General features: G+C 72.1%; 100 protein-coding genes and 1 pseudogene (2 of these 101 only partly in view). 49 read left to right on the top strand and 52 right to left on the bottom strand.

Annotation, left to right across the window (positions count from 1 at the left end):
• Positions 1-2,006, bottom strand: the 5' portion of a protein-coding gene (locus tag ACZ3I3_RS23230) for a glycosyltransferase family 2 protein (RefSeq protein WP_467367935.1). Its footprint begins 37 nt before the window's first position; the window shows 2,006 of its 2,043 coding nt (coding positions 1-2,006); it begins with the start codon at positions 2,004-2,006; the stop codon falls past the left edge of the window.
• Positions 2,007-2,366: 360 nt separating this feature from the next.
• On the opposite strand from ACZ3I3_RS23230, the gene ACZ3I3_RS23225 reads away from it, so the two are divergent.
• Positions 2,367-5,501 carry an ATP-binding protein gene (locus tag ACZ3I3_RS23225; protein ID WP_467367933.1) on the top strand — a complete coding sequence of 1,045 codons (3,135 nt, stop codon included), beginning with the start codon at positions 2,367-2,369 and terminating at the stop codon, positions 5,499-5,501.
• On the opposite strand, the gene ACZ3I3_RS23220 is transcribed toward ACZ3I3_RS23225, so the two are convergent.
• The 3 genes from ACZ3I3_RS23220 to ACZ3I3_RS23210 form a co-directional block, all read right to left on the bottom strand.
• Positions 5,482-6,300 carry an ABC transporter permease gene (locus tag ACZ3I3_RS23220; protein WP_467367931.1) on the bottom strand — a complete coding sequence of 273 codons (819 nt, stop codon included), beginning with the start codon at positions 6,298-6,300 and terminating at the stop codon, positions 5,482-5,484. The two genes, ACZ3I3_RS23225 and ACZ3I3_RS23220, sit on opposite strands and share 20 nt — an antisense overlap.
• Complete coding sequence (locus ACZ3I3_RS23215; RefSeq protein ID WP_467367930.1) at positions 6,297-7,274, bottom strand: ATP-binding cassette domain-containing protein; 978 nt, start codon at positions 7,272-7,274, stop codon at positions 6,297-6,299. The genes ACZ3I3_RS23220 and ACZ3I3_RS23215 overlap by 4 nt, the downstream gene beginning before the upstream one ends.
• Positions 7,275-7,357: 83 nt before the next feature.
• Complete coding sequence (locus tag ACZ3I3_RS23210; protein ID WP_467367929.1) at positions 7,358-8,320, bottom strand: glycoside hydrolase family 6 protein; 963 nt, start codon at positions 8,318-8,320, stop codon at positions 7,358-7,360.
• A 295-nt stretch (positions 8,321-8,615) separates the two neighbouring features.
• Between ACZ3I3_RS23210 and ACZ3I3_RS23205 the strand changes: the two genes are divergently transcribed.
• Positions 8,616-9,629 carry a LacI family DNA-binding transcriptional regulator gene (locus tag ACZ3I3_RS23205; RefSeq protein ID WP_467367927.1) on the top strand — a complete coding sequence of 338 codons (1,014 nt, stop codon included), beginning with the start codon at positions 8,616-8,618 and terminating at the stop codon, positions 9,627-9,629.
• An 84-nt stretch (positions 9,630-9,713) separates the two neighbouring features.
• On the opposite strand, the gene ACZ3I3_RS23200 is transcribed toward ACZ3I3_RS23205, so the two are convergent.
• From ACZ3I3_RS23200 to ACZ3I3_RS23175, 6 genes are all read right to left on the bottom strand, one after another.
• The gene (locus ACZ3I3_RS23200) at positions 9,714-10,574 is read right to left on the bottom strand and encodes a 3-hydroxybutyryl-CoA dehydrogenase (RefSeq protein WP_467367926.1); all 861 of its coding nucleotides are present in this window, start codon (positions 10,572-10,574) and stop codon (positions 9,714-9,716) included.
• Between the two features lie 52 nt (positions 10,575-10,626).
• Complete coding sequence (gene icmF, locus ACZ3I3_RS23195; protein WP_467367924.1) at positions 10,627-13,854, bottom strand: fused isobutyryl-CoA mutase/GTPase IcmF; 3,228 nt, start codon at positions 13,852-13,854, stop codon at positions 10,627-10,629.
• A gap of 84 nt (positions 13,855-13,938) precedes the next feature.
• Positions 13,939-14,907 (bottom strand): PDR/VanB family oxidoreductase, encoded by a 969-nt coding sequence (locus ACZ3I3_RS23190; RefSeq protein WP_467367922.1) that lies wholly within the window; start codon positions 14,905-14,907, stop codon positions 13,939-13,941.
• 18 nt (positions 14,908-14,925) lie between these two features.
• Entirely contained in the window at positions 14,926-16,116 is a 1,191-nt protein-coding gene (locus ACZ3I3_RS23185; protein ID WP_467367920.1) for an acetyl-CoA C-acyltransferase, read from the bottom strand.
• Between the two features lie 28 nt (positions 16,117-16,144).
• Positions 16,145-16,750 carry a histidine phosphatase family protein gene (locus tag ACZ3I3_RS23180; protein ID WP_467367918.1) on the bottom strand — a complete coding sequence of 202 codons (606 nt, stop codon included), beginning with the start codon at positions 16,748-16,750 and terminating at the stop codon, positions 16,145-16,147.
• Positions 16,751-16,777: 27 nt separating this feature from the next.
• Positions 16,778-18,316 carry an AMP-binding protein gene (locus ACZ3I3_RS23175; protein WP_467367917.1) on the bottom strand — a complete coding sequence of 513 codons (1,539 nt, stop codon included), beginning with the start codon at positions 18,314-18,316 and terminating at the stop codon, positions 16,778-16,780.
• 195 nt (positions 18,317-18,511) lie between these two features.
• Between ACZ3I3_RS23175 and ACZ3I3_RS23170 the strand changes: the two genes are divergently transcribed.
• The 4 genes from ACZ3I3_RS23170 (at position 18,512) to ACZ3I3_RS23155 (ending at position 22,175) form a co-directional block, all read left to right on the top strand.
• The gene (locus ACZ3I3_RS23170; protein ID WP_467367916.1) at positions 18,512-19,753 is read left to right on the top strand and encodes an acyl-CoA dehydrogenase family protein; all 1,242 of its coding nucleotides are present in this window, start codon (positions 18,512-18,514) and stop codon (positions 19,751-19,753) included.
• Between the two features lie 39 nt (positions 19,754-19,792).
• Complete coding sequence (locus tag ACZ3I3_RS23165) at positions 19,793-20,557, top strand: SDR family NAD(P)-dependent oxidoreductase (protein WP_467367914.1); 765 nt, start codon at positions 19,793-19,795, stop codon at positions 20,555-20,557.
• Between the two features lie 3 nt (positions 20,558-20,560).
• The gene (locus tag ACZ3I3_RS23160) at positions 20,561-21,343 is read left to right on the top strand and encodes a ThuA domain-containing protein (protein WP_467367912.1); all 783 of its coding nucleotides are present in this window, start codon (positions 20,561-20,563) and stop codon (positions 21,341-21,343) included.
• 127 nt (positions 21,344-21,470) lie between these two features.
• A complete protein-coding gene (locus ACZ3I3_RS23155; protein WP_467367911.1) occupies positions 21,471-22,175 on the top strand; it encodes a DUF4328 domain-containing protein in 705 nt (234 codons plus the stop codon).
• Positions 22,176-22,202: 27 nt separating this feature from the next.
• Here ACZ3I3_RS23155 and ACZ3I3_RS23150 read toward each other — a convergent pair whose 3' ends face one another.
• From ACZ3I3_RS23150 to ACZ3I3_RS23140, 3 genes are read right to left on the bottom strand one after another with little or no spacing between them, the layout of a single operon-like run.
• Entirely contained in the window at positions 22,203-23,300 is a 1,098-nt protein-coding gene (locus ACZ3I3_RS23150; protein WP_467367909.1) for an ABC transporter permease, read from the bottom strand.
• Between the two features lie 27 nt (positions 23,301-23,327).
• Entirely contained in the window at positions 23,328-24,851 is a 1,524-nt protein-coding gene (locus ACZ3I3_RS23145; RefSeq protein WP_467367907.1) for a sugar ABC transporter ATP-binding protein, read from the bottom strand.
• Positions 24,836-25,978, bottom strand: coding sequence for a sugar ABC transporter substrate-binding protein (locus tag ACZ3I3_RS23140; protein WP_467367905.1), 1,143 nt, complete (start codon positions 25,976-25,978; stop codon positions 24,836-24,838). The genes ACZ3I3_RS23145 and ACZ3I3_RS23140 overlap by 16 nt, the downstream gene beginning before the upstream one ends.
• Positions 25,979-26,215: 237 nt before the next feature.
• On the opposite strand from ACZ3I3_RS23140, the gene ACZ3I3_RS23135 reads away from it, so the two are divergent.
• The 4 genes from ACZ3I3_RS23135 to ACZ3I3_RS23120 are packed head-to-tail and all read left to right on the top strand — an operon-like array spanning position 26,216 to position 29,191.
• Positions 26,216-27,622 carry an aromatic ring-hydroxylating oxygenase subunit alpha gene (locus ACZ3I3_RS23135; protein ID WP_467367903.1) on the top strand — a complete coding sequence of 469 codons (1,407 nt, stop codon included), beginning with the start codon at positions 26,216-26,218 and terminating at the stop codon, positions 27,620-27,622.
• Positions 27,607-27,933 carry a 2Fe-2S iron-sulfur cluster-binding protein gene (locus ACZ3I3_RS23130; protein WP_467367901.1) on the top strand — a complete coding sequence of 109 codons (327 nt, stop codon included), beginning with the start codon at positions 27,607-27,609 and terminating at the stop codon, positions 27,931-27,933. The genes ACZ3I3_RS23135 and ACZ3I3_RS23130 overlap by 16 nt, the downstream gene beginning before the upstream one ends.
• 6 nt (positions 27,934-27,939) lie before the next feature.
• Positions 27,940-28,155 (top strand): transposase, encoded by a 216-nt coding sequence (locus tag ACZ3I3_RS23125; RefSeq protein ID WP_467367900.1) that lies wholly within the window; start codon positions 27,940-27,942, stop codon positions 28,153-28,155.
• Between the two features lie 4 nt (positions 28,156-28,159).
• Positions 28,160-29,191, top strand: a complete 1,032-nt coding sequence (locus ACZ3I3_RS23120) for an NADP-dependent oxidoreductase (RefSeq protein ID WP_467367898.1) — start codon at positions 28,160-28,162, stop codon at positions 29,189-29,191.
• A 36-nt stretch (positions 29,192-29,227) separates the two neighbouring features.
• Here the strand turns inward: ACZ3I3_RS23120 and ACZ3I3_RS23115 are convergent, their stop codons facing one another.
• The 4 genes from ACZ3I3_RS23115 to ACZ3I3_RS23100 form a co-directional block, all read right to left on the bottom strand.
• Positions 29,228-29,542 carry a putative quinol monooxygenase gene (locus tag ACZ3I3_RS23115; protein WP_193478839.1) on the bottom strand — a complete coding sequence of 105 codons (315 nt, stop codon included), beginning with the start codon at positions 29,540-29,542 and terminating at the stop codon, positions 29,228-29,230.
• A gap of 96 nt (positions 29,543-29,638) precedes the next feature.
• Positions 29,639-31,375 (bottom strand): PEP-utilizing enzyme, encoded by a 1,737-nt coding sequence (locus tag ACZ3I3_RS23110; protein WP_467367895.1) that lies wholly within the window; start codon positions 31,373-31,375, stop codon positions 29,639-29,641.
• A 31-nt stretch (positions 31,376-31,406) separates the two neighbouring features.
• A complete protein-coding gene (locus ACZ3I3_RS23105) occupies positions 31,407-32,231 on the bottom strand; it encodes an SDR family NAD(P)-dependent oxidoreductase (RefSeq protein WP_467367894.1) in 825 nt (274 codons plus the stop codon).
• A complete protein-coding gene (locus ACZ3I3_RS23100; protein ID WP_467367892.1) occupies positions 32,228-33,418 on the bottom strand; it encodes an aromatic ring-hydroxylating oxygenase subunit alpha in 1,191 nt (396 codons plus the stop codon). Before ACZ3I3_RS23100 ends, ACZ3I3_RS23105 begins: the two co-directional genes overlap by 4 nt.
• Before the next feature lie 427 nt (positions 33,419-33,845).
• Between ACZ3I3_RS23100 and ACZ3I3_RS23095 the strand changes: the two genes are divergently transcribed.
• From ACZ3I3_RS23095 to ACZ3I3_RS23080, 4 genes are all read left to right on the top strand, one after another.
• A complete protein-coding gene (locus tag ACZ3I3_RS23095) occupies positions 33,846-34,064 on the top strand; it encodes a VOC family protein (protein WP_467367890.1) in 219 nt (72 codons plus the stop codon).
• Positions 34,065-34,160: 96 nt separating this feature from the next.
• Positions 34,161-35,165 (top strand): thiamine pyrophosphate-dependent dehydrogenase E1 component subunit alpha, encoded by a 1,005-nt coding sequence (locus tag ACZ3I3_RS23090; RefSeq protein WP_467367888.1) that lies wholly within the window; start codon positions 34,161-34,163, stop codon positions 35,163-35,165.
• A 5-nt stretch (positions 35,166-35,170) separates the two neighbouring features.
• A complete protein-coding gene (locus tag ACZ3I3_RS23085) occupies positions 35,171-36,196 on the top strand; it encodes an alpha-ketoacid dehydrogenase subunit beta (protein ID WP_193478843.1) in 1,026 nt (341 codons plus the stop codon).
• Between the two features lie 5 nt (positions 36,197-36,201).
• On the top strand, positions 36,202-37,686 hold the full coding sequence (locus ACZ3I3_RS23080) for a 2-oxo acid dehydrogenase subunit E2 (protein ID WP_467368034.1): 1,485 nt from the start codon (positions 36,202-36,204) through the stop codon (positions 37,684-37,686).
• Positions 37,687-37,702: 16 nt separating this feature from the next.
• Here ACZ3I3_RS23080 and ACZ3I3_RS23075 read toward each other — a convergent pair whose 3' ends face one another.
• Positions 37,703-38,308 carry a TetR/AcrR family transcriptional regulator gene (locus ACZ3I3_RS23075; RefSeq protein ID WP_467367885.1) on the bottom strand — a complete coding sequence of 202 codons (606 nt, stop codon included), beginning with the start codon at positions 38,306-38,308 and terminating at the stop codon, positions 37,703-37,705.
• A gap of 143 nt (positions 38,309-38,451) precedes the next feature.
• Between ACZ3I3_RS23075 and ACZ3I3_RS23070 the strand changes: the two genes are divergently transcribed.
• The gene (locus ACZ3I3_RS23070; protein WP_467367883.1) at positions 38,452-39,159 is read left to right on the top strand and encodes a TetR/AcrR family transcriptional regulator; all 708 of its coding nucleotides are present in this window, start codon (positions 38,452-38,454) and stop codon (positions 39,157-39,159) included.
• Positions 39,160-39,165: 6 nt separating this feature from the next.
• On the opposite strand, the gene ACZ3I3_RS23065 is transcribed toward ACZ3I3_RS23070, so the two are convergent.
• The 7 genes from ACZ3I3_RS23065 to ACZ3I3_RS23035 all read right to left on the bottom strand — a co-directional run bounded on the left by ACZ3I3_RS23065 (position 39,166) and on the right by ACZ3I3_RS23035 (position 46,773).
• Positions 39,166-39,870: an SDR family NAD(P)-dependent oxidoreductase gene (locus ACZ3I3_RS23065; protein WP_467367882.1), complete on the bottom strand. Its 705-nt coding sequence runs from the start codon at positions 39,868-39,870 to the stop codon at positions 39,166-39,168.
• 17 nt (positions 39,871-39,887) lie between these two features.
• Positions 39,888-41,042, bottom strand: coding sequence for a thiolase family protein (locus ACZ3I3_RS23060; protein WP_467367880.1), 1,155 nt, complete (start codon positions 41,040-41,042; stop codon positions 39,888-39,890).
• The gene (locus tag ACZ3I3_RS23055) at positions 41,039-41,485 is read right to left on the bottom strand and encodes a Zn-ribbon domain-containing OB-fold protein (protein WP_467367878.1); all 447 of its coding nucleotides are present in this window, start codon (positions 41,483-41,485) and stop codon (positions 41,039-41,041) included. The genes ACZ3I3_RS23060 and ACZ3I3_RS23055 overlap by 4 nt, the downstream gene beginning before the upstream one ends.
• Positions 41,486-41,503: 18 nt before the next feature.
• A complete protein-coding gene (locus ACZ3I3_RS23050) occupies positions 41,504-42,622 on the bottom strand; it encodes an acyl-CoA dehydrogenase family protein (protein ID WP_467367876.1) in 1,119 nt (372 codons plus the stop codon).
• Positions 42,619-45,213 carry a putative PEP-binding protein gene (locus ACZ3I3_RS23045; RefSeq protein ID WP_467367874.1) on the bottom strand — a complete coding sequence of 865 codons (2,595 nt, stop codon included), beginning with the start codon at positions 45,211-45,213 and terminating at the stop codon, positions 42,619-42,621. The genes ACZ3I3_RS23050 and ACZ3I3_RS23045 overlap by 4 nt, the downstream gene beginning before the upstream one ends.
• Positions 45,210-45,842 (bottom strand): hypothetical protein, encoded by a 633-nt coding sequence (locus ACZ3I3_RS23040; protein WP_467367872.1) that lies wholly within the window; start codon positions 45,840-45,842, stop codon positions 45,210-45,212. The genes ACZ3I3_RS23045 and ACZ3I3_RS23040 overlap by 4 nt, the downstream gene beginning before the upstream one ends.
• A 94-nt stretch (positions 45,843-45,936) precedes the next feature.
• A complete protein-coding gene (locus tag ACZ3I3_RS23035) occupies positions 45,937-46,773 on the bottom strand; it encodes an enoyl-CoA hydratase/isomerase family protein (protein ID WP_467367870.1) in 837 nt (278 codons plus the stop codon).
• 137 nt (positions 46,774-46,910) lie between these two features.
• Between ACZ3I3_RS23035 and ACZ3I3_RS23030 the strand changes: the two genes are divergently transcribed.
• From ACZ3I3_RS23030 to ACZ3I3_RS23015, 4 genes are all read left to right on the top strand, one after another.
• Positions 46,911-48,128 carry an acyl-CoA dehydrogenase family protein gene (locus tag ACZ3I3_RS23030; protein ID WP_467367868.1) on the top strand — a complete coding sequence of 406 codons (1,218 nt, stop codon included), beginning with the start codon at positions 46,911-46,913 and terminating at the stop codon, positions 48,126-48,128.
• A gap of 109 nt (positions 48,129-48,237) precedes the next feature.
• Complete coding sequence (locus tag ACZ3I3_RS23025; RefSeq protein WP_467367866.1) at positions 48,238-48,696, top strand: SRPBCC domain-containing protein; 459 nt, start codon at positions 48,238-48,240, stop codon at positions 48,694-48,696.
• Positions 48,693-49,067: an ArsR/SmtB family transcription factor gene (locus ACZ3I3_RS23020; RefSeq protein WP_467367864.1), complete on the top strand. Its 375-nt coding sequence runs from the start codon at positions 48,693-48,695 to the stop codon at positions 49,065-49,067. Before ACZ3I3_RS23025 ends, ACZ3I3_RS23020 begins: the two co-directional genes overlap by 4 nt.
• Before the next feature lie 2 nt (positions 49,068-49,069).
• Positions 49,070-49,513, top strand: coding sequence for an SRPBCC family protein (locus ACZ3I3_RS23015; RefSeq protein WP_467367862.1), 444 nt, complete (start codon positions 49,070-49,072; stop codon positions 49,511-49,513).
• Here the strand turns inward: ACZ3I3_RS23015 and ACZ3I3_RS23010 are convergent.
• The 3 genes from ACZ3I3_RS23010 to ACZ3I3_RS23000 form a co-directional block, all read right to left on the bottom strand.
• A complete protein-coding gene (locus ACZ3I3_RS23010) occupies positions 49,497-50,141 on the bottom strand; it encodes a hypothetical protein (protein WP_467367860.1) in 645 nt (214 codons plus the stop codon). The two genes, ACZ3I3_RS23015 and ACZ3I3_RS23010, sit on opposite strands and share 17 nt — an antisense overlap.
• 4 nt (positions 50,142-50,145) lie before the next feature.
• Positions 50,146-50,877, bottom strand: a complete 732-nt coding sequence (locus tag ACZ3I3_RS23005) for a YqjF family protein (RefSeq protein ID WP_467367858.1) — start codon at positions 50,875-50,877, stop codon at positions 50,146-50,148.
• 106 nt (positions 50,878-50,983) lie between these two features.
• On the bottom strand, positions 50,984-51,895 hold the full coding sequence (locus tag ACZ3I3_RS23000; RefSeq protein WP_467367856.1) for an alpha/beta fold hydrolase: 912 nt from the start codon (positions 51,893-51,895) through the stop codon (positions 50,984-50,986).
• 115 nt (positions 51,896-52,010) lie between these two features.
• On the opposite strand from ACZ3I3_RS23000, the gene ACZ3I3_RS22995 reads away from it, so the two are divergent.
• From ACZ3I3_RS22995 to ACZ3I3_RS22980, 4 genes and pseudogenes are all read left to right on the top strand, one after another.
• Complete coding sequence (locus ACZ3I3_RS22995; RefSeq protein ID WP_467367854.1) at positions 52,011-52,622, top strand: TetR/AcrR family transcriptional regulator; 612 nt, start codon at positions 52,011-52,013, stop codon at positions 52,620-52,622.
• A gap of 127 nt (positions 52,623-52,749) precedes the next feature.
• On the top strand, positions 52,750-53,322 hold the full coding sequence (locus ACZ3I3_RS22990; RefSeq protein WP_467367852.1) for a DM13 domain-containing protein: 573 nt from the start codon (positions 52,750-52,752) through the stop codon (positions 53,320-53,322).
• Positions 53,323-53,543: 221 nt separating this feature from the next.
• Entirely contained in the window at positions 53,544-53,975 is a 432-nt protein-coding gene (locus ACZ3I3_RS22985; protein WP_356926133.1) for an NfeD family protein, read from the top strand.
• Positions 53,976-53,979: 4 nt separating this feature from the next.
• A pseudogene (locus ACZ3I3_RS22980) lies at positions 53,980-54,930 on the top strand (SPFH domain-containing protein); the annotation flags it as partial.
• A 349-nt stretch (positions 54,931-55,279) separates the two neighbouring features.
• On the opposite strand, the gene ACZ3I3_RS22975 reads toward ACZ3I3_RS22980, so the two are convergent.
• Both ACZ3I3_RS22975 and ACZ3I3_RS22970 read right to left on the bottom strand, forming a co-directional pair.
• On the bottom strand, positions 55,280-55,654 hold the full coding sequence (locus ACZ3I3_RS22975) for a TraR/DksA family transcriptional regulator (protein ID WP_467367850.1): 375 nt from the start codon (positions 55,652-55,654) through the stop codon (positions 55,280-55,282).
• Positions 55,655-55,713: 59 nt separating this feature from the next.
• On the bottom strand, positions 55,714-56,028 hold the full coding sequence (locus ACZ3I3_RS22970; RefSeq protein ID WP_467367848.1) for a TraR/DksA C4-type zinc finger protein: 315 nt from the start codon (positions 56,026-56,028) through the stop codon (positions 55,714-55,716).
• Between the two features lie 278 nt (positions 56,029-56,306).
• Between ACZ3I3_RS22970 and ACZ3I3_RS22965 the strand changes: the two genes are divergently transcribed.
• From ACZ3I3_RS22965 to secD, 4 genes are all read left to right on the top strand, one after another.
• Complete coding sequence (locus ACZ3I3_RS22965) at positions 56,307-57,260, top strand: HAMP domain-containing sensor histidine kinase (RefSeq protein ID WP_467367846.1); 954 nt, start codon at positions 56,307-56,309, stop codon at positions 57,258-57,260.
• 2 nt (positions 57,261-57,262) lie between these two features.
• Entirely contained in the window at positions 57,263-57,982 is a 720-nt protein-coding gene (locus ACZ3I3_RS22960) for a response regulator (protein WP_467367844.1), read from the top strand.
• Between the two features lie 27 nt (positions 57,983-58,009).
• The gene (locus ACZ3I3_RS22955; RefSeq protein WP_467367842.1) at positions 58,010-58,396 is read left to right on the top strand and encodes a hypothetical protein; all 387 of its coding nucleotides are present in this window, start codon (positions 58,010-58,012) and stop codon (positions 58,394-58,396) included.
• A gap of 70 nt (positions 58,397-58,466) precedes the next feature.
• Positions 58,467-60,803 (top strand): protein translocase subunit SecD, encoded by a 2,337-nt coding sequence (gene secD, locus ACZ3I3_RS22950; protein ID WP_467367840.1) that lies wholly within the window; start codon positions 58,467-58,469, stop codon positions 60,801-60,803.
• A gap of 85 nt (positions 60,804-60,888) precedes the next feature.
• Here secD and ACZ3I3_RS22945 read toward each other — a convergent pair whose 3' ends face one another.
• Positions 60,889-61,326, bottom strand: a complete 438-nt coding sequence (locus ACZ3I3_RS22945) for a DoxX family membrane protein (protein ID WP_467367839.1) — start codon at positions 61,324-61,326, stop codon at positions 60,889-60,891.
• 86 nt (positions 61,327-61,412) lie between these two features.
• Here ACZ3I3_RS22945 and ACZ3I3_RS22940 point away from each other — a divergent pair, with 86 nt between their 5' ends.
• Together ACZ3I3_RS22940 and folE are read left to right on the top strand one after the other, a co-directional pair.
• A complete protein-coding gene (locus ACZ3I3_RS22940; RefSeq protein ID WP_467368032.1) occupies positions 61,413-62,114 on the top strand; it encodes a helix-turn-helix transcriptional regulator in 702 nt (233 codons plus the stop codon).
• A gap of 52 nt (positions 62,115-62,166) precedes the next feature.
• Positions 62,167-62,868, top strand: coding sequence for a GTP cyclohydrolase I FolE (gene folE, locus ACZ3I3_RS22935; protein WP_467367837.1), 702 nt, complete (start codon positions 62,167-62,169; stop codon positions 62,866-62,868).
• Between the two features lie 10 nt (positions 62,869-62,878).
• On the opposite strand, the gene ACZ3I3_RS22930 is transcribed toward folE, so the two are convergent.
• On the bottom strand, positions 62,879-63,769 hold the full coding sequence (locus ACZ3I3_RS22930) for a LysR family transcriptional regulator (protein ID WP_467367835.1): 891 nt from the start codon (positions 63,767-63,769) through the stop codon (positions 62,879-62,881).
• A gap of 59 nt (positions 63,770-63,828) precedes the next feature.
• Positions 63,829-64,200, bottom strand: coding sequence for a DUF6223 family protein (locus ACZ3I3_RS22925; RefSeq protein ID WP_467367833.1), 372 nt, complete (start codon positions 64,198-64,200; stop codon positions 63,829-63,831).
• Between the two features lie 219 nt (positions 64,201-64,419).
• Here ACZ3I3_RS22925 and ACZ3I3_RS22920 point away from each other — a divergent pair, with 219 nt between their 5' ends.
• Genes ACZ3I3_RS22920 through ACZ3I3_RS22910 form a run of 3 tightly spaced genes read left to right on the top strand, consistent with a single transcriptional unit; the run spans position 64,420 to position 66,800 of the window.
• Positions 64,420-65,547, top strand: a complete 1,128-nt coding sequence (locus ACZ3I3_RS22920; RefSeq protein ID WP_467367831.1) for a sensor histidine kinase — start codon at positions 64,420-64,422, stop codon at positions 65,545-65,547.
• Positions 65,544-66,206 (top strand): response regulator, encoded by a 663-nt coding sequence (locus tag ACZ3I3_RS22915; RefSeq protein ID WP_467367829.1) that lies wholly within the window; start codon positions 65,544-65,546, stop codon positions 66,204-66,206. Before ACZ3I3_RS22920 ends, ACZ3I3_RS22915 begins: the two co-directional genes overlap by 4 nt.
• A gap of 57 nt (positions 66,207-66,263) precedes the next feature.
• On the top strand, positions 66,264-66,800 hold the full coding sequence (locus ACZ3I3_RS22910; protein ID WP_467367827.1) for a hypothetical protein: 537 nt from the start codon (positions 66,264-66,266) through the stop codon (positions 66,798-66,800).
• A gap of 6 nt (positions 66,801-66,806) precedes the next feature.
• Here the strand turns inward: ACZ3I3_RS22910 and ACZ3I3_RS22905 are convergent, their stop codons facing one another.
• The 3 genes from ACZ3I3_RS22905 to ACZ3I3_RS22895 all read right to left on the bottom strand — a co-directional run bounded on the left by ACZ3I3_RS22905 (position 66,807) and on the right by ACZ3I3_RS22895 (position 77,720).
• Entirely contained in the window at positions 66,807-67,910 is a 1,104-nt protein-coding gene (locus tag ACZ3I3_RS22905; RefSeq protein ID WP_467367825.1) for an ABC transporter substrate-binding protein, read from the bottom strand.
• Positions 67,911-68,070: 160 nt separating this feature from the next.
• The gene (locus ACZ3I3_RS22900; RefSeq protein ID WP_467367823.1) at positions 68,071-69,564 is read right to left on the bottom strand and encodes a tryptophan 7-halogenase; all 1,494 of its coding nucleotides are present in this window, start codon (positions 69,562-69,564) and stop codon (positions 68,071-68,073) included.
• On the bottom strand, positions 69,561-77,720 hold the full coding sequence (locus ACZ3I3_RS22895) for a type I polyketide synthase (protein WP_467367822.1): 8,160 nt from the start codon (positions 77,718-77,720) through the stop codon (positions 69,561-69,563). Before ACZ3I3_RS22895 ends, ACZ3I3_RS22900 begins: the two co-directional genes overlap by 4 nt.
• A 107-nt stretch (positions 77,721-77,827) precedes the next feature.
• On the opposite strand from ACZ3I3_RS22895, the gene ACZ3I3_RS22890 reads away from it, so the two are divergent.
• Positions 77,828-78,367 (top strand): phenolic acid decarboxylase, encoded by a 540-nt coding sequence (locus ACZ3I3_RS22890; RefSeq protein WP_467367820.1) that lies wholly within the window; start codon positions 77,828-77,830, stop codon positions 78,365-78,367.
• 2 nt (positions 78,368-78,369) lie between these two features.
• Here ACZ3I3_RS22890 and ACZ3I3_RS22885 read toward each other — a convergent pair whose 3' ends face one another.
• Positions 78,370-78,522: a non-oxidative hydroxyarylic acid decarboxylases subunit D gene (locus ACZ3I3_RS22885; protein WP_467368030.1), complete on the bottom strand. Its 153-nt coding sequence runs from the start codon at positions 78,520-78,522 to the stop codon at positions 78,370-78,372.
• A 616-nt stretch (positions 78,523-79,138) separates the two neighbouring features.
• Between ACZ3I3_RS22885 and ACZ3I3_RS22880 the strand changes: the two genes are divergently transcribed.
• The 4 genes from ACZ3I3_RS22880 to ACZ3I3_RS22865 all read left to right on the top strand — a co-directional run bounded on the left by ACZ3I3_RS22880 (position 79,139) and on the right by ACZ3I3_RS22865 (position 90,554).
• Entirely contained in the window at positions 79,139-86,539 is a 7,401-nt protein-coding gene (locus ACZ3I3_RS22880) for a non-ribosomal peptide synthetase (RefSeq protein ID WP_467367818.1), read from the top strand.
• Positions 86,532-88,892 carry an ATP-binding cassette domain-containing protein gene (locus ACZ3I3_RS22875; RefSeq protein ID WP_467367816.1) on the top strand — a complete coding sequence of 787 codons (2,361 nt, stop codon included), beginning with the start codon at positions 86,532-86,534 and terminating at the stop codon, positions 88,890-88,892. Before ACZ3I3_RS22880 ends, ACZ3I3_RS22875 begins: the two co-directional genes overlap by 8 nt.
• Positions 88,893-88,908: 16 nt before the next feature.
• A complete protein-coding gene (locus tag ACZ3I3_RS22870) occupies positions 88,909-89,133 on the top strand; it encodes an MbtH family protein (protein ID WP_467367814.1) in 225 nt (74 codons plus the stop codon).
• Positions 89,134-89,267: 134 nt separating this feature from the next.
• Positions 89,268-90,554 carry an acyl-CoA dehydrogenase family protein gene (locus ACZ3I3_RS22865; protein ID WP_467367812.1) on the top strand — a complete coding sequence of 429 codons (1,287 nt, stop codon included), beginning with the start codon at positions 89,268-89,270 and terminating at the stop codon, positions 90,552-90,554.
• A gap of 15 nt (positions 90,555-90,569) precedes the next feature.
• Here the strand turns inward: ACZ3I3_RS22865 and ACZ3I3_RS22860 are convergent, their stop codons facing one another.
• On the bottom strand, positions 90,570-90,752 hold the full coding sequence (locus tag ACZ3I3_RS22860) for a hypothetical protein (RefSeq protein WP_467367810.1): 183 nt from the start codon (positions 90,750-90,752) through the stop codon (positions 90,570-90,572).
• A 249-nt stretch (positions 90,753-91,001) separates the two neighbouring features.
• On the opposite strand from ACZ3I3_RS22860, the gene ACZ3I3_RS22855 reads away from it, so the two are divergent.
• The 3 genes from ACZ3I3_RS22855 (at position 91,002) to ACZ3I3_RS22845 (ending at position 92,857) form a co-directional block, all read left to right on the top strand.
• Positions 91,002-91,247, top strand: a complete 246-nt coding sequence (locus ACZ3I3_RS22855; RefSeq protein WP_467368028.1) for a DUF5132 domain-containing protein — start codon at positions 91,002-91,004, stop codon at positions 91,245-91,247.
• A gap of 711 nt (positions 91,248-91,958) precedes the next feature.
• Entirely contained in the window at positions 91,959-92,168 is a 210-nt protein-coding gene (gene yidD, locus ACZ3I3_RS22850) for a membrane protein insertion efficiency factor YidD (RefSeq protein WP_467367808.1), read from the top strand.
• Positions 92,165-92,857 carry a class I SAM-dependent methyltransferase gene (locus ACZ3I3_RS22845; RefSeq protein WP_467367806.1) on the top strand — a complete coding sequence of 231 codons (693 nt, stop codon included), beginning with the start codon at positions 92,165-92,167 and terminating at the stop codon, positions 92,855-92,857. The genes yidD and ACZ3I3_RS22845 overlap by 4 nt, the downstream gene beginning before the upstream one ends.
• 149 nt (positions 92,858-93,006) lie before the next feature.
• On the opposite strand, the gene ACZ3I3_RS22840 is transcribed toward ACZ3I3_RS22845, so the two are convergent.
• The 4 genes from ACZ3I3_RS22840 to ACZ3I3_RS22825 form a co-directional block, all read right to left on the bottom strand.
• On the bottom strand, positions 93,007-93,519 hold the full coding sequence (locus tag ACZ3I3_RS22840; protein WP_467367804.1) for a hypothetical protein: 513 nt from the start codon (positions 93,517-93,519) through the stop codon (positions 93,007-93,009).
• Positions 93,516-94,118: a serine hydrolase domain-containing protein gene (locus ACZ3I3_RS22835; RefSeq protein ID WP_467367802.1), complete on the bottom strand. Its 603-nt coding sequence runs from the start codon at positions 94,116-94,118 to the stop codon at positions 93,516-93,518. The genes ACZ3I3_RS22840 and ACZ3I3_RS22835 overlap by 4 nt, the downstream gene beginning before the upstream one ends.
• Before the next feature lie 199 nt (positions 94,119-94,317).
• The gene (locus tag ACZ3I3_RS22830) at positions 94,318-95,445 is read right to left on the bottom strand and encodes a terpene synthase family protein (protein ID WP_467367801.1); all 1,128 of its coding nucleotides are present in this window, start codon (positions 95,443-95,445) and stop codon (positions 94,318-94,320) included.
• 157 nt (positions 95,446-95,602) lie between these two features.
• Positions 95,603-96,244 (bottom strand): CatB-related O-acetyltransferase, encoded by a 642-nt coding sequence (locus tag ACZ3I3_RS22825; protein WP_467367799.1) that lies wholly within the window; start codon positions 96,242-96,244, stop codon positions 95,603-95,605.
• 163 nt (positions 96,245-96,407) lie between these two features.
• Between ACZ3I3_RS22825 and ACZ3I3_RS22820 the strand changes: the two genes are divergently transcribed.
• Entirely contained in the window at positions 96,408-97,772 is a 1,365-nt protein-coding gene (locus tag ACZ3I3_RS22820; RefSeq protein ID WP_467367797.1) for an APC family permease, read from the top strand.
• Positions 97,773-97,909: 137 nt separating this feature from the next.
• Here ACZ3I3_RS22820 and ACZ3I3_RS22815 read toward each other — a convergent pair whose 3' ends face one another.
• Positions 97,910-98,359 (bottom strand): spore-associated protein, encoded by a 450-nt coding sequence (locus tag ACZ3I3_RS22815; protein ID WP_467367795.1) that lies wholly within the window; start codon positions 98,357-98,359, stop codon positions 97,910-97,912.
• Between the two features lie 369 nt (positions 98,360-98,728).
• Here ACZ3I3_RS22815 and ACZ3I3_RS22810 point away from each other — a divergent pair, with 369 nt between their 5' ends.
• The 4 genes from ACZ3I3_RS22810 (at position 98,729) to ACZ3I3_RS22795 (ending at position 103,032) form a co-directional block, all read left to right on the top strand.
• On the top strand, positions 98,729-99,751 hold the full coding sequence (locus ACZ3I3_RS22810) for an SCO2400 family protein (RefSeq protein ID WP_467367794.1): 1,023 nt from the start codon (positions 98,729-98,731) through the stop codon (positions 99,749-99,751).
• A 65-nt stretch (positions 99,752-99,816) separates the two neighbouring features.
• Entirely contained in the window at positions 99,817-100,542 is a 726-nt protein-coding gene (locus ACZ3I3_RS22805) for a class I SAM-dependent methyltransferase (protein WP_467367792.1), read from the top strand.
• A gap of 100 nt (positions 100,543-100,642) precedes the next feature.
• Positions 100,643-101,446 carry a serine/threonine protein kinase gene (locus ACZ3I3_RS22800; RefSeq protein ID WP_467367790.1) on the top strand — a complete coding sequence of 268 codons (804 nt, stop codon included), beginning with the start codon at positions 100,643-100,645 and terminating at the stop codon, positions 101,444-101,446.
• Entirely contained in the window at positions 101,443-103,032 is a 1,590-nt protein-coding gene (locus tag ACZ3I3_RS22795) for a serine/threonine-protein kinase (RefSeq protein ID WP_467367788.1), read from the top strand. Before ACZ3I3_RS22800 ends, ACZ3I3_RS22795 begins: the two co-directional genes overlap by 4 nt.
• Here ACZ3I3_RS22795 and ACZ3I3_RS22790 read toward each other — a convergent pair.
• Positions 103,020-104,219, bottom strand: coding sequence for a serine hydrolase (locus ACZ3I3_RS22790; RefSeq protein WP_467367786.1), 1,200 nt, complete (start codon positions 104,217-104,219; stop codon positions 103,020-103,022). The genes ACZ3I3_RS22795 and ACZ3I3_RS22790 overlap by 13 nt on opposite strands.
• A 171-nt stretch (positions 104,220-104,390) precedes the next feature.
• Here ACZ3I3_RS22790 and ACZ3I3_RS22785 point away from each other — a divergent pair, with 171 nt between their 5' ends.
• On the top strand, positions 104,391-104,840 hold the full coding sequence (locus ACZ3I3_RS22785; RefSeq protein WP_467367784.1) for a hypothetical protein: 450 nt from the start codon (positions 104,391-104,393) through the stop codon (positions 104,838-104,840).
• A 62-nt stretch (positions 104,841-104,902) separates the two neighbouring features.
• Here the strand turns inward: ACZ3I3_RS22785 and ACZ3I3_RS22780 are convergent, their stop codons facing one another.
• A complete protein-coding gene (locus tag ACZ3I3_RS22780) occupies positions 104,903-105,277 on the bottom strand; it encodes a peptidase M23 (RefSeq protein WP_467367782.1) in 375 nt (124 codons plus the stop codon).
• Positions 105,278-105,332: 55 nt separating this feature from the next.
• Positions 105,333-105,707, bottom strand: a complete 375-nt coding sequence (locus ACZ3I3_RS22775) for an SH3 domain-containing protein (RefSeq protein WP_467367780.1) — start codon at positions 105,705-105,707, stop codon at positions 105,333-105,335.
• Between the two features lie 269 nt (positions 105,708-105,976).
• Here ACZ3I3_RS22775 and ACZ3I3_RS22770 point away from each other — a divergent pair, with 269 nt between their 5' ends.
• A complete protein-coding gene (locus ACZ3I3_RS22770; RefSeq protein ID WP_467367779.1) occupies positions 105,977-106,405 on the top strand; it encodes a VOC family protein in 429 nt (142 codons plus the stop codon).
• A gap of 88 nt (positions 106,406-106,493) precedes the next feature.
• Here ACZ3I3_RS22770 and ACZ3I3_RS22765 read toward each other — a convergent pair whose 3' ends face one another.
• On the bottom strand, positions 106,494-106,946 hold the full coding sequence (locus ACZ3I3_RS22765; protein ID WP_467367777.1) for a YbhB/YbcL family Raf kinase inhibitor-like protein: 453 nt from the start codon (positions 106,944-106,946) through the stop codon (positions 106,494-106,496).
• A 115-nt stretch (positions 106,947-107,061) separates the two neighbouring features.
• On the opposite strand from ACZ3I3_RS22765, the gene ACZ3I3_RS22760 reads away from it, so the two are divergent.
• Positions 107,062-108,081: a sigma-70 family RNA polymerase sigma factor gene (locus ACZ3I3_RS22760; protein WP_467367776.1), complete on the top strand. Its 1,020-nt coding sequence runs from the start codon at positions 107,062-107,064 to the stop codon at positions 108,079-108,081.
• Between the two features lie 30 nt (positions 108,082-108,111).
• Here the strand turns inward: ACZ3I3_RS22760 and ACZ3I3_RS22755 are convergent, their stop codons facing one another.
• From ACZ3I3_RS22755 to ACZ3I3_RS22740, 4 genes are read right to left on the bottom strand one after another with little or no spacing between them, the layout of a single operon-like run.
• Positions 108,112-109,218: a CapA family protein gene (locus ACZ3I3_RS22755; RefSeq protein WP_467367774.1), complete on the bottom strand. Its 1,107-nt coding sequence runs from the start codon at positions 109,216-109,218 to the stop codon at positions 108,112-108,114.
• Positions 109,219-109,251: 33 nt separating this feature from the next.
• Entirely contained in the window at positions 109,252-109,707 is a 456-nt protein-coding gene (locus ACZ3I3_RS22750) for an archease (RefSeq protein WP_467367772.1), read from the bottom strand.
• 55 nt (positions 109,708-109,762) lie between these two features.
• Positions 109,763-110,365, bottom strand: coding sequence for a DJ-1/PfpI family protein (locus ACZ3I3_RS22745; RefSeq protein ID WP_467367770.1), 603 nt, complete (start codon positions 110,363-110,365; stop codon positions 109,763-109,765).
• A gap of 60 nt (positions 110,366-110,425) precedes the next feature.
• Positions 110,426-111,406: a GlxA family transcriptional regulator gene (locus tag ACZ3I3_RS22740; protein WP_467367768.1), complete on the bottom strand. Its 981-nt coding sequence runs from the start codon at positions 111,404-111,406 to the stop codon at positions 110,426-110,428.
• 146 nt (positions 111,407-111,552) lie between these two features.
• On the opposite strand from ACZ3I3_RS22740, the gene ACZ3I3_RS22735 reads away from it, so the two are divergent.
• A complete protein-coding gene (locus ACZ3I3_RS22735; RefSeq protein WP_467367766.1) occupies positions 111,553-112,209 on the top strand; it encodes a dienelactone hydrolase family protein in 657 nt (218 codons plus the stop codon).
• Between the two features lie 12 nt (positions 112,210-112,221).
• Here ACZ3I3_RS22735 and ACZ3I3_RS22730 read toward each other — a convergent pair whose 3' ends face one another.
• A protein-coding gene (locus ACZ3I3_RS22730) for an FAD-dependent oxidoreductase (protein WP_467367765.1) crosses the window boundary here: on the bottom strand, positions 112,222-112,754 show its 3' portion. It continues 907 nt past the right edge of the window; the window shows 533 of its 1,440 coding nt (coding positions 908-1,440); its start codon lies off the right edge, out of view; it ends in the stop codon at positions 112,222-112,224.

Genomic DNA, 112,754 nt, shown 5'->3' with positions numbered 1-112,754 from the left:
CGTCGGCGAAGGGCCGTCGCCAGTCTCACCGGAGCCACCCGCAGGGCCAGAGTCTGACGGCGTCCGAACGGGAGGGGCTTGGCGTAGTAGGGGCGGCCGAGCCGGGACAGGCGGAACCAGTAGGTGCCGGTCAGTCCGCCCAGGTGGGGGACGACGGCCGTCTCCTCCGTCTCGTTCGCGTGGAGGGTGATCGTCCACAGCCCTGGCGGCAGCGTACGGACCGGGAGCCGGGCGGTGAAGCCGGTGCTGTCCCCGGCAGTTGAGCAGTCCACGGGCACCTCGTACACCGAGCCGGCTGCGTCCTCCGCGCGGAGGGTGATGGCTCCTGGCTGACGCGTGGCTCCGCCGGTGAGGCACCCGCTGACGATCAGGTTGCCGCGCGCGGACCTGTCCCAGACGGTCCCGGTGACATGGCAGGCCCGAGTGAACTGGTTCTCGTCCGGCCGGGCGTCCACGGACAAGGTGCCGTCCGGGCTGAAGAAGGGCCGTACGACGGTGTGCCGGTGCCGGGACCTGCCGGCCACCGTTCGCTGAGCCGGGCCCGTCCTCGCGCCGCGCGCATCCCCGGGTGACTGCCGGAGTTTCACCGTCCGGCTGACTCCCTGCGCGCGTACGTCCAGGAAGAACTCCCAGGCACCCGGATCCAGCGGGTCGCCTTCAGCCACCGTGCCCAGGTCGACGTCGACGGAGAAGCCGGCGTTGTCGTAACTGCCCTCGCCGGGCAGGTTCCTGACGGTGCGAACGGTCACGGGCAGGGTGATGCCGGGGTGCGGGACGTCGCGAGGGCGCAGGATGAGCCGAGTGTCGGGGTCGACGGTGGCGACGTGCTCGATGTAGGCGTGGCCGGCGAGACGGAGAACACCGCCGCCCCCCTGCCAGGCCGCTTCGGCCAGCTCGGTGTGGACCGGGAGCCGGTCCGTGGCGTCGAAGCAGACGTCCGGGACTGCCCTGGCCGGGTCCCGGAAAAAGGGGTGGCACCAGTAGACGCGGCCCTTGTCGACCAGATATCCGCGCCCGGCGTCCTCCTTCGCACAACGGACCACGGCCATCAGGTCGTCGTACCGGTCGGTGCGCAGAAGGTGGATCAGCAGGCGGTCGGGCGGGGAGATCTGCTGGAAGACGCCGTCCGTCACGTAGGACAGTGCCCAGCGCCGGAACTCCGGGTAGAAACGCTCGCGGGCCTCCTCTTCGCTTTCCTGCGGCAGCAGGGCGCGGACGGGGCCGCAGAACTCCCATTCCACATGGCGGCGCATGACGCGGTCCCGCCGTGGGCCGGGTTCGACATAGCGGGTGACGGTCTCGAAACACAGCCGGGTACCGTCCAAGCGGTGGATGAGGCCGGCGGCGGTGCGGGTGAGGTTGTTGCCGTTCTCCCGGTTGCGGACGTAGTAGCAGTCGTAGTCGGCCACTACGGAAATACCGTCGGCATTGAGGTAGGCGGCGGCCGTGAAGGGCTTGTCCTCGCAGTTGCGGTACGGCGGGAACCTCAAGTGGAGGCGCTCGATGAGCGAGCGGCGGAAAAGCTTCCAACAGCCCAGAGTGCGATAGGCGTGGGACGAGAAGACATCGGTTCTGGGCTGGTTGTGCTGGAAGACAGCCGTGGGAACCGCCCGGCCACCCACCGACACCATCTTGCCGAGCACGACGTCGGTGCCGTTCTCGTCCGCCATCGCGACCATGCGGCGCAGCGCGTCCGGACCCAGGTAGTCGTCCGAGTCGAGGAAGAACACGTAGTCCCCGCGGGCGATGTCCAGACCGGTGTTGCGGGGGCCTCCGGCTCCTCCGCTGTTGGCCTGGTGCACGACGCGCAGGGCAGGGCAGGTGCGCCCGAGCCTGTCCAGCTCGGGACCGGTGCCGTCCGTCGAGCCGTCGTCGACCGCGATGATCTCGATCTTGTCGAGTCCCATCGTCTGCTCCATGGCGGACGTCACGCACCTGGTCAGCTCCGGCATGGAGTTGTAGGCGGGGATGATCACGCTGACACGCGGAGGATCCGTAGCGGGCATGGTGACTCCGGGGCACTGGGGCATGCGCTCCTCCTCGACCACAGTGCGGAAGCGAGGAACCTCGTCCGCGGCCCACCGTAAAGTGGCCGGCCCGCGATCTCCCGTCGGTCCGGGCGCTGAACGGCGCAGCGCGAGGGGGCAGGGACAGGCACTGCCCAGGTACCAGCGCCGTCGGCACGCTGAAAGACCGTGCCCCGAGCCCTGCGCTGACCGGGTGACACCAGGCCCTGCGCGTGGCCTGCTCGTGGGAGTCCCTGGGGAGTTGAGCGACGGCTCGGCGTCCTAGAAGGGACGAGGGCAGGCGGTCGGCGAGTGCTGGGAGGAGAAGGCGGTGGCGGGTGCCTTGGCTAATGTGCACGCGTGACCACCGACCTCACCCTCCTGCCGCGTGTCGCCCATCGCGGACAGGAGATCACCGCGCCCCGGCTCCGCGGCCTGCTCGCGCTGCTCGCCGGTGACCTGCGCACGGGCTGCAGCACCGAGCGCCTGGTGGCGGGGCTGTGGCCGGACCAGTTGCCCGAGCGGCCGGCGAAGGCGCTGCAGGTCCTCGTGTCCAGGGCGCGGGCGCAGCTGGGCGCCGACGTCATCGCGAGCACGCCGACCGGATACCGGCTCACCCTCGCCGAGGACCAGGTCGACAGCTCCGCCCTGCTGCTGCACGCCGCCGCGAGCGCGGACCGGGCCAGGGCCGGGGACCACGCCGGATCGCTGGCCGCGGCCGAGGCCGGACTCGCGCTGTGGGAGGGGACCCCTGACGAGGCCGGCGACACCGAGGACCCCGTGGCCGTGTTGCGCGCCGAGCGTGCCCCCGTCCGCGGCACGCTCGTCCGCGCGCGGGCGCTCGCGCTCGCCCGCCTCGGACGGCACGCGGAGGCGGCCGGGCCGCTGGCCGTGGCAGCCGCGGAGCATCCGCGCGACGAGGAGGTACTCGTCGAGCTGCTGCGCGTCGAGGCGGCGACGGCGGGCCCGTCCGCCGCGCTGGCGCGGTACGAGGCGTACCGCCGTGAGCTGCGCGAGACGCTCGGCACGGACCCGGGCCCCGGGCTCAAGGCCGTACAGCGGGAGCTGCTGCGCGGCGAGGCGCCGGTGGTCAGGCACGGCGTACCGCACGAGCCGAACCCGCTGCTCGGCCGGGACGAGGACATCGCGGAAGTGGAGCGGCTGCTGCGGGCTTCCCGCGCCGTCACGGTCGTCGGCCCCGGCGGCCTCGGCAAGACCCGGCTCGCGCACGCCGTCAGCCGCCGGGCCGAGCAGCAGGTGGTGTATTTCGTGCCGCTCGCCGGCGTCACCGCGGACGAGGACGTGGCCACGGAGGTGGCCTCCGCGCTCGGCGCGGGCGAGAGGCGGCCCGGCGCCGTGGGCGGCCACGCCCCGGCCGACCCGGTGTCCGGCATCCTCGGCGTGCTCGGCTCCGGGCCCGCCCTGCTGACGCTGGACAACTGCGAGCAGGTCGTTCGCGGCGCCGCCCGCCTCGTACAGGCCCTGGTCTCGTCCTCGAAGAACCTGCGGGTGCTCGCCACCAGCCGGGCCCCGCTCGGCCTCACGTCGGAGGCGGTGTACGCGCTGCCGGAGCTCGGTCTCGACACCTCGGTCGAGCTGTTCGCACAGCGGGCCCGGGCCGCCAGGACCGGTGTGGAGCTGCCGACGGACGCGGTGGCCGAGCTGTGCCGCCACCTCGACGGGCTGCCGCTCGCCGTGGAGCTGGCCGCGGCCCGGGTGCGGGTGCTGTCGGTACCGGAGATCTCCCGTCGCCTCGGCGACCGGTTCGCCCTGCTGCGCGGCGGGGCACGGGACGCACCGGAACGCCACCGCACCCTGCACGCGGTCGTGGAGTGGAGCTGGAACCTCCTCGACGACGAGGCCAGGGCGGCGATGCGCACGCTGTCCGTCTTCCCCGGCGGCTTCTCCGGTGAGGCGGCGGAACAGGTGCTCGGCGAGGACGCGCTGTTCCTGCTGGAGCAGTTGGCCGATCAGTCGCTGCTCACCGTCGCCGAGACTCCGGTCGGCGTGCGGTTCAGGATGCTGGAGACCGTACGGGAGTTCAGCGCGGCCCGGCGCGCGGAGGCAGGCGAGGAAGAGGAGGCCGTCGGCCGGTTCCTCGCCTGGGCGCGGGACTTCGGGATCGCGTACCACGACTGGCTCTTGCGCTCCGAACCGCTGACCGCCTGGGAGCGTGTCAGGGCCGAGCAGGACAACCTCGTGCTGGCCCTGCGGCACGCCCTGGCCCGTACGGACGGTCCCACCACCGCCGCTCTCACGGCCGTCCTCGCCGCCCTGTGGTCCACCGGCTCCAACTACCCCCGCCTCGTCGCCCTCGCCGCGGACACCGGCCCGCCGTTGTCGCACTACCACCCCGAGCCCGAACACGTCGAAGTCGCCCGCGCCGCCGCGGTGTTGTGCACCACGAGCCTGTTCATGGGCTACGGCCCGCACGTCGTACGCCAGCTCGTCACCCTCCGGCGGCTGCCCCCGGCCCCGCCGGACACGCTGCTGCGGGCCATCGCGGTGGTGCTGAGCGCGGTCCCGGAGATGCTGCCGCCCGACTACGAGGTGCTGCGTGGGCTCTGCGAGAGCGAGGAGCCGCTGCTCGCCTGCATCGCGGAGTGCGTCGCCACCTACGTCTGGGAGTCGGAGCACGACATCGACCGGGCGCTCGCCTCGGCTCGGCGGATCGTCGCCGTACCGGCGCCGGTCGACAACCCGTTCCTGCAGGTGATGGGTTACGCCCGGCTGAGCGAGCTGTGCCTGCAGACGGAGCAGGGCGAGGCCGCGTACGAACACCTCAGGGCGGCACTCCGGGCGCTGCCGCGGCTCGGCGACGAGCACGACCTCATCGGCGTCCGCTGGGGGCTCGTCCTCGCCTGCCTGCAGCGCGGCGACCCCGACGAGGCCGAGTACTGGCTGCGGCAGGCGGAGGGCGCCAACACCACGCAGCAGGAGGACTACAGCATGGACCTCCTCGGGCGCGCCGAGATCGCGCTCGCCCGCGGACTGACGGAGGTCGGGCTCGGCCTGTGGCGCAGCGCCGTGCAGCCGCTGGGGGCAACCGACTCGATGCCCGGCGGCGACCCCTTCTTCGACCGGTGGGTGCTGCAGACCCTGGCGGTCGCGGTGACGGCGCACGCCCACGCCGGCCGTCTCGAACTGGTCTCGGAGCCGGTCGACCGGCTGCGGCAGGGGCTGCGGACCCTGCTCTCGGGTCCGCCCGGCTCCCCGATGGAACTCCCGGTGATCGGGACGGTGTTGCACGCCCTCGGTATGGCGGGACTCGCCTCCGGTGACGCCGGTGCGGTACGGATGATCGCACTGGCCGAACGGCTGCGGGTGATGCGCGACTTCCAGCCGACGATGTCGGCGGACCGCGCCCGGAAGGCGGCCGAGGAGGCCGACAGGGCGGCGTACGCCGACGCGGTGTCGGAGTACGCCGCCCTGGGGCGGGACGAGTTGCGGGAGGCGGCCCGCGCGGTCATGCCGGTTACTTCGGGTCGCGGTTGAACAGCGAGGTCGACCAGCGGTAGCCGAGCGCGGTCAGGCCGACGCACCAGACGAGCGCGATCCACCAGTTGTCGCCGATCTCGGTGCCGAGCAGCAGACCGCGCAGGGTCTCGATGGCCGGCGTGAACGGCTGGTACTCGGCGATCGGCTGGAACCAGCCCGGGATCGCGTCGATGGGGACGAAGGCGCTGGAGATCAGCGGGAGGAGGATCAGCGGCGTCGCCATGTTGCTCGCCGCCTCGGGGTTCGGGCTGGCCATGCCCATCCCGACCGCGATCCAGGTGAGCGCCAGGGTGAACAGCGCGATCAGTCCGAACGCCGCCAGCCACTCCAGGGCCGTGGCGTCCCGGGACCTGAAGCCGATGGCCACGGCGATGGCACCGACGAGGACCAGGCTGGCGAGCACCTGCAGCACGCTGCCGACGACGTGCCCGACGAGCACGGACCCGCGATAGACCGCCATCGTACGGAAGCGGGCGATGAGGCCCTCGGTCATGTCCATGGAGACGGAGATCGCTGCCCCGATCACGGTGGAGCCGATGGTCATCATCAGCAGGCCCGGGACGAGATAGGCGATGTAGTCCGAGCGGTCGGCGCCGCCGCCACCGATGCCCTCGCTCATCACGCCGCCGAAGACGTAGACGAAGAGCAACAGCAGCATGATCGGCGTGAGCAGCAGGTTCAGGGTCATGGACGGGTAGCGGCGTGCGTGCAGCAGGGTGCGGCGCAGCATCGTGGACGAGTCGCGGACCGCGAGGGAGATCCGGGTCGGGCGGGCGGGAGCCAGGGGGGCGCTCATCGGACGGTCTCCTTGGGCTGGGTGGGCTGCTCGGGGACGCTGGTGCCGCCGGTCAGGGCGAAGAACACGTCGTCCAGGTCGGGGGTGTGCACGGTCAGCTCGTCCGCCTCGATGCCGGCCGAGTCCAGCCAGTCGAGGATGGCGCGCAGCTCGCGCTGGCTGCCGCCGCTGGGGATCTGCAGCGACAGCGCCTCGTCGTCCCTGGTGGTCTCGCGCAGGGCGACGGCGGCGGACCGGTACGCGGCCGGGTCGGTGAACCGCAGCCGCACGTGCCCGCCCGGGACGAGCCGCTTCAGCTCGTCGGCGCTTCCCTCGGCGGCGAGCTTGCCATCGCTCAACACCGCGATACGGTCGGCGAGTTCGTCGGCCTCCTCCAGGTACTGGGTGGTGAGGAAGACGGTGACGCCACCGGAGACCAGCTCGCGGATGATCTGCCACATGTTGTGCCGGGAGCGCGGGTCGAGGCCGGTGGTCGGCTCGTCGAGGAAGATGATCCGCGGGTCGCCGACCAGCGTCATGGCGATGTCGAGGCGGCGCTTCATGCCGCCCGAGTACGTGGAGACGGGCTTCTTCGCCGCCTCCACCAGGTCGAAGCGCTCGAGGAGTTCGGCCGCGGTACGGCGGCCCTCGCTGCGGGAGAGGTGGTGCAGGTCCGCCATGAGGAGCATGTTCTCCTCGCCGGTGATCAGCCCGTCCACGGCGGAGAACTGCCCGGTGACACCGATCGCGGCCCGCACCGCCTGCGGCGCGGTGGCCAGGTCGTGACCGCCGACGTGCAGCTCGCCGGCGTCGGCGGTGATGAGGGTGGAGAGGATCTTCACGGCCGTGGTCTTGCCGGCGCCGTTCGGACCGAGCAGGGAGAAGACGGTGCCCGTCGGCACCGCCAGGTCGATGCCGTCGAGGACCGTCTTGTCCCCGTACGCCTTGCGCAGCCCCTTGGCCGCGATGGCAAGTGAGCGGGATGTCGTCGTCATGCCGCAGAGGTTGCGGCAGGGCGCATTCAGCCCGGTTTCAGGGTGCTTTCAGCGCCCTGAAACCGGGCCACGGGAGTCAGGGATCAATAGCCGTAGATCATCTTGTAGGCGACCTCGGGGAGGAACTGACCGGCCGAGGAGCCGCCTCCGACGCCGCAGTTGCCGTCGGACTCGCCCGGAACCTTGATCCACAAGAGCATCTCGGCGCCTCCGCCCAGCTGGGTGGGGGTCCCGATGCGGCGGCCCGAGGGGTTGCACCACTGCCCGTTGGAGCCGTTGCCGTTGCGGCTGGTGTCCACGACGAACGGCTTGGTGTAGCCGTAGCGGGCGCTCAGTTCACGGTTGACCGCGTTGCCGTAGGCGGTGTTCTCGGCGGTGGTGATGTAGTTGGAGATGTTGAGCGAGAAGCCGTGGGCCTGTCGGAGTCCGGCTTCGTGGAGGCGCCGGGCCATGGTCGCCGCGTCGGCCCAGCGCGGATTGCCGGCGTCCATGTAGACCCAGGTGTTGGGGGCCTGGCGGTTGAACTCGGCGAGGGCGCCGGTCAGCATGCTTTCGCGTTCGTCGATCTGGGCCTGGGTCATGCAGCCGTAGTCCCCGAGGGAGTCCGGTTCCAGGATGACGACGGCCGGGCGGTTGGCGATACCGCCGGCGAACTGGGCGATCCAGCTCCGGTAGGCGGACGGCGAGGCGGCGCCGCCCGCGGAGTGGCCGCCGCAGTAGTCGCGGTTGTAGATGTTGTAGGCGACGAGGAGGGGGAGCTTGTCGACGCGGTCCGCCGCTCCCACGTACCCGCCCGTGGCGGCGCCGATGGTGCCGCTCCAGGAGCCGAACCAGCGGGCCATCGGGGTGTTGGCGATGGAGGCGTTGATGGCGGCGGCTCGGCCGTCACCGGGGTTGGCGGCGGTCCACCTCTTCGCGCTGGAGTCGGGGTCCACGTAGAACCCGCTGGTCATGCTGGTCGGGTCGGCGGCGTGGGCGGACGGTGCGGCGGCGAACGCCAGCGGCAGAGCGAGCAGCGCTGCGGCCAAGGCGCGGAGTCTGCGCATGACTGAACCTCGATTTCCTGGCAGGGGGACGTCGCGCGCTCTGGTCCGAGCGTGCGACCTGAGCAGGAGCGGTGTTACGACCGGATCTTGGGAGCGCTCCCATTGGAAGCGGTCCCAACAGCACTGGAAAATCGTCGGGGTGTGTTCGGTATGGTGTTGCGGGGTAGTTGAGGTGTCAAGAGCCGATGCTCAATGCGATGCGTATGGCGGGAACACGCCTCGATCAAGCCTCGGACTGGAAGCGGTCCCAGCCTGTGGGGGTCGAGAACTCTCCCTGAGGGAAAGGCTCGTGGTCATGGCACAAGACGCGCCGCGCCGGCAGCCGACGCTCGAGGAGGTGGCCGAACGCGCCGGTGTCTCCCGCTCCGTGGCCTCCCGCGCCCTCAACAATGCTCCGCATGTCAGCCGTGCCAAACGGGATGCGGTCGAACGGGCTGTCCGGCAACTCGGTTATGTGCCCAACCCGGCCGCCCGCGCCCTGGCCACGCGTCAGACCGGAGCGGCCGCGCTGGTCGTCTCGGGGGAGGATCCGTCGATCTTCGCGGATCCGTTCTACGCCCAGGTGATCGTGGGGGCGTCGACGGCTCTGGAGGAGGCCGATCTGCATCTGATGCTGTGCCTGGCCGCTTCCGACCGGGGCCGCAAGCGGGTGGAGGAGCTCTTCCGGACCAAGGGTGCCGACGGTGTCATGCTGATGGCGCTGCGCGAGGACGATCCGCTGGCCGGCATCGCCGAGGAGGCGGAGATGCCCGTCGTGTTCGGAGGGCGCCCGGTCGGTTCGACTCCCCGGTGGTACGTGGACGTCGACAATGTCGGCGGAGCGCGCGAGGCGACCGAGTACCTCGTGTCACGCGGCCGGAGGCGCGTGGCCGCGATCTGCGGGCGTCTGGACACCGAGGCCGGGCGTGCCCGGTACCGCGGCTACCGGGACGCCTTGCTGGCGGCCGGCCTCGATCCGTTGCCGCCGCAGGAGGGGGACTTCACCGAGCCCAGCGGAGCCGCCGCCATGGCCGCCCTTTTGGTGCACCATCCCGACCTGGACGGGGTGTTCGCCGCCAACGACAACATGGCGGCGGGCGCGCTGCGCACCTTGCGCTCGGCCGGCCGGGCGGCCCCCGCCGACGTCGCTGTGGTCGGCTTCGACGACCTGACCGTCGCCCAGGTCGCCGATCCGCCCCTCACCACCGTCCATCAGCCCATAGCCGCTCTCGGGCGGGAGATGGCGCGCATGCTCGTCACGGTCGTCAACGGACACGACCCCACCCCGTTGATCCTGCCCACCCGGCTGGTCGTCCGGTCGAGCGCCTGACGGGCCCGGCTGACGAGCATGAGGCATTTGCACGCCCGTTCAGGACGTTCTCGCCGGCCGCACGCGTGGCCCCACGCGCGTCGTTCAGGCGTCGTAGGTGTGGAAGCCCCGGCCGCTCTTGCGGCCGAGATGGCCCGCGGCGACCATGCGGCGCAGGAGGGCCGGCGGTGCGTACAGCGGCTCCTTGAACTCCTCGTACATCGACTCGGCCACGGCCTGGGCGGTGTCGAGGCCGATGAGATCGAGCAGCCGCAACGGCCCCATGGGGTGGGCGCATCCGAGTTCCATGCCCCGGTCGATGTCCTCCGGCTGCGCGGCGCCCGACTCCACCATCCGTACCGCGCTGAGCAGGTAGGGCACGAGGAGGGCGTTGACGACGAAGCCGGAGCGGTCGGGCGCCTGGATGGCCTGTTTGCCCAGCTGCTCGGCGAAGCCGCGGGTGCGCCGCACGGTGTCCGCGCTGGTGGTGAGGGCGGGAATGAGCTCCACCAGCTGCTGCACGGGCACGGGGTTGAAGAAGTGCATGCCGATGACCTGCGCGGGCCGCTCGGTGACGACGGCGAGATCGACGATGGGGATGGAGGAGGTGTTGGTGGCCAGGACCGCCGCGGGGTCTTCGACCACCTTGTCCAGGGTGCGCAGGACTTCCGTCTTGATGTCGCGGTTCTCGGCGACCGCCTCGACGACGAACTGGCGGTCGGCCAGGTCGCTGAGGTCGTGGGTGAAGGAGAGCCTGGCGAGGGTCTGGTCCCGCTGCTCCTCGCTGAGCTTGCCGCGCCGCAGGCCCCGGTCGAGCGAGGCGGTGAGCCGGCGGCGGCCTGCGTCGAGCGCGTCCGGCGTGGCCTCGGCGACGCGGACGTCGATGCCGCTGCGGGCCGCGACTTCGGCGATGCCGGAGCCCATGAGGCCGCATCCGACCACGCCGAGACGAGTAACGGGATCCATCTGAGGTCCTATCTGGTGAGGCGCTGCGGGGGGTCCGGGCTACGGGGCTGGGTCAGACGTTGCGGCGGTACTGGCCGCCCACCTCGAAGAAGGCCTCGGTGATCTGCTGGAGCGAGCAGACCCGGGTGGCGTCCATGAGGACGGCGAAGACGTTGTCGCCGTTGGTCGCCGCGTTCTTCAGCGCGGCCAGGGCGTCGTGGGCCCGGTCGCGGTGGCCGGTGTGGAAGTCGCGCACGCGCTCCAGCTGGGACTGCTTCTCCTCCTCGGTGGCCCGGGCCAGTTCCAGCTCCTGAGGCCGGCTGTCGCCCCCGGGGCGGAGGAAGGTGTTGACGCCGATGATGGGCAGGGTGCCGTCGTGCTTGCGCTGCTCGTACAGCATCGACTCGTCCTGGATGCGGCCGCGCTGGTAGCCGGTCTCCATGGCGCCCAGTACGCCCCCGCGCTCGCTGATCCGCTCGAACTCCTGGAGGACGGCCTCCTCCACCAGGTCCGTGAGTTCGTCGATGATGAACGATCCCTGGAGGGGGTTCTCGTTCATCGCCAGGCCCCACTCGCGGTTGATGACGAGCTGGATCGCCAGCGCCCGCCGCACCGACTCCTCGGACGGGGTGGTGACGGCCTCGTCGTAGGCGTTGGTGTGCAGCGAGTTCGCGTTGTCGTAGATGGCCGTGAGGGCCTGGAGGGTGGTGCGGATGTCGTTGAAGTCCATCTCCTGGGCGTGCAGGGAGCGTCCGGAGGTCTGGACGTGGTACTTCAGCTTCTGACTGCGTTCGTTGGCCCCGTACTTCTCCTTCATCGCGACGGCCCAGACGCGGCGGGCGACGCGGCCGAGGACGGAGTACTCGGGGTCCATGCCGTTGGAGAAGAAGAACGACAGGTTCGGGGCGAAGTCGTCGATGTGCATGCCCCGGGCGAGGTAGGCCTCGACGTAGGTGAAGCCGTTGGCGAGGGTGAAGGCGAGCTGGCTGATGGGGTTCGCGCCGGCTTCGGCGATGTGGTAGCCGGATATGGACACGGAGTAGAAGTTGCGGACCTTGTGGTCGATGAACCACTCCTGGATGTCGGCCATCATCCGCAGCGAGAACTCGGTGGAGAACAGGCAGGTGTTCTGGCCCTGGTCCTCCTTGAGGATGTCGGCCTGCACCGTGCCGCGTACGTTCGCGAGCGCGTGGGCCCGCAGCTCCTCCGCCTCCTCGGGCGACGGGTCACGGCCCTCGGCGGCTCGGAACTTCTCCGTCTGCTGGTCTATCGCGGTGTTGAGGAAGAACGCCAGGATCGTCGGCGCGGGTCCGTTGATGGTCATGGAGACCGAGGTCGTGGGTGAGGTCAGGTCGAAGCCGTCGTAGAGGGCCTTCATGTCCGCGAGCGTGGCCACCGACACCCCGGACGTGCCGACCTTGCCGTAGATGTCGGGGCGTTCGTCCGGGTCGCGGCCGTAGAGGGTGACCGAGTCGAAGGCGGTGGACAGGCGGGTGGCCGGCTGGCCCTCGGAGAGCAGCTTGAAGCGCCGGTTCGTACGGAACGGATCGCCCTCACCGGCGAACATCCGCGCCGGGTCCTCGCCGTCGCGCTTGAAGGGGAACACCCCTGCCGTGAAGGGGAAGTAGCCGGGCAGGTTCTCTGCGCGCCAGAACCGCACCAGCTCCCCGTGGTCGGTGAAGCGGGGCAGGGCGACGCGCGGGACCTTGTTGCCGGACAGGGACTCGCGGGTCAGCTTGGTGCGGATCTCCCTGTCCCGGACCTTCACCACCTGCTCGTCGCCGGAGTAGGAGGCGATGACGGCGGGCCAGTTCCCGAGCTGCTCCGCGATCTGGTGCGGGAGCTGCTTGCGGGCGTCGTCGAGGAGCGACTGCACGTTCGCCGCGTCGGAGCCGGTCTCGGCGAGTTCCGCCCTGACCGCCTCCAGGTACTGCACCCGCCTGGCCGCCTCGGCCAGTCGCGTGGTCTCGGCGTGGTACGCGCGGACCGTGTCGGTGATCTCGGCGAGGTAGCGCACCCGGCCCGCGGGGACGACCTGCCGGATGCCGGAGGAGTGGCGTACCCCGACCGGTGCCAGCGCGCCCTCGGACAGCGGCAGGCCCTTCTCGGCCAGGCCCGTCTTCAGGTGCTGGTAGAGCGCGGTGACACCGTCGTCGTTGAACGTCGCAGCCGACGTGCCGTACACCGGCATGTCCTCGGGCCGCTTGCCGAACGCCTCGCGGTTGCGGACCAGTTGGCGGCCCACGTCGCGCAGCGCGTCCTGCGCGCCGCGCCGCTCGAACTTGTTGATCGCCACGACGTCGGCGAAGTCGAGCATGTCGATCTTCTCCAGCTGCGAGGCGGCACCGAACTCCGGTGTCATCACGTACAGCGAGGTGTCGACGAACGGCACGATCGCCGCGTCGCCCTGGCCGATGCCCGGCGTCTCCACGATCACCAGGTCGAACCCGGCGGCCTTGGCCACGTCGATGACGTCGGTCAGGTGCTCGGGCAGCTCGCGGCTGCCACGGGTGGCCAGGCTGCGGAAGAAGATTCGGCTGCCGTCCAGGGAGTTCATGCGGATCCGGTCACCGAGCAGTGCTCCGCCGCCGCGGCGGCGGGTCGGGTCGACCGCGATCACGGCGATGCGCAGCTTGTCCTGCTGGTCGAGGCGGAAGCGGCGCACGAGCTCGTCCGTCAGTGAGGACTTGCCCGAGCCGCCCGTGCCGGTGATGCCGAGCACCGGCGTGACCCGTGCCGCGGCGGCGGCCCGCAGCCGGTCCAGGAGATCCGTGGGCAGCTTGCCCAGTTCGGCGCCGGTGATGGCGCGGGCGATGGCGAAGCGGTCACCGGCCAGCACGGCGGACGCGTCGGTCGGCTTGCCGTCCCAGAGGTCGAAGTCGCAGTCCTTCACGACCGAGTTGACCATGCCGGCCAGGCCCATCCGCTGCCCGTCCTCGGGCGAGAAGATGGTCACCCCGCTGCCGCGCAGCCGGGCGATCTCCTCGGGGACGATGACGCCGCCTCCGCCGCCCACCACACGGATGTGGTCGGCTCCCGCCGCGCGCAGCGACTCGACCAGGTACTCGAAGTACTCCACGTGCCCGCCCTGGTAGGACGAGACGGCGACACCGTGGGCGTCCTCCTCCAGAGCGGCGTCCACGACCTCCCGCACCGACCGGTTGTGGCCGAGGTGGATCACCTCGGCGCCCTGGGACTGGAAGATGCGCCGCATGATGTTGATCGACGCGTCATGCCCGTCGAACAGAGCCGAAGCCGTGACCAGACGGACAGGGTGCACGGGCCGGTGCAGATCACTCATGGGGGCCTTCCCGGACGGGGCGGGGGGTACTGCCGACAGAAGAGATACTAGGACGTCCTAGTAAATTGCAGGGAGTGATCGCCGTCACAGATCCAGGACGAGGCGAGTTCCGCACGAGCGGGAGACGCAGATGAGCATGGTGTCGCCGGCGGCCCGCTCGTCCTCGGTCAGCAGCGAGTCGCGGTGATCGGGCTTGCCGTCGAGTACGTCGGTCTCGCAGGTGCCGCACGTGCCTTCCCGGCAGGAGAAGTCCACCGCGACACCGGCCTGCTCCACGGTTTCGAGCACCGAGCGGTCCGCCGGCACGGTGAGGGTGAGCCCGGATCGTGCGAGCTCCACCTCGAAGGCCTCGGCCTGGCCGGTCGCGTCCGTGCGTACCGGAGTGAACCGCTCGACGCCCAGCGTGCCGGGAGGCCAGTGCCCGCAGTGTTCCTGCACCGCCCGCAACAGGGGCTCGGGACCGCAGGCGTGCACCAGGGTGCCCTCCTCGGGGACGCCGAGGAGCGCCGCGAGGTCCAGCAGGCCGTACTCGTCCTGCGGACGGACAAGGACCCGGTCCCCGTGCGGTGCGAGGCGGTCCAGGAACGCCATGGAGGTACGGGTGCGCCCGCCGTACAGCAGGCGCCAGTCGGCCCCCGCGGCCTCGGCGGCCTCCACCATCGGGAGGATGGGCGTGATACCGACGCCGCCGGCGATGAACAGGTGGCGTGCGGCGGGCCGCAGCGGGAAGTTGTTCCGCGGCCCGCGGACCCGCACGGCGGCGCCTTCGCGCAGGTGGTCGTGGACGTACGCGGAGCCGCCGCGGCCCTGCGGCTCGCGCAGCACGGCGATCTGCCAGGAGTCGCGCGCGGCCGGGTCTCCGCACAGGGAGTACTGACGGACCAGACCCCCGTCGTCACCGTTCAGGAGTACGTCGATGTGGGCGCCCGGTGTCCAGGCGGGGAGCATCCCGCCGTCGGGGCGGCGCAGGGTGAGGGAGACGACGTCGTCGGCGGCGAGGGTACGGGCCGCCACGACAAGGGTCGTGTCGACCGAGGTCAGCTGGACGTTCATGATGGTTCGGCTCCGGGTTCAGTCCTGGGTCGGCACATGCAGCAACAGCGCGTCGCCCTGGCCGCCGCCCCCGCACAGGGCCGCCGCTCCGCTGCCGCCTCCGCGCCGCCGCAGTTCGGCCGCGAGAGTCAGCACCAGCCGGGCTCCGGTCATGCCGACCGGGTGCCCCAGCGCGATCGCTCCTCCGTTGACGTTCACCTTGTCGAGAGGAAGGTCCAACTCCCGTACGGAAGCCAGGGCCACTCCGGCGAACGCCTCGTTGATCTCGAACAGGTCCAGGTCGGCGGCCTTCAGCCGGCCGTCCCGGGACAGGGCGTCGCGGACCGCGCCGGCCGGCTGGACGAGCAGCGAGGGGTCGGGGCCGGCGACCGTTCCGTAGGCGCCGATCTCGGCGAGCGGGGTCAGGCCCTCGAACCGGGCGCGCTCCGCGCTCATGACGACGACGGCCGCGGCGCCGTCGGAGAGCTGTGAGGAGTTGCCCGCGGTGATGGTGCCCGCGCCGGAGAAGGCCGGCCTCAGTCGCCCCAGGCTCTCGGCGGTGCTTCCCGGCCGTACGCCCTCGTCGGTGTCCACCACTGTTTCCCCCCGGCGTCCCGCCACGGTGACGGGGGCGATCTCCCCGGACAGCGCGCCCGACTCCTGGGCGTGGGCGGCCCGTTGATGGGACAGCGCGCTGTACTCGTCCTGTTCCTCCCGGGTCAGGGCGTACGGCCGCTGGTAGCGCTCGGTGGCCGCGCCCATGGAGACGCCGTCGAAGGCACAGACCAGCGCGTCGCGGTCGAGGGCGTCCTCCGCCGCGGCGGAGCCGTACTTCCAGCCGGTGCGAGCGCCGCGCAGCAGGTGCGGGGCGTCCGACATGGACTCCATGCCGCCGGCGACGACCACCTCGTGGCGGCCGGAGGCGATCATGAGGTCGGCCAGGGCGATGGCGTGCAGACCGGAGAGGCAGAGCTTGTTGACGGTGCTCGCGGGGACGGAGAACGGAATGCCGGCGCGGACCGCCGCCTGCCGTGCCGAGTTGGGGCCGGCCCCGGCCTGCACGACATGACCCATGACGACGGCTTCCACCGCCGCCGGGTCCAGACGGGCGGCGGCCAGTGCCGCGCCGATGGCGTGGGCGCCGAGGTCGACCGCGGACACGGTGCTCAGGGCACCCGCCAGCCTGCCGATGGGCGTCCTTGCTCCGGCGACGATGACGGATCCGGGCATGCCGGGACCTCCTGGGGTGTGGGGCGGGTCAGGCGACCGCGTCGACGGCGCGTTCGGCGACCATGTGGGCCGTCTCGTTCACCGAGTGCAGGACGATCCGGCCGCCGGGCATGCGCCGCACCCGGCTGACGGACGTGTAGTCGGGGTGGAACCAGAACATCGTGGGCAGGCCGAGCACCGTCGCCAGATAGGTGTTGGTGATGCCGCCGTGGCACACGACGGCGACCCGGCCTCCGGGATGGGCGTCGAGGATGGTGTCCATGGCTCGTCCGGCACGGGCGCGGAAGGCGTCCCAGTCCAGCTCGGGCACGAAGTCCTCGTAGCGCCCCTCGGCGAGTGCCGCCGCGCGGGGATCGTCCGCGCCGATCTGCTCGGGCGGCATGTAGGGCTGCGTCACGTCGGTGTCCCACTCGCGCAGGTCGTCGAGGACGGTGGCGGTCATGCCGGTGAGGCGTTCCAGGGGTGCCACGGTCTCGCGGGCACGCCGGTACGGGCTGGAGTACAGGGCGTCGACGTCCTCGTGCACGAGCCAGGCGGCGAGGCGCTCGGACTGGGCGGTGCCCTCCGGTGACAGCCGGGGGTCGAACACGCCCGCCAGGGGGAGGCCGTGCCGGATGAGGAGGAGTTCGGTCATGGGTGGTCCTTACTGGGGGAGCCCGGCTCAGCCGGCGATGGTGCGTTCGGAGTGCCAGTAGGGGCGGCGCATCGCGCGTTTGTCGAGCTTGCCCATGGCGTTGCGCAGCAGCTCGGGGACGAACTCGTACGACTTCGGGCACTTGTGGGCGGCGAGGTGCTCGCGGCAGAACCGGTCCAGCTCATCGGCCGGCGGCTCGTCCGCCGCCACCACGACCAGCGCCCGCAGGGACTCGCCGAAGTCCGGGTCGGGCACGCCGACGACCGCGACCTCGGCGACCGCCGGGTGCCGCCGCAGGACCGCCTCGCTCTCGGCCGGGTACAGGTTCACGCCGCCGGAGACCACCACGTCCGCGGCTCGGTCGGTGATGAAGATGTAGCCGTCCGCGTCGACGTAGCCGATGTCGCCGAGGGTGAAGACGCCGGGGGAGAGGTAGGCGGACCTGGTCTTGTCCGGGTCCGCGTGGTAGCGGACGCCCTGGTCGTCGGGGGCCCGGAAGGCCAGCAGTCCGCGTTCGCCGGGCGGCAGCCGCCGGCCGTCGTCATCGGTGACCAGCACCTCGAACGGGGCCCGGACGCGCCCGACGGAGCCCGGGTGCGCCAGCCACTCGGCGCTGCTGATGCGGGCCACGGTCCCCGCCTCGCTGGCGCCGTACGACTCGGTCAGCACCGGACCGAACCACTCGATCATGGCTCGCTTCACCTCCGGCGGACACGCGGAGCCGGTGTGGGAGACCTGCCGCAGGCTGGAGACGTCGTACCGGGCGCGGACCTCCTCCGGGAGGGCGAGCAGCCGCTGGAAGTGGGTGGGCACCATCACCGTCGAGGAGACCCGCCACCTCTGCACCCGGCTGAGGAAGGTCTCCCCGTCGTATCTGCCGAGGACGACCACCGGCTGACCGGCCGCCAGGTGCCGCAGCGAGGTCAGCGGCGCGTTGTGCTGGAGCGGGCCGCACACCAGGTGAGGTCCCGGCGGGAATCCGGGCCGGGCGGACATCGCGGTCAGGTAGGCGGCGCTGTCGGCGACCGGGCCGCTCACCCAGCGCACCTCGGTGCCGCGCGCCCGACCGGTGGTGCCCGAGGTGTAGACGAGCGGTGGCCGGGCGGGCCGGTCCGTCGGGACGGCGCGTCCGGCCGGCGCGGCCGCCAGCCACAGGTCCCAGTCGAAGGCGTGCCCGGCGGCCGGCGTTCCGTGCGTCACCAGCGGCAGGCCCAGTTCCCTGGCCGCGTCCAGGGCCGCACCCGCCCCGGCGGGACCGGTGACGATCGCGGTCACGCCCGCGTCGATGATCTGGTCGACGAGTTCGCCCGAGGTGAGGTTCCGGGACGTGGCCACGGTCCCGACCCCGGCGCGCAGGCCGGCCAGGTGGGCCACCAGCGTCGGGATGGCGTTGTCCCCGAGGACGGCGATCCGGTCGTCGGGGCCGGGCGCGAACTCCAGCAGCCGTACCGCCGCCCGCGCCACCTGGTCGGCGAGGCCGGACCAGGACAGCACGCCCAGGTCGTCCACCAGGGCGGGGTCCTCGGGTGTCTCCTGGGCGCGACGGTCGAGTGGCAGCAGCGACATGGCTCCTCCGGCGGCTCATCGGCCCTCTCCCGATTCGAGGGGAGAGGTGATGCGGAGACTGTAGCGTTTATCAAGAAAGTACGGAACACTCTGATCCCGAGCGGAGGCGTTCCCGCATGCTCAAGGGGTCTGGCAAGCACACTTTGCCGCCGCCGTTACTGAATCTTTCGTCTGGTAACTGTCCGAGGAGGAGTCATGCCCCAGCCCGATCCGGACGCGTGGCGCACGCAGGTACGGCAGTGGCTGGCCGGCGTGCTCGAACCGGCGCGGGCGCCGGAGTCCGCCGGAGAAGACGCCGACCTGGCCGTGTTCCACAACCTCCCCGAGGACGAGGAACGCCTGCTGCTGGAGCGCTGCCGCGCCTACCAGCGGGCCCGCTTCGACGCCGGCTACCAGGCGCTGACCCTCCCCGCGGACAAGGGCGGCGCGGGCCTGACATCCGCCCACGTGGCCGCCTTCGCCGAGGAGGAGTCCGCCTTCGAGGTGCCGCCCTCCACGGAGCTGATCAGCGTCACCGTGCGCCTCGTCGCGATGGCCGTCTCCCTCTTCGGGACCGCCGAGCAACTCCAAGACCACGCACGCGCGTTCCTGCGCACCGACCTGCTGGCCTGCCAGCTCTTCAGCGAGCCGGGTGCCGGGTCCGACCTCGCCGCCCTGCGCACCCGCGCCCGGCAGGCAGACGGGGGCGAGTGGGTGATCGACGGCCAGAAGGTGTGGACCTCGGGCGCCCAGTTCGCCGACTACGGCCTGCTGCTCGCCCGCACCGACCCGGACGTCGTCAAACAGGCCGGCATCACCGCCTTCCTGGTCCCGATGGACGCCCCGGGCGTGGAGATCCGCCCCATCCGGCAGATGAGCGGCGGTGCCTCCTTCAACGAGGTGTTCCTCAGCGGCGTACGCGTCCCGGACCGGCTCCGGATCGGTCGGCCCGGCCAGGGCTGGGAGGTCGCCACCACGACCCTCGCCTTCGAACGGACCGCCTCCGGCAGCGGCAACCGCCGCAAGGGCGGCACCTTTGCGGACGTGCTCGCGCTCGCCCGCTCCCTCGACCGCACCTCGGACCCGCTGGTCCGCCAGCGCCTCGCCGACCTGTACGTACGGGCCGCCCTGCGCGCGGCCACCGTGGACCGTGTCGCCAGGACGAGCGCGGCCGGCGGCCGGCCGGGTCCCGAGGCGTCGTTGACCAAGCTCATGGCCTCCGACCTGCTCACCCGCACGGGACAGGTCGCCGCCGAGCTGATGGGGGCGCGCATCGGCGCCGACACCGGGGAACCGGGCACCTTCGCCTGGACACAACACCTGCTCGGCGCCCCCGGCTACCGACTGGCCGGAGGCACCGACCAGATCCAGCGCAACCTCATCGGCGAACGGGTGCTGAAGCTGCCGCCGGAGCCGCGGGCGGACCGGGCGCCGTTCTCGCAGCTTCCCGGCAACTGAGCCACCGGACGGTTAGGCAATCACAAAGGAGTGACATCGATGGATCTGGGACTGACAGGCGCGAAGGCGCTGGTGACCGGCGCGAGCCGGGGCATCGGCCGGGCGATCGCCGGAACCCTCGCGGCCGAGGGCTGCGCGCTGGCCCTGTGCGCCCGGGGCGAGGAAGGGCTGGCCAAGGCCGCCGCCGAACTGCGCGGCGAGGGGGCCACGGTCTTCGCGGAACCGGTCGACGTCACCGACCCCGCCGCCCTCGCGGGCTTCGTCGAGCGGGCGGCCGGTGAACTCGGCGGCCTGGACCTGCTGGTGTCCAACGTGTCGGCGGGCAACGTGAAGGGCCCCGAGTCCTGGGAGGCCAGTCTGCGCGGCGACCTGATCCCGTTCGCGGGACTCGTCGAGGCGGCCCTGCCGCACCTGCAGGCCTCCGACCGGGCCGCCGTCGTGGCCATCGGCACCACCAACGCCTCCGACACCGCGCGCCCGGCCGGAGCGAACTCCTACTCCGCGCTCAAAGCGGCCGTCGTCCAGCACGCCTCGGCCCTTGCGCACTCCCTCGCGCCGAAGGGCATCCGCGTCAACACCGTCTCGCCCGGCCCGATCGACTTCCCCGGCGGCGCCTGGGAGACCATCCGCACCAGCCGCCCGGAGGTGTACGAGGAGGTCCTCGCCAAGCTGCCGATCGGCCGCTACGGCACCGCCGAAGACGTGGCCGCGGCGGTGGCGTTCCTCCTCGGGCGGACCGGCTCCTTCTGCGTCGGGGTCAACCTCGTGGTGGACGGCGGGCTGCTCACCCGCGTCCAGTACTGAGCCGTGGCGGGCCCGGCCGGCCGGCTGGACGCCGTACTGGTCTGCGGTGGCCGGTGGCACGACTTCGACCACGCGCGGCTGCGGCTGCTGGAACTGCTCGGCGAGCATCCGCGGGTGCGCACCACGGTGCACCAGGACTACGACTGCCTGGCCGCCCTCGACAGGGCGGACCTGCTGGTCACCTACACCTGCGACGTCCGGCCCCGCCCGGCCCAACGAGCCGCGCTGGCACGGTTCGTCGAGCGGGGCGGGCGCTGGCTCGCCCTGCACGGCACGAACGCGGTGATCGAGCCGTCGGCGGGTGACGGGCCGCGCGTGTTCGCGACCCCGCGGCTCCTCGGGGAGGTGGCGGAAGTACTCGGCAGCCAGTTCGTCGCCCACCCGCCCATCGAGCCGTACGAGGTGCAGGTGACCCGGCCCGACCATCCGCTGGTCGCCGGGATCGAACCGTTCACGGTCACCGACGAGCTGTACGTGAGCGAGCTGCACGGCGAGCTGGAGGTGCTGCTGCACGCCGAGTACACGGGGCCGTGCCGCGGTTTCGCCGAGGGCGACACGGCGGCCCTCGACCACGCGCCCCGGCCGGTGCTGTACCTCAAGCGGCACGGCCGCGGCGAGGTCTGCTACTTCACCCTCGGCCACTGCCGGGGCCGCTACGACGTGCAGGACCTCGGGGTCGACGACACCGGGCGTGTGGACGTGGGGCCCTGGGAGACACCGGAGTTCCTGACCGTGCTCCGGCGCTGTGTGGAGCGCACGGTGGGCGGGCGCAGCCCGTCTCGGTGAAGCACGGGCCGTGGAATGGCTGTCCGACCTGCGGATTGTCATGGACGGGGTCTCGCAGCAGGCGTAGCGTGCCTCCGCGCGCGCTTCCGCGGGCCTTTTCGTTCTCCGCCCGTGGGGGGCCACCGTCATGTCCGCATCCAATGAACTCCGTCCGCGTCGCATGCTGCCGAACGGAACACCACGCTCGGTGCGCGGCCTGCTGGCAGCGGCGTCGGTGTCGCTCGCGATCGTCGCCCTGAGCGATCTCTTCGCCGTCTTCGCCGGAGCGCGGATCTACCTGCTCATCGACGAGGACCAGGGATTCGCCGCCGCTCCCCAGCACAGGCTGGACGCCGCATACTCGCTGTACGAGACGGCCGGCAACCTGCAGGGCATCGTGTTCCTGCCCTGCCCGGTCCTCTTCGTCGCCTGGTTCTTCTGGACGCGGCGCAACACCGGGCTGCTGGCCCCCGATCGGTTCCGTAAGGGCCCGGGCTGGGCCATCGGGGGCTGGCTCATCCCACTGGCGAACTTCTGGCTGCCGTACCGCATCGCCGTCGACATGTGGGGTGCCGCATCACCCCTGCCCGCCGACGGGGAACCGTACCGGGCATCGATCTGGCCCGTGAACCTGTGGTGGGGCCTGCTCGTTTCCAGCTCGCTGTCCGACCTGTACGCCGCGTCGGGATACGAGAGCGCCGAGACCCTCACGGAGATTCGGACCGCGGTGATGCAGTACATGGCAGCGGACGTCCTGGACATGGCCGCTGCCGTGGCCGCGGTGTACTTCGCCGTCCGCCTGACGTCCATGCACTGGCTGAAGGCGACCGCGAGCAGCCCTTACAGCAGGTGAGCAGGACGCAGGGGCCGACCTCGGTGCTCATCGGATCTCCTCGCCGGTGGTCGAGTCCGGCCGGGTCTTCGCCCGGCGGCGCAGCACGGTGGGCAGGGCGATCCGGCCACCGGTGAGCACCAGCGCCACGATGAGGACCGAGCCCGTGAACAGGCTCGCGGCCCACTGCGCGCTGGTGGCGAGGCCGAGGCCCGTGATGCCGGTGCCGAGGAGGAGGACCGCGAGGACCGTGCCCCAGGCGTTGAAGCGGCCCGCGCGCAACTGGGTCGCCCCGACGAAGGCGGCGGCGTAGGCCGACAGCAGGTACGGGGTGCCCGCGGTCGGCGATCCGGAGCCGACCGAGGCCGTGAAGACGACGCCGGCGAAACCGGAGAGCAGTGCGGAGGCCACCAGGGTGAGAAAGCGCAGCCGGTCGGTGCGCACACCTTGCAGCCGGGCCGCGTCGGCGTTGAACCCGGTCGCGTACAACCGGCGCCCGGTGGCGGTGTGTTCCAGCAGGAACCAGATGGCGAGGGCCGCGAGCAGCAGATACAGCACCGGCAAGGTGACGCCGCCGGCGTCCAGCTGGGCGATGCTCGCGAACGGTTCGGCGAGCAGCCGCACACCGGTGATGGAGCTGTCGTTGGTGACCATGGTGATCAGGGACTGGATCAGCGCACCGGTGGCCAGGGTGGCGATGAACGAGTCGACGCGCAGCACCACCACCACGATGCCGTTGACGATCCCGACCAGCAGCGCGGCGGTCATCGCCAGCGCGATGGCCGTGCCGGGCCCGAACCCGGCGGAGACCATGAAGTGGGCGGTCAGCACGCTGGTGAGCGACATGGTGAAGGCGATGGAGAGGTCGAAGACGCGCGCGGCCAGCGGCGGTACGACGCTGAGTGCGACCAGGCCCGCCACGGCGTTGCCGTTCAGAACCTGCTTCACGGTGATCATGGTCGGGAACGTGTCCGGCGCCCAGACGGTGAAGAGCAGGACGATGACCAGCCACACGTACACGGCGCCGATGTTGCGGAACGACAGGGCGGCCGCCGCCCGTCGGGCCCGTGTCCCCGGTACGTACACCGCGGATCTCTCCGGTACGGACGGCGAGACCTCCGCCGCCCGGGTCGGGGTGGACGTCATGTCAGTCGGTTCCTTCCAGGGCTCATGTCACTCGGTTCCTTCCATGGCGTGCACGAGCGCGGGCTCGGTGATGTCCCGGCCCTTGATCTCCCGTGCGATCCGGCCGTCCCGCACCACCAGGACGCGCGTGCACAGCGCGAGCAGGTCCTGCGTGTCGGAGGAGGACACGAGGACGCCCATGCCCTCGTCGGCCTGACGCTCTATCAGGTCGTACAGCTGGAGGCGGGTGGCGATGTCCACGCCCGCCGTTGGTTCGCACAGCGCCAGCACCGGCGGCCGCCCGGCCAGACAGCGGGCCATCACGACCTTCTGCTGGTTGCCGCCGCTCAGCGTGGTGATCCGGGCCCCGCTCCCCGCCGTACGCACCCCGACCCGCCGGATCCAGTCCTGCGCCAGGGCGGACTCGCGGCGCCGGCGCAACCGCCCGGACCGGGAGCGCAGCCGGTCCAGGAGCGGCAAGGTGAGGTTCTCGCCGACCGAGAAGTCGCCGATCACTCCCTCGCCCGCCCGGTCCGCCGGGACCAGGGGAAGGCCCAGGCCGCTCGCGTCGCGCGCCGACGTCCACCGCTCCGAGCGCTCCGGCAGCCGCAGCCTGCCGCTCACCCGCCCGGCATGAGCTCCGCACACCGCGTACGGCACGATCTCGTGGCCGGAGCCGACAAGACCGGTGATGCCCAGGCGCTCGCCCCCGGCCAGGTCGAAGTCGACCCCCCGCAGGGGCCCGGCCCACAGGTCGCGGACCTCCAACACGGGGTTGGTGGGACCGGGGGAGGGTGCCGGACGGTGGGTGGTCTCCATCTCCTCGCCCGCCATCAGCTCCGCCAGCAGGCGAGGAGTGAGCTCGGCGACCGGGCGGGTGGCGATCCGGCGTCCGCCGCGGATCACGGTGACCCGGTCGGCGAGAGCGAAGATCTCGTCCATCCGGTGCGAGACGTACAGGACACCGGCCCCGGCGTCGCGGACCTCCCGCACGATGTCGAAGAGGCGGGCCACCTCGCCGGGCGGCAGTACGGCGGTGGGCTCGTCGAGCACCAGGACCCCGCGGCGGCCCTCCCAGCCCTGAAGGGCGGCGGCGATGGCCACCACCGTGCGTTGGACGGGGGTCGCCGTCACCAGGGGCCTGCGTACGTCGATGCCGAGGCCGAACCGTTCGACGAGCGCGCTCGTCCGCCGCTCCATCTCCGGCCAGCGGATGTTGCCGAACGCCGTGCGGGCGAAGCCATGGCTGAGCGCGAGGTTGTCGATGGCGCTCAACTCGCCCACCAGCCCCAGCTCCTGGTGGACGAAGCGGAGCCGGTCGTGGCGGGAGGCCGCGACCTGGCCGAGGCCGAAGGGCTCGCCGTCGAGTTCGGCCACCGCACCCGGCTCCGCGTGGTGGTAGCCGGCGAGGATCTTGATGAGGGTGGACTTGCCGGAGCCGTTGGGCCCGATCAGGGCGTGGATCTCGCCGGGCAGGACGTCGAGATCGACATCCTTCAGCGCCTGGGTGCCGCCGAATCTCTTCGACAGGGCGGCCACCCGTAGCACCGGCCCGGTCAACTCAGTCCCCACAGCGCCTTGAACTGCTTCTCGTAGTCCTCGACGATCGGGAAGTCGCCGTCGGCCGAGGGCAGGTTGTCCTTGGTGACGAGCATGTTGGGCAGCGCCGCCTTCTGGCCCACGGCCATGGACTGGCCGGTGAAGTGCCGGGCCAGCGCGTCGGCCTGGAGCCAGGCCGTCTCGTGCGAGTTCAGCGCCATCGCGCCGTCGGTGAGACCGCTCTGGATGTACTGGTAGTTCTGCGCGTCACCGACGTTGACGACGATGTGCTTGCCGGTGATCCCGGCGGTCTTCAGCGCGGCCGGCACGCCCACGTTGAGCAGGCCCAGGGAGAAGACGACATGGGTCACCTTCGGATGTGACCGCAGGTACGACACCACGCGGTCCGGCATGTCCTTGCCCACCGCGGTGATCGGCACGTCGACGTTGTCGAGCGCGCAACCCTCGCACCACTTCTTGTACTTGGCCGCGAAGGAGTCCTTGACGGGCTTGAGGATCGTGTAGGCCGGCAGATCGAAGTAGACGGTGTCCGCCTTGGCGCCGCTGTTCGACACCACCCATGAGGCGAGCATCTCGCCCTGGACGCCGACGTCCTTCGGGCCGTTCTTCAGCAGGGAGATGCCGTCGCCCGTCACGTCGTCGGCGTTCGACTGGATGACGGGGATGCCGGCCGCCTTCAGCTGTGCCAGCTGCTTGGCGTAGACGGCACGGGGGAAACCGGAGGCGACGACGGCGTCCGGCTTGTCGCGTACGGCCTGCTCGTAGGCGGCCTGGACGGACTCCGGGGTGCCCTGGGTGGCGATCTGCTTCACCTGCCAGCCGAGTTCCTTCGCGGCCTCGGTGAAGAAGTCGGCGAGGTCCTTGCAGGACTGGACGCCGCAGAGGATGAAGTCGATCTTCTTGCCCTTGGGGATCGCCTTGCCCACCGGCTCGGTCACGGAGATCGTGGCCGGGCGCTCGGAGTACTTCGCCAGGGCTGCGCGGGCCGCCGTCAGGCCGGGGGAGGCGGGCGCCCCCGCCTGAGTCGAGTCGGCGGCCGGAGTGGTCCCGGTGCCGCATGCCGCGAGGGCGAGCAGGGCGGTGACGGGGAGGGTCGCGGTGATGGCGCGGCGGACCGCGCGACGGGGTCTGGAACTCATCGTTGAGTGCTCCCGTGGTGTGACGGAGAAACTTAAGAGACACTACAGCCTCAAGTGGGTCGGAGTGTGACATGCCCCAGCGGGCTTGGGGAGAGGGTTGCCGCAACAAATTCCGGAATAACGGTGCGAAAGTGCGGTGACCTCGTCAGGTGCGGAGATCGTCCACCGGCACGAGTGTTGCTCCGGGCGGCAAGCGGTAACTACACTCAATCTAAAGTTTCTGCCGGAGGAGAGATGATGGACGAAACGTCGGAGCCGGCCACGGCGCGGTGCCCCGGGCCCAGCGTCCAGGACTACCTCGACCAGGACAGCCGCCCCGTTCCCCCCGCCCTGAGGTACGAGCGGAACGACTACCTCGGCAGCGAGGACATCGACACCGCCCGTTTCACCTCCCGCGAGTGGGCCGAACGCGAGATGCGGCAGGTCTGGCGGCGCGTCTGGCAGTTCGCCTGCCTGGAGAGCGAGATCCCCGAGGTCGGCGACCACGAGGTCTACGAGATCGGCGACGACTCCCTCATCGTCGTCCGCACGGCTTCCGACGAGATCCGCGCGTACGTCAACGTCTGTCTGCACCGCGGCCGCAAACTGCGCACCGGCGGCGGCAACGTCGGCGAGTTCCGCTGCTCGTTCCACGGCTTCACCTGGAACCTCGACGGGACGATGCAGACCCCGCCCTGTGCCTGGGACTTCCCGCATGTCACCCCGGAGAAGTTCGCCCTCCCCGAGGCCCAGGTGGCGACCTGGCGCGGCTTCGTCTTCATCAACATGGACCCGTACGCCGAGTCCTTCGACAGCTACCGCGGCACCTTCGACGACTACTACATCTGGCCGCTGGAGAACCGCTACAAGTCGCTGCACATCGCCAAGGTGCTGCCCTGCAACTGGAAGGTCGCGCAGGACGCGTTCATCGAGTCCTTCCATGTGATCGCCACCCATCCGCAGATGCTGACGTGGCTCGCCGACGCCAATTCGCAGTACGACGTCATGGCGGACCAGCCGAACTGGAACCGCATGATCAACATCCAGGGCGCGCCCAGCCCGCACGTGGCGGACTCGGTCACGGAGGAGGACGTCCTGGAGACCTTCTACGACTCGCGCTCGTTCTACGCCGCCGCCCAGGGCCGTGACCTGGTGATGCAGGAGGGTGACGAACTGCCGGCGATCCCGCCCGGCGGCACCGCCCGTCAGGTCCTCGCCGCGCGGATGCGTGAACAACTGGCGGCCACCTCGCAGCAGGACTTCTCGGAGACACCCGACACCGAGCTGCTGGACGCCATCAACTACCTGCTGTTCCCCAATTTCAACCCCTGGGGCGGCGCCAAGTCGAACATCATCTACCGGTTCCGGCCCAACGGCCTGGACCCGGACTCCTGCACCGCCGAGATCATCTTCATGTCGTCCCCGAAGCAGCCCGGCGAGACGCCGCCCCCGGCGAAGATCCGCTGGGTTCCGGAGGACACGCTCTTCGCCGACATCCCCGAACTCGGCGTGCTCGGGCCCGTCTTCGACCAGGACTGCGAGAACCTGCCCTACGTCCAGCAGGGCCTGAAGGCGATGCGCAAGCCGGGCATCACCCTGGCGAACTACCAGGAGAGCCGCATCCGCCACTTCAACCAGACGCTCGACCAGTGGATGAGCAAGTGACCCACCGGGTGGCGGTCAGACCCTCCGGCGCCGAACTCGAAGTCCTCGACGGCGAGGACCTGTTCACCGCCGCAGAGAGGCTCGGCTACCGCTGGCCCACCGTCTGCGGCGGCAAGGGCACCTGCCGCACCTGCTTCGTCCAGGTCGAGGAGGGCGCCGAGAACTGTTCCCCCGTGGACCCGCTGGAACGCGAGGGCATCGAGGCCCTGCGCAGACCGGTGGACGGCCTGACCCGGCTCGCCTGCCGGCTCCGGGTCGAGGGCCCGGTGACCGTGACCAAGCGCGGCGTACGCCGCCCAGTGCAGGAGTGAGACCCCATGTCCAAGCAAGTGATCCACCCGCTGACCGGCCATGTGTACCGGCTCACCGAGGACGGCCTGGTCGAGGTGACCGATCCCAGGACAGGGGTGCAGGGCGTCTTCGACTTCCAGGCCCGGTGGCAGTCGGGCGAACTGCGCCACGCCGACCTCCAGATGGCCGGCTGGGTCGGCCGCCTCGCCCAGCGGCGCACCGCCCAGCAGCCGGAGGAGTGATCCCGTGACGCCCCGCACCACCCGGGTGGTCTGCCTGGTGCGCCGGCCCGAGGGAGAACCGCTCCTCGGTGACTTCGTCGTCGAGGAGCGCCCGCTGCCGCCCCTGGGGGAGGGGCAGCTACTCGTCCGCAACCTCTACATGAGCGTCGACCCGTCCATGCGCGGGCGGCTGTCGACCACCGAGAAGCACTACACGCACAACTTCACCCCGGGCTCGCCGCTCGACGGCCGAGCCCTCGGTGTCGTGGAGGAGAGCCGCTGCGCCTCGGTGCCGCCGGGCACGTACGTACGTCATCAGCTCGGCTGGCGGGAGCGGGCGGTGCTCGACGCGGCGGCCGTCGACGGCGCCGGTCGCATCGACCCGGGACTCGCGCCGCTGCCCACCTGGCTGGGCCTGCTCGGCCAGACCGGGTTCACCGCGTACGTCGGCCTGACCCGGATCGCGCGACTGCGGCCGGGCGACACCGTCTTCGTGTCGGCGGCGGCAGGCGCCGTCGGCACCGCCGCCGGCCAGTTCGCCCGTCTGCTGGGCGCGCAGCGCGTCATCGGGACCGCCGGAGGGCCGGACAAGTGCGCCCTGCTGGTGAAGGAGTTCGGCTACGACGCGGCCGCGGACTACCGTGCCGAGCCGGTGCGCGACGCGCTGGCGCGGCTGGCACCCGACGGCATCGACGTGTACTTCGACAACGTCGGCGGTGAACAGCTCGCCGCCGCTCTGCACGCGCTGCGCACCGGTGGCCGGGTCGCCCTGTGCGGCATGATGTCGCAGTTCGGCGGCGCGGGACGGACCGTGGACATCAACCAGTTGATCCAGGCGGTCCTCAAGCGGCTGACCCTGTCCGGGTTCATCGTCCGCGACCACGAGGACCTGCGCCCTGAGTTCGAGCAGCGGGTCGCGGGCTGGCTGGCCGAGGGCCGGATCACCGCGCGCGAGACGGTCGTCGACGGCCTGGAGAACGCCGCGGGGGCGCTGCTGTCCCTGCTGGGCGGCGGCAACGTCGGCAAGATGCTGGTGCGGCTGGACGGTTCCCGCTGAGACTGCCGGCAACGGCGCCCCGGCCGGGGCGCCGTTTCAGCGCATGGGATGTGACGCGGCGACGGTGTGGGCCGTCAGCGAGACCCCGACCCGGGCCAGCCCCGCGACGGCCGTCCGGAAGTCCTTGATGTGCGGGGTGGCGAAGTGCTCGTCGAGGGCCTGCCGCGAGGTCCAGTACTCGTACACGCGGATACGCCGCTCGTCGGTGGGATCGGCGGTCATCGCGTAGTCCAGACAGCCGGGTTCCTCCTCGCGGGTGCGCCGGCCCAGCTCGACGAGGGCCGCCAGCACGGTGTCGCGGTCGCCGGGTTCGTAGTCCATCCAGCCGGAGACGATGAGTTCCTCAGCCATGGTGGTCCTTGATCTCCTCAGCCATGGTGGTCCTTTCGAGGTCGTGCCCGCGGGCCCGTCGCTCCGGTGCAGGGAAGCGACGGGCCCGCGGAGTTCTCAGATGCCGAGCGGCGCGGGAACACTGTCGACGGTGACCGTGCCCCGTTCACCGTCGACCGTGATCGTCATGCCGTCCCGCAGCCGTCGCGTTCCGCCCTCGACGGAGATGACGGCCGGGATGCCCAGCTCACGGCAGACCACCACGGCGTGGCTGTTGAGCGCGCCCACGTCCACGACTGCCGCGCCGGCCACCAGGAACAGCGGGGTCCAGGCCGCGTCCGTGATCGGCGCGACCAGCACCTCGCCGGGCTCCAGTGCCTCACAGGAAGCCGGGTCGGTGACCACCCGCACCCTGCCGGTGTACGAGCCGTGGCTGCCGCCGACACCGCCGAGCACATCGCCCTCGACGGCCGCCTCGGTCCGCTCCTCGGCGCGGCGCGGCCAGGTGTCGATCTCGGTCTGTCCGTCGTCGGCGACGAAGAACGGCGGTTCCAGCTCGTGCAGACCCGCGTACTCCTCCAGCCGCCGCGCGATGACCGGGCCGAAGGACTCCGGGGCGGCGACGTAGTCGTCGAGTTCGGTGTCCAGCAGCATCATCACGTCCTCGGGCCGGGCGAAAAGGCCGGCATCGACGCCGCGGTGGCCGAGCTCCCGTACGGCCATGCGGATCTCGTTGACGACGGTGACGCAGTTCGCCTTGGTGCGCTCGCGGGCCGGGATCCACACCCGGGAGGCGTGCATCCCGGCGTCGAACATCGGCTGCGCCTCCTCGGGCAGCACGGCCCGGATCTCACGCGCCGTCCGCTCGCGCCCCTCGGTCAGCCGCTTGCGCCGGGTGGCCGGGGAGTCATCGTCGGGACTGTGCCGGATCCGGTCCACCAGGGCCAGCGCCTGCACGGGTGCCGCCTCCCACGACAGCGCGTGGATGTCCCACTCGTTGGGACCGCGGTCGCCCGACTCCGCGAGGAACTCCTCGAACGAATCACGGAACGTCTTCACATCGCCGGTAGCGGCGTCGAGCGCCCGCTCCACCGCGGCCGGGCCCTGGTCGAAGAGCGCGCTCAGTTCGGCCGAGGCCGTCACCTGGCGGGACAGTGTCCACAGCCCGGTCGACGGGGAGGCGGAGTCGACGTCGCCGAGACCGCCGATCAGGTCGAGCATGGCGCCGGGGCGGTCCACGCTCGCGCACAGCGGCCCGAGGATCGCGGGCCCGACGGACGCGGGCAGCGACGACTCGACGTGCCGCTGGAACGTCGTCTCCACCTCGTCCAGCAACGACCGTACGTGCGCCACCAGTTCGGCGTCGGACAGCCTCGCCAGGCCGGGTCGCGAACGGCGCAGGGCGCGCAACCGTTCCCGGTCGGCGTCGGCCTCCGGGAAGCCGGCCTGGCCGAGCATCCGCTGCAGCGTCGCGCCCGCCTTGGCGGTCAGCTCCTCGTCCTGGTCGTCCGGGTGCGCCAGGTACACCGGCGTGTCGGAGCGCTGACCGACGAAGGCCGCGTCGATCTGGTCCGCCGTCTGTCCCATACGGATGCCGAACAGCCGCATGTGGGACAGGTTCAGGTAGAAGTGGCCGCCGAACATGCCGACGAACGGCGGCCTGGGGCCGGCCACCTCCTCCTCGCGGTAGATGCCGAACCCGACGAAGCCGCGACGCCAGCCCTGCAGGCCCCGGCCCCAGACCAGGGTCCAGCCCAGCGGGCTGGCCGGTTCCGGCAGGGTCTCGCCCGCGTTGGCCCGGGTGTAGTGCGGCAGCCGCTCACTGCGCTGCCAGTCCGTGATCCAGCTCTTCATGACCGAGGTCTCCCGCTGTCCGTACCCGCGCCTACCACTGCGCTGTTCCGCCGTCGACGCTGATCAGCGTGCCGGTGATACCCGCCCCCACGTCGCTCGCCAGCAACGAGGCGACCGCCGCGATCTGCTCCACCGTGGTGATCTTCTTGGTGGCGGCGTGCTCGGCGAAGCGGCCCAGCCAGTCCTCGTAGGAGATGCCCTCGGCCTCCGCGGCGGCGGGACCAGCGGCCCGCATGAGGTCGGTGTCGACGGCGCCGGGGCAGATGGCGTTGCAGGTGATGCCCTGGGTGCCGTACTCGAAGGCGGTCGCCTTGGTCAGGCCGTGGATGGCGTGCTTGTTGGTGATGTAGTGGCTGATCGCGGGCTTGTTGGCCTGCTTGCCCTCCACCGAGGAGATGTTGATGATGCGGCCCCAGCCGCCCTCCAGCATCTTCGGCAGGGCCCGGCGGGTGCCGTAGAAGTAGCCGTTGACGTTCAGGTTGAGGGCGTTGTGCCAGGCCTCGTCGCTGAGCTGGTGGATCGGGGCGAAGCCGGAGCTGCCGCCGACGTTGTTGACCCAGATGTCGAGCCTGCCGAAGCGCTCGGCGGCGAAGTCGGCGAGGCCCTCGATGTCCTCCTGGCTGTTGGCGTCGCAGGGGTGGAAGACGGCCCGGTCCCCGGCGTCCATCTCCTCCAGGGCCTGCTTGCCCTTGACCTCGCTGCGACCGCTGACGACGACCGTGGCGCCGTCGGCCAGGAAGGCCTCGGCGATGGCGCGGCCGATGCTGCGCGTACTGCCCGTGATCACCGCGACACGTCCGTCGAGGCTGCCCGTAGCCACCATGGTGTTCTCCCGCGAGTCTTGTTGGTTGCTCACCTGGCGGCTCTGTGGGGTGCTGTGTCCAGGTGCTGATGGATGGTGCGGTGGAAGTGCTGGAGTCCGGGTTCATTGCGTCCGAAGACGAAGTCGGTCCCGTCGAGGGCCTTCAGGCCCTGCTGGACTCCGTAGGTGGTCGCGTAGTCCTCGTCGCGGACCACCTCGTGGAACCACGCGCCGAACCGGTCGGCGGCCTCGCGCTCCTCCTCGGTGACCGCCGGGTCGCGCAGCAGGATGATCTGCTGGGTCACCGACTCGGTCGCCGTCCGGGGGAGCACCAGGGAGACGGCGATCTTCTGGCGCCAGCCGCCCGCGATCGCCAGGCCCGGGAAGAGCCAGTAGATGGGACCGACGCAGTCCCCGGGGTCACGCTGGTCCGGCGGCAGCTCGACCGCCTGCGCGATGGGCCGCAGGGCCGGTGCGATGCGCTGGTGGGGGCCCCAGGTGTCGTGGGCCATCATGTTCGAGAGGTTCGTCTCGAAGACCGTCTTCGGGTGCAGTGAGGCGAAGTGGTACGTCTCCAGGTACCCGTCGAGGGTGACCTTCCAGTTGGGACTGGTCAGCTCGCTGGTGGCGTAGTGGTGGCACTCCGCCAGCCGGAGACCCTCCAGCAGGGGCTGCAGGTCGCCCAGCCAGGCGTCCAGGTCGGGCTCGGCCTCCCCCAGTGCCTGAACGGCCTGGGAGGTACCCCCAGGGTCCAGCGAGACGAAGACGATCCCCGCGCGCTCCCCCGCCGGGAGCCGGACAAGGCTGCGCCCCTCGCGCGGCACCTCCCCGAAGGTCTTCTCCGCGTACACGCCCCGCAGCTCTCCGGCCAGGTCGTACGACCAGGAGTGGTACGGGCAGGTGAGCCGCTTCGACACCCCGCAACCGGGTTCGATGAGCTTGGCTCCCCGGTGCCGGCAGGCGTTGATCATCGCGTGCACGGTGCCCTGACGGTCACGGGTGATCAGCACGGGGATGCCGAGCACGTCGATCGCCTTGTAGGTGTTCGGCCCCGGAAGCTCGCAGGACATGGCGAGCGGCAGGGGGACGCTGCGGTGGACGGCGTCCGTCTCGCGCTGCCAGCGGTCGGCGTCGAGGTAGTTGGCGACGGGTTCCGTCCACTGGCCGTCCGCCTCGTGCGTCGTGTTGGCGCTGTAGTGCGTCATCACGCGCTCGACGAGTTCGGCCGCCTCCCGCCGCATCGTCAGGGACGCGGCGTCGGTTGACCGGTCCCGGCTGATCCACGACGCGTACTCGGGAGCCGAGGGAGCCGAGGGAGCCGACGGGGCCGAGGGGGCTGAGATCGACGACCTGGGCGGCCCGGCGTCTGTCTCCCGAATCTCCGGCGAACTGGTTTGGACCACGATGTCCTCACATCCTCCCAGCCGCGAGCCGGTGACCGGCTTCTGAACGCGACAGCTGGGCTGTGTCCGAAACGACAACAGGACTTAGTGTGGTCTGTCAATAGAAAGTGGCGAAGTTGCCGCTCGGTGCCCGCTTCTGCTGCGACGTGCTCGGCTGCCGCGCCGAGCACCGTTCCCGCGTACCGGTGGCCGTCGGCGGTCCGGCCGGCCTCGGTGGCGAGCTGGTGGTCGCCGGGTCGCGGGGGTCCTCCGGGGGGTGGATGAGTTGATCCTTCCCCGGTCGGCCCCGGTTTCGGCGCGCGTGATGGGCTCGCCGGCCGGGTGCCTGGCGGCGCTGCCGACCGCGGGTGTCCGGCCGCTGTCGGGCCCGGTCGTCGTCCGGGCGCGCGGTCGGCGGATCGGCTTCTGGGCGGATCCGGAGGGCAACGCCGTGGAGTTGGTGGACGCGCGGGGCGGCAACCCGGAGCAGAGGCGTAGTAATTAGAGACACTGTTCAGTAAGGTGCCACTGCTGGTTACTGTAGACCAGCACAAGTAAGTCCGATTTGCTTGGCAACCTCCCTCGGACGAAGGGGCGGACGGTGGCTCAACGAGTGTCAACGGCGTCGAAGAAATCCCCGCAGGTCAGCGCGCAGGTCATCAAGGACCTGCACGAGCGCATGGTGCGCATCCGGCTGTTCGAGACCGAGGCGGGAAAGCTCATGGAGGCCGGCAAACTGCCCGGCTTCCTGCACCTCTATGTCGGCCAGGAAGCCGTCGCCGCCGGCGTGATGGCGGCCCTGCGCGACGACGACCAGATCACCTCCACCCACCGCGGCCACGGGCACGCCGTGGCCAAGGGCGTCGGCTTCCGCGAGATGTACGCCGAGCTGTACGGCCGGGTCACCGGCGCCTGCCTCGGCCGCGGCGGCAGCATGCACATCAACGACCTCACCCGCGGCATGCTCGGCGCCAACGGCATCGTCGGGGCAGGCGTCCCGATCGCCGTGGGCGCCGCCTTCGCCGCCCGGTACAAGGGCGAGGACAACGTCGCCGTGACCTTCTTCGGCGACGGCGCCACCAACATCGGCGCCTGGCACGAGGGCGCCAACATGGCCGCGATCCTCGGCCTGCCCGTGGTCTTCGTCTGCGAGAACAACGGCTACGCGGAGTTCACCCCGCAGTCCGCGCACATGCTGCTCACCGATGTCGCCGACCGCGCCGCCGCCTACGGCATGCCCAGCGTGATCGTCGACGGCATGGACGCGGTCGCCGTCCACCGGGCCGCCGCCGAAGCCGTCGAACGGGCCAGGGCCGGCGCGGGCCCGATGATGATCGAGGCCAAGACCTACCGCTTCTTCGACCACCAGGGCGTCAAGGGCCTGCGTCACCCCTACCGCTCCGACGAGGAGGTCGCGCAGTGGAAGGCGCGTGACCCCATCGACCTGCTGGAGGGCCGGGCCGTCGCCGACGGCACCGCGACCCGTGCCGAGCTGGACGACGTATGGCAGCGCACGCGCGACGAGATCGCCGAGGCCATCGCGTACGCCGAGGCGAGCCCGCTGCCCGACCCCGCCGACCTGCTGCTCAACGTCTACTCGGGATGACCGCCATGACCACCACCACCGAGGCACCGGCCCTCCCCCCGGTCGCCGCCCCCCGCAAGCTGTCCTACGTCAAGGCCTTCAACGAGGGACTCGCACAGGCCATGCGCGAGGACGAGAACGTCTTCGTCGCCGGTGAGGACGTGGCCGGATACGGCGGCGTCTTCCGCATGTTCGACAACCTGCTCGACGAGTTCGGCCCCCGCCGCATGATCGACACCCCGATCTCCGAAGCCGCCCTGGTCGGCCTCGGCGTGGGAGCCGCCGCCCGGGGCCTGCGGCCCGTCGTCGACCTGATGTTCATGGACTTCATCGGCGTCTGCCTCGACCAGATCGTCAACCAGGCCGCCAAGATGAAGTACATGTTCGGCGGCGCGCTGTCCGTGCCGCTGACCATCACGACCGCCTCCGGTGCGGGCCTCGGCGCCGCGGCCCAGCACAGCCAGAGCCTGGAGGCCTGGCTGGCCCACGTGCCCGGCCTCAAGGTGGTCATGCCCAGCGACGCGTACACCGCCAAGGGCCTGACCGTCTCGGCCATCCGGGACGACAACCCGGTCGTCATCATGCTCAACAAGGTCCTGCTCGGCAGCACCAGCGAGGTGCCCGAGGAGATCTACGGCATCCCGCTGGGCCAGGCACACACCGCACGGCACGGCTCCGATGTCACGGTGATCGCCCTGGGCCGCATGGTGGGGGAGGCCCTCGCGGCGGCCGACGAGCTGGCGGCCGAGGGCGTGGAGATCGAGGTGATCGACCCCCGCAGCGTGCAGCCGCTGGACACCGAGACGATGTTCGCCTCCGTCCGCCGCACCAACCGGGTGCTCGTGGTGCACGAGGCCGTCACCTTCGGCGGGCTCGGCGCGGAGATCGCCGCCCAGATCCAGGACGCCGCCTTCGACTACCTGGACGCGCCGGTCCTGCGCATCGGCGCCCCCTTCTCCCCGGTGCCCTTCTCCCCGGTGCTGGAGAAGGCGTACGTGCCCGATCGCGCCCGCATCGCCCAGGGCTGCCGGCGTCTCCTCGAGAGGGCGTGACCGACATGGCGGTCGAGGTGCTGCTGCCGAAGATCGGTCTGACCATGCAGGAAGGCACGATCGACGAATGGCTCGTGCCGGTCGGCGCGGCCGTCGCGGAGGGCGACGCGCTGCTGAGGCTGGCGACCGACAAGGTCGACGTGGACGTCGAGGCGGAGGCCGGGGGACTGTTCCACCCGGTGGTCCCGGCGGGCGTCACCGTCCCCACCGGGGCCCTCATCGGCTGGCTGCTGGCCGAGGGCGAGCAGCTGCCGGGCCCGGCGGGTACGCCGATGCCGGCCGGGGCCGGGGCCGGGGCCGGTGCGGGTTCTGCTCTACCCGCGCCCAACGGCACCGACGCCGACGCTGCTCCCGCGGTGCCCTCCATCAACGGCACCGACACCGGCGTTGCTCCCGTGGTGCCCTCCCACAACGGCACCGCCGGCCGGCTTCTGTCCTCACCCAACGCCCGGCGGGTCGCCACCGCTGCCGACGTGGAGCTCACCGCCGTACGCGGCACGGGACCCGGCGGCCGGATCGTCTCCGAGGACGTGGAGGAGTTCCTCGCGGCCCTCCCTGGCGACCTCAGTGACCCGGGCGACCCCGGCGAGCCGGTCACGCCGGGCGGCTCCTCCTACTCGCCGCTGGTCCGCAAGCTGGCGAAGGAACGGGGCATCGACCTGTCCGAGGTGAACGGCACCGGGCCGGGCGGCCGGATCCGCCGCTCCGACCTCGACGCGGTCACCCCCGCCCCTCCTGGCGCGGACACGGCCCCGCCTCGCCGGGACACGGCCCCTCCCCGCCGGGATGCGGCCCTGCGGCCCGGCGACGTCATCCCGCTCACCGGGATGCGCGGCACCATCGCCCGCCGGATGCACGCCAGCCTCCAGGAGATGGCACAGCTGACGCACGGCTACGAGGTGCGGATGGACGCCGTGGTGTCCCTGCGGGACCGGCTCAAGGAGGAGTGGGCCGACAGCGATCTGCCGGTGCCAAGCCTCAACGACTTCCTGCTGAAGGCCGCCGCCCTGGCCCTGCGCGAGCACCCGCTGCTCAACGCGACGGTGCGGGAGGACGGCGTCCATCTGCTCGGCGGCATCCACCTGGGCTTCGCCGTGGCCGTTCCGGGCGGCCTCATGGTCCCCGTGATCGAGGATGCCGTGGAGCTGCCGTTGCCGGAAATGGCCCGCCGGTCCAGGGACCTGGCCCAGGCCGCGCGCGAGGGGCGGATCTCCCCGGCACGACTGGAAGGGGCCACCTTCACCGTCACCTCGCTCGGCGGATACGGCGTCGACTTCTTCACCCCGGTGATCAACCCCGGCAATGTCGCGATCCTCGGGGTGGGCAGGCTCAGGGACGGCGTCGAGTGGGCGGACGACCGGCCGCTGCGGACGCGGGTGCTCACCCTGAGCCTCACCTTCGACCACCGTGCCGTCGACGGCGCACCCGCAGCCGAATACCTGCGCACGGTCGGTGACTTGCTGCGCAGGCCCCTCCGGCTGCTCGTGTGATCCGCCGGACCGGCCCTCAGGAGGCCGGGTCGGCGATCCGCTCCGCGAGGGCGCCGACCTCGCGGACGAACGAGCGGTGCCCCAGCGACCGGTACACGTCGTCGCCCCGGACCTGTGAGATCGCCGCGGTCTCCAGCAGCGCCAGCAGGCCCAGCCCGATCACCGCCGCCTCGGCGTCGGTGACGGACGTGCGGGCCTTGCGGATCAGCCGCACCAGCTCGTCCAGCAACTCACTGCGGCTCTCCTGGCGCAGCGCCTCCGCCTCCTGGCTCATGCCGGCCGACGACACGAAGAACACCGTCGCGGCGGAACGGTGTTCGCCCAGCCAGGCCAGCAGTGTGGTGACCGCCGCGCCGATGTCCGACCCGGGTTCATGGGCCTCCGTCAGCGCCTGCAACTGCTCGCGCAGTGCGGTGGCGAACGCCCGCATCCCCTCTGCCAGGACCTGGTCCTTGGAGGAGAAGTGGTAGTACACCGCCGCCGAGGTCATCTCCGCGCGAGCGGCGATGTCGGCCACCGTCACCTCGTCCGGCGGCTGGGTGGCGAACAGCTCGGTCGCTGCTTCGATCACCCACTGCTTGCGCGACGGACGGTGAGCGGCGCGGGTTCCGGAGGTCGTCATGGTGTCAAGTATGCCGGGCGGATAGTGTGCCGTAAGCCCACGCGCAGCAGGAATTACTCTGCCGGACGGTTGGAGTTACTGGATAGCATGGGCAGTACACAGGGCCCGCGGACGCGGGGTCCCGGCAGCCGGCAGGGAGCATGATGGCCAGCACGAAGAACGGCAAGCAGCCCGCCCACCGACCCTCGCGGCGGCAGCACATCATCACCGCTGCCGTGCGGGTGTTCGGCCGCAACGGCTTCGCGGAGACCAGCATCCAGGACATCGCTGACGAGGCCCAGGTCGTGCCCACGGCCGTCTACTACCACTTCGACGGCAAGGAGGAGCTGCTCGAACTCGCCATGCGTCGCGTGTTCGACCAGCTGAACGCGGTCGTGGAGGCGGCCCGTCCCGAGTCCGAGCCGGGTGACGCGGAGGGGCTGATCCGCGTCATCGACGCCGTGTGGGACTGGGTGGAACAGAACCCGGACGAGGCCCGCCTGTACCAGGTCCAGGTCGCCTCCGCCAACGGCAGCGTCAAGGTCCTGCGGGACGAGTTCGAGCAGCGGCACGTCCAGCGTGGCTACGACTACCTGCCCGAGGGCACCACCCGCAGCCCCCGGGCGGCGAAGGTACGCCACGCGTCACAGGCGCTCGCGGTCCGCACCCTGATCAGTACGACCATGCTCGTCACCGCGCTGCGGGCGGAGGGGGGACCGCTGTCGCAGTTGCCCTCCCGCTCCGTGCTGGAGGCGGTCAGGGAGCTGGCGTTGCGCATCGTCGCCACCGAGCAGAAACCGGCGAAACCCGCGAAGTCGGCGAAGTCGGCGAAAGCGGCGAAGTCGCCCAAGCCGGTCACGTCCCGGACCTGAGGCGGCTCACCAGGCCAGTGGCCTGCGGTCGGCGAACAGCCCGCCGGTCGTCTCGTCACCCTCAGGCAGGGTCGCCAGCCAGACCGGCGTGTCCGCCCCCTCCCGTGGACCGCGCGGGGCGGAGGGACCGCCCATGCCGCTGCGGGTCCAGCCGGGATCGGCGGCGTTGACCAGGACGCCCGTGCCGGACAGCTCGGCGGCGAGCATGCGGGTCAGGGCGTTGAGCGCCGTCTTGGAGATCCGGTAGGCGGGACGCCGGCCGGAGTCCATCAGCGCCAGCGAACCGTAGGAGCTGGTGACGTTCACGACCCGCCCGTAGCCTGCTTCCACCATGCCCGGGACGACGGCCTGCGCCACCCGCCAGGCGCCGGTGAAGTTGGTGTCCAGCGTGGCGCGCAGGACGTCCTCGTCGACGTAAGGGGGCCGCAGATCCCCGTCCAGCGACACCCCGGCGTTGTTCACCAGCACGTCGATCCCGCCGGTCAGCTCCCTCGCTTCCCGGACCGCTTCGGTGACACTCCTCGCGGAGGTCACGTCCAGGGCCAGCGGCACCGCCGCCGGGCCGATGGCATGGCACGCCTCCTCGGCGGCCTCCGGTTTCCGCGCCGCGACCAGGACCCGCAGCCCCCGGTCCGCGAGCTGCCGGCCGATCTCCAGCCCGATTCCCCGTGCCCCGCCCGTGACGAGTGCCGTTCTTCCGTCGTGCCGCATGGCGGTGTCCGCCCCTTTCACACCGTGAGGACCGAGCAGGCGCTGATCCCCGGCGCCCCGTAGACATGGGTGAAGCCCACCCGGGGCGCGCCGGGCACCTGCAGACCCGGCGCCCGGCCCTGCAACTGCCGTACGACCTCGTGGAACTGACGCAGCCCGGAGGCGCCGACGGGCTCCCCGCCGGCCAGACAGCCGCCGTCGGTGTTGACCGGTATCCGGCCCGCGGCATCGGTGTCCCCGGCGGCCAGCAGCGCCTCCTGCTCGCCGTGGCCGCACAGCCCGGTCTCCGCCAGGTGGATCAGCTCCGAGCCGCTGTCGGTGTCCTGCAACTGGGCCACCTGTACGTCCGCGGGACGCAGCCCCGCCGTGCGGAAGACCGCCTCCGCGGCGTCCACGCTGGGGCTACGGTGCGGTCCCGGGGGCAGCCAGGGCGAGAACACCTCGAACGAGCCGAACCGCCGGGTCCGGAAGGCCAGCGACGCGAGCCTGACCGGTCGTTCGCACAGGTCGAACGCGCGGTCGCCGAGCGCCAGCACCAGTGCGGCAGCGCCCTGTCCCGGCGAACAGAACATGTACTGGGTGAGCGGGGGACTGACCTCCGCGGAGTCCAGGATCTCCTGCTCCGTCAGCGGCTTGCGCCGCCAGGCCAGGGGATGGTGCGAGCCGTTGCGGAAGGCCCGAGCCGCCACCATCGCCAGCGCCCGCTCCGAGATCCCGTGTTCGTACAGGTACCGCCGGGTCTTGAGGGCGAAGAACTGGGTGGTGAGCATCATGCCGGTCTCGGCGTACCAGTCACCCAGCCCGTAGCGGGCCGCGGAGACGTGGAACGCGCCCCGCTCGTGCTTGTCGAATCCCACGGCCAGTCCCACGGAGGCCTCGCCCGCGCGCAGCGCGTTGGCCACCGTGAGCACGGTCGAGGCGCCGGTCGCGCAGCCGTTCTGCACGTTGACGAACGGCACTCCGGTCAGGCCGAGCCGGCCCACCAGGGTGTCGGGCTTGCCGGACACGTCGGAGCCGCCGGCCGCGTAGCCGATGTCCTCCCAGGCGACACCGGCGTCGGCCAGTGCCTCGCGTATCGCACGCTCGGCCATGCCCATTCCGGTGACGCTCTCGTCGCGGCCGAAGGGATGCATTCCGCAGCCGACCACGTACACGTCGTCGGGCCGCCTCATCGCTCCCCGTCCAGCTCCGCGCGGAACCCGAAGGTCAGCACGTCGGTTCCGTCCTCGTCCCGGTACGCGGGCACCGTGGTGAGCCGGACCGGCAGACCGATCCGGATCTGCGCGCGGGGCACCGCCAGCCGCGCCTCGACCAGCACCTCACCGAGGTCCACATAGCCCACGTGGTACGGCCGGTGGCCACCGGACGGCGGCCGGTACGGCGGCTTCGGCGGGAACGCCTGGAGCGTCCACGACCACACCAGCCCGCTCACCGGCAGCACCAGCGCGGACATCGCCCCGTCCGGACACCTGGGGCAGGAGCCCTGCCGGGGGAAGACGACGGTGCCGCACGCGGAGCAACGGGCGCCCACGAGACGCCGTGGATCCCCGGCGTCGGACCCCTCGCCGAACTCCCCGCTCTCGAACAGTGACTCGTCGATGAGTCTGGTGGTCATGCCGTCCCGCCTTCCACGTCACCAGCCCAGCAGCCCGGCCAGCCGTTCCCGATGGTGTGCGGCGCCGCCCAGCAGGACCGCGTCCGACTGGGCGCGCCGGAAGTACAGGTGCGCGTCGTGCTCCCAGGTGAAGCCCATCCCGCCGTGGAACTGCACGCACTCGGCGGCGACGGAGACGAACGCCTCGCCGCACCACGCCTGCGCCACCGCCGCCGCTTCGGCCAGCGCCTGAGGTGAGCCGTCCGCCAGGACCGCGCGGACCACGGCCGACCGTGCGGCCTCGACCTGGAGCAGCATGTCGGCGCAGGCGTGCTTGACCGCCTGGAAGCCGCCGATCGCCCTGCCGAACTGGGTCCGGTCGCGCACATGGGCCACCGTCATGTCCAACGCGGCCTGTGCGCCGCCGAGTTGCTCGGCGGCCAGGGCGATCAGCGCCACGTCCAGGGCGCGGGAGACGATGTCCGTTCCCTCGCCGCCGGCGGTCAGCGCCCTGGCCTGGGCCCCGGAGAAGGTGACCACCGCCTGGCCCCGGCTGAGGTCCAGCGTGGGCACCCGGCGCACCGTGACCCCGGGCTCGCACGGGTCGGCCAGGAAGAGGTCCACGCCGTCGGTCCCCGCCGCGGCCACCACCAGCGCCTCGGCGTCGGCGCCGTCGAGGACGAAGGGCGCGGTGCCGTCCAGCAGTGGGACACCGCCCTGCCAGGAGACGGCCACCGGCACGGCGTCGGGCCGCCACCTGCCGTCGGGCGCGGCGACCGCCAGGGCGTGCACGGTCCCCTCGGCCAGCTCGGCCAGCGCCTTGTCGGCCGTACCGCAGTCGGCCAGCACCTGCCCGGCCAGCACGGTGGACGACAGCAGCGGTACCGGTGCCAGCGTCCTGCCCAGCTCCTCGCAGACGGCGGTGATCCCGGCGAGGCCGCCGATGCCTCCCGCCGACTCGGGCAGGCCGAGGGCCGCGAGGCCGACCTGCCGGCCGAGGGTGTCCCACAACTCGGCGTCGATGCCGGGGGCCTCCTCGGACATCCGGCGGACCGCGGCGGTGCCGCCGGCGTCGGCGCACACCGACCGCACGGTCTCGCGCAGGTCGTCCAGCTCGGTGTCCGACAGGGCCGTGCCCTCGGTCGTGGTGCTCGTCATCGTGCGCTCCCGCCCTCGTCCTGCCGCTGCCGCAGAGCACTGTGCGCGGCGGCCATGCGGGCCACCGGTACGCGGTGCGCGGAACAGGAGACGTAGTCGAGGCCGACGTCGTCGCAGAAGGCGATCGACTCCGGGTCCCCGCCGTGCTCACCGCACACGCCGAGCTTGATGCCGGGCCGCACGCTCCGCGCCCGTTCGGCGGCCAGGGCGACGAGTGCGCCCACCCCGTGCGGGTCGAGCCGGGCGAACGGGCTGGCGGTCAGGAACCCGCGCTCCTGGTACGAGGCGAGCACCTGGCGCTCGACGTCGTCCCGGGAGAACCCGTAGGTGAGCTGAGTGAGGTCGTTGGTGCCGAAGGAGAAGAACTCGGCGTGCTCGGCGAGTTCACCGGCCAGCAGCGCGGCCCGCGGGGTCTCGATCATCGTGCCGAGCCGGTACGGGACCTCCACTCCGGTACGGGCGGCGACCGCGTCGGCGGCACCGCGCACGTACGCGGCCGCGGCGGTGAGTTCCTCCGGCATGCTGACGAGCGGGATCATCACCTCCAGCTCCGGCCGCGCCCCGGTGGCGGCGACATCGGCCCAGGCGGTGAAGAGCGCCTCGGCCTGTGCCGGGTAGAGCCGCTCGTGCAGCAGCGCCAGCCGCACCCCGCGCAGCCCGAGCATCGGGTTCGCCTCGCGCAGTGCGGCGGCCCGCTGCTCCTCGGCCGTGTCCAGGGCCTGCCCGGGGGCGGGCAGGAACTCGTGCAGCGGGGCGTCCAGCAGGCGCACGGTCACCGGGCGGTTCCCGACGGCGGCCAGCAGCGCGCGGAAGTCCTCGTGCTGGGCGCGCTCCAGCGCCACCAGGGCCTCGTCGCGAGCGGTCGGGTCGGCGGCCAGGAGCACCCGGCGGATCAGCGGCAGCCGCTCGCCGAGGAACTGGTGTTCCGTACGGCACAGTCCGACACCCTCAGCGCCCAGGGCGAGGGCCGTGTCCACCTCGGCAGCGGTGTCGGCGTTGACCCGCACGCCCAGCCGGCGCACGCCGTCCGCCCACTCCAGCAGGGTGGACAGCTCGGGCGGCGGTCCGGCGACGCTGACGCTCAGGGTCCCCGCGTAGACGGCGCCGGTACGGCCGTCCAGCGAGACCGGGTCGCCCTCGCGCACCACCCGCTCCCCGAAGCGGACCGTCCCGGCCGCCGGGTCCACGCGCAGCCCCTCGGCACCGCACACCGCGGGCTTGCCGGCGCCCCGCGCCACCACGGCGGCGTGCGAGGCGATCCCGCCGCTGCCGGTCAGCACGGCAGCGGAGGCCAGCATCCCGGGGACGTCCGCCGGGGTCGTCTCGGCGGCCACGAGCACGACCCGCGTACCGTCCGCGGCCAGTTCGAGGGCACGTTCACTGGACAGCACGACCGCTCCGGTCGCCGCCCCCGGGGACGCGGGCAGCCCCGTCACCAGGAGGTCCTCCCCGCCGGTCAGCCGCAGCTGGGGGTGCAGCAGTTCCTGCACCTGTGCGGGGGTGATCCGCCGTACGGCGTCCTCGCGGCCGAGCGCCCCGTCCCGGGCCAGGTCCGCGGCCAGACACACCGCCGCCCTGAGCGGTGGGCGGAGTTGTGCCGAGGCGGCGAGCAGGGAGATCTCGTCGTCGCGCACCTCGAAGTCGACCGACACCGGTGCCCGCAGATGACGCTCCAGGGTGAGCAGGGAGTGCTCCAGCAGCGCGGACCCGCCCGCGAGCCGGTCCAGCGGTTCACCGGTGTGCGGCGGCGGGGCGCTGCGGCGCACACCCCGGAAGAAGAAGCCCTGCGGCGAGAGCCGCCCGGTCTCCGGGTCGCGGCTGACCGCCGTGCCGTAACCCGAGTGGTCCGCCGGGCCGATGCGCAGCGCCTGCACGTGCAGGGCGAGGGTCAGATCGGCGGGGAGCCGCTGGGCCCGGCGGGACCTCCGGGCGCGCGGCGAGTCCCACCGGGCGAGGAGGGCGCGGGCGGCCAGCGCGAGCTGCTGCGCAGGGTCGTCAGGGAAGGGCTGGGAGCCGTGTCGCGCCACCAGGGAGAGCAGTGCTTCCACTCGCGCGCGCGGCTCGGGCGTGTCCAGGAGGGCGTCGTCGAGCACCGCACCGGAGACGTCGAGGGCGTACTCGGCGATCATCCGTACGGTGGCGGCCCACACCTCGTGCAAGGCCTCCGCGCGCCCGATGACGGCGCACAGGTCGTCGGCGTTGCCCGGGGTCACGCCGAGACAGGCCAGGTCGGGCGGCAGTCCCGCGATCTCGGTCGGCGCGCTCGCCGACAGACGCAGCAGCAGTGGCCGGGCCGCGTCGCCGATCCGCCGCCCCGAGAGCTGTTCGACCAGATCGACGGCTGCTTCGGCGGTGCCGGGTTCGCCCAGCGACGCGGAGGCGCCCGCGGGCACGGTGAGCCCCGGCACGACCGGCAGCCCGAGGGCCACCAGCCGGTCCATCGCCGCGCCGTGCGCGCCCAGCTCGTCGGCGTCGAGGCCGCGGATCCGACCCTGCCCGTAGGGCACCAGGACCCGGCCGGGGGCCTCGGAGGGCGCGAGAGGAGCGCCGGAGTGGGCGAGCGGTCCCGCTTCGCGGTCGGCGACGCTCACCCCCGGCTCCTCGTGACCAGTTCCTCTTCCAGGGCCTCGTCCTCGGCCCGGCTGATCCCCAGCACGAGCAGCAGCTCCTGGTGCAGCCGCATCCACACCGTGTGGTACGAGTCGCAGAGCGGCGAGGCCAGCCATGCCGTCGCGCCGTCGTCGAAACGGTCGAGGGCTTCCTCCAGGGCCGGGAGGTACCGGTCGCTGCCCGGGAGCACCCGCTCCAGCCTGCGCAGCACGGGCTGGATGGCCTCGTGGACGTCTTCCAGCGACTCGCGCACCCCGGCGTCGTAGGCGTCGTCGGAGTGGTCGTTCGCGGAGCCGTCGGGGCGGCACTGCCACGCGGTGCACACGTCGCGGATCTTCCGGTTGACCGGCAGGAACGCCTCGTAGGCGGCGGTGATCCGCGCCTCCCGCTCGGAGCCGGAGGGGACCCGCAGCATCCGCGCGGCGGCGGCCTTCGCCCGCTCGGTCGGCAGCACCACCGGACCCTTCACCATCGCCAGCCCGGCGTCGACCAGCGGACGGTGCTCGGACTCCGGACGGCCGCGCCACATGCCCCGCAGGACGAGGTCGACGACGGCTTCGCCGAGAGGCTCGTCGGGAGCGTCCGGAAGGCCCACGGCAGGAGATTGCATCGCCACACCTTTTCCCCGGCTCTGTGGTGACCGGTTCCTCGGATCTGTGTTGCCCGGAGGTTACGCCTCGGCGAGCCTGTTAGTGAAGAGGGACTCAAGAAACACTTTCGGATGGACCGGTCTCGGTCCGGCCGTCGCCCGTCTTCGGGCGGCCTCGCGCGGCGAGGAACGACGCCATGCGGTCCCGCGCCTCCCGGCCGTCCGCCAGGGAGGCGATCAGCCGCGCCTCTTCGGCGAGGTGGCGGGTCAGGTCGTCCGCCGTGCCGGCGCGCAGCAGGCCCTTCGCGGCACACAGCGCGTCACCGGCGCCGGCGGCCAGACCGGCCGCGGTCCGGTGTGCCGCGTCATCCAGTTCCTCGTCCTCCACGGAGTGGGAGACCAGGCCCCATCGTTCGGCGTCGTCGCCGGTCAGGACCCGGTTGGTGAGGATCAGGTCCGCCGCCCTGCGCGGGCCCACGAGACGGGGCAGGAACCAGGAGGCCCCGCAGTCCGGCGTCAGCCCGATCGCCGTGTACGCCAGCCGGAACCGCGCCGACCGGGCCGCCAGGACGATGTCGCCCACCAGTGCCAGGCCGACCCCGCCACCCGCGGCCGCGCCGCGCACGGCGGTCACCAGCGGTACGGGCAGCTCGTACAGGGCCTGTACCGCCGCGTGCGCGGCGCTCGCCACGGCATGGACGTAGGCGCCGGTCCCGGTGCCTCGCCCGGCGAAGGCGCGCAGGTCACCGCCCACGCAGAAGCTGCCGCCCGCCGCCCGCAGTAGCACGGCACCGCCCGGGTCCGCGGCCACCTCGCGCGCGGTGTCCCGCAGGGCCTCGGCCGTCCTCAGGTCCAGGGCGTTGCCCCGTCCCGGGTCGTCGAGTCTCAGCTCGACGACCCGGTCGGGGTGGCGGACGATCCGGACCGGCTCGGTGCTCACGGCAAGGCCCATGGGTGCTTCTCCTGTCGTAGCTTCCCGTCGCCGGGTGCTTCCCGTCCCCGGTGTTTCCAGGCAAGATACTTAAGACGCTATACAGTTTCTAGATGCGACGGGACCCGATGCCCGTACGCCCGTCGGCGGGAGGTCCCGTGCCCATCCAGTTCGATGTAGACCCGACTGTCACTCAACTCGCTGCGGACACAGCAGAGTTCGTGCGCGAGGTGGTCATTCCGGCCGAGCGCGAGTGCGGCGGGTCCGTGCACGACGCCCCCGAGGCCCTGCGGGAGACCCTGCAGAAGGCCGCCCGTGACGCGGGGGTCTTCGCTCCGCACGTGCCGGCACGCTGGGGCGGACACGGGCTCGACCTGCGCGGGCAGGCGGTGGTGTTCGAAGCGGCGGGCTACTCCCTGCTCGGACCGCTGGCGCTGAACTGCGCCGCCCCGGACGAGGGCAACATGCACCTGCTGGAGAAGGTGGCCACCGAGGAGCAGAAGCAGAGGTATCTGCGTCCGCTCGCCGCGGGGGAGTCACGGTCCTGCTTCGCCATGACGGAACCGGCCCCCGGGGCGGGCGCCGATCCCCGCTCCCTGCGGACCACCGCGACCCGGGTTCCGGGCGGCTGGCGCATCGACGGGCGCAAGTGGTTCATCACCGGTGCCGAGGGGGCCGGCTTCGCCATCGTCATGGCCCGTACCTCCGGCAGTCCCGGTGACCCGGGCGGCGCCACCATGTTCCTGGTCGACGCCGGCAATCCCGGCATGCGCCTCGTCCGGACGATCGAGACCCTCGACGAGTCGCTCTTCGCCGGGCACAGCGAGATCGCCTTCGAGGAGTGTGTGGTGGGGGAGGAGCAGGTGCTCGGCGCGGTGGACCACGGCTTCCAGGGCGCTCAGGTCAGGCTCGGTCCCGCCCGGATGACGCACTGCATGCGCTGGCTGGGAGCTGCCCGCCGTGCCCAGGACGTGGCGCTGGAGCGGGCGGGGAGCCGGATGGCGTTCGGCTCGGCGCTGGGAGACCTCGGCATGGTCCAGCAGATGCTGGCCGACTCCGAGATCGACATCGAGGCGAGCCGCGCCCTGATCCTGCGCACGGCCTGGGAACTGGACACCGGCTCCGCAGCCGCCTCGCAGCTCACTTCGGTGTCCAAGACCTTCGTCGCCGAAGCGGTGAACCGGGTGGTCGACCGCGCGGTGCAGATCTGCGGAGCGCTCGGCATCTCGGCCGCCGACGCCCCGCTGGCCCGCCTGTTCCGGGAGGTGCGGCCGTTCCGCATCTACGACGGCCCGTCGGAGACGCACCGGTTCGCCATCGCGCGCCGCGCGCTGCGGCCCCACCGGCAGCCGCGCACGGGCGTCGCCGACGGCTGACGGCGCGTCGATCCCAGGCGCCCACGCACCCATGCGCAACCAAATGTTGCGCGTGGCTGCCCTCTGTCGTACGCTGATACGCAACTAAAGGTTGCGAAAGGCTTCGGGCATGGAATACGGCAGCATCGAGCGCGAGATCCACGTCGACGCGTCACCGGAGGTGGTCTTCGAAGTCGTCAGCAGGCCGGAGCACATGCGGGAGTGGTGGCCGGACGACGCGCGGTTCAAGTCCGTCCCGGGCGCGCCCGGTGAGCTCTTCTGGCGGGACGAGACGACCGGCGAGACGATGACCGTCGCGCTCACCGTCGTCGAGGTCGACCCGCCGTCGCGGTTCTCGTTCAGGTGGTGCTACACGGGCGCCGAACGGGGCGGGGACTCGTTGCTGGTCACCTTCGACCTGCTGCCGACCGAGCAGGGGACCCGGGTGCGGATGACCGAGACCGGGTTCCGCGAGATGGGCTGGGAGATCGCCGTTCTCGAGGAGCAGTACCGCGATCACGTGAGCGGCTGGGACCACTACATCCCACGGCTGGGCGCGTACATCGCGCGGCTGGTGTCGGCCTCATGAGCACGCCGGTCGACGACGAACTGTGGTCGGCGATCGGTGACCCCACCCGGCGCACGCTGATCGACCTGCTCCTGGCGTCCGGAGCCGGAACGGCCACCTCACTCAGCGCGGGCCTGCCCCTCACCCGGCAGGCCGTGTCCAAACACCTCGCCGTCCTCGACCGGGTCGGCCTGGTCCGTGCCGAGCCGGCCGGCCGCGAGCGGCGCTACCGGGTCGACGAGGCACAACTCGCCCGCGCGGCCGCGCAACTGGCCGCGGTCGGCACGTCCTGGGACGCCCGACTGCGCCGGATCAAGCACATCGCGGAGGCGATCGAACGCAGCCGCGACCACACCGAGGACCACACCGAGGACCACACCGAAGGAGCATGAAGATGCCCGACATCCTGCATCGCATCGGCGCCGTCGCGCCGCTGGACGACGTCTACCGTGCCATCGCCACGCCCGAGGGCATCGCCGGCTGGTGGACCACCGACACCACCGGCAAGAGCGAGGTCGGCGGTCAGCTGGCGTTCCGCTTCGGCGACGTCGGCGGCTTCGACATGGAGATCCTGGAGCTCGACCCGGTCGGCCGGGTGCGGTGGCGCGTGACGGACGGCCCCGCGGAGTGGATCGGGACCGAGATCGACTGGAACCTCAGCCGGCGCGACGAGTACACGATCGTCCTGTTCAAGCACGAGGGCTGGCGCGAGCCGGTCGAGTTCATGCACCACTGCAGCACGAAGTGGGCGACCTTCCTGCTGAGCCTCAAGGACTTCGTGGAGACCGGACGCGGCAGGCCCGCGCCCGACGACGTCCGGATCAGCGACTGGCACTAGACAGTTCCACCGTCGTCGTGACCCGCGTGAGCGCGGGTTTCCGGGGCACCGAACCGAACCCGAAGTGCACGGGGGGTTCGACCGGTGCCATGACACCGAGGTCACGGCCCTCGAAGACCGCGGACACCGCGCCGACCGGCCGCATGTCCCGTACGCCGTACCACTCGCGGCGTCGCGCGCCGGTACGGCCGCGGGTGCGTACGTGGGTCGGCAGCAGACGGGCGGGCCCGTTCGTCAGGGCGGCCCACGCCGGGAGGGCGGCGATCGCGCCGGGTACGGCCGCCAGGAGGACGCCCAACGGTCGTCGCCGGCCCACGGTGAAGCCCAGCTCGAGAGGCCCCGCGGTGGCCGTCCAGGTGTCGTCCGCGACGCTCACCTCGACCGGCACGACACGCACCGCGTCGAAGCTGTAGGTGCCACTGACGAAGTCCGCCGTCCGGTGCGAGGGGGCGAGCAGCAGCCGTTCCCCGTCGGCCCGCTCGATCATCACGTCGCTGAACGCCCCGAACGGCGACCGCTGCCAGTGCCCCAGCACGATGCGTGTCCCGGAGGAGGTGCCCACGCCCGCGATCCAGCCGTCGAAGCGCAGCCGCGAGCGCCCTCCCGGAGTGCCGGGCGTGCGGCTCACGGTGCTACTCCCCGGACCGAACCGGCGCCGGGACACGCGGTCTCGTCACCCCCAGACGCACGTGGCGCACTCCTTCCGAGAAGTGCACCAAGGGCTCGGCGGTGGGCGCGGGAAGGCCTGCCGCGCTGGTCAGCGTCTCCTCGAGCACATCGACGGCGGCGTCCGCCAGCGGCCAGGGCTCGTGTTCGACCGGCGTCTCCCAGAGCATGCCGAGCCGACGGGTGTACGCCCGCCAGCGCGAGGTCAGCCACACGTCCCGCTCGGTGGGCGTGATCGGGTCGCCGGGCCTGACCATCAGGCGGTAGGAGGCCTCGTCGCCCCACCTGGACCCGGCGTACGAAACGGCGTCCCCGTCCAGGGAGACGCTCAGCCTGCCCGGGTGGTACGGCGCTCCGACGGCCCGGGCCGCCAGCATCAGCGGGCAGGCCACCTCGATGGACAGGAACCACAGGCCGTCCGTCCCGTCCCGGTGCCGGACGAAGGTCCGCAGGTTGGTCTCCGCGAACACCGGGAGCCCCGGCATCAGGGCGGGCACCGCGGGAGGGCGCACATCCGCCATCACGAAGGGGGTGAGCCCCACCCAGGCCGCCCCCTCGTACTCGTCCACCACCAGGCCCTCGGGCAACAGCGCCTGGACCGCGTCCGGCGGAAAGGCCCAGTGGACGAACGTCTGCCTCAGCCAGCAGGCCCGAAGCGCGGGCACGCGCACCCGCTGCTCGGCTTCATACGCGACCACACACGGCGAGTCCCCGGACGTGACCGGCGGAAACGCCCGGCCGGGCGGAACGCGGGGCGGCGGGGACCAGGGAACGGTGTCGGACGGCGCACCGGTGCTGACGTGGTCAGTCGAGGGAGGCCATGAAGTCCAGCATCCTGCGGTTGATCTCCTCCGCGTGGTCGATCTGTGGCCCGTGGCCCGTGTTGGAGATGATCTCGGCCCGGGCGCCGGGGACCAGACGTGGGACGCGCTCCACCTGCCGTTGCGGGTGCACGAGGAGGCTTCGCTTGCCGAGCACCAGATAGAGCGGCGTTCGGACGGTGGACAGTTCCTCCTCGGACAGGGGAAGCGGCGCCGGGCGGCGTATGCGGTAGGCCCGTACAGCCTTCCTGATCATCGCGCGCAGCTCCGGCATGACGAGGACCGGCTGTTCCAGCCAGGCCGCGAGTCGCGGGCGGAACGCCTTGGGCGCGAAGGTCGCGAAGAGACCGGCGAAGAGCCAGACGAAGAAGCGCAGCCCCACCTTCTCCAGGCCGCCGGGGTCGAGCAGCGTGACCGAGGCGAGGCGACCTGGCCTGCGATGCGCCTGGTTCAGCGCGAGCCATCCCCCGTAGGAGGTGCCGACGAGGTGCACGCGGTCGAGGCCGAGGCCGGCGAGTGTCTCCTCCAGCCACTGCGCGGCGTGCTCGGGGTCGTGGATCGGCGCGCGCTGCACGCTGCGGCCGGGATCACCCGGAGTGTCGATCGCGTAGACCGGGCGCTCCGCGCTCAGGGCCGGGGTGTTCGGGTACCACATGGCGGAGCAGGAGCCCGCCCCGTGCACCAGGACGACGGGGGTGCGGGATCGCGCCGCCTCGCTCGCGGGGCCGTAGCGGTAGACGTGCGTGGTGGCGTAGGACGTCTCCACGCCCTCTTCCGCGAGCGTGGCCGCTCCCAGGGCGTACACCGCGTCGCAGGCCGCGAAGTAGCGCTCCCGCCAGGCATCGCTCACGTAGCGGCCGACATCGGCCTGAATGCGGGCAACGGTCTCGGGCATGGCCACCTCCGGCGTTCTCGGTTTTGTGATACGAACGTACCACGACGTTGGTACGGTCGTATCATCAAAAGGTCCCAGGGAGTCACAGCGACAACGACGAGCGGAGAACCAGCCGATGCCCAAGCGCGTGGACCACGCAGAACGGCGTACCGAGATCGCCGAGGCGCTCGTCCGGGTCGCTGCACGGCGCGGTCTGCATGCCGTGGGGATGCGCGATGTGGCGGCGGAGGCCGGCGTCTCACTGCGGCTGGTGCAGTACTACTTCCAGACCAAGGAAAAGCTGTTGCTCTTCGGTCTCGAGCATCTGGCGGAGAGATTCGGGGAGCGGGTCTCCGCCCGGGTACGGGCCGCCGGGGACGACCCCGGTCCGCGCGCGATGGTCGAGGCGCTGCTGATGGCGGCGCTGCCGACGGACGACGAGAGCCGCACCTTCCACCACCTCTACACGTCCTACGCCGTTCTGTCCGTGAACGACCGGGCGCTGGCGGCCCAGCCCTTCATCAAGAACCCCGATGCCGCCGAAGACGCCCTGACCGGACTCCTCCGGCAGGCGCACGAGGCAGCTCTCCTCGAACCCGGTGTGGACGCGCGCTTGGAGGCGGCCGGCCTGCTCGCCCTGTCCGCCGGGCTCGGCACCGGCATCCTCGTCGGCCAGCGCAGTCCGGAGTCCGCCACCGCGGTACTGGAGCACCACCTGAACCGGGTCTTCCGCACCGGTGACGCGTGACGTCGGACTCACGGCGATGCGCCGACGGTGCGACGTAAGGATTTCGTCATCGGCTGCGGGGTACTGCCGGGCCGCCGGCCTCCGTTGAATGGGAGAGCAACAGGAACGTCTCAGGAGACGAGTGGGGATGGGGCGCGTGCGCAAGGTACTGACCGGGCCGTCGGCCATCGTGGTGCTGGTGGCGGTGGTCGCCGGGGTCGGCTTCGGGCTGTACTGGTTCCAGCCGTGGAAGCTGTGGCAGGACGAGACCGTCCAAGAGGCGCTGCCCGGGGCCGTGGAGAACTCCGCTCCTCCCGCCGCGGCGCCCTCGGGTGAGCCGTCCGAGCCGCCCTCCCCGGCCACCGGCCCGCAAACGCTGGCCCGTGGCGAGCTGATCAGCCACGAGCACGCGACGTCGGGCACGGTGAAGCTCGTACGGCTGGCCGACGGCTCCCATGTCCTCCGGCTGGAGAACCTCGACACCAGCAACGGACCGGACCTACGCGTCTGGCTGACCGACGCGCCGGTGAAGCAGGGGCAGGCCGGGTGGCACGTCTTCGACGACGGGAAGTACGTCAGCCTCGGCAAACTGAAGGGCAACAAGGGAAGTCAGAACTACGCCCTGCCCTCTGACGTGGATCCGTCGGGCTTCGGCAGCGTGAGCATCTGGTGCGACCGTTTCGACGTGTCGTTCGGCGCCGCCGAGCTCGCCCGAGTCTGACGGAGCGGCCCGGCCATGGCCGGGCGGGACGGCTCACGTCGGTGAGTCGACGCCTCATGCCCTGAGTGTCCTCTTCCGTTTCCGGCTGTGCACCTCTGAGGCGCGCGCCCTGGAATTCCCGCCGTCAGGATTTCTTTTCCCAGGGCTATCGCGGGCGTCCGATTCGGGGGTCCAATGGTAGGAGTCAGGCTCCGCGCCAGCGCCGTCAGAAGAGGCACGCAATGGACCCATGGCTGATCTGGTTGATCATCGCAGCCGTTTTGGCCGCGGCGGAGATCTTCACCCTTACCGCCGCGCTCGGAATGCTGAGTGCGGCCGCGCTGGTCACGGCGGGCTCCGCCGCGGTCGGGCTGCCACTGCCGTTGCAATTCCTGGTGTTCACCGTCGTCGCCACAGTCACCGTGCTGTTCGTGCGCCCCATTGCACTGCGCCACGTATTCCAGCCCCAGACGGAGCGGTTCGGCGTGGACGCACTGGTCGGCAGGGCCGCCTATGTCGTCTCGGAGGTGACGGGCCTGGGCGGCAGGGTCCGCATCGACGGCGAGGAGTGGACGGCCCGCGCCTACGACGAAACGCTGGTGATTCCTGCCGGAAAGACCGTGGACGTCATGGAGATCAGCGGCGCCACCGCGATCGTCTACCCCCGGGACTGAAACCATGGAAACCTCGGCGTTCCTGATTGCCGGCCTGATCGTCGCGCTGATCGCGGTTTTCACCGTGGTGCGGGCGGTCCGCATCGTGCCCCAGGCACGCGCGCGTAATGTCGAGCGGCTCGGCCGCTACCACCGGACCCTGAATCCCGGCCTCAGCCTCGTGATCCCTTACATCGACCGTGTTCACCCGGTGATCGACCTACGGGAACAGGTCGTCTCCTTCAAACCACAGCCGGTCATCACCGAGGACAATCTGGTCGTCGAGATCGACACCGTTCTGTATTTCCAGGTCACGGATCCGCGAGCGGCTTTCTACGAGATCGCGAATTTCCTTCAGGCAGTCGAGCAGCTCACCGTCACCACCCTGCGCAACGTGGTGGGATCCATGGACCTGGAAAAGACCCTCACCTCGCGGGACACCATCAACAGCCAGCTCCGCGGCGTGCTGGACGAGGCCACCGGCAAGTGGGGACTGAGGGTCAACCGGGTGGAGATCAAGGCCATCGACCCCCCGCAGTCCATCAAGGACGCGATGCAGAAGCAGATGCGAGCCGAGCGGGACAAGCGAGCCGCGATCCTCGGGGCCGAAGGACAACGCCAGTCGCAGATTCTCACCGCCGAAGGCGACAAGCAGGCCGCCGTCCTGCGCGCGGAGGGAAACCGCACGGCCGCGATCCTCCAGGCCGAGGGCCAGTCCCGGGCCATCGACGAGGTGTTCCAGGCCGTGCACCGCAACGACCCCGACCCGAAGCTGCTGGCCTGGCAGTACCTCCAGACGCTGCCCCAGCTCGCGCAAGGCCCGGGCAACAACTTCTGGGTGATCCCCAGCGAGATCACCGCCGCACTCCAGGGCATGTCCCGCGCCTTCACCGAGGTGCTGCCCCGGTCGCCGGCCACCGTCGAGAAGCCCTCGGACGACATGGCCGCCCAGGCCGCCGACGACACCGCACAGGCGGGGGGGGGGGGGGGCCCCCCCCCCCCCCCCCCCCCCCCCCCCCCCCACCCCCCCCCCCCCCCCCCCCCCCCCCCCCCCCCCCCCCCCCCCCCCCCCCCCCCGGGCGCCCCCCCCCCCCCCCCGGGGGGGGGGGGGGGCGGCCCCCCCCCCCCCCCACGCCGCCAAGGCCGAGAGCGCCGGACCCGACGCCCTCCCGTCTCACCCGCCTCGCTGACGGCCGGCGGGGTCTCCGCGAGAACCCCGCGACGGGTCGCAGTGCCGGACCGGCGGCCTGCGTGAAGTCGTCCTTCAGCAGCTCATCAGGCTGTCCGGTCGGGCAGCCGTGTCGGAGAGGTGGCCTGTGCGCCGGTCACGGGAGTGCCTCCTTGACCTGCTGGCAGCGGGCGCAGTAGCGGGCCTGCGGCACGATCATCAGCCGTTGCCGGTCGACGGGGCGCCGGCACAGGTGGCAGGTGCCGTAGGAGCCCTGCCGCATGCGGGTGAGGGCCGCTTCGACGTCGGCGAGGACCATACGGGCGGACGCCGCGAGCTTGACGCGGACCTCCGCCTGCGCGGCGGCCTGCCGCCGGTTCCGGTCCTCGGCACGGGAGGTGGCGGGTCCGGCGAGCTGGCGCAGTTGCTCTTGGCGGAACAGACGCTGCTCGTGCAGGTTCTCGCGCAGCGCGGCGAGGTCGTCGGCCGACAGGTGGGTCGTGCTCTCGCCGATGGTCTGGTCGGTCACCACGTCACCCCTTTGAGGCAGGGCGTAGAAGGTTTCGGTACGGGCGTCGGGCAGTCGGTCGGTCAGGCGGTGCGGCGGCGGCAGGCGACGCAATAGCGGGTGTAGGGCAGGATCTCCAGGCGTTCCGCGGGGACGGGTTTGGCGCAGCCGAGGCACGTTCCGTAGGTGCCGTCCTCGATGCGGGCGAAGGCTTCCTCGATCTCTTGGAGGACCCGCTCCATCGCGGTCTTCTGGACGGCCAGCAGGGGGTCGTCGTCCGCGCTGGAGCCGGTCTCGTCGAGGGCTCGCAGCTGCGCCAGCCGTGAGGTGCGGGCGTGTTCCAGGCGTTGACGGGCGTCGTGCAGACGGGGCTCGGCCCGGGTGACATCGAGCGACATGGTCGGTCCCTTTCTCGGCGGCACAGGCGGCACAGGCGGCATACCTGGGCGGTTCGTGTCTCTCCACCCTGGCCGCGGCGGTGGCGGATACCTATTGGGCGCGGGGCCCATTTGTGCGGGGGCGGGGGATCCACGCGGCCGCGTCGTGGGTGGCGCACGACCGGCGAAATGGGGGTCGGGCCCCATCGACGGGGCGCTCGGGACCGGGCAGGCTCTTTCCAGGGGTTCCGGGAGTTCCAGGGTTTCCAGGCGGTTTCAAGGAGAGAGGCTGAGGGCGGTTGTCGTTGTTCTGGCGGATCTTCGCCCTCAACGCCGTGGTGCTGGGCACGGCCACGGCCCTGTTGCTGTGGGCCCCGGTGACCGTCTCCGTGCCCGTCCTGCTCACCGAGGCGATCATCCTCGTCGGGGGCCTGGTCGTCATGCTGGTCGCCAACGCCGCGCTGCTGAGGCTAGGCCTGGCCCCGCTGGGCCGGCTCACGAAGCTGATGACCACCGTGGATCTGCTGCGTCCCGGTCAGCGTCTGCCCGCATCCGGTGGCGGCGAGATCACCGAGGTGATCCGTACGTTCAACGCCATGCTGGAGCGGCTGGAGCACGAAAGGGCCACCAGCAGTGCCCGGGCCCTGCTGGCCCAGGAGGCCGAACGGCGCCGCATCGCGCAGGAACTCCACGACGAGGTCGGCCAGAGCATGACCGCGATCCTGCTGGAGCTCAAGCGCGCCTCGGACGAGGCACCGCCGCCGCTGCGCGAGCAGTTGCACGAGGTGCAGGAGATCACCCGGGAGAGCCTGGACGAGGTCCGCCGCCTGGCGCGCAGGCTGCGGCCCGGTGTGCTGGACGACCTGGGCCTGGTCAGCGCGCTGACCTCGCTCACCGAGGACTTCGCCACCCACACCGGGTTGCAGGTTACCCGGCGTTTCGATGCCGACCTGCCGGTCCTGGGGCCGGAGACGGAACTGGTCCTGTACCGCGTCGCCCAGGAGTCGATGACCAACGTCGCCCGGCACGCGGACGCCACCCGGGTCACCGTCGCCCTGCACCACACCGACGACCGGGTGGTGCTGGCCGTCACCGACGACGGCTGCGGCGTCGAGGCCCCCCGAGAAGGCGCCGGCATCCGCGGCATGCGCGAGCGTGCCCTGCTCATCGGCGGCAGCCTCGAGATCACCCCGGCACCCCACACCGGTACCCGGGTCCAGCTCACCGCACCCGTATCCAGGAAGCAGCCCTGACCATGCCCGAAGCGACCACGACGGCCGGGACCGCCACGGACGCCACCACCGCGACGTCGGAAACGTCGGGGACGAGCACGATCCGCATTCTGCTCGCCGACGACCATGCGCTGGTGCGCCGCGGCGTGCGGCTCATCCTCGACCGTGAACCGGACCTCGAAGTGGTCGCCGAGGCCGGGAACGGCGCCGAGGCCATCGAGTTGGCCCGCACCCGTGACGTCGACCTGGCCGTGCTGGACATCGCCATGCCGCGTCTGACCGGCCTCCAGGCCGCCCGGGAACTGGCCGCCCTCAAGCCGGGCCTGCGGATCATGATGCTCACGATGCACGACAACGAGCAGTACTTCTTCCAGGCCCTGAAGGCCGGTGCGAACGGGTACGTGCTGAAGTCCGTCGCCGACCGGGACCTGGTCGCCGCGTGCCGGGCCGCGATGCGGGACGAGCCCTTCCTGTATCCGGGCGCGGTCACCGCACTGATCCGCAACTACCTCGACCGGGCCCGCCACGGCGCGGAGACGCCCGAGCAGATCCTCACACCCCGCGAGGAAGAGGTCCTCAAGCTGGTGGCCGAGGGGCATTCGTCCAAGGAGATCGCCGACCTGCTGTTCATCAGCATCAAGACCGTCCAGCGGCACCGCGCCAACCTGCTCCAGAAACTCGGCCTGCGTGACCGCCTGGAACTCACGCGGTACGCGATCCGTGCGGGCCTGATCGAGGCCTGAGCGGCGATCACGGTGGGAAGGGCCCGGGTGCACCGCACCGCGCGCACCGCCGGCGCCAGCGACGGCGCCCGGCCCGACGTCACGTTCCTGGCGGCCGTCCTCCTGGCACTGCTGGCCACACTCGGCGTCGCCGGTCCGCCGCCCGGCGCGACAGCCGAGCCGGTGGCCGCCGCGGTGGCAGCGGTCGACCGACACGCGGGCAACGGGCCGGGCGCCGACGACGGGTGTGAGGCTGTCGGGACCAGCGAGTACCCCGCCCCGCGCGGGCACCTCGCCACCCCCTGCACCCCGACCACGGACGTCACGCCACCCCTCGCCGCGCAACTCCCGGCACCAGCCGCGCACATCCCCTCCTCGGGTCCCCACGCACTCCGTGACCGCGGGCGAGCACCCCCTGTGTCCTCCGGCACCTGACACGCCCACACCCCACCCCCCCCCACGGCCACGTCCGCGTGGCCGTGGTCGCGCATGCCGGAGGCCCCCGTTGAACCGTTCCGTGCGCGTGAGGGCGCTGCTCGCCCTCGCCGTGATCGCCCTCTCCCTCTACATCGCCGTCGCCGTGCCGGTCCGCCTCGGACTCGACCTGCGCGGCGGTACGCAGCTCGTGCTGGAGACCCGCTCCACGCCCACCACCGACGCCGGCCGTGAGGCCACCGACCGCACCCTGGAGGTGCTGCGTGGCCGTATCGACGGACTGGGCGTCGCCGAACCCACCCTGGTCCGCTCCGGCGAGAACCGGATCATCGTCGAACTGCCCGGCGTGCAGGACCCGAAGCGGGCGGCCGAGGTGCTGGGCCGCACCGCGCAGCTCACCTTCCACCCGGTGCTCGGCACCGCTGACCGCACGGCCGACCCCACCCCCGACCACCCCACCGCCGACCGCATGGCCGACCCCACCGCCGACCACCCCAGCGACCGCCCCGGCGAGGCCTCCCAGCCGCGGCCGAAGCAGCCGCCCCGGGAACGCGTCCTGCCCGACGAGTCCGGCACGCCGTTGCGCCTCGGGGCCGCGGCGCTGACCGGCGAGGACGTCAAGGAGGCCGCCGCCCGGTTCGACCAGCAGGGCGGAGCCGGATGGCATGTCACCGTCGGCTTCGAGGGGGAAGGCCGCACCGGCTGGGCCCGGCTGACCGGCCAGGCCGCCTGTCACCCGGCGGGCGACCCGGCGCGGCGGGTGGCCATCGTCCTCGACGACAAGGTCATCTCCTCGCCGCAGGTCGACCCGTCCGTCGCCTGCCGGACCGGCATCCGCGACGGGGCCACGCAGATCACGGGCTCCTTCGCCCCGGATGAGGCCCGTGAACTCTCCCTGCTCATCAACGGCGGAGCCTTGCCCGTGCCCGTCGAGACCGTGGAGCAGCGCACCGTCGGCCCGACCCTGGGCGCGCAGGCCATCACCGCGAGCGCCTGGGCGGCGGCCATCGGCACCGCGCTGACCTCGCTGTTCATCATCGGTGTCTACCGGCTGATGGGTGTCCTGGCCGCTGTCGGCCTGGTCTGCTACGGCCTCGTCTCCTACGCCGCCCTGGCCGCGCTCGGCGCCACCCTGACCCTGCCGGGCCTGGCCGGTTTCGTCCTGGCGATCGGCATGGCCGTCGACGCCAACGTGCTGGTCTTCGAACGGGCCCGCGAGGAGTACGCGGCCCGCCGGAGCCCCAGTACCCGCTCGGCGCTGGCCGCCGGGTTCCGCAACGCCTTCAGCGCGATCGCCGACTCCAACATCACCACGCTGATCGCGGCCGCTCTGCTGTTCTTCCTCGCCTCCGGGCCGGTGCGCGGCTTCGGCGTGACCCTGGGCATCGGTGTGCTCGCCTCCATGTTCAGCGCGCTGGTGATCACCCGCTTGCTCGCCGAGGTCGCGGTGAGCCGGCCCCGGGTACGCCGCCGCCCCCGCCTGACCGGCATCGCCGGCACCGGCGCGGTCCGTGACCGCCTCACCCGCCGCAACCCGCGGCTGATGCGCCGGCCGGGCCGCTGGCTGGCCGTGTCGGCCGCCGCGCTGGTCCTGGCCGGTTCAGGCATCGCGGTGCGCGGCATCGATCTCGGCGTGGAGTTCACCGGTGGCCGCCTGATCGAGTACGCCACCACCAGCACCGTCGACCCCGACCGGGTCCGCACCGCGCTGGCCGACGCCGGGTTCCCCCGGGCCGTCGTGCAGTCCTCCGGTGAAGCGGGCCTGACCGTGCGCACCGAGCCGCTGACCAACGCCGAGGAGACGGAGGTCACCGGTGCCGTGCGCGATCTCGCGGGCGGGGCCGACAAGGTCCGTGACGAACTGGTCGGCCCCAGCCTGGGGGAGGAGCTGCGCCGGGGCGCCCTGATCGCGCTCGCCGTGGCTCTGGGCGCCCAGTTCGTCTACCTCGCGGCACGCTTCCGGTGGGTGTTCGGCACGGCGGCGGTCGTCGCCCTCGCCCACGACGTGGTGATCCTCGTCGGTGTCTTCGCCTGGCTCGGCAGGCCTGTCGACGGGGTGTTCCTGGCGGCCCTGCTCACCGTCATCGGCTACTCGGTCAACGACTCCGTGGTCCTCTTCGACCGCATCAGGGAACTCGCCCGCAGGACACCCGAGGCGCCGCTGCCCGACCTCACCGACCGGGCCGTCGTGCAGACCCTGCCCCGGACCGTGAACACGGGCATCGGCGCCGCGTTCATCCTCACCGCCCTCGCCGTGCTCGGCGGGTCCTCGCTCACCGACTTCGCCCTGGCCCTGCTCATCGGCCTCGTGGTCGGTACGTACTCCTCCGTCCTCACCGCCGCTCCGGTGGCGATCCGGCTCCACCACCACCGCACCCCGCCCCGGCAGCCGTCCGTCCGTACCTGACCCGGCCGGGGTGACCGGACACGGGTGAGTCGGGTGAGCGTCAAGCGGCTCACCCGACTCCCCCGTGGCCGTCCGCGCCGCCGTGTCAGTGCGGCTGCCGCTCGCCGTGGTAGCGCTGGGCGAGCCGGGCGAGGGCGACCGCGCCGAGCAGCAGGCCGAAGTCGCGCAGCGCGATGTCGTAGTAGTCCGGGATGGTCAGCAGGTTGACGATGATGCCGGCCAGCCAGCCGGCCACCAGCCAGGCCCCGAAGCGCGGGGCGAGAGCGACGGCGAGACCGGCGACGATCTCGACGACACCGACGGCGTACATGGCGGCCTGGGCGCTGCCGGGCACGATGTCGTCGATCCACGGCGCGAGGTACGCGGGCCAGTCCACGAGCAGGTTGGTGAACTTGTCCAGCCCGAACAGGATCGGCGCCACGGTGAACCCGACGCGCAGGATGACGAACGCCTGGTAGCCGGGGTCGCCGAGCGCGGCCCGCCGGGACGCGACGGACGGGGAGGGGTGGGTTGCGGACGTCATGACGCACCGTTCCTTCTATCGACAACTCTCACTAACAATAGAAGCGCGGGCGGCTTCTTTAGTCAATGCCCATGGGTTTTACACTGGTGTTCGTGGACCACCCGAAAGAAGCACCCCACCCGGACGTCTCCGCCGTCGCCGCCCTGGACGAGCCGACCCGCAGGCGCCTCTACGACCACGTCGTGCGCCAGCCGGGGCCGGTCAGCCGCGACGAGGCCGCCGCCGCTCTCGGCCTGGCGCGCCAGACCGCGGCCTTCCACCTGGACCGCCTGGCCGACGAGGCACTCCTCGACGTCGTCTACGAACGCCGCAGCGGCCGCACCGGCCCGGGGGCGGGCAGGCCGGCCAAGCTCTACAAGCGCTCCGCCAAGCAGGTCACCGTCAGCCTGCCCGAGCGGCACTACGAGCTGGCCGGACGGCTCCTCGCCCAGGCCCTGGAGGAATCCGAGGCCACGGGCGAACCGGTCCGCGCCGTCCTGCACCGCAAGGCCCACCGTCTCGGCGGCCGGCTCGCCGGACAGGGCGGCCCGGGGGTGTTCGACCTCCTGGAGCGGTACGGGTTCGAGCCACGCCTCGACGGCGACGCGATCGTGCTGGGCAACTGCCCCTTCCACGCGCTCGCCCGCGAACACACCCAGACGGTGTGCGGCATGAACCTCCACCTGCTCCGGGGCGTTCTCGACGGTCTCGAGGACAGCAGTCTCCACGCCTGCCTGGCGCCCGGCCCCGGCCACTGCTGTGTCCGCCTGGAGCCGGCTTCCGCCCCGCCCGCGACCGCGAGTCCCTGACGCACCACTCGCCGCCCGCCAACCCCCTTCCCCGTCACACGAGAGGCACGTCATGGATCTCGCCGGATCGATCAACAGCCACGCATCGGGCAGCCACCCATCGGGCACCGCCGACCTGCCCGCCCCCTCCGCGAGCATTCCGCGCCCGCAGACGGCGGCACCCGCGCCCACCCCCCTGCGCGTCGTTCACGACACCGACGGCATAGACCTGGCCGAAGCCGAACGCGCCGCCGCACGCTTCCTCGCCGCACTCGGCATCGACACCAGCACCGAGAGCCTGCACGGCACACCGGGGCGCATGGCCCGCGCCTACGCCGAACTGTTCAGCCCCCGCCCCTTCGACCTGACGACCTTCCCCAACGACGAGGGCTACGACGAGCTCGTGCTGGCCCGCAGCATCCCGGTGCGCTCGGTGTGCGAGCACCATCTGCTGCCCTTCACCGGCACCGCCCACGTCGGCTATCTCCCCGGCCACCGCATCCTCGGCCTGTCCAAACTGGCCCGTGTGGTCGAGCACTTCGCCTGCCGGCCCCAGGTCCAGGAACGCCTGACCAAGCAGGTCGCCGACTGGCTCCAGGCCCATCTCGAACCCAAGGGCGTCGGCGTCGTCATCGAAGCCGAGCACAGCTGCATGACCCTGCGCGGCGTCCAGGCCACGGGCTCCAGCACGCTCACCTCCACCCTCCTCGGCACACTCCGCCATGACGCCCGCTCACGCGCCGAGTTCCTGTCCCTGACGGGGCTGCACTCCTGACCGGCTTGATCTAAGCGGTGCTGCCGGCGGCCGAGGTGGCGGCCGTGACGAACGCGGCGGCCGCGGGCGACAGGCTGCCGCGGCGGCTGACGAGGGCGATGTCCAAGGTGGTCTCCGGCTCGATGTCCAGGACGCGGGCGCCCAGTCGCCGGGCGACGTCCCGCCAGGAATCCGTGACCACCGCGAGCCCGACCCCGGCCAGTACCAGGGGCATGAGCGACACACGGTGCTCGGTCTCGGCGGCGACGGTGAACTCGATGCCCTGCTCCCGCAGCGCGTCAACGTAGGCGCGCATCCCGGTACCCGGCTGCCCGACGATCAGCCGCTGTCCCGCGAGTTCCCGCCACTCCACCGCCGTCCGACCAGCGAAGGGGCCGTCGCCCGGCACCACCAGCACGAATCGCTGGCGCCCCAGCGCATGGGAGACGACCTCCTTGTCGGAGACCGGACCGGCGGACGCCAGGAGCCCCAGCTCCACGGCACCCGTGCGCACCATGTCGATCACATCACGGGAGGTGAACGCCGCCTTGATGGCCACCGAGACGCCGGGATACCGGTGGCTGAAGGCACTCACCAAGGTCGTCAGCGGCTCCACCGCCTGCGACGGCATCGACGCCACATCCAGGCGCCCCTCACGCAGCTCATGCACCGCCGCGACACTGGCCCGTGCCGTCTCCAGACTCCGCACGGCCTCCCGGGCAGGCTCGATCAGGGCCCTCCCGGCCTCCGTCAGGACTGCCCTGCGCCCGATGCGATGGAACAGCTCGGAGCCGAGATCACGCTCCAGTGCCCGCACGGCCTGCGACAGCGACGGCTGCGACACGTACAGAGCCGAGGCCGCACGGTTGAACCCCCCACGATCAACGATCGCAAGGAAGTACTCCAGCTGCCGAACGTCCATACGCGCCCTCTGCCCTCAAGGAATCAACCCACTGACCACCGATGCAGTGACCGTAATCGTCAGGAACCCGGACGTACGCTCGTGTCCGCTCCGGTGCGGCGCGCGCGGGCCAGGACCAGCCGGCCGAGGACCGTGGCGCTCAGCCCCACCAGCATCGCGACATAGGCCCCGCCCAGCCCATTGCCGGTGCCGAGACCGCCGTCGGCGGTGGCCGCGACGAGCCCGCCGAGGGCCAGGCCGATCAGCCCCGCCCCCATGGCCGCCGCGGCCACGAGAGAGGGACGGGCGGAGCCGAGACGGCCGGCCGGGCGGGCCAGGGCCAGCCCGGCGATGACGAGGCCGGCCAGCGCCAGCAGGGCGCCCGTGGTGGCTCCGAGACGCCCGACGCCGAAGTCGTAGGCGCCGGCGGCGAACAGGTGGTGAGCAGACATCGAGATGCTCCTTCTCTTCCTGTGACGGGGTGTCGCCCGAGCATGTCCGCCCGGGCCGGCCCCCGTCGTCCGGCGGACGCGGACACTTCGCGCTGCCGCCGACGCCGCAGCGGCCTACCGCGAACGCCGCAGGCTGCGCGCACGTACTGCGTGTGCGGTAGCCGGCCACTCGCCCGCGAGGCGGACTCGCCCGGGGCGGCGGCCGGTTAGGGTGCGCGCATGAGTGCAGGTGGGACCCGCGTACGGGCCCTTGTCGGAGACTGGGTCATCGCCGTGGGCGTGGCGGGGGCGCTGCTGGTCACGGGAGTGTCCGGGCAACCCTCGGCCACGGACCAGGACCTGCTCGGGTACGCGCTGCTGACCGCCGGCGGGCTGGCACTGGCCGCGCGCCGCCGGGCTCCTGTCCCCGTCCTGGCCGTCACCGGGGTGTGCGCGGTGGCGTATCAGGCGGCCGGCTTCGATGTGCCCGCCGTCGCCTACCTGTTCGCGGTGTACGCGGCCGTGCGGGCGGGACACCGGATTGCCGCGGTCGCCGCGAGCCTGACCGTGCTGGCCGCTCTCCCGCTCGCGGCTCTCGCCTCCGGCCTCCACGACACGGGTGAGGCGTTCGCGCAGGCCCGGGGCGCCCTCGAGATCGCCTGGCTGATCGCCGCCGGCGCCGCGGGAGAGGCGCTGCGGCAGGCCGAGCGGCGGGCGGACGAGGCCGAACGCACCCGGGAGGAGACCGCGCGACGCCGCGCCGACGAGGAACGGCTGCGCATCGCACGGGAACTGCACGATTCCCTGACCCATCAGATCTCGGTCATCAAGGTGCAGGCCGACGCGGCCGTCCACGTGGCCCGTAGACGAGGCGAAGAGGTGTCCGAGGCCCTGCTGGCGATCCGGGAGGCCGGTCGCGAGGCGGCCCGGGAGCTGCGCGTGACGCTGGAAGCGCTGCGCGACGACGACACGACCCCGCCGCGCGGACTCGACGACGTGCCCGAACTGGTGGAACGAGCCGGCGGAACCGGTCTGAAGGCGACCCTGACGATCGAGGGGCAGCGGCACGATGTGCCGGCCGCGGTGGGCCGTACCGTCTACCGGATCGTCCAGGAGTCGCTGACCAACATCGCCCGGCACGCGGACGCCGGCACGGCCTCGGTCCGCATCGACTGCCGTCCGGACGCCCTCGCCCTCCGCATAGACGACGACGGCAAGGCCACTCCCGCTCTCGCGCCGACGCCCGGCGTCGGACTGCAGGGCATGCGCGAGCGCGTCACCGCCCTCGGCGGCCGGCTGCGGGCGGAGCCGCGCGTCGAGGGCGGCTTCACCGTCCAGGCCGAACTGCCCCTGGACGGGGCGTCATGATCCGAGTCCTGCTCGTCGACGACCAGCCGCTCATCCGCAGCGGATTCCGCGCGCTCCTCGACCTGGAGGACGACATCGAGGTGGTGGCGGAGGCCGCCGACGGCGGCGCGGGCCTGGAACTCGCCCGGAAGCACCTGCCCGATGTCGCGCTCGTCGACATCCAGATGCCCGTCGTCGACGGCATCGAGGCGACCCGGCGCATCGCCGCGGACCCGGCCCTGGCCGGGGTGCACGTCGTCATCCTGACCAACTACGGCCTCGACGAGTACGTGTTCGACGCGCTGCGCGCAGGCGCCGCCGGATTCCTGGTCAAGGACATCGTGCCGGAAGACTTCCTGCACGCCGTACGCGTCGCGGCGCGCGGCGACGCCCTGCTCGCCCCCTCCATCACCCGCAAGCTGATCAACCGGTACGTCACCCAGCCGCTCCCCAGCCACACCGGTGCAGCGCTGGAGGAGCTGACCGGCCGCGAACGCGAGGCCGTCGTCCTGGTCGCGCGGGGCCTGTCCAACGACGAGATCGCCGACCGCCTGGTGATCAGCCCCCTCACCGCGAAGACCCACATCAACCGGGCCATGACCAAGCTCCACGCCCGTGACCGCGCCCAACTCGTGGTCCTGGCCTACGAATCCGGCCTGGTGGCCCCACGCGGCTCCTGAGGGAGGGCTACTGTACGAACACGCCGCGCTGCTCTCGGTCAACCGAGGAGGAAACCCGTGTCATCGCCCTGCGACCCCGAGCACGCTCCCGCCGGAGATGTGGGCGCGGCCCTCATGATGATCGACTCCCGGCTCAAGGCCGTCTACGACGGCAGATCCGGGACCGACGCCGAGCACCGAGCGCTGACCGAGCAGTTCGCCGCCTCCTTGGGGCCGCGCGGGGTCGACGACATCCTCGACGGCGCGTGCACGCTCATCTACATGTTCATGCAGTGGCTGCGGATGGCCTACGAGGACCACGACAAGGACGTCATCGAGTGCGTGGTGCCCAACCTCGTGGCCACGATGGGCATGATGCCCAGGAGCGTCCGTCCCGAGGCCATCCCCACCATGGCCGGCCTGCTCGTCGCGGCCGGCACCGGCCTGAGCCCGAGCCTGTGGCGCAAGCAGTACGGAGACTGGACCATGGACGAGATGAACCCCCTGGAAGCCACCGCCTTCCTCCTCGCGGAGCACATCAACCGACTCACCGACGACCGCGACTTCGCCACCCGCATGATCACCGAAGCCCTGACCAGGGCGGACGAGGCCTGAGTCACTTCACAGCAGCCGGAAGCGGTCCGGATGCGTCGGGTCTCGGTCGACGACCTGGATCGGTGGCGCGGCCCATTGCCACACGTTGATGCCCGGCACGCGGGAGAACCGGATCCGGCCGCGCGTGCCGGTCACATCCACGCGCGGCCAGGAGGCGGCCGTGCGCGCCCGGTCCGTGCCGTGCGTACGCAGCAGGTCGGCGAGGACGGTGATCGTGTCGTAGCCCTCGAAGGCCACGAAGGACGGTGCCTCGGCCAGGCGTTCGCGGAGGGTCGCCTCGACTCGTGTACCGAGTGGGCCGAGGCGCTCGGGCCGGTAGCGCAGAAACGGGATCGCCGCGCCCTCGTCGCCCAGCAGCGCCGCCCATTCCGTGAACTCCGGCTGCCCGGCCGGGGCACCGATCACGACCTCGGCGAGGCGCTGGTCGCGGCGGACGGACTGGACGATCGGCACGGCCGGTTCCGGGTGGCCGACCAGAAGGAGGAGGGCTGTCGCGCGGTGCTCGACCAGTTCGTCACAGACGGCCGTGGGGGTGAGCACGCCCGCGTCGAGCTCGATGACGGTGCCGCCGCGCGGAGTGAGGTGGTCCCGCAGAATGCGGATTCCGGACGCCCAGTAGACACTCGGCTGGGCGGCCACGGCGATGCGGCTGTGGCCCGCGCCGAGGAGGAAGTCCGCGTAGACCTGCCAGCCCCGGGACTGCGGCGGGGAGAGGCGCGCGACCCACTGCGTCGGCTGTTCGGTGAGCGCGTCGAGTACCGCTGACGAGCAGAGGAACGGCAGCCCGAGGGCGTCCGCCCTCGCGGCAGCGGCACGAGCGACGACGCTGTGATACTCCCCGGCCAGGGCGGCCACGCCCAGGCCGGCCAACTCGTCCACGGCCGCCGAAGCCCGCTGCGGATCAGCCGCGGTGTCCCGGACCACCATCTCCAGGGGCCTTCCGGCGATCCCGCCCGCGTCGTTGACCTCACCCACGGCCAGTTCCAGCCCGGCGAGCAGGTGCCGGCCCGCCTCGACCCACCCAGGCCGGGTCAGCGGAACGAGAGCACCGATCCGGATGGCTGATCCGTCAGTCCGCTCCGCTCCAGGGGGCCGTGGCGGCGTATTCATGGGTGGGCGCCTCCCGCACGACGATTCCGTTGCCGAAACCTACATCACCCCAGGTCCGGACGATCGACCGCCGACCGCACTCCCGCTCGCTGACCCGACGGCACCGCCGTCACCTCGGGCCGCCACACCCCAGGACGACGGCCGCCGGACGGGTGTTGGCCTACGCCCCGGGCTCGACCCAGGCCAGCCCGTCCTCCGACGCCACCAGACCGCCGGGGCGCAGCGGTGCCTCGGCCTCCAACGGGCCGCCGAACAGGCCCCGTTCCTGCAGGACGGTTCCCTCCTGGAACACCTGCCGGAACGTCTGGGACTCGTAGAGGGGATTGCGCAGATCGTCGGCGTCGGGGAGGCGGCGCACGGCTCGCTCGAAGTCGCCGGCGGCCGCGGTGAGCCGTTCACCCGCCGGCCCGGCTCCCGTGAGCGACGCGTCACCGGACGCCAGGCCGCCCACCAGCTCGACGAACGCCTCGAGTTCCGTCGTGCCGACGCTGGTGACCTTGCGCGCCTTCCAGAAGTACGACCGCTCGTCCTGGTGCAGATCGTAGAAGGAGACGAGGAACTCGTGGAACAGGCCGTACTCGTGCCGGTAGCGAGCCTCGAACTCGGCGAACAGACGCGTCTCGTCCGGGTTTCCGGCGAGGCAGCCGTTGATGGACCGGGCGGCGAGCAGCCCGCCGTAGGTCGCGAGATGGACTCCGCTGGACAGCACCGGGTCGACGAAGCACGCCGCGTCCCCGACGAGTGCCATGCCGGGCCGCCACAGCCGTGCCTTCCAGTACGACCAGTCCTTGCGGACGCGGACCTGGTCGTAGGGCCTCTCCGTGGCCTGCGGGACGCCGTCGAGGAAGCCGCGTACCTCCGGGCAGGCGTCGATCATGCGGCGCCAGGCGGTCGCCGGGTCCCGCTGGACGGCCTCGGCGTTCTCGCGGGCGACCACGGCTCCGACGCTGGTCAGGTCGTCCCGGAGGGGGATGTACCAGAGCCAGCCCTCGTCGAAGGCGGCACAGAAGATGTTGCCGTCGTTCGGCGCCGGGAGCCGCGCGCCGCCGGCGAAGTAGCCGAACACCGCGATGTTGCGGAAGAAGTCGGAGTGGATCCGCTTTCCGCCGACGTGCGCGTGGATCCTGCTGCCGTTGCCGGAGGCGTCCACGACATACCGGGCGGCGGCCTCGCGGACCTCACCGCCGGGGCCGGTCCAGCGCACCCCGCGGACCCGCTCCTCGTCGGCGAGCACACCGGTCACCCGGCAGCCTTCCCGTACGTCGACGCCGACGCGGCGGGCGTTGTCCAGGAGGATCGCGTCGAACCGTGACCGCTCGACCTGGTAGGCGAACGAGGTCGGGTCGGCCAGCCGGGGCGACAGCGCGAAGGAGAACTGCCAGGGGTCCGGGTTGCGGCCCCACCGGAACGTGCCGCCGCGCTTCGGCTTGAAACCCGCACGCGCCATCTCGTCCTCGACACCGAGGATCCGGCACACGCCGTGCACGGTGGAGGGCAGCAGGGACTCGCCGATCTGGTACCGGGGGAAGGTCTCCTTCTCGACGAGGAGGACGCGATGGCCGCGCAGGGCGACGGCCGCCGAGACCGTGGCCCCGGCCGGGCCGCCGCCGACCACGATGACGTCGAAGTCCTGCGGGGGCTGCGCGGAACTCATCGGTCTCCCTTCGCCGTTCGCGCGTCGATCCAGGTGCGGATCGCCGACACGGTCGTCTCCGCGTGTTCCCGCATCATCGTCAGGTGGTCTCCGGGGACGTCCACGACGTCGTGCGCCGCGGGCCAGGACGTCCGCCAGTCGTCCGCGTCGGCGGAGGCCGCCATGGCGGGCGTGGGCCGCAGCGCGCGTACGAGGAGCGTGGGCGTGGCGACCGGCTCGGGGTCCCAGTCGAGGAAGATCCGGTTGTAGGCGCCGATCGCGGCCAGGGCGCTGTCGTCGTCCCCGGTGACGAGGGGTTGCCCGGTGCCGTCCTGCGAGGGGTGTTCCCGCGGCGGTGGGGCGCCGAGGGACAGCAGCCAGTCCTTGCCGCTGTTGACCGGCGTGATGTGGTACGTGTCCAGCAGCACCAGGCCGGCCGGCGCCCGGCCCCTGTTCTCCAGCTCGTGGGCCACCACGTGCGCCACGTTGCCACCGGCCGACCGTCCTACGATCACGAAGGGACCGTCCCCGACGTGCCGCAGCACGCTCTCGGCCTGCGTACGCGCCAGCGCGTCGCGGTCCTGCGGCACGGCCGCGCCGGCGCCGATCCCGGGATGCGGGAACTCCAGGACCTCCAGGGCCTCCAGGGCGTCGAGATCGTCCTGGAAGGCGCGGTGGAAGGGAGGGAAGTCCCCACCGTCCGACGCGAGCGACGGATGGTAGGCCGGGAAGTAGACGATCGTCGGTCCTCCGGAACCGGAGCGGCCGGGGGAGCGGCGGATCGGGGGCAGCGCGTGCTCGTGGCCCCGCTCGGCCGTGAAGGTGGGCAGCGCCCAGGACGCGGTGACGAGCAGATGCATCGCCGCCACCGGTTGTCCGGCGGCGCCGACCGTCCGGAAGAGCGAGGAGAGGGTGTACGCCGACCGCGCGGGCACCGCGGTGTCGGCGGCTCCCGAGGCCTCGGGGGCGGCTGCCGCGGCGGGTTCGCCGTCCAGCAGACCCAGCAGGTGGCGTGCCAGTTCCTCGGCCGTACGGTGCTCGAACACCACCGCGGCCGACAGCCGGAGCTTCAGCGCCATGCTCAGCCGGTTGCGGATCTGCACGGCGGTGAGGGAGTCGAACCCCAGGTCGGCGAGGGACTTGCCGGCCGGGAGCGCGTCGGCGTGCGGATAGCCGAGCACCGCGGCCACGTCGGCCCGCAGCAACTCCACGAGCGCCGGCCCCCGTTCGCCGGAGGGCAGCGGGGCCAGCCGCTTCCGCCAGGCCCCCGGCTCCAGCATCTGGCCGGGGGAACCGGGGTAACCGGGGGAGCCGGTATAGCCGGAGGGGCCCGAGGACGTCGCCGCGGCGGTCGGCCGGTCGTGCCGGACGAGTCCGCGCAACGGCGGTGGCAAGTGCCCCGCACCGATACCGCCCGACCGAAGCGCCGTCCGGTCGAGCAGGACCGGCGCCAGAACCGGTTCCGTCGAGCCCAGCGCGGCGTCGAACAGGGCCATGCCCTGCGGTGTGGACAGGGGCATCAGCACCTCACGTGCCTGTGGGCGCTGCCCCGCCGCCATGCCCCCGGCGTGCTCCCACGGCCCCCACGCCAGCGAGACCGCCGGCAGCCCCTCGGCGACGCGGTGGAGGGCGAGGGCATCGAGGAACGAGTTCGCGGCCGCGTAATTGCCCTGTCCCGCCCGGCCCAGCAGCCCGGAGACGGAGGAGAACAGGACGAACGCCGAAAGCCCCATGTCCCGGGTCAGTTCATGCAGATGCCAGGCCGCGTCGGCCTTCGGCCGCAACACGGCCGCCATCCGCTCGGGGGTGAGTGAGTCCAGCACGCCGTCGTCGAGAACCCCGGCGGCGTGCACCACAGCGCTCAGCGGCGGCTCGCAGCGCCCGACCACCTCGGCCAGCGCGGCCCGGTCGGCCGAGTCACAGGCGACGATGCCGACCCGAGCCCCCAACTCCTCCAACTCGCCGCGCAGTTCCGCTGCTCCGGGCGCCTGCGGCCCACGGCGTCCGGTCAGCAGCAGATGCCGTACGCCGTGTTCGGCGACCAGGTGACGAGCCAGCTCCGCGCCCAGCGCGCCGGTGCCTCCGGTGATCAGCACCGTACCGTCCGGATCGAAGGCAGCTCCCGCGCCCGAAACGGCACCGGACGCGGCCAGCCGTGGAACCGTCACCAGCCCGTCGCGCACCCGGATTTGAGACTCACCGGTGGCGACGGCCGACGGCAGTATCCGCACCGATTCGGGCCGCCCGTCGACGTCCACGAGGACGACCCGACCGGGCAGCTCCGACTGCGCCGCGCGCACCAGTCCCCAGACCGCCGCACCCGCCAGGTCCGGCACCGGCCCGGTGGCGTCCCGCGTGACCACGACCAGCCGCGATCCCGCCGTGCCCGGGTCGTCCTGCCAGTCCTGGAGCGTTTTGAGTACGCGCCCCGTCAACTCGTGCGTGGCCGAAAGCGGATCGGAGCCGGTGGCACGGGCGACGGCGGTGATGGCGACGACTTCGGGATCCCCGCCGCCGGGCAGGAACTCGGCGAGGTTCAGCTCGTCCGGCCCGCGCACGGCCCACGCGCGCCGATCGGCGCCGCCGGAGACGTCGAGGACATCCCACTCAGGGCGCAGCAGAGCCCTTCCCACGAGACCGTCCGCCATGCCGACCCCGTCGACCCCGTCAGCCCCGTCGGCCCGGCCTGCCCAGTCGGCCGGGAGCTCCCTGGTGGCCAGCGAGTCCACGCGTGCCACGAGCCGGCCCGACGGGTCGGCCAGGGTCAGCGAAACCGTGTCCGGGCCCCTCGGCGTCACCCTGACCCGCAACTCCGTGGCTCCCGAGGCGTGCAGGCTCACACCGCTCCACGCGAACGGCACCCGGACCGTGCTCGTGTCGGCGGACGCGGCCAGCAGCGGCGCGTGCGACGCCGCGTCGAGCAGCGCCGGGTGGAGTCCGAAGCGACCGGCCTCCGAGGCGTGGGATGCGGGCAGCCGGACCTCCGCGAAGACCTCGTCGCCGCGCCGCCAGACCGCGCCGACCCCCTGGAAGGCAGGCCCGTAGGCGAGTCCGACGTCGGCGAGGGCGGCGTACGCGCCGGTGAGGTCCACGGCCTCGGCGCCCTGCGGCGGCCACTGGGCCGGCTCGTCCTGCGGAGCGAGGCCCCGGCCCAGCTGCCCGGAGACGATCCGGGTCCACGGGCCACCCTCGGCGGACTCCTCCGGCTTCTCCCGCTCGCCCCGCTCCTCCGGCGCTTCCGGCTCCTCCGGTCGGGAGTAGACGTCGACCGGCCGCCGGCCCGAGTCGTCGTCCCGCGCACCCACCACGACCTGGACCCGCACCCCCGCGGAACCGGACAGGACGACAGGCGACAGCATCACGAGTTCGTCCACCGCCCCGCAGCCCACCTCCTCGCCCGCCCGCAGGGCCATCTCCACGAACACCGTCGCCGGCACGACGACCCTCCCGGCGACGACATGGTCCGCGAGCCACGGCTGAGTCGCCAGGGACAACAGCCCCGTCAGCACGGTCCGGTCGGTGTCCGGCACCGGGAAGGCCGGCCCCAGCAGGGCCCCGGCGCCGACCGCCGCCGGGCGCGGCACGTCCAGCCAGTACCGCTGCCGCTGGAAGGCGTACGTCGGCAGATCCACGCGGCGCGCGCCGGAACCCGCGTACACCGCCGCCCAGTCGACGGCGGCGCCGGCCACATGCAGCCGCGCCACGGCCGACAGGAGTGTCTCCGGTTCGTAGGCACCACCACGGGTGGCCACGGCGAGAACGGGGCCGCTCGTGGGCGCGTCCCCCAGGCAGTCGGTGGCCGCCGCGGTGAGGACGGGCCCGGGACCGAGTTCCAGGTAGGCGGACACCCCGTCGTCCGCGAGACTGCGCACGGACTCGGCGAAGCGCACGGGCAGCCGGGCGTGCCGCGCCCAGTACTCGGGCGAGCGCAGTTCCGCGGGATCGGCGAGCCGGCCCGTCACGGTGGAGACGATCGGAATGCGCGGCGAGCGGAAGGTCAACTCGCGGGCCACGGCCAGGAATTCGTCGAGCATCGGCGTCACCAGGGGCGAGTGGAAGGCGTGACTCACGCGCAGCCGGACGGCCCTGCGGCCGCGCGCCTCGAAGCCGGCCGCGACCGCGAGCACCGCGTCCCGTTCCCCGGAGATCACCACCGCACGGGGCCCGTTGACGGACGCGACGGCCACCTGCGCCTCCAACCCAGCGAGCGCTGTGCCGACTTCCTCCTCGGTCCCGTCCAGCGCCACCATCGCGCCGCCCTCGGGTAAGGCCCCCATCAGCCGGCCGCGCGCGGCGACGAGTGTCGCGGCGTCCGGCAGATCGAGCACGCCGGCGGCATGCGCGGCCGCCAACTCACCGACGGAGTGGCCCACAAGCCGGTCGGCCCGCACGCCCCAGGACTCCAGCAGCCGGAACAGCGCCACCTCGAAGGCGAACAGTCCGGCCTGGGTGAAGTCCGTACGGTCCACCAGAGCCGCTTCCGGCGAGCCCGGATCGGCGGACAGCACGGCGCTCACCGGCTGGGGGAGACGGTCGTCCAGGTACCTGCAGACCTCGTCGAAGGCGTCGGCGAAAACGGGGAAGGCGGCGCGCAGTTCGGCGCCCATCCGGGGGCGCTGGGCGCCTTGCCCGGTGAACAGGAACGCCGTGCGGATCTCCGGGTCGGCCAGTCCTCGGACGACTCCCGGGGTGTCACGGCCCTGCGCGAACGCGCTCAGCGCGTCCAGCATCCGGGCCCGGTCACCGGCCGGCACGAGCGCGCGGTGGGGGAGGGCGGAGCGCGACACCGCCAGCGAGTGGGCGATGTCGGTGGGCGACAGGCCCGGCCGGTTCGCCGCCTCGGCCGCCAGCCGTCGGGCCTGGGCGCGCAGGGCGGTCTCGTCGGCGCCGGAGAGCAGCCACGGAACGGCGGTGGCGAGCAGCCCGGGATCGGGCGGCGCCGCCGCTGTCTCCGGGAGGAAGACCTCGGTCTCCTCCTCCGGCGCCTCCTCCAGAATCACATGCGCGTTGGTCCCGCCGATCCCGAAGGCCGAGACACCCGCTCGCCGGGGCCGGTCCGAGGCCGGCCAGGGCCGGGGCGCGGTCAGCAGTTCCACGCGGCCGGCGGACCAGTCGACGTGCGGTGTGGGCGAGTCGGCGTGCAGGGTCCGGGGCAGTTCGCCGTGCCGCAGGGCCTGCACCATCTTGATGACGCCGGCGACTCCGGCAGCCGCCTGCGTGTGCCCGAGGTTGGACTTCACCGACCCGAGCCACAGCGGCCGCTCGCGGCCCTGTCCGTACGTGGCCAGCAGGGCCTGCGCCTCGATGGGATCGCCCAGCCGGGTGCCCGTACCGTGGGCCTCCACCGCGTCCACGTCACCGGCGCGCAGCCCCGCGTCCGTCAGCGCCCGTGTGATCAGCCGCCGCTGTGCCGGGCCGTGGGGCGCGGCGAGCCCGTTGGAGGCGCCGTCGGAGTTCACGGCGGAGCCGCGGAGCACGGCCAGGACCGGATGGCCGTTGCGTCGCGCGTCGGACAGCCGCTCCAGCAGGACGAGCCCCACGCCCTCGCCCCAGGCCGTACCGTCGGCCGCCGCCGAGAACGACTTGCAGCGCCCGTCCGGCGACAGCCCGCGCTGCCGGCTGAAGGCGAGGAACGGCTTCGGCGTCGCCATCACCGTGACCCCGCCGGCCAGCGCCAGCGAGCACTCGCCCGAGCGCAGCGCCCGCGCCGCCCAGTGCAGTGCCACCAGTGAGGACGAGCAGGCCGTGTCGACCGTGATCGCGGGACCGCGCAGACCGTACACGTACGAGATCCGCCCGGAGGCCACGCTGCCCGCCGAGCCCAGCCCGAGGTGCGCCTCCAGGTCGTGGGGGCGGGTGAAGCGGGCGGAGTAGTCGGCGTACATCACGCCCACGAACACGCCGGTGTCGCTCTCGCGCACGGACACCGGGTCGATCCCGGCCCGCTCCCACACCTCCCAGGACGTCTCCAGGAGCAGCCGCTGCTGCGGATCCATCGCGAGTGCCTCGCGCGGCGAGATCCCGAACAGCCCGGCGTCGAACTCCGCTGCCCGGGGCAGGAACCCGCCGTGTCGCGTGTACGACGTGCCGATCCGGTCGGGATCGGGGTCGTACAGGGCGTCCAGGTCCCAGCCGCGGTCGGCCGGGAACTCCGAGATCGCGTCCCGCCCCTGGGACACCAACTCCCACAAGTCCTCGGGAGAGTTCACGTCACCGGGATAGCGGCAGCCCATGGCGACGATCACGACGGGATCGTCCTCGGGAGACCGGTCCGTTCCGCCGTGGGGCTGCGGGCGCGCCACGGGCCCGCCCTCGAAGAGCGCCCCGCGCAGATGCCGGGCCACCGCGGCCGGCGTCGGGTGGTCGAAGACCAGCGTCGACGGCAGGCTCAGACCGGTCAGCGCGCCGAGCCGGTCCACCAGCTCGACGACGCCGACGGATGTCATGCCGAGATCGGTGAACGGGCTGTCCGCGTCGGGCAGATCGCCCGGTGCGCGCCGGCAGACCTCGGCCGTTTCGGCGAGCACCGTCTCGCGTAACGCGCGCTCCTGGTCGCCGCGCGAGAGGGGCAGGAGCCGCTCCCGCAGGGCGGCCGGGGCGGTGCCGGCCGCGGCCGGGGCGGCCGGAACGGTGCCGGTCAGCTCGTGCCGGGCGATCTTGCCGGACGCGGTGCGCGGGACGGCGGTGATCTCGCGGATCTCGGCCGGCACCTTGTAGTCGGCCAGCCGGGTCCGGCACTCGGCGAGCACCTGCCGTGCGTCGAACCCGTCCGGCCCCGGTACGACGAAGGCGACCGGCACCTCGCCGAGCACGTCGTGCGGCATCCCCACGACCACGGCCTCGGACACGCCGGCGCACTGCGCCAGAGCCTGCTCGATCTCCGTGGGGTGGATGTTCTCGCCGCCCCGGATGATCAGCTCGCTGACCCGGCCGGTGAGCCGGAGATGGCCGTGCTCGACGCGGCGGCCCAGGTCGCCGGTGCGGTACCAGCCGTCCCGCAGCGCGGCGGCCGTCGCCTCGGGCTGCTCGTGGTAGCCGGTCATCAGGCCGGGCCCCCGCACCCAGACCTCGCCCTCGGCCCCGTCCGGGACGTCCTCGCCGCTGCGCGGATCGACGACCCGTACGTCCACGCCCGGAACGGGCGCCCCGCAGGAGCCGTCGACCCTCGGCCCGTCGGGACGGTTCACGGCGATCATGCCGCAGGTCTCGGTGCTGCCGTACGCGTCCAGCAGCGGCGCCCCGAGGGTCTCCTCCACGGCCGCGCGCAGAGCGGGACCACTCGGCGCCCCGGCCACGAGGCACAGCCGCAACGCCGGCGGGGCCTCGCCGCCCGGGTCGAGCAGCCGGTGATACGTCGCGGGGACACCGGCCAGCAGGGTGAAGGGCCCGCCGAGCCCCGCGTGCGCGGTGAGCAGCTCCTGCCGCAGACCGCCCGGCGGCAGCAGGTCACCGGCGATCCGGGCGCTCGCGCCCACGGCCGTCACACCCAGGATCGCCAGCGAGTGGCTGAAGCTGTGGAACAGCGGAAGCGGCCAGAGCAGCCGGTCGTCGGACGTAAGACCGAAGATCGGGGCGTAACAGGCGGCCACGGACCACAGCGCGGCCCGCTGCGTGGACAGCACGCCCTTGGGCCGGTGCGTGGTGCCGGAGGTGTAGAGCATCCAGGCCGGATCGTCGAGGCCGAGCGTGTCGATCTCCGCGTCCCCGTCGCTCTCGGTGTCGCTCTCGGCCGCGTCCCGGAACGACCGGGCGCCGTCCGGAACCGGCCCGCTGCCGGTGACCAGGGCGCCCAGGTCGTCGTACGGCGGTCCCAGGCGCCGCAGTTGTGCGAGGTGCGCGGCGTCGGTGATGACGAACGCGGCGCCGCTGTCCTGGAGGAAGTGGGCCAACTCGGCGTCGGAGGAGCGCGGGTTGAGCGGGACGCCGACCATCCCGGCCCGCAGGACGGCGAGGCAGCTCTCCACCGTCTCCACACGGTTGCCGAGACAGATCGCGACCCGGTCGCCGTGCCGCAGTCCCGTCCGGGTGAGGCAGACGGCCAGTGAGCGCGTGCGCCGCTCCAGCTCGGCGTAGGTGACGCCGCGTGCGGAGTCGGAGTACGCGACCCGCTGCCCGGCCACCTCGGCGTGGTGCCGTAACAGCTCGGGCACCGGTCGTATCAGCTCGTCACGCCTCATGTCTCCGCCTTCCGAACCCTCGCGCCGCAACGATGTTGAGCCTATGCGAACGGGGCTACCCGTACGGTCCGCCGCAGTGACACGGGCGGCAGCAAGGAGGTACCCCCATGGCCAGCAACGGAGCACACGTGACCACCGTCGAGAACCCTGCCCCCGCGCAGGAGCTCGCCGGGATCGTCGGCCACCGCTTCATCTACACCTACGCCAACGGCTGGCAGTACGAGATGTACGTGAAGAACCCGACCACCATCGACTACCGGATCCACTCCGGCATGGTGGGCGGCCGCTGGGTCAAGGACCAGCCGGTCGACCTCGTCCAACTGGACGACGACCACTACAAGATCTCCTGGAACGAGCCCACCGGTACGTCGGTCGCCGTCAACGTCATGCCCGGCAAGCGCCGCCTGCACGGCGTGATCTTCTTCCCGCGCTGGGTCGAGGAACACGGCGAACGCACCGTCCTCTACCAGAACGACCACCTCGAGGAGATGCGCGAGTACCGCGACGAAGGCCCGACCTATCCGGTCTACGTCGTCCCGGAATTCGCCAAGATCACCCTCTTCGAGTACGTCGGCCCCGACGACGACACGGTCATCTCCACGGCCCCCGCAGACCTCCCGCGGGGCTGGTCCGACCGCACCAACTGAGCTCAAGGCGTCCTCAGCGGTAGGACGGCGGGCACCTCGGGAGCGTCGCGGAGGTCCGCGGCGGTCATCCGGAACGGCTCGGGGTACGCGTCGCGCCGGGTGCGGCGGTCGGGCTCGCTCGTGCGCCACATGTACAGGCACTGCGGGCATTGCAGGTCGATGATCTGGTGGGCGCAGCGGGGGCAGATGGTGGCGGTCGGGCTCGACGGGAGCGGTGGCGCCGTCGGGCCCGACGGCCTCGACCGTCCCGTCGGACTCGACCATCGGCAGCCGGCGGCGGGCGCGATCGCGTCGTCCTCGTGGGTGTGGGTCTTCTCGCGGACCAGGAGCTCGTCACCGGGCGGCCTGTCAGATGGCCAGGCCGACGACGGGCGGGCGGCCCGGCAGCGTGGTGATCGGTTTGTCCGGCGTGGCCGTCATGGTGTCCTCCGTGGCGTCGCGTGCCGGGCAGCGTCGTACGACGTCATCCGACGCTCACCGGAAACGGAGTCGCCAGCCCGCCGAAACTCATCGCAGGGCGGTCCGACGGCGCGTTCACAGGTGGCGCCGGGCGCCGCCCGTCATTCCTTCGGGTGGCTATTTTGCTCCGGACGCGGAGAATGCCCTGGTAGCTGTCACGATGGGTGATCTGGCGAAGGCCGGTCGTGATCAGGGGGCGCCGGCACCACAGGAGGTTCCTCGTTGTCCCGTCGTCAGCTTCCCGTACAGCATGTCGATGACCAGACGCAGACCCCGGACCAGACACCCGACAGACCGGTCGAGATCCTTCCCGTGACCGCGGGACAGCGCGAGGTCTGGCTCGCCGAGCAGCATTCCCCGGACGTGGGCCCGGCCCTGCGTCTGGGCGAGTACCTGGAAATCCACGGACCGGTCGATCCGGGCCTCTTCGAGGCGGCGCTGCGTCAGGTCGTCGCCGAGACCGACGCGCTGCGGGTGCGCCTCGTGCCGGGCGAGGACGGTCCCGTGCAGCTTCTGGAGCGCGACCTGCCGTGGTCGCTGACGTTCGTCGACGTCAGTGACGAGCCCGACCCGGAGGCGGCCGGCCGCGCGTGGATCGACGCCGACCTGGCCCGGCCCATGGACCTGGCCTCCGGACCACTGTTCAGTTACGCGCTGTTCCAGCTGGCTCCGGACCGGTTCTGGTGGTCCCACACCTACCACCACGCCGCCGTGGACGCCTTCGGCTACGCACTCGTCGCCCGGCGGGTCGCCGAGGTGTACACGGCCCTGGCCCAGGGCGACAAGCCCGGCCCCTGCCCCTTCGGTCCGTTGTCGGCGCTGGTCCAGGCCGACCGGGACTACCGCGCATCCGAGGACCGTGCCGCGGACCGCGCGTACTGGACGCGCGAACTGGCGGGATGGACGCGTCCGCAGGGGCCGCCGCCCTCCGGCGACCCGGCGCACGGGACCGTTCCGCGCACGGACCTGCTTCCGCTGCCGCGCCCGCAGGCACTGAAGGCGGCGGCCACGCGCGCCGGCGTCTCCCGCTTCCGCTTCGTGTTCGCCGCCGTGGCGCTGTACACGCATCGGCTGACGGGCCTGCGGGACGTCGTGATCGGACTGACCGTGGCCGGCCGGGTGGGGGAGGCGTCCCGCGCGACGCCGGGCATGCTCGCCAACAGTGTTCCCGTACGCCTCACCGTCCGGCCCGACATGCCGCTGCGGGAACTGCTCGCCCAGGTCGACGAGCGGATGCGCGAAGCGGTGGAGCACCAGCGCTACCGGGCGGAGGACCTGCACCGCGACCTCGGCCTGAACCGCGGTCCCGGGGTGGCGTTCTCGCCGATGGTCAACCTCATCGGCTTCGACTACGACATCTCCTTCGCGGGCCACCCGTGCACGGCCCACAACCTCTCCTTCCCCTTGGCCGCCGACCTGATGATCATGGTGTGGGACCGCCGGGACGGCTCCGGACCGCACATGAGACTGCACGCGCCCCCCGGCGCGCCCGGCGCGGACGAACTCGCGCGAACACAGCGGCGGCTGCTGGGCTTCCTCGCGGACATGACCGACTCGGACCCCGATCTCCCGGTCGGCAGGCTCGACTTGCTGTCGGCCCGCGAGCGGCATGACCTGCTCACGATGGGGGACGCCACCGCGGCTGCCGTGCCCGCTGTCCCGATGCCGGCGCTGTTCGAGGAGCAGGTGCGCCGGGCACCGGACGCGCCCGCGCTGGTGTCCGGCGGCACGACCGTGACGTACGGGGAGCTGAACGCGCGCGCCAACCGGCTCGCGCACGCGCTGACGGCCCGTGGCATCGGCGTCGAGGACGTCGTCGCCCTCGTCCTGCCGCGCTCGGCGGATCTGATCGTGGCCGAGCTCGCCGTGCTCAAGGCCGGGGCCGCCTATCTGCCGGTGGACCCCGAATACCCGGCGGCACGCCGGGAGTTCATGCTCGCCGACGCCCACCCCGTCCTCGTCCTGGACGATCCGCGGACCGTGGCCGAACTGTCGGCGGGACAGCCGGACACCGACCCCGGCGTCGCCGTGGACCCGCGGCACCCGGCGTACGTCATCTACACCTCGGGCTCCACCGGGCGGCCCAAAGGCGTCATGGTCCCGCACACGGGCATCGCCTCCCTGGTCGCGTTCCACCAAGAGCGTCTGGAGATCACCCCCGGCAGCAGGTTCCCGCAGCTGGCCTCGCCCGGCTTCGACGCCTCCACATGGGAGATGTGCGTCAGCCTGCTGACAGGGGCGACCCTCGTGCTCGCCCCCAGGACCGACCCGCTGTCGGTCCTCACCGACCCCGGCGCGCGTATCACCCACGCCTTCGCACCGCCGTCGGCACTGGCGGTGGTGGCCGAGACGGACAGCGCCGTCTCGACACTCGTGGTGGGCGGGGAGCCGGTTCCACCGGGGCTGGTGCGGCGGTGGGCCCCGGGCCGACGCCTCATGAACGTCTACGGGCCGACGGAAGCGACCGCGATCGTCACCACGAGCCGGCCGCTGGCCCCCGCCGGCACGACACCGCCGATCGGGGAGCCGCACTCCGGCAGCCGCGCCTACGTGCTGAACGGCACCCTGCAACCCGTGCCCGTCGGGACCGCCGGAGAGCTCTACCTCGCCGGTGTGTCCCTGGCACGCGGCTATCTGCGCCGGCCGGGGCTGACGGCCGAGCGGTTCGTCGCCGACCCCTACGGCCCTCCCGGGACACGGATGTACCGGACGGGTGACGTGGTGCGCTGGCGGGCGGACGGGCAGCTGGAGTACGTCGGCCGCGCCGACCGGCAGGTCAAGATCCGCGGCTACCGCATCGAGCAGGAAGAGGTCGAGGCCGCGCTGCTCGCATGCCCCGGCGTGGCGCAGGCCGCGGTACTCGCCCGCCGGAACCGGCAGCAGGGCGACCTCAGGCTCGTCGGCTACGTCGTGGCGGACGAGAACGGCACCCGGCCGCAGGCGCTGCGCGAGCACCTGCGCGAGCGGCTGCCCGACTTCATGGTGCCGTCGGCATTCGTGATGCTCGACGAACTGCGGCTGACGCCGAACGGAAAGACCGACCGCGACGCCCTGCCGGACCCGGACGACGACACCGTCCCGACGACCGGGCGAGCACCACGCACACCGCGGGAACACCTGCTGTGCGAGCTGTTCGCGGAGGCCCTCGGCCTCCCGCGGGCCGGGCTGGACACGAACTTCTTCGAGGCGGGCGGGCACTCGCTGCTGGCGATCCGCCTGGTGTCCCGGATCCGCGCCGCCCTCGGGGCCGAACTCAATCTGGGCGAGCTGTTCGAGGCACCCACGGTCGCCCTGCTGGCGGCGCGGCTGGACGGAGCGGTCGGAGCACGCCCGGCGCTGACCGTCCAGGAACGGCCGGAGCACACACCCCTGTCGTCCGCGCAGCGGCGGCTGTGGTTCCTCCACCGCGTCGAAGGACCCAGCGCCACCTACAACATCCCCCTGGTGCAGCGCCTGACCGGCGAGCTCGACCGAGGAGCGCTGGAGCGCGCGCTGGCCGATGTGGTGGGCCGGCACGAGAGCCTGCGCACGGTCTACCCGGACGTCGACGGTGAGCCCGCGCAACGGATCCTCGACCCGTCCGCGGTACGTACGCCGCTGCCCGTCACCGAGGTGGACGACGAGGAGGCGCTGCACGCGCGGCTGCTGGACGCCGTACGCCACCCGTTCGACCTGGCCGTCGAACCGCCCCTGCGCGCCGAGCTGTTCACGCCGGGGCCCGGCGAGCACGTCCTGGTGATCGTGGTCCACCACATCGCCGCCGACGGCTGGTCCATGGCCCCACTGGCCCGCGACCTGGCGACCGCCTACACCGCCCGGCGCCACGGCGAGGAGCCGGCCTGGGAGCCCCTGCCGGCGCGCTACACCGACTACGCCCTGTGGCAGCGCCGGCTCCTGGGCGACCCCGCCGAGCCGGACAGCCTCCTCAAGCGCCAACTCGGCTACTGGACCGACGCGTTGGCGGGGCTCCCCGAGGAGCTCACCCTTCCCCGCGACCGGCCACGCCCGGCCGTCGCGTCCCACAACGGCGCCCGGGTCCGCCTGCGGATCGATGCCGAGCTGCACACGGCGCTGAGCGAGCTGGCGCGCCGGTCGGGAGCGAGCCTCTTCATGGTGCTGCACGCGGGACTCGCGGCACTGCTGACGAAACTGGGCGCGGGCACCGACGTGCCGGTCGGCACGGTGATCGCAGGCCGGACCGATCAGGCCCTGGACGACCTGGTCGGGTTCTTCGTCAACACGCTGGTGCTGCGCACCGACACCTCGGGCGATCCCGCGTTCACCCGGCTGCTGGACCGTGTCCGCGGCACCGCACTGGCCGCCTACGCGCACCAGGACGCACCCTTCGAGCAGGTCGTGGAGGCGCTGAACCCGGCGCGGTCAGCCGCGCGCCACCCGCTGTTCCAGGTCGCGCTCTCCCTCGACGCCGACGAGGCCGCCGTGTTCGGGCTGCCGGGGCTGGAGAGCTCCCGCATGCCGGTGCCGACCGGGACCGCCAAGTTCGACCTGGACATCGGCCTCTACGAGAAGCGCTCCGCGCGGGGCGAGCGCCTCGGCCTGGACGGGACCGTCGACTACGCCACCGACCTGTTCGACCACGGCACGGTCGAGGCCCTCGCCGCACGCTGGGTGCGGCTGCTGGAAGCGGTCGTCCGCGACCCGGACCGCCCGATCAGCCGCATCGACGTCCTGTCCGGCGGCGAACGGCGTCACCTCCTCGGCGACACCGGCGGGCCCGCGACGGCGACGGGCACGATTCCGGAACTCTTCCAGGCACAGGTGCGGGCCACGCCCGACGCGGTCGCCGTCGTGGCGAACGGCACCGCCCTGACCTACGGGGAGTTGAACGCGCGGGCGAACCGGCTCGCGCACGCCCTGAGCGCCCGCGGCGTCGGGCCCGAGGACGTGGTCGCCCTCGCCCTGCCCCGTTCGCCCGATCTCGTCATGGCATTGCTCGCCGTGCTCAAGGCGGGGGCTGCCTACCTGCCACTCGACCCGGACCACCCGGCCCCGCGTCTCGCGGCCATGGCCGAGGACGCACGGCCCGCACTACTGCTCACGCACACCACCACCGCCCTGATCCCGGGGATTCCGTCCGTGCCGCTGGACACGCCGGAGACCACGGAGGCGTTGCGGGGACTGCCGGACAGCGACCCGGTGACACGGTTGTCGCCCGACCACCCGGCCTACGTGATCTACACCTCGGGATCGACCGGGAAGCCCAAGGGGGTCGTGGCACGCCACGCGAGCGTGGTCAACGTCGCCGCCCAGTACCGCGACCAGGTCTTCCGGCCGGCGGCCGAGCGCCTCGGGGACCGGCGTCTGCGGGTCGCGCTGACCGCCTCGGTGTCCTTCGACGCCTCATGGGGCCAGCTCGCGGCACTGACCGCCGGTCACGAACTGCACGTGCCCGACGCAGCCACCTGGAGGGACGCCGACCGGTTCGTGGCCTGGCTGATCCGGCACCGGATCGACTCGGTCGATGTCACGCCCTCGTACCTGCGCGTCCTGTGCGACCGCGGCCTGTTCACCGACCGGCGATGGCGGCCGGGCGTCGCCGTGCTCGGCGGCGAGGAACTGCCGGACCGCCTGTGGACGGAACTGCGGGCGGTGGACGGGCTGATGGCTCACAACATGTACGGGCCGACCGAGTGCACCGTCGACTCCCTCCAGGCACGACTCGACACCGCCGCGCACCCGGTCCTCGGCCGGTCGGTCCCCGGCACCCGCGCCTACGTCCTGGACGCGGCACTGCGGCCGGTGCCGCCTGGCGTGACCGGCGAGCTGTACCTGGCCGGTGCCGGACTGGCGCGCGGTTATCTGCGCCGCCCGGGCATGACGGCCCAGCGGTTCGTCGCCGACCCGTACGGCCCACCGGGCACGAGGATGTACCGCACCGGGGACCTGGCCCGATGGCGCGGCGACGGACACCTCGTCTTCGCCGGGCGGGCGGACGACCAGGTCAAGATCCGCGGCCACCGCGTCGAACCCGGAGAGCTCGAATCCGTCCTCTCCGCCCACCCACGGATCGCGCACGCCGCCGTGCTCGCCCGCGACGACCACCGCGGAGAGACCCGCCTCGCCGCCTACGTCGTACCCACCGCCGGCACCGCCATCGATCCGGCGGAGCTGCGGTCCTTCCTCCGCGAGCGCGTGCCCGCCCACATGGTGCCGTCCGCGTTCGCGGTGCTCGACGCCCTGCCGCTGACCTCGAACGGAAAGCTCGACCGCCGCGCCCTCCCCGCGCCGGACTTCACCCCAGCCGCCGGCCATGGCCGCGCCCCGGACACACCCGAGGAGCGGGCCCTGTGCGACCTGTTCGCCGACGTACTGGACGTGCCCGCGGTCGGCGTCGACGACGACTTCTTCGCCCTCGGCGGCCACTCCCTGCTCGCCACCCGCCTGGCGAGCCGCATCGGCGAGACCCTGGCCGTCCCCTTCAGCCTGTCGGCGCTCCTGGAGGCCCCGACCCCGGCGGGCCTGGCCCGGCACCTGCGTACGGGCGCCCCGGACACCACGACGTCGTGGGTGCCCGACACGGAGGCGGAACTCGACCCCGCCCTGCGCTTCGCCCCCGCCCCGGCCTTCACCTCCGGCTCCCCGCGAGCCGGTGACCCGCGCGAGATCCTGCTCACCGGAGCCACGGGATTCGTCGGAGCCTTCCTCCTGTCCGAACTCCTGCACAGAACAACGGCCCAGGTGCACTGCCTCGTCCGGGCACGGACCGGCACCGAGGCGCGCGAGCGACTGGCCGGAGTCCTGCGGACGTACGGCATCACCGCGACGGCGGACGATCCACGCCTGCACATCGTGCGCGGAGACCTGGCCGCCCCCGGTCTCGGCGTCGGCCCGGCACACTGGGCGCGCCTGCGCGAGACGATCGACACGATCGTCCACAGCGGCGCGCACGTCCATCACCTCTCGCCGTACGCACGGCTCAAGCCCGCCAACGTCGAGGGCACCCGCACCCTGCTGCAACTGGCGGGGGAAGGCCGGCCGAAGGCGTTCCACCACCTGTCGACCCTCGGCGTGTTCCGCCCCGGCCGGACCCACCGGCTCGTCACGGAGGATTCGCCGACCGACGGTGAACGCCACCCGTTCGGAAGGGGCTACGCGGCGAGCAAGTGGGTGGCCGACCGGCTCGTGGAGCGCGCCTTCGAGCGGGGAGCCCACGGCGCCATCCACCGCCTCGGCCGCATCTGGGCCCACTCCTCGACCGGTGCCGTCAACCCGGACGACATGTTCTCCCGGCTGCTCACCAGCTGCGCGGCGCTCGGCTGCCATCCGGCGGATCCCGAACTGGAGGAGACCCTGCTCCCCGTCGACGTCCTCGCCGCCGCGATCGTGGAGCTCCTGCGCACCAGTGAGGGAACCAGCCACGTCCACCACCTCCACGACACACGCCGGACCGGACCAGGCGCCTTCATGGCCGCCTACGACCGCACGCACGGGACGCGTTCGGAACGACTCCCGCTCGCCGACTGGCTGGCACGCCTGCGGCGCGCGACCGAACGGGGACAGGAGCTGCCGATCCTGCCCTACCAGTCCTACCTGGAGGAGCACGCCAGGAAGACACATGCCCGACAGCGGCCGGCCCTGGACTTCGACAACGCCAGTACGGTCCGGCGGCTGCGGAAACTGGGCGTGCTGATCCCCGAGACCGACGATGCCGCGATCTGCGGCTACTGGAGCTTCATGGAGAGCAGTGACTGACGCGATGGCCTTGCTCGACAGCCCCCCGGGCGACCGCCCGACGACCCGGCATGCCCTGACGAGAACGAGGATGCGCCCGCGCTCGATCGTGCCCGGCCGGCAGCGCTGGGAGGTGGATCTCCTGCGCGGCAGGCCCGCCTCGGCGAAGCTGACCGAGGCATCGCTCCTGGAGGCCCCGGGCATCGAGGAGGTGCACGCCAGCCCGGTCACCGGCCGGGTGCTGGTCAGGCACGACCGGACCGTCAGTCCGCGCGAGGCCGCCCGGTTGCTGCGGCGGGCGCTCGCCCGGACCCTGGCGGCCCTGCGCGCGACCGCAGGGGGCCTGCCGTTGCCGCACTCCGCCGCACGGCCGGACGAGAACGCGCCCAAGGCCCCCGGGGACGGAGCGGGCGCCGGACGCTGGCTGCCGAGGATCCTCGGGGCGTCGGGCGCCGTGGCGGCGGCCGTCATCGGCGGGCCGTTCCTGCTGAAGCTGCTCAGCAGACCCCTGCTCACCCTCGGACTGACCACCGTGGCCACGACAGCCGTCGTCCGAAGAGCGTGGCGCAGATCCGACAGCGCGAAACAGACGGCGGACGACACCACGTCGCGCCGCCACCCCCTGCGCCGCATCATCGGCCCGCACAAGCGGAAGTTCGCTCTCGCGGCACTGCTGTCCGGGCTCTCGCAGCTCGCGGAAATGGCGCTGTTCGCCCTCAGCCCCTCGATCGTGCTGCTGGTCGCCAAGGGCGGCAGCGCCACCCTCGCCAGGTACGGAGTGGCCGGAGTCACCGCCCAGTTGTCGCTTCTCGTGGGCGCCGCCGGAACGGCCTGCCTCGCCATGGCGGCGTTCGGCTACGGGGCCAGTGTCGTCTGGCGCCAACTGGCGCAGACCATCGAGGACGACTGGCGCACCCGCACCTACGAGCACGTCCAGCGCGTGGCACCGGCCGATCTGGAGAAGGAACGCGTCAGCAGGGTCAACGCCGTCCTGTCCGAGGACATCGGCCAGATCAGCACCTTCGTCGGCACCAACATGAACGACGTCGTCCAGATGTGCACCAGCCTGGGACTGCTCATCCCGGCCTTCCTTCTGCTCGCCCCGCAGATCGCCTGGATCGCCCTCGCACCGATCCCCCTCGTCGCCTGGCTGTCCTTCCGCTTCCACGAACGCGCGGTGGCCGGCCACGCCGCCTCCGACGCCCGCCGAGCGCGGCTCAACGGCCGTGTGACAGAGAACCTCCACGCCCACACCACCATCAAGTCCGCTGTCACCGAAGAGCACGAGATCGCCCGCATCACCGAGCTGAACCGCGAGTGCAGCGAGGCCGACCGCGTCAGCGGACGCACCTCGGCGATCCCGCCGCAGGTCCTGCGGCTGGCCGGTGGTTCCGCACTGGTCGGCACGGTGCTCCTGGGCGGCAGGGCCGTGCTGCGGGGCACCCTGTCGACCGCGGCCTTCGGCCCCCTCATCGAGATGCCGGGCATGGCCATGCTCAAGCTGTCCCGACTGGGCAGCACCACCGACCAGTACCAGCGCACCGTCACCGCCCTGGACCGGGTGGAGCGGCTGCACGACCTCCCCCTCGAACCGGTCGCCGAGGGGCGCCCGATGCCCCGGCAGCAGGTGAAGGGAGAGATCGAACTGCGGAACGTGACCTTCGCCTACCCCGGCCGGCCGCCGGCACTGCGCGACACGTCCCTGGTCATCCCGCCCGGCCGGACCACCGGAATCGTCGGCACCAGCGGCGCCGGCAAGACCACCGTCGCCAAACTGCTGATGCGGTTCCACCACCCCGACCGCGGACGGGTGTTGCTCGACGGCGTCGATGTGCGCACCCTCGCCCTGCCCGACCTGCGCCGCGCCATCGGATACGTCACCCAGGAGCCTTTCCTGTTCGACGCGACGATCGCGGACAACATCCGCTACGGCACGTTCGACGCCACCGACGAGCAACTCGCCGCCGCCGCCCGCACAGCAGGCGCCGACGCGTTCATCGGCAGCCTCCCCGACGGCTACGCGACCCGCGTCGGCGAACGGGGCGCCGCGCTGTCCGGCGGGCAGAAACAGCGCATCGCGCTGGCCCGGACCATCCTGCGCGACCCCCCGGTCATCATCCTCGACGAGGCCACCTCCGCCGTCGACAACGAGACCGAGGCCATCATCCAGCAGGCCCTCCAGGTGTTCGGGACGGACCGGACGATGGTCGTCATCGCCCACCGGTTGTCCACCGTGCAGAACGCCGACCTGATCTATGTGATGGGACCGGGAGGCGCGGTGACCGAACACGGCACGCACGAGGAGCTGGTGACACGCGGCGGCACCTACACCACCCTGTGGCAGCTCCAGGCGGGCAATCCCGCACTCGCCTGACGGAGGGAGAACCGACATGACGCATGCGACCAACCCGTTCGAGGACGAAGACGCCCGTTTCCTGGTGCTCGTCAACGACGAGGGCCAGCACTCGCTGTGGCCGGCCTTCGCCGACGTACCTGACGGCTGGAGCGTCGCGCACCCGGAGGACACCCGGCAGGCGTGCCTCGACCACGTCGACCGGGTGTGGACCGACATGCGGCCGCGCAGCCTCGCCGAAGCGACGGACGACGGAGAGTGAGACCAACCGGGCGACACCCGTCCGCGTCCCCGCGGACGGCACCGCCTTCGCGTCCCCGCTGTACCTGACCGGGGAGCCGCCCCGGACCCACCCGGTGAACCACCCTCATCCCACGAGCCGTTAGGACACCGCACGTGTTTCTCTCGGAATCCTGCGCCGTTCTCGCCCGCCATCCCGCCCTGAAGGACTTCGTCTCCCACCTCACCGGCTTCCTCGACATGCACCTGCCCCAGCCGCTCACCGAGGAGGCGGTCCGGCCGCCGTGGCTCGATCTGCGCAAACGGGCCGCCCAGGCCGGGCTGACGGGGTTCGACCTGCCGCGCGCCGAGGCCGGGCCGACGCACGCGCGCGGTGGCGCGGGGGACGCGAAGGACGCGCTCGGGATCGTCCCCCCGCACCTCGGACGAGTGGCCCAGGGACTGGCCATGTTCCTCGCCGGCCGCCGGGACTGCGACGCGCGGGAGATCTTCAGCTCGGGACACGGCGCCATGGCCGTGCGATACGGCAGACCCCTCGTCGTCCGCACGGTCCACGACCGGGTCGTGGGCTGCGGAGAACTGGCCGGCGTGGCGTCGAGCGAACCCCACTCCGGGTCCGACCTGCGCGGCTTGCGCACCGTGGCGGTGGACCACGGCGACCACCTGCTGCTCTCCGGCACCAAGGGCCTGGTCAGCCGTGTGGAGGAGGCCACCGGGTTCGTCGTCTTCTGCAAGGTGGTCGGGCCCGAACAGACCGCCGGGCAGGACACCGACGGGGCGTGGCTGCGCGAAGTCCCGCTGTCGGCGCTCTGGTTGCCGACGGCGACCACAGGCGTCCTGACCGAGACCACCGTGCCCCTCGGGCTGCGCGGCTGGAGCCTGGGCCATCTGCACTTCGACAACGTACGCGTCGGCAAGGAATTCCTGCTCGGCAGGCCCGGCGACGGCCGCCGGATCTTCGACAGCCACTTCTCCGGCTGGCGTCTGATGATGGCGCTGGTCTGCCTGGGCGCGGCGACCGCGGCGATCGAGGAGACGATGGCCCGGGCCCGCCGGCGCAGCGTCGGCCGCATCTCCCTCGCGAACATCCCGTCCGTCGTGTCCCGGCTCGGCACGGCCGCGGCCGAGGTCGAGGCGGCCACGGCGTGGTGCTTCTCCCTGCTGGAGCGGATGGAGCAGGACGGAGACGATGTCGACGTCGCGGCCTGCTCCGCCGCCAAGGCCCTCGCCACGGACGTGTCCTACCGAGCCGTCGACATCGGACTCCAGCTGCACGGCAGCGAGGGCTACACCCGCCGCACCCCCATGGAGAAGCGCCTGCGCGACATCCGCGGCCTGCGCATCGCCGACGGCCCCAACGACACCCTCTACGGCGTCCTGGCCCACTCCCTGCTCATGGACTCCCGGCCGGCCGTGCCCCTGGTGGCCCAGCGGCAGGCATGACGCCTTTCGCGGATTTCAGGAAAGCTTGTTCCTGAGCATCGCGAGATAGAAGGGGAGTTTTTGCACGGCCGTTTTCGGCACCACGTAAACTTCCACACCGCCGTGCCGGTGATCGCTGATGGTGAGGGTGCATTTCCCGTTCACATGGCGTACTTCAGCGGAATACAGCACTTCCTCATCGGTTGCTGTGTTTTCCACATTCACTCCCGGCTCAGTTTCCTCACACGGAGGCGGATAATTACAGCGTGCCTGTCTCGCACGGTAGGTCACAGGAAGGCGGAAAAGATCAACGCCGACCAGTGTGCACACGAACGGGTGAATGTCGTGAGAGGCCCTGGTGAGAGAGTTTCTCGGGGGCTAAGCTCAGATTTCCAGAACACTGCCCGGTAATTCCGGCATACTGCGAGAAGGGCTGTACTGACTATGCTTCCTGTCATTCCCGTTTTCTTGGTCGGGGCAGCGTCGGCGCCTCTCCTGAAGAAGCTGATCAGGCCGGTCGTCCGGGGAACCGTGAAGTCCTCCGTGAAGCTGGCGATGGACGCCAGGCGAGTCGCCCACGAGATCAACGAAGACCTGAGCGACATTGCCGCCGAGGCGACGGCAGAGGCATTCGCCGCCGACCTCCAGGAAGGCTCGGATGTGCCGCGACAGACCACGAAAAAGGCCCGCCCGAGCAGCACCGCGAACGCGTGACAAAGGCGAGTGATCGGGCATTGAACATGCCGAAGGCAACTAAGTGATCGTCCTGCGCTATCTGCTGGGCTATCCCACTGTGAAGGTCGCCTGGTCCATGGGGATCGACGAGCGCACCGTCGGCCACCACATGCGCCGCGGGGCAGGAACGCCTTCCCCCGGAGCCCGACTGCTCGCAACCATCCCTTGCCCTGCTGCCGGCCGGCTCATCCTCTTACGGGCGGACACGCGGCAACTGGCCAATCTGCGCGCTGGAGACCCAAGCCCGTCTGGTCCTAGCGCATGAGGCGTAGGACGGCTTTGGCCGACTCCACGCAGCCCTCGGCGGCCTGATTGAACTTCGTGCTGCCATTCACCCCAGCGTTCTCATGCTGACTGAGGTGCAACCCCTCAACCCCGGCCTCAACCCCCGTCTTCCGTCAGCCACCCCCTCAGATCCCCCTCTCCTCCGGACGCATATGATCCGCCTGACCGGGAGGGAATGTCGTGTCGAAGTCACCGCGGGCTGACGGGTCCGGACACCAGAGGAAGCGCAGCGACGACCAAGAGGGCTGCTGCCTGGGAGCACTCGACACCTACATCGGGTGCAGCCGATGCTGTCCTGCCGCGTGGCTGACGGTCCTGTTTCTCGCTGTCTTCCGCCCCACTGCGATCGCCGGATCAGGCGAAGACTGCGCAGCCCCGCGGCCGGCGGGCCGTGCAGCCTCCGCGATGTACACGGCGGTTCGCCACTACCGCGTCGCGATCAGTCCTACCCGGCGAGCGTGCTGCGCGTACACCCCGACGTGCTCCACATATGCCGTACAAGCTTTGCACCGGCACGGGGCACTTCATGGGGGGCGACTGATCCTGACCCGGTTGCTGCGCTGCCGTCCACGGGCGGCCCGGCGACGCGGCTTCCATGACCCGGTACCGAAATGAAGCCTCATACCGCTGACCTCTGGCACCACTTCGGCCGCACCCGCGCGGGCACCGACCGCGAGGTGCCCGCCGCGTTCTACTGGAACTGGGGCCAGGACGCCGGGCCCGGACCGGAAATCCTGGGCGACCTGACGGACAAGTGCGTGGGCGACCTCGGCGCCGGAGCGGCCCGGCACGCCGCGTACCTGGCCACTCGTCACCATCCCGCCCAGGTCATCGCGGTGGACGCCTCACCCGCCCAGCACGCCATGGCGACCGACCTGTACGGGCACCTCGCCCCACGCCTGCGCATCGTGCGCTCCGACGTCGTGAACCACCTGCACGCCATGGCCGCCACGTACGACGTGCTCTACAGCGTCTTCGGGGCCGTCGACTTCACCGACCCGGGCGAGTTGCTGCCCGCGGCGGCCGCCGCGCTGCGGCCCGGCGGGGGATTGGTGTTCTCCACCCTCGCCCACTACCTGTCCGGGAAGAGGGCCCAGCCCGATGTGGTGCCCGCCGATATCCCGGCGAAGACGCCGGATGGCGAGGCAGCCACGATGCGCCGCTGGGTACTCCAGGAGCACGTGTGGACCAAGGCGCTCGATGCGGCGGGGTTCACCCAGATCGATGTCGATGTGCTGCCCGCCACCGGTGAGGGCCCTCGCACCGCCGACGCCCTGTTGGTGAGCGCCCACCTCCCGAAGTGACGCAGGCGACACGGCCGAGTGCGGACTCCCAATCGGTCATCTGGTGCCCACTTGTGCCGGTCAGCGGCGGTGTCTGCGGTGAAGATCGTCAGTCAGCGTCGATCTTGTGCTGGTCGAGGTTCGTCGAGGCTGCCCGGCCGTGATCGACGTCAGCGAGGCCGTAACCTACCGGGCGCGCGGCCCAAGACCAATCCGGTCACCCATGAGGGCGCTAGGAGAGCGCCGTTTCGATGGCGGCCTGGATGTCGTCGCTTTGGGCGTCCGAGCTGCCCGGGCCGAGGTTCACCATGACCGTGGCCCGCCTGCCGTCGAGGGTAGCTGCGGGGGACGTCCTTCCCGGGTGACGACCCGGCGATCCCCGGACCGCACGCGCGCGGATATGTGCAGCCGGGCCCGGACGCGCCGCTCCTGGACATCACCGCGATCAACCCCACGGTCGGCGGCACGGCCGGCGGGATCATCTCCAGCGGCACCGACGTCAACCGGTTCCTGGGCGCGCTGCTGCGCGGCAAGCTGCTGCCCCCGGCCCAGCTCAAGGAGATGATGACGACCCGCCCGACCGGCAGCTCCGACGGCCGCGCGTACGGCCTCTGCAACGGCTCGACGATGCGCCGCTGCAGCTCCTCGCCGTACGAGCAGCCGGTCACCTTCTCGATGATCATCCCGGCCAGCAGGTAGCCGGTGTTGGAGTACTTCCAGTCGGTAGCTTCACCAGATCACGGGGGTCGTGGTGGGCCATCGGGTCCTGGAGGACATCCTGCGGCTTGAGGTAGGCGAGGAAGTCGGGCAGCCCGCTGGTGTGCTGGAGCATCTGCCGGACAGTGATCTTGCGCCCGTCGTTGCCGTGGCCGCGCACGACGCCGGGCAGGTAACGCTCGACTGGCGCGTCGAGGTCGACGCGCCGCTCTCCGACCAGCTGCAGCATCATCGTCGCGGTGAACGTCTTGGTCATGCTGCCGATCCGGAACCTGCTGTCGCGGTGCACCGGCGCGCGGCTCTCGACGTCCGCGACACCACTGGTCAGCACCGTGCTGCGGTGCCGGTCCCACACCTCGGCGAGCGCTCCGGGCACGCCATCGACCGTGGTCAGCCGGTGCAGCACGGCGCGCAGCCGCGCGTCGTCGGCGTGGCGCGCGGACTCCCCGACGGTGGATTCCGCGGCGGTGGCAGCGGTGGCGGTGGCCGGCAGCACGCCCCCCACGACTCCCATCGCCACGACCAGTGTGAGTGTGCCACCCAGCGCGCGCTTGTGCTTGAGCATGCGGTTTCCCTTGATCGTCCAGGCTTACGGTGTCATTTCCACGATGCCCGCACCGGCTGCACCGGAGCGATGGGACAATCAACCGGATCGGTGGTGGGGTTAACCCCCTGTCACCTGCCCTAGGTCGAGCAGGGCCACCTCACCCCGCAGCTGGTGCATGGAGCCGTTCAGGGCTCTGACTCACACCAGGCAGGCCTGGTCAGTCGAGCCGGGTCCACAGCCAGGCGATGTCCGGATACGGCGGCGGCGTGAGGTCGGCCGGGTCCCAGAGCCGGGGACTGCTCGTCATCGACAGCGCGGGAGGAAGCAGCGCGGGTTCGCCGCGGCGGTTCTGTTCACCGCGGCTGTTCTGGTCGAGGAGCGTGAGGTAGCGGACGCTGCGGGACATCCAGTCGACGGTGGCGGGCAGCCACTGCGGCAACTCGGCGGCATAGCGGGCGACCGAGGAACGGCTGTCGTGCAGAAGCCGCTCCTGCATCCGCGACATGAGCCCGACGAACCTTTCGTACAGCTCCCACACCTTGAGCAACGCCTCGGCGAGAGAGACGCCGTGCTCGGCCGCCACCGCGGAGACCAGGTTGACGTGCCCCTGGCCGTCCGCCTGTTCCTTCAGCAGACTGCCCAACTCGTTGATGAGGGTGCAGGGATAGAAGACCGACTGCGTGAACGCGCGCACCAGCGGGTCGTACTGATCGGATGGAGACAGCGTGTAGCCGCCGCCCGGCGGCACCAGAGCGGCCAGGACGCCGGTGCCCGCCTTCTGCCAGCGCATCCGCAGCCACTCTCCCACGGTCGGCGGCGTCGCCCTCCGGTGCAGGGCCAGCTTCCAGAGTTGTCCGCCCAGCCATTGCGTGTGCTCGGCACGCATCGCCTGCATCCCGTCCGGGGCGAGGCACTCCTCCATCATGCGGCGGATGTCGCGCAGGCTCGTCACGAACCTGTCGTCGACCGGCGGGGCGGCAACCGGTTCGGTCATCACCCGGTTCACCTCACCGGTCAGAGTGATGGCCGCGTCAGGGGTGTCGACGAGACTGTCGAGGTGGTCGTCCCACCGGAAGGCCCAGTAGGTGTAGCACGTCAGGGCGACGGCCGCGTCACGGCCGAAGAAGGGCATGCCGGCCGTGACGAGTTCCCCGAGGCCCGCCCGGGTGAGCAGTGAGTCCGGAGCGCACAGGCCTTGCCGGACCGCCCACTCGGTGGCGTGACGATCCAGCTCCTTCCCGTCCGTCTTCGGCACCACCCGGGCGACGGGGCAGAACAGCTCCACCTCCTTCACGGCGAGGCTTTCCAACGTCTGGGCGAGTGTGAGCTGCTGTGCCTGGGCCATGCGTGCCTCTCCGTGCGTCCGTGGTGGCGGTTGCCCATCAGGCGGGCGGGGGACCCCGAGTCGCCGGTCCCATGTGACACGTCGGCCCGTCCGGCCACAAGCCAGACACAGGGGTGCAATCCGACTGAACGAAGCACTCCGGGCGCGCCAAGGCGCGTCAGGCAGGGGGCCGGGCGGCCTCCAGGTCGGCGATGCTGCCCGACATGATCGTCCGTACGTGCTCGGTGATGTGCTCCGCCGGCCAGTCCCACCAGGCCACCGCCAGCAGCCGGGCGACGTCCTCGTCGCTGTAGCGAGTGCGGATGAGGCGGGCCGGGTTGCCGCCGACGATGCCGTAGTCCGGCACGTCGCCGGTGACCACGGCGCCGGAGGCGATGATCGCCCCGTGCCCGATCCGCACGCCGGGCATGACCGTCGTGCCGTGACCGAACCAGACGTCGTGGCCGACGACGGTGTCCCCCCGGTTGGGCAGGCCGGTGAGCAGGTCGAAGTGTTCGGCCCAGGAGCCGCCCATGGTGGGGAAGGGGAAGGTCGAGGGGCCGTCCATACGGTGGTTGGCGCCGTTCATGATGAACCGCACTCCGGTGCCCAGCGCGCAGAACCTGCCGATGACCAGCTTCTCCGGCCCGTAGTGGTAGAGCACGTTGCGCGTCTCGAACGCAGTCGGGTCGTCCGGATCGTCGTAGTAGGAGTACTCCCCGACCTCGATCAGCGGGGACTTCACAAGCGGCTTGAGCAGCACCACCCGGGGCTGCTCGGGCATCGGATGGAGGACCGTCGGGTCGGCGGGCACGGGCATGGGGGAGGGGACCTCATCGGTAGGGGGTGCGTGTCCGGTCCATGATCCCCCGGGGGACGGGGCGCGCGGGGCGAGTGAAGGACACCGAGGGATTCACTCCCGGCCTTCCGGGCAGGGAGACGGTGTTCCGGTCCGTGTCCATCGAACGCCTCAAGGAGCTTTCGTGTCCACAACCGACAGGGATACAGCCGCCGCGCCGGACAGAGGGGACGACACCCCGCTGCGGCGTGCCATAGGCCCCCGCCTCCTGATCCTGTTCGTCATCGGCGACATCCTCGGCACCGGCATCTACGCCACCACCGGTCAGGTCGCCGGCAAGGTCGGCGGTGCGCTGTGGCTGCCGTTCGTCATCGGGTTCGTCGTCGCGATCCTGACAGCAGCCTCGTACGTCGAACTCGTCGGCAAGTACCCGAAGGCCGCCGGAGCCGCGCTCTACACCCAAAAGGCGTTCCAGGTCCCCTTCCTGACGTTCATCGTCGCCTTCATGGTCATGTGCTCGGGCCTGTCCTCGGCGAGCGCGGCGGCCCGCGCGTTCAGCGGCGACTACCTGTCCGAGTTCACGGACGTTCTCCCGCCCACCCTCGTCGCGATCCTGTTCATCCTCGCCCTGGCGGCCCTGAACCTGCGGGGCGTGTCGGAGTCCGTGAAGACCAACGTGGTCCTCACCGTGGTCGAACTGACCGGTCTGGTCGTCATCCTGACGATCGGCGCATGGGCCGTCCTGACCGGTGACGGCGAACCCTCCCGGCTCGGTGAGTTCCAGGCCGAGGGCAGCGGTTACGCGCTGCTCACCAGCGTGCTGGGGGCGACGGCCCTCGGCTTCTTCGCCTTCGTGGGCTTCGAGGACTCCGTCAACATGGCCGAGGAGACCAAGGATCCGGTGCGGACGTTCCCGCGCGCCATCTTCATCGGCGTCGCCGTCACCGGCACCATCTACGTCCTGGTCGCCCTGGTCTCCTCGCTGCTCGTCGACTACCGCGTACTGGAGGGCTCCAGCGGCCCGTTGCTGGAGGTCGTCAAGGCCGGCGGGATCGACTTCCCGCCCAAACTCTTCGCCCTGATCGCGCTGTTCGCGGTCACCAACTCGGCACTGATCAACATCATGATGGCGTCCCGCCTCTGCTACGGCATGGCGAACGAGCGCATCCTGCCGCGTGCCCTGGGCCGCGTACTGCCCCGGCGCCGCACCCCGGTCGTCGGCATCGTCTTCGTGTCGCTCCTCGCCATCGGCCTGGTCTCCACCGGGGAGATCGAGGGCCTCGGCGACACCACGGCCTTCCTGCTGCTGTGCGTCTTCGCCGTCGTCAACATCGCCGTCCTCGTCCTGCGCCGGGACCGCGTCGAGCACCAGCACTTCCGTACGCCGACCGCCCTGCCGGTGCTCGGCGCGATCACCGCCCTGATCCTGGCCAGCCCGCTGTCCGACCGGCCCGCGGAGGTCTACATCCGGGCGGGCGTGCTGGTGGCCATCGGCATCGGGCTGTGGGTGCTCAACAAGGTGGTGCTGAAGGTACGCGGCGAGGCGTGAAGGGCCTCGACCGCTCGGCCGTGTCCCGTGAAACGGCACCGGGCCACCACGGCTCCCGCGCGACGGCGGCGGGAGCGTGATGGCCCGGCTGGGGGTGTTTCGCGGTGGCTCAACGGACCGGGATGGTCAGGCCCCGGTCAGCGGGTGAACGTGACCCGGTGTTCCTTCTTGGCGCCGCAGTTGGAGCCGTAGACCGCCACGTACACGTTGTTGATGCTGCCGCCCCAGTCGACGCAGTGCCCCTTGCCGTAGACGTAGGTCGGTCCGGCGTAGGACGTGTACCGCCCCTCGTCCGCGTCCCCCGTCTCGGTGTCGGGGACGTAGACCCATGCGGACATGTCCACGGCGGTGCCCGGGTTGTTGCGGATGGTCGTGACGCAGTTCTTCCCGTTGGTGGCGTTGTACGTCAGGTAGACCGTGCCCAGGGAGCCGACGGCCGCCGAGTTCACGGTCTTGTAGGCGCTGCCGCAGACCTTCTGCGGAGTGGTGTTGGGCGCGGCGGAGGCGGGTGACGCCAGGGCGGTCGTGGTCCCCACGGTCAGCGCCGCCAAAGCCGATGCGGCCAGGACGGAACGGGTGAATCGCATATTTCCCCCTTGCAACTCTTCGAGTGGTTGCTCCTGCATGATGTGACTCGCCGGACGCTCAAAGGGTTGTGCGTCAGTTCACGGGAAAATCAGGCGAGTTGGGAAGCGCGAGCGCGCGAGAATCCCGCTCGGCGGGCCGGGACCGGGTGGCGTCGGGCGGCAGGGGCCCGAGGATGCCCACGCTCCGCCGCGTTTAGTCACGAGTCGCTTACAGCGCACGCGAGATCCCGAGGATCTGCTCAGGGGTGTCACACATGCTGCACATCCCCCTTCCAAAGTCTCGTTAGCGTTACGGCTCGATCCCACGTGCGAACGTGACCAGGTCGCGGCCGGCGGGCCGCCGACACAGCCAGATCGGGAAGACCACACATGGACTACTGCTCCTCGTGCCGTCGGCACCTCAACGGCGCCTTGGTCTGCCCGGGGTGCGGCGCCTACGCCCCGGACATCGACCCCGCCGCCGACGGCCGTACCGGCCCGGCCGCATGGGAGTACCCGGCCGCCTCCGGCGCGTGGCGCGCCGAGAACGTGTGGGACGACGGCAGCGTGTGGGACACGAACCGCGCCGGCACGCGGGAGTTGCCCCTCGCGCACACCGGATCCTCCGGCGGCCGCCCCGAGAGCCTCGGCGCCAACCCGTCCGACGGCCACGAGCCCCTGGGATACGGCTCGTCCGGCCGCCATGAGGCCACGGCCACGGACCCGTCCGACGGACACGACGCCCCGGAGGCCACGCCCGGAACCGACGGCCACCCGGCCCCGCAGCAGGGGCGCGCGGCGCGGCGTCGTCAGATGGCCCGCTGGAAGAAGAACCAGCGCCGGGCCGTGGTGGCGACCGCCGTCGCGCTCGTCGGAGGCGGCCTCACCGTCGCCGCCATGAAGGGTGACTCGACGAACGGCGTGCCGTCGGCCACGGCGCCCGGGGACAGGACCATGGGCGGCGCCGACGGTCAGGCGCCGGAGTACACCGAACCGACGTCCAGCCGGAGCGACACCGCGCGGTCCGCGCCCACGCCCACCACTCCGCCGCACGCCGGCCGCACCTCGCAGCGCGAGAAGCCCCGGGCCACCACTCCTCGCAGCACACCGGCGGACCCGCGGACGGACGCGGCCGCAGCCCCCCGTGAGCTGCCGAAGACGACGAAGCCGAGGACCAGCGTCCCGGACACCGTCGACTCCGCCACCGGCGGCGCCGGCAAGTCCACGTCGACGGTGACCGAGCAGCAGACGACCCCGCCCGCGGCCGGTACCGGCAAGGACTCGCAGCAGGCCACGTCCCCCGACACGACCCCGACCACGGCGAGCCCCACCCCGGCCGCGACACCGCCCTCGAACTCCGGCTCCGGCTCCGACTCCAAGGAACTCTGCCTGCTCGTCATCTGCCTGGGCTGAGCCGCGCGAAGGCGGTCGCCGAAAAACCGGTGGCTCCACCGCGGACACGCCCTAGCGTCGGACGCATGGCAGACGAGTGCTTCCGGCATCCGCGGCTCGCCGCGGTCTACGACCCGCTCGACCCCGACCGCGCCGATCTCGAACCGTACCTGCGCATGGCGGAGGAGTTCGGGGCGCGCCGGGTGCTCGACATCGGCTGTGGCACGGGCGTGTTCGCGCTGCTGCTGGCGGAACGCGGCGTCGACGTCGTCGGTGTCGATCCCGCCGGCGCGTCCCTGGACGCGGCCCGCGGCAAGCCGGGCGGCGAGCGGGTGCGGTGGATCCACGGTGATGCGACGACCCTCCCGTCCCTGACCGCCGACCTCGCCACGATGACGGGCAACGCCGCCCAGGCGGTCGTCGATCCCGAGGACTGGCGAAGGACCCTGCGGGGGGCCCGTGCGGCCCTGCGGCCCGGCGGCCGTTTCGTGTTCGAGATGCGGGTGCCGGTCCGCCGTGCCTGGAAGGAATGGAACCGTGAGGCGACGTACACCGTGACGGACGTCCCCGGTGTGGGCGACGTCGAGTACTGGGTCGATCTGCTCGATGTGCGCGGGCCGCTGGTGACGTTCCGCCAGACCTATGTGTTCGCCGCGGACGGGCAGGTGCTGACGTCGGAGTCGACACTGCGCTTCCGTGAGCGGGACGAGGTCGAGGCGGAACTCGTCGCCCAGGGCTATGCCGTGGAGGACGTGCGCGACGCGCCCGACCGGCCGGGCCGGGAGTTCGTGTTCATCGCACGGCGTCCGTAAACAGCCGGCTGACGCGGGGCCCCGCCGCCTCCGCGTCAGTGGAGTCCGCCCGTACAATCCTGGCGACCAAATCGGGGGCGTCAGCAGCGGGGGAGTCCGCGTGGAAACCATCATCGTGCAGTTGCCCGGGCCCGCCCAGTACGGCGGGGACGAGCCGGGCAGGCCCGACCTGATCCATCTCGGGCCCGGGGACCTCGCCGACTTCGGCCGCGGCACGCCCGGCGGGGCGGGGGTGCGCATCAGGCTGACCGACCCCGGGATCTCGCGCCGCGCCGGGCAGTTGGAGGCGGCCGGCGACTACTGGCGGCTGTCCAACTTCAGCCGCAGCGTGTCGTACGTCGTGGAGAACCTGGAGGGAGCCGGCGAGTACCTGACCGTCGCCCCCGGGCGGCTCGGCGCGCCCGTGCCGTTCGAGTTCTCGCGCGTGGTGCTCCCCGCCCTGTCCGGCACCGCGGCCTTCAAGGTGTTCGCACCGCAGCACGCCTACCTCGGCGAGCAGGCCGCGCCGGGTAGCGGGGAACTGACCGTCCACCCCTTCGCCCTGGACCCGACGTCGAAGTACTTCCTCGTGCTCGTCGCCCTGTGCGAACCCCGGCTGCGCGACCCTTCCGACTCGGCGCTGCCCGGGGTCGGGCAGATCGTGGAGCGGCTGCGGCCGCTGGAGTCCTGCCGGGACCTGACCCGCTCCGCGGTCAACTACCACATCGACTATCTGGCCTTCGCCAAACTGCGCCTGGACCTCGGCGAGGAGACCGCGACCGGAGCCGACGGCGGCCGCACCGGAGCCAAGCGCTCCCGGCTCGCCTCCGTCGCCCTGCGCTTCGGCCTGGTGCGCGAGGAACACCTCGGCCTGCTGCCGTCCCGCGGAGCCGGCCGCCTCACGCCGCAGGAGGCAGGCGCATGACGAGATCCGGCGTCCCGGACGACATGGCGGACGACATGGAGATACCCGGGCCGCCCCGGCTCCCGGAGGGCTTCCGGATCGACGGCTGGGAGGTGGGCGCGGTCATCGGCTCCGGCGGCTGGGGGACCGTGTACGAGGCCCGCACCGTCGCCGACGGCACGCCCGTGGCCGTGAAGGTGCTCCCGACCGGCGCCCTCGGGCCCGGGCAGCGCGCCGCGCTCGGTGAACTCGTCGAGCGGGAGGTCCGGTTCAGCGCCGAGGCCGACCACCCCCACCTGGTGCGGACCCACGCCGTATGCACCGTCGAGGCACCGGAACTGCCCACCCTGGACGGCGCGTTCGCACTGGTCATGGACCGTGCCGAGGCCAGCCTGAAGGACGTCCTGGACGCCGCCGCCACCGGCGGGCCGATCGACGACGCCGACCGCGTCCTGCGAGGAGTCGCCGCCGGGCTCGCCCACATGCACGACGCCGGCTGGGTGCACGGCGACCTCAAGCCCGCCAACGTCCTGCTGGGCCCGGCCGGGCAGGTGTGGCTGGCGGACTTCGGGCTGGCCGCCGAACTCGACGGCACGCACGCCCATCTGCCGCCGCTCGGCACCCTGGACCACCTGCCGCCCGAGTGGTGGTCCCAGCGCACCGGCACCCAGGGCGCCGTCGTCCGGCCCACGGCCGACATCTGGGCCTTCGGCGTCCTCGCCCACCAGGTGCTCACCGGTGGGCTCCACCCTTTCCCCGGCGCGACGGCCCGGGCCCGTTCCCTCGCCGCCCAGGCCTACGCGCGCGGCACCGCATCCCTGCGGCTCGGCGCCGGCCTCGATGACGGCCTGCGGCGGCTGATCGCCGACTGCCTGGCGCCGGACCACACCACCCGTCTCCCGCACACGGCCCGTGACGTCGCCGCCCGCGTCGAGGACCTCACCCGCGGCCCGCACCCCAGCCGGCGGCGCCTGGTGCCGGCCGTGGCGGCCGGGCTCGCCGTGCTGACCGCCGCCGCACTCGCCGGGGCGGCACTCCTCGGCGGGTTCGGCGGCACCCAGGACGACGACGACCGCGACCGGGGCGCCCCCGTCGCCGGTAAGCACAGCCCCGCCCCCGTCGCCGGCACGCACAGCCCCGCCCCCGGTGAGATCCCGGAGGACTCCGACGTCCCCCGGGCGCTGCGCCCCGTCATCGCTCGCGCCGCCCACCGCTGCACCGACGAGGAGATCACCCCCGCCCTCCTCGCCGCGCTGCTCAAGGCCGAGAGCGGCTTCGACGTGAACGCCGCCCGCCCCGAGAGCGAGGAGTACGGCATCGCCATGTGGACGCCGTCGGTGTTCCGGGCCTGGGCGGTGGACGGTGACGGGGACGGCGACAAGGACCACATGTCGCCGCCGGACGCGATCGCCACCATGAGCCTGTACGTGTGCTGGCTCGACCAGCGCTTCAAACAGGAGGGACTGCCGAAGAAGGACCTGCCCGCGCTGGTCGCGGCCGGCTACCGCACCAGCGACCGCACGGTCATCGAGGAGGGTGGCGTCCCCGCACGGGTACGCCCGCACGTCGACAAGGTGCTGGGCTACCTCGCCGCCTACGAGCGCTGACCGCCTGAGCCGCACTCCGGGACGCCCGGCAGCCGGTTGCCGGGTGAGCTGATGTAGATGTTGGAGACGTAGCCGCCGTACTGGGGCAGATAGGCCCACCACTCGTTGGTGTAGGGCGGCACGCTGACCACCTGGCCCCGCACCTGACAGCCCACCAGCACCTCGACCCCGGCCGGGAGCCGCGTGACCCGGGCGTCGCCCGTGGCCGGGCCCCTCCGGACGTTCACGAACTCGCCCCAGGTGCCGAACCAGGTCCCCGCGGGCCGTACCCCGCCCGGCACGTTCAGCGAGCGGGTCAGCCGGCCGAGGTCGGTGTACGCCTTCCCGTACGGCGTGCCGGCCGGATGCAGCGTCAGCACGGCCACGATCGTGCGGTCGTCGGCGCCCACCGTGCCGGTGGTGTGCAGTGCCGGGCGGGTGAGGTCCACACCGGCGGCGCCCCTGGTCGCGGGAGCGGTGGCTCTGGTGGCGGGAGCGGCGGCCTTCGTCCCGGAAGCGGCCGCCGTTTCCGAGGCGCCGCACGTCCCCTTCGCGTACTCCCCGGACCAGCCCTGCTTCACCGCCCAGGGCCGGTCGAACGAGCCCGCGATGCCGAAGTGCTGGTCGAAGTGGTCCGAGGCGCAGCGTGTGGAGCGGCGCAGGTGGTCCATGACGAAGTCGCGGACGGGGGCGGGCGCCTCGTCCAGGAGGTGGCGGTAGACCGCGACGGTGTCCCGGGCCGACAGGGCGGTGTAGCCCCAGTAGCCCTCGTACCCGGCGGGCGGCGGCGCGGTGTCGCGCAGACCGAGCCGGGCCGTCATCCGGTCGATGATCGCCGGGCCGCCGTACTCCGACCAGTAGTGGTTCGCGGCAGCGTCGTCGCTGCTGCGCAGCATCGGCTCCAGCAAGGCCCGGTCGGCCTCGGGAATCGTGTGATCGGGGCCGCGGTCCCACAGGAAGTCCAGGGCCAGCAGCAGTTTGACGACCGAGGCCGACCGGAACCGCGCGCTCTCGCCGACCTGTTCGGTGAACGTGCCCGTCCGTCGGTCGAACACGGCGATCCCGGCGGTGACGCCGTCCGGGATCAGGGCGGCCTGTGCCGAGGGGGCGGCCGTCCCCGGCCGGGGGACCGCGGCCGCACCGCCCGCGAGCGACGCGACCGTCACGAGGGTCGCGAGCGCGGCGGCGCCGCGCAGGAGCATACGCATGGTTGCCCTTTCCGAAACGGGACGACCTGGGGGTCGACCCTGATAAATGTCAGGTGTCGCCGGCCTGGTGACCGTCCGTACGGTCAGCCCAGTGGGCGATGCGCCGGCCGGACCGCCGGCCCGCCCGCGCACGACCACGACATCCGCCGACACACACGAAAGAGGGGGCTCATGAGCCGCCGATCGCTCAGGACACTGCTGGCCGCCGGAGGCGCCGCCGCGGTGATGGCGCTCCTCCCGACCGCCGCCCACGCCGCGCCGCACTCGGGCGGCAACTACGGGGCCTACGGGAACGAGGGGCAGTACCCCACCACGAACTACTGCTCGGGCACGTTCCGGCAGGTCGGGGCCACCAAGTACGCCGAAGGCATGGCCCTGAAGTACTTCTACTCCGACAAGTGCGGCTCCTTCGCCCGGATCGAGAACTCCCGGCCCGGCTGCGCCGCCGTACTCCAGCGTTCCGACAGCGGCGTGGGGCGGGTCGACGGCTGGGTCTCCGAGACCGTCGACTCCGGCATCACCTACGCCTACACGCAGATGGGCAACAACCTCAACGGCCGCGTCTCGCGTGCCCTGCTCTCGTGCGACGGCCACGACCTGACCCAGACCGGCTGGTACTGAGCCGCACACACGCCACAGGGGGCGGCCGGTGCTCCGGTCCGCCCCCTGTGGCGCGTGCTGCGTCAGCAGTCCGGGACTCCGGCGATCTTCTGGCCGCCCCGGATGTACAGGTTGTTCACCCAGGCGATGTCACTGCCGGCGAACTCCTGGACCGCCGTCCACCAGTTGTTGGTGCCGACGGCCGGGTCGTGCACGGTCTGGCCCTGCGTCTGGCACACGGCGTCCGCCCACCACTTCGAACGGACCGCGAGACGAGGGGAGTCGGACGTCGGCTGCTGGCGCAGGTTGACGTCGGTGGCCCAGACGTAGACGTCGGTCAGGGTCGGGTCGCCGCCGTTGGCAGCGGCCGGGGCCGCCTGGGCGGTGGTGGCGAGGCCGCCGACGGCGAGCGCGGCCACGGCGAGGCCCATGGCGGTACGGCTGATCATTCGCTTCATGTGTCTGTCCCCCGTAGGACGTTGGTGGTGTGGTCGGGCGTGGTCATGGTCCGGGTCAGCAGCGCGCCGAGGCCGGCAGGTCGCCGTACTCGTTGCCCTTGAGGTACACGGCGCTGACGTAGCCCTCGAGGAGCTTCACCCAGACGTCGTTGGAGTAGCCGTTGTCGGTGATGCGCTCGCCGCGGGTCCAGCAGTAGGCGCCGAGCGGCTGGCCCGCCGGAACGGTGGCGAGGATTCCGTGGGACGTGCCCGGGCCGTAGCGGACGTTGACGGTCTCGTACGGCACGACCGCGTACGGCGCGGCCATGACGCGGGCGCCGCCCTGCTCGCCGGCGGCGGACGCGGCGGCGGTCCCCGCGGTGAGCGGGCCGAGCAGTGCGAGCGCCCCGGCGCCGACGAGCGCGGCCCTGGCGAAGATGCGAGTGGACATGTCGAGTTCCCCCTGAGGTGTGGCCGACGCTCAGAACTGTAGGGAGACCAGGGGCGACGCGGTCCCTGACAATTGTCAGGGTCGCGCGGGACAACAGGGGTACGGGCGACGGTACTTGGCCCTCCGGAGGCGAGCCGCGCGATACGGCCGAAAACCGCTCGACGACCACGCCCGCCGCTGTCTACGATCCACCGCGCGGCATCGCGTGTCGGTCACCGGCCGGGTGAGGCATGGAGGCGCCGCGAAGATGCCCGTGGAGGCATTCAACCGTGTCTGTCGAGTTCAATCACACCATCGTCCTGTCCCGTGACCGGGAGAAGTCCGCCCGCTTTCTCGCGGAGATCCTGGGTCTGGAGGTCGGGGCACCGGCCGGGGTGTTCCTGCCGGTGACGACCGCCAACGGCGTCACACTGGACTTCCTCACCATCGACGCCGACATCCCCATGCAGCACTACGCGTTCCTCGTCTCCGAGGACGAGTTCGACGAAGCCCTCGCCCGGCTCGTCGCGGCCCGGATCCCGATCCAGGCCGACCCGCACGGCAACCACCCGCGCAAGATCAACCGCAATGACGGCGGCCGGGGCGTGTACTTCCTCGACCCGGCGGGCCACGGCCTGGAGATCATGACCCGCCCGTACGGCGCGGACCCGTCCTCACCGCTGAACGGCGTCACTGAGGACGTGCCGGGGGCGATCTGAGCCGACCCGGGCCGGGGCGTTCGCCGGCCGGCGAACGCCCCGGCCCGGGGCCGGCCGGTTCAGGCGCCCTCCTGGTGCGCGGGCCGTCTCAGCGCTGGTAGAGACCCACCAGCGTGCCGTCCGCGATGCGGCGCTTCTCGACCTCCTCGTGCACTTGGTCCGCGCGGGGCGCGTCGGGCAGGACGCACGGCTCGGACAGGGCGTAGAGCCGGAAGAAATAGTGGTGTGCGTCGTCCTCGGGCGGAGGGTGCGGGCCGCCCCAGCCCCGCTGCCCGTAGCCGTTCACGAGTTCCGTGCCGCCCGGCGGGCAGTGCCCGGCCTCGACGCCGTCGCTGTGCGGGTCGATGCCGACGACGACCCAGTGCGCGAAGGTGCCCGACGGAGCGTCGGGATCCTCGCAGAGCAGGACCAGCTCGGCCGCGTCGTCCGGTACGCCGCTCCAGGTCAGCGGCGGAGAGACGTTCGGTCCCTCGTACGCGTACCGGCGCGCGATGAAGGAGTGGTCGTTGAACGCGTTGCTGCGCAGTGCGATGCCGGTCATGTGCCCCGGGGTACCCCCGCGGGACCCGGACATGCGGTTCGGGACCGATGGCCTCGGGTACCCGTGAGCCGTCCGGAACGCGCCGGAAAGAGGTAGGGGACGGAGGATCACGAGGATGTCTCCCCTGGCAGAGGACTCCGCGGCACATCCCCGGGAGGACCGTCGCGCCCCCGCCCGCACCGCACGGTTGCGCAACCGCATCCCCGAGCCCGACGAGGAGCCCGACCTCCTCGGCCAGTACCTCACGCAGATCGCGGCGACACCGCTGCTCACGGCGGAGGACGAGGTCCTGCTCGCCCGGCGGATGCAGGCCGGAGTGCGGGCGCTGGAGGAACTGGAACGGGCCGACGCCGGTGAGATCGACCTCGCGCCCGAGCGGCGCGGAGAGCTGGAGGAGGCCGCACGGGACGGGCAGGCCGCCAAGGACCACATGGTCCGGGCCAACCTCCGGCTCGTCGTGTCGATGGCCAAACGGCACGCCCACCGAGGGCTGCCCCTGCTGGACGTCATCCAGGAGGGCAACGTGGGGCTGATCCGTGCCGTGGAGAAGTTCGACCACACCAAGGGATTCAAGTTCTCCACGTACGCGACCTGGTGGATCCGCCAGGCGATCGAGCGGGGTCTGGCCGCGCACGCGCGCACCGTACGGCTGCCGATGCACGTCGTCGAGCAGCTCCAGAAGGTCGCCAAGATCGAACGGCGGCTGCAGCTCGACCTGGGCCGCGAACCGAGCGTCGACGAAGTGGCCCGCGAGAGCGGCCTCGCCGCCGACCGGATCGGCTGGCTGCGCCGCGTCGGCCGGCAGGCCGTCAGCCTGGACACGCCCGTGGACGAGACCGGCGAGACCGTCGTCGGCGACCTCATCCCCGACACCGAGGTGCTCCAGGCCCCGGAGGTCGCCGAGTACCAGGCCCTCGCCGAGGAACTGCACGAGGCCGTCGGCACGCTCGCGCCCCGCGAGGCCATGATCCTCAGCCTCCGCTTCGGCCTCCACGACGGCCACACCCGCAGCCGCGACGAGGTCGCCCGCCGTGTCGGCCTGACCCGCGAACGGGTACGCCAGCTGGAGAAGGAGTCCCTCGCCCGCCTACGGGCGCCGGAGAACCGTGACCGCCTGATGGCCTGGGCGGGCTGACGTCCGGCCGAGCCACCCCAGCACGCCAGTTCACCCGCCCGTCAGCGTCAGCGAGCCGTCCGGTGCCGCTGTCACCGTCACCCCGTCGCTGACCCGGTCGAGTGTCGTCCGCAGCCATGTGCGGTCCTCGCGGGACGCGGGTTCCAGGCGCATCCGGCGGGCGCGGAGCGGGACCATGCGCAGGTCCGCAAGTCGTCCGCTGTCCGCCTCGACCGCGGCGAGGAACGCGAGGCGCAGGTCGTCGCGGTACTCCTCGTAGCCGGTGATGCCCTCGTAGTCGTCGATGAAGTCGCCGCAGCCGTACAGGATCAGCCGGTCCCGGTACACCTCCAGCGGACGGGGGTGGTGGGAGGAGTGGCCGTGGACGACGTCGACCCCGCCGTCCACCAGGGCGTGCGCGAAACGGACCTGTTCGCGGGGCACGCGGAACCCCCAGTTCGTGCCCCAGTGCACGGACACGAGCGTCAGGTCACCGGCCCGGCGGGTACGCCGGACGTGCCGCAGTACGGTGTCGGCCGCGGCGGGCGAGAGCTCGGGCACGTACGCCACACCGGGCCGGTCCGCCGTCGCCGCCCAGCCGGACGGGATGCCGCTGGAGCGCGCGCCGAGGGCGAGGACCAGCAGGCGGCGGCCACCGGGGAGGGGAACCGCGGCGGGGGCGCACGCCTCCTCGGCGTCACGTCCCGCACCCGCCGTCCGCAGACCCGCCCGGGCCAGCGCCTCCAGCGTCTCCAGCAGGCCGGGGCGGCCGAAGTCCAGGACGTGGTTGTTGGCGAGGACGGTCACGTCGGGCCGGGCCACGGCCAGGGCGGGCAGGTTGGCCGGGTGCATCCGGTAGTGGATCTCCTTGTCCGGGGCGAACGTGTCCGCGGACGTCACCGACGTCTCCAGGTTCACGATCCGGGCGTCCGGGGCGGCCTCCTCCAGCACCCGCAGCGCCTCACCCCACGGCCACGACGGGCCGACGGGCGCGGGCACCGGGCCGTGCGCCGACTCCGCCAGCCGGACGTAGGACCGCGCGTCCTCGACGTACGCCTCCCGCAGTGCCGGATCACCGGGGTGCGCCAGAATCTGGTCGACGCCGCGCCCGAGCATCACGTCACCGCACAGGAACAGCGTCACGACGCCGCCGCCCACCCCTCCACGGTAGGCGCACCCCGGACGGCGGGGTCAGGCGTCGACCGTCACCGCGCACGACCACCCGTACGGGCCCGGCCTGATCCGCAGCTCGTCCCACGCCACCGCCCTCGGGACCGCCCCGGTGATCTCCACGTCCGCGAGGCCGGTGACCGCCAGCCGTACGTCCAGCCCGCCGTCGGCCTCGTCCGCCTCCACGTCCACCGGCACCTGGCCGTACACCTCCAGCCGGAAGATGATCTCGTCCAGCAGAGAGGCGAGCAGGTCGTCGTCGCTGGCCTCGGTCAGCCGCACCCGGTCCACGGCGGTCGGACGCACCCCGGAGACGTCCGCGAAGCACTCCACCATCGCCAGGACGGCCTCCGCCAGACAGTGCTCCCGGCACGCCGCCCACGCCTCGATCCGGATGTTCTCCGGATGCGGCACCGCCCGGTGCCCGCACTCGCCCGCCTGCCGTCCCTGCCCGTCGTCGCCCCTGTCACCGCCCATGAACATCGACTGCCCGAGGCTGCCCCACCCATGCAGCGACCGGCCCGGCGATGGATCAGACGGGCTCGTCCGCGAGGTACGGCGGTGCCGGGTCGTACTGGATGTAGCGCCGCACCGCCCGCGCGTGGTCCCGGCCGTGCAGCCGCCCCACCAGCCACAGCGCGCTGTCGATACCGGCCGAGACGCCCTGGCTGGTGACCAGGTTGCCGTCCACGACGTAGCGGACGTCCCGGACGACCGTCACGTCGCCGCGCGCCTCGAGGGTGTCCTCCTGGCTCCAGTGCGTGGCCACCCGCCGCCCGCGCGCGATACCCGCGGCGTGCAGCAGGAACGTGCCGGTGCACACGCCGTGCACCCACGCGGCTCGCTCCGCCGTCTTCCCGATCCAGTCGGTGACCACCGGGTTGTGCAGCTGCGCCTCCCGCGCGCCCCGGCCGCCCGGCACGTGCAGCACGTCCAGCGGCGGGTGGTCGTCGAGGGTGTGGTCGGGCAGGACGCGCAGGCCCTTGTTGCAGCGCACGGGGCCGGGGTGCTCGGCGACGAGCACGGCCGAGTCGGCGCCGTCGCGGAGCATGGCGGAGACCGTGAAGACCTCCCAGGGCCCCACGAAGTCGAGCTCCTCGGCTTCCTCGAAGACCAGCAGGCCGTATGTCGTCATACGGGTTCCCCTTTCTGTGAGACGTGGTGAGCGCTTTTCTGCGAGACGTGGTGAGCGTTCCTACGAGACGTGGTGTTCGTCGGCGGGTTCCGCGGTGGAGCGGAAGCGGGCGCGGTAGTCCGACGGCGCGATGCCGAGCCGGCGGTGGAACGTGCGGCGCAGGGTCTCCGCGGTGGTGAAGCCGTAGCGGCGGGCGATGGCCTCGACCGGTTCGTCCCCCTCGGTGAGGGCGCGCTGGGCCGCCTCGACGCGCACCCGCTCGACGTACGCGGCCGGCGGCACGCCCAGTTCGGCGGTGAAGCGGCGCTGGAGGTGCCGTGGACTCAGCCCGGCGTGCGCGGCGAGGCCGGTGATGTCGTGCCGGGCGCCCGGATCGGCATGGATCGCGGTGACGGCGGCCCGCACCGGGTCCGTCGCCGGCTGCCGCGACCACAACGCCACGCTGAACTGCGACTGGCCGCCCGGCCGGCGCAGGAACAGCACCAGCCGGCGGGCCACCGCGTGCGCCACGTCCCGGCCCAGATCGTCCTCCACCAGGGCGAGCGCCAGATCCATCCCGGCCGTCACACCGGCCGACGTCCACACCGGCCCGTCCCGGACGAAGATCGGCTCGCAGTCCACCCGCACCTCGGGGTGCTCCCGGGCCAACTGCTCCTCGCGGGCCCAGTGCGTGGTGACCCGGCGCCCGTCCAGCAGCCCCGCCGCCCCCAGCAGGAACACTCCGCTGCACACCGAGGCCACGCGCCGGGCACCCACCGCCGCGGCGGCGATCCAGGAGACCAGCGCCTCGTCCTGCCGGGCCCGGTCGACACCCCGGCCGCCGACCACCACAAGGGTGTCGATCCCGGCCGGGCCGAGGTCCGCCACGCCGTGCCCGGCGTGCACCAGCAGCCCGCTGACCGACCTGACCGGGCCCGCCCGGGGCGCTACGACCTCGCAGGCGTAGTCGTCGCCCGCGCTGTGGAACACCTCGTGCGGGCCGGTGAGGTCGAGCGGCTGGAAGCCGTCGAAGACGACGAAGACGATACGGCGGGACGTCATGCTCTCCACGCTCCTCCGGCCCCGGGCATGGCGTCAACGACACGCACCCCACGGATCGCGCCATGCGGGACGGTGAGGCGGGACGGCCGCCCCAGGGTGGGTAGGCGGGCGGCAGGACGAGCGAACCGGGGGACAGGAGGCCCGCGATGATCTCCCAGACGGTCACCGTGCCCGTCGGCGGCGCCGCGCTCACCGGCGATCTGACCGTGCCGCCGGCCGCCCGCGCGGTCGTGCTGTTCGCGCACGGCAGCGGCAGCTCCCGGCACAGCCCCCGCAACCGCGAGGTCGCCGCCGGCCTGCGCACCGCCGGGCTCGGCACCCTGCTGATCGACCTGCTCACCGAGGAGGAGGAACGGCTGGACCTCCGCACCGCCGAACTCCGCTTCGACATCCCCCTGCTGGGCCGCCGGCTGGTGGCCGCCATCGACTGGCTGGCACGGTCGCCCGGCACCCGGGGCCTGCCCGTCGTCCTGTTCGGCGCCAGCACCGGCGCGGGCGCGGCCCTGGTCGCCGCCGCCGAACGGCCCGATCGGGTGCCCGGGGTCGTCTCGCGCGGAGGGCGGCCCGACCTGGCCGGCGACGCCCTGGAGGCCGTCCGGGCGCCGGTGCTGCTGATCGTGGGCGGCCGGGACAGGCACGTGCTGGGGCTCAACGAGGAAGCGGCCCGGCGGCTGCACGTCCCGCACACCCTCCACGTGGTGCCCGGCGCCACGCACCTGTTCGAGGAGCCGGGCACGCTCGACCAGGTCACCGAGGTGGCCCGGCAGTGGTGCCACGACCAGCTGAGGACCGCGGCGGGCTGACGGCGGCCCGCGTCAGCCGCTCACCGGCAGGTCGATGCGCAACCGCGCGCCCTGCCGCAGCAGTTCACGCTGCACGAGCCGGTACGGCACACCCCGCGGCCCGTGCCCGTGACGCACGGTCAGCGCGGCGCACACCCCCGCCGCCTGCCCGGTCGCCATCGCGATCGGCATGACCCGGTACGACGAGTGCGCCACGTGCGTCCCCGAGATGCAGCGGCCCGCCACCAGCAGCCGCTCCGTGCCCTGCGGCACGAGACAGCGCAGCGGGATGTCGTAGAAGCTGCCCGCGGGCACCCGCTTCAGGACCGTCCCGGAGCCGCGGGGGTTGTGGATGTCGACCGGGTAGGCGCCGTGCGCGACGACGTCCGGGAAGCGGCGAGCGGCCAGGATGTCGTGGCCGGTGAGGTGGTAGTCGCCGACGACGCGCCGGGTCTCCCGGACGCCGATGTGCGTGCCGCTCTGCACCACGTACGACTCCTCGAAGCCGGGCACGCGGGTGCGCAGGAAGCGGTCGATCTCCGCGAGCTGGCGCCGGGCGGTGTACT

The organism is Streptomyces sp. NPDC016851 (assembly GCF_055562795.1).
Note: the sequence above shows the minus strand (reverse complement) of the source record. Positions and strands in the feature narration are given on the sequence as shown.

Excerpts from the sequence above, each read along its gene's own strand:
- ACZ3I3_RS22760 (WP_467367776.1), top strand. The coding sequence starts at position 107,062 with ATGTCTCCCCTGGCAGAGGACTCCGCGGCACATCCCCGGGAGGACCGT.
- ACZ3I3_RS22765 (WP_467367777.1), bottom strand. The coding sequence starts at position 106,946 with ATGACCGGCATCGCACTGCGCAGCAACGCGTTCAACGACCACTCCTTC.
- ACZ3I3_RS22810 (WP_467367794.1), top strand. The coding sequence starts at position 98,729 with ATGGACTACTGCTCCTCGTGCCGTCGGCACCTCAACGGCGCCTTGGTC.
- ACZ3I3_RS23115 (WP_193478839.1), bottom strand. The coding sequence starts at position 29,542 with ATGGCTGAGGAACTCATCGTCTCCGGCTGGATGGACTACGAACCCGGC.
- ACZ3I3_RS23180 (WP_467367918.1), bottom strand. The coding sequence starts at position 16,750 with ATGACCGAACTCCTCCTCATCCGGCACGGCCTCCCCCTGGCGGGCGTG.
- ACZ3I3_RS22995 (WP_467367854.1), top strand. The coding sequence starts at position 52,011 with ATGCCCAAGCGCGTGGACCACGCAGAACGGCGTACCGAGATCGCCGAG.
- ACZ3I3_RS23065 (WP_467367882.1), bottom strand. The coding sequence starts at position 39,870 with ATGCGGCACGACGGAAGAACGGCACTCGTCACGGGCGGGGCACGGGGA.
- ACZ3I3_RS22945 (WP_467367839.1), bottom strand. The coding sequence starts at position 61,326 with ATGACGTCCGCAACCCACCCCTCCCCGTCCGTCGCGTCCCGGCGGGCC.
- ACZ3I3_RS22840 (WP_467367804.1), bottom strand. The coding sequence starts at position 93,519 with ATGATCATCGAGAAGGTGACCGGCTGCTCGTACGGCGAGGAGCTGCAG.
- ACZ3I3_RS23070 (WP_467367883.1), top strand. The coding sequence starts at position 38,452 with ATGGCCAGCACGAAGAACGGCAAGCAGCCCGCCCACCGACCCTCGCGG.
- ACZ3I3_RS23215 (WP_467367930.1), bottom strand. The coding sequence starts at position 7,274 with ATGACGACGACATCCCGCTCACTTGCCATCGCGGCCAAGGGGCTGCGC.
- ACZ3I3_RS23125 (WP_467367900.1), top strand. The coding sequence starts at position 27,940 with ATGTCCAAGCAAGTGATCCACCCGCTGACCGGCCATGTGTACCGGCTC.
- ACZ3I3_RS22960 (WP_467367844.1), top strand. The coding sequence starts at position 57,263 with ATGCCCGAAGCGACCACGACGGCCGGGACCGCCACGGACGCCACCACC.
- ACZ3I3_RS23080 (WP_467368034.1), top strand. The coding sequence starts at position 36,202 with ATGGCGGTCGAGGTGCTGCTGCCGAAGATCGGTCTGACCATGCAGGAA.
- ACZ3I3_RS23015 (WP_467367862.1), top strand. The coding sequence starts at position 49,070 with ATGCCCGACATCCTGCATCGCATCGGCGCCGTCGCGCCGCTGGACGAC.
- ACZ3I3_RS23025 (WP_467367866.1), top strand. The coding sequence starts at position 48,238 with ATGGAATACGGCAGCATCGAGCGCGAGATCCACGTCGACGCGTCACCG.
- ACZ3I3_RS23075 (WP_467367885.1), bottom strand. The coding sequence starts at position 38,308 with ATGACGACCTCCGGAACCCGCGCCGCTCACCGTCCGTCGCGCAAGCAG.
- ACZ3I3_RS23190 (WP_467367922.1), bottom strand. The coding sequence starts at position 14,907 with ATGAACGTCCAGCTGACCTCGGTCGACACGACCCTTGTCGTGGCGGCC.
- ACZ3I3_RS23150 (WP_467367909.1), bottom strand. The coding sequence starts at position 23,300 with ATGACGTCCACCCCGACCCGGGCGGCGGAGGTCTCGCCGTCCGTACCG.
- ACZ3I3_RS23200 (WP_467367926.1), bottom strand. The coding sequence starts at position 10,574 with ATGGATCCCGTTACTCGTCTCGGCGTGGTCGGATGCGGCCTCATGGGC.
- ACZ3I3_RS23175 (WP_467367917.1), bottom strand. The coding sequence starts at position 18,316 with ATGTCGCTGCTGCCACTCGACCGTCGCGCCCAGGAGACACCCGAGGAC.
- ACZ3I3_RS22915 (WP_467367829.1), top strand. The coding sequence starts at position 65,544 with ATGATCCGAGTCCTGCTCGTCGACGACCAGCCGCTCATCCGCAGCGGA.
- ACZ3I3_RS23205 (WP_467367927.1), top strand. The coding sequence starts at position 8,616 with ATGGCACAAGACGCGCCGCGCCGGCAGCCGACGCTCGAGGAGGTGGCC.
- icmF (WP_467367924.1), bottom strand. The coding sequence starts at position 13,854 with ATGAGTGATCTGCACCGGCCCGTGCACCCTGTCCGTCTGGTCACGGCT.
- ACZ3I3_RS22890 (WP_467367820.1), top strand. The coding sequence starts at position 77,828 with ATGGCCAGCAACGGAGCACACGTGACCACCGTCGAGAACCCTGCCCCC.
- ACZ3I3_RS22990 (WP_467367852.1), top strand. The coding sequence starts at position 52,750 with ATGGGGCGCGTGCGCAAGGTACTGACCGGGCCGTCGGCCATCGTGGTG.
- yidD (WP_467367808.1), top strand. The coding sequence starts at position 91,959 with ATGTACACGGCGGTTCGCCACTACCGCGTCGCGATCAGTCCTACCCGG.
- ACZ3I3_RS22790 (WP_467367786.1), bottom strand. The coding sequence starts at position 104,219 with ATGCGTATGCTCCTGCGCGGCGCCGCCGCGCTCGCGACCCTCGTGACG.
- ACZ3I3_RS23035 (WP_467367870.1), bottom strand. The coding sequence starts at position 46,773 with ATGGGCCTTGCCGTGAGCACCGAGCCGGTCCGGATCGTCCGCCACCCC.
- ACZ3I3_RS23085 (WP_193478843.1), top strand. The coding sequence starts at position 35,171 with ATGACCACCACCACCGAGGCACCGGCCCTCCCCCCGGTCGCCGCCCCC.
- ACZ3I3_RS22870 (WP_467367814.1), top strand. The coding sequence starts at position 88,909 with ATGACGCATGCGACCAACCCGTTCGAGGACGAAGACGCCCGTTTCCTG.
- ACZ3I3_RS23000 (WP_467367856.1), bottom strand. The coding sequence starts at position 51,895 with ATGCCCGAGACCGTTGCCCGCATTCAGGCCGATGTCGGCCGCTACGTG.
- ACZ3I3_RS22775 (WP_467367780.1), bottom strand. The coding sequence starts at position 105,707 with ATGTCCACTCGCATCTTCGCCAGGGCCGCGCTCGTCGGCGCCGGGGCG.
- ACZ3I3_RS23100 (WP_467367892.1), bottom strand. The coding sequence starts at position 33,418 with ATGCGGCGGGAGGCGGCCGAACTCGTCGAGCGCGTGATGACGCACTAC.
- ACZ3I3_RS22985 (WP_356926133.1), top strand. The coding sequence starts at position 53,544 with ATGGACCCATGGCTGATCTGGTTGATCATCGCAGCCGTTTTGGCCGCG.
- ACZ3I3_RS23140 (WP_467367905.1), bottom strand. The coding sequence starts at position 25,978 with ATGAGTTCCAGACCCCGTCGCGCGGTCCGCCGCGCCATCACCGCGACC.
- ACZ3I3_RS23155 (WP_467367911.1), top strand. The coding sequence starts at position 21,471 with ATGTCCGCATCCAATGAACTCCGTCCGCGTCGCATGCTGCCGAACGGA.
- ACZ3I3_RS22925 (WP_467367833.1), bottom strand. The coding sequence starts at position 64,200 with ATGTCTGCTCACCACCTGTTCGCCGCCGGCGCCTACGACTTCGGCGTC.
- ACZ3I3_RS23040 (WP_467367872.1), bottom strand. The coding sequence starts at position 45,842 with ATGCAATCTCCTGCCGTGGGCCTTCCGGACGCTCCCGACGAGCCTCTC.
- ACZ3I3_RS23185 (WP_467367920.1), bottom strand. The coding sequence starts at position 16,116 with ATGCCCGGATCCGTCATCGTCGCCGGAGCAAGGACGCCCATCGGCAGG.
- folE (WP_467367837.1), top strand. The coding sequence starts at position 62,167 with ATGGATCTCGCCGGATCGATCAACAGCCACGCATCGGGCAGCCACCCA.
- ACZ3I3_RS22785 (WP_467367784.1), top strand. The coding sequence starts at position 104,391 with ATGAGCCGCCGATCGCTCAGGACACTGCTGGCCGCCGGAGGCGCCGCC.
- ACZ3I3_RS22780 (WP_467367782.1), bottom strand. The coding sequence starts at position 105,277 with ATGAAGCGAATGATCAGCCGTACCGCCATGGGCCTCGCCGTGGCCGCG.
- ACZ3I3_RS22735 (WP_467367766.1), top strand. The coding sequence starts at position 111,553 with ATGATCTCCCAGACGGTCACCGTGCCCGTCGGCGGCGCCGCGCTCACC.
- ACZ3I3_RS23020 (WP_467367864.1), top strand. The coding sequence starts at position 48,693 with ATGAGCACGCCGGTCGACGACGAACTGTGGTCGGCGATCGGTGACCCC.
- ACZ3I3_RS22745 (WP_467367770.1), bottom strand. The coding sequence starts at position 110,365 with ATGACGACATACGGCCTGCTGGTCTTCGAGGAAGCCGAGGAGCTCGAC.
- ACZ3I3_RS22825 (WP_467367799.1), bottom strand. The coding sequence starts at position 96,244 with ATGCCCGTGCCCGCCGACCCGACGGTCCTCCATCCGATGCCCGAGCAG.
- ACZ3I3_RS22905 (WP_467367825.1), bottom strand. The coding sequence starts at position 67,910 with ATGAATACGCCGCCACGGCCCCCTGGAGCGGAGCGGACTGACGGATCA.
- ACZ3I3_RS22815 (WP_467367795.1), bottom strand. The coding sequence starts at position 98,359 with ATGCGATTCACCCGTTCCGTCCTGGCCGCATCGGCTTTGGCGGCGCTG.
- ACZ3I3_RS22970 (WP_467367848.1), bottom strand. The coding sequence starts at position 56,028 with ATGTCGCTCGATGTCACCCGGGCCGAGCCCCGTCTGCACGACGCCCGT.
- ACZ3I3_RS23110 (WP_467367895.1), bottom strand. The coding sequence starts at position 31,375 with ATGAAGAGCTGGATCACGGACTGGCAGCGCAGTGAGCGGCTGCCGCAC.
- ACZ3I3_RS22750 (WP_467367772.1), bottom strand. The coding sequence starts at position 109,707 with ATGGGCGGTGACAGGGGCGACGACGGGCAGGGACGGCAGGCGGGCGAG.
- ACZ3I3_RS22930 (WP_467367835.1), bottom strand. The coding sequence starts at position 63,769 with ATGGACGTTCGGCAGCTGGAGTACTTCCTTGCGATCGTTGATCGTGGG.
- ACZ3I3_RS22830 (WP_467367801.1), bottom strand. The coding sequence starts at position 95,445 with ATGGCCCAGGCACAGCAGCTCACACTCGCCCAGACGTTGGAAAGCCTC.
- ACZ3I3_RS22740 (WP_467367768.1), bottom strand. The coding sequence starts at position 111,406 with ATGACGTCCCGCCGTATCGTCTTCGTCGTCTTCGACGGCTTCCAGCCG.
- ACZ3I3_RS22895 (WP_467367822.1), bottom strand. The coding sequence starts at position 77,720 with ATGAGGCGTGACGAGCTGATACGACCGGTGCCCGAGCTGTTACGGCAC.
- ACZ3I3_RS22920 (WP_467367831.1), top strand. The coding sequence starts at position 64,420 with ATGAGTGCAGGTGGGACCCGCGTACGGGCCCTTGTCGGAGACTGGGTC.
- ACZ3I3_RS23050 (WP_467367876.1), bottom strand. The coding sequence starts at position 42,622 with ATGACGAGCACCACGACCGAGGGCACGGCCCTGTCGGACACCGAGCTG.
- ACZ3I3_RS22845 (WP_467367806.1), top strand. The coding sequence starts at position 92,165 with ATGAAGCCTCATACCGCTGACCTCTGGCACCACTTCGGCCGCACCCGC.
- ACZ3I3_RS23220 (WP_467367931.1), bottom strand. The coding sequence starts at position 6,300 with ATGAGCGCCCCCCTGGCTCCCGCCCGCCCGACCCGGATCTCCCTCGCG.
- ACZ3I3_RS22805 (WP_467367792.1), top strand. The coding sequence starts at position 99,817 with ATGGCAGACGAGTGCTTCCGGCATCCGCGGCTCGCCGCGGTCTACGAC.
- ACZ3I3_RS23170 (WP_467367916.1), top strand. The coding sequence starts at position 18,512 with ATGCCCCAGCCCGATCCGGACGCGTGGCGCACGCAGGTACGGCAGTGG.
- ACZ3I3_RS23165 (WP_467367914.1), top strand. The coding sequence starts at position 19,793 with ATGGATCTGGGACTGACAGGCGCGAAGGCGCTGGTGACCGGCGCGAGC.
- ACZ3I3_RS23135 (WP_467367903.1), top strand. The coding sequence starts at position 26,216 with ATGGACGAAACGTCGGAGCCGGCCACGGCGCGGTGCCCCGGGCCCAGC.
- ACZ3I3_RS22795 (WP_467367788.1), top strand. The coding sequence starts at position 101,443 with ATGACGAGATCCGGCGTCCCGGACGACATGGCGGACGACATGGAGATA.
- ACZ3I3_RS22835 (WP_467367802.1), bottom strand. The coding sequence starts at position 94,118 with ATGCTCAAGCACAAGCGCGCGCTGGGTGGCACACTCACACTGGTCGTG.
- ACZ3I3_RS23210 (WP_467367929.1), bottom strand. The coding sequence starts at position 8,320 with ATGCGCAGACTCCGCGCCTTGGCCGCAGCGCTGCTCGCTCTGCCGCTG.
- ACZ3I3_RS23055 (WP_467367878.1), bottom strand. The coding sequence starts at position 41,485 with ATGACCACCAGACTCATCGACGAGTCACTGTTCGAGAGCGGGGAGTTC.
- ACZ3I3_RS22900 (WP_467367823.1), bottom strand. The coding sequence starts at position 69,564 with ATGAGTTCCGCGCAGCCCCCGCAGGACTTCGACGTCATCGTGGTCGGC.
- ACZ3I3_RS23060 (WP_467367880.1), bottom strand. The coding sequence starts at position 41,042 with ATGAGGCGGCCCGACGACGTGTACGTGGTCGGCTGCGGAATGCATCCC.